This window comes from Bifidobacterium sp. UTBIF-78, assembly GCF_006408945.1.
GTDB lineage: Bacteria > Actinomycetota > Actinomycetes > Actinomycetales > Bifidobacteriaceae > Bifidobacterium > Bifidobacterium myosotis.
In genome coordinates this window covers 1-81,202 of sequence record NZ_JFAO01000017.1, presented here as the reverse complement: position 1 = coordinate 81,202, position 81,202 = coordinate 1, and the positions used below count along the sequence as shown (strand labels likewise).

Annotated in this window: 57 protein-coding genes and 1 pseudogene; 22 read left to right on the top strand and 36 right to left on the bottom strand. The window is 64.0% G+C overall.

What is annotated here, in order from left to right; genetic code table 11:
* On the bottom strand, nucleotides 1-507 hold a 507-nt coding region (locus BG22_RS04730), incomplete at its 3' end, for an aminotransferase class I/II-fold pyridoxal phosphate-dependent enzyme (protein ID WP_140493714.1).
* A gap of 308 nt (nucleotides 508-815) precedes the next feature.
* Here BG22_RS04730 and brnQ point away from each other — a divergent pair.
* Together brnQ and BG22_RS04720 are read left to right on the top strand one after the other, a co-directional pair.
* Nucleotides 816-2,153 (top strand): branched-chain amino acid transport system II carrier protein, encoded by a 1,338-nt coding sequence (gene brnQ, locus BG22_RS04725; protein WP_375137695.1) that lies wholly within the window; start codon nucleotides 816-818, stop codon nucleotides 2,151-2,153.
* 197 nt (nucleotides 2,154-2,350) lie between these two features.
* Entirely contained in the window at nucleotides 2,351-3,499 is a 1,149-nt protein-coding gene (locus tag BG22_RS04720; protein ID WP_140493710.1) for a 5-methyltetrahydropteroyltriglutamate--homocysteine S-methyltransferase, read from the top strand.
* On the opposite strand, the gene BG22_RS04715 is transcribed toward BG22_RS04720, so the two are convergent.
* The 14 genes from BG22_RS04715 to BG22_RS04650 form a co-directional block, all read right to left on the bottom strand.
* Entirely contained in the window at nucleotides 3,477-5,108 is a 1,632-nt protein-coding gene (locus BG22_RS04715) for an aminotransferase class I/II-fold pyridoxal phosphate-dependent enzyme (RefSeq protein ID WP_181163383.1), read from the bottom strand. The two genes, BG22_RS04720 and BG22_RS04715, sit on opposite strands and share 23 nt — an antisense overlap.
* A gap of 160 nt (nucleotides 5,109-5,268) precedes the next feature.
* Nucleotides 5,269-6,195: a PfkB family carbohydrate kinase gene (locus BG22_RS04710; RefSeq protein WP_258186207.1), complete on the bottom strand. Its 927-nt coding sequence runs from the start codon at nucleotides 6,193-6,195 to the stop codon at nucleotides 5,269-5,271.
* Between the two features lie 116 nt (nucleotides 6,196-6,311).
* Nucleotides 6,312-7,448 carry an ADP-ribosylglycohydrolase family protein gene (locus BG22_RS04705; RefSeq protein WP_140493706.1) on the bottom strand — a complete coding sequence of 379 codons (1,137 nt, stop codon included), beginning with the start codon at nucleotides 7,446-7,448 and terminating at the stop codon, nucleotides 6,312-6,314.
* A gap of 85 nt (nucleotides 7,449-7,533) precedes the next feature.
* On the bottom strand, nucleotides 7,534-8,394 hold the full coding sequence (locus tag BG22_RS04700) for an HAD family hydrolase (RefSeq protein WP_140493704.1): 861 nt from the start codon (nucleotides 8,392-8,394) through the stop codon (nucleotides 7,534-7,536).
* On the bottom strand, nucleotides 8,391-9,341 hold the full coding sequence (locus tag BG22_RS04695) for an L-lactate dehydrogenase (protein WP_140493702.1): 951 nt from the start codon (nucleotides 9,339-9,341) through the stop codon (nucleotides 8,391-8,393). Before BG22_RS04695 ends, BG22_RS04700 begins: the two co-directional genes overlap by 4 nt.
* A 219-nt stretch (nucleotides 9,342-9,560) precedes the next feature.
* Nucleotides 9,561-9,809, bottom strand: a complete 249-nt coding sequence (gene secG, locus BG22_RS04690) for a preprotein translocase subunit SecG (RefSeq protein WP_094668131.1) — start codon at nucleotides 9,807-9,809, stop codon at nucleotides 9,561-9,563.
* Nucleotides 9,810-9,873: 64 nt separating this feature from the next.
* A complete protein-coding gene (gene tpiA / locus BG22_RS04685) occupies nucleotides 9,874-10,677 on the bottom strand; it encodes a triose-phosphate isomerase (RefSeq protein WP_140493700.1) in 804 nt (267 codons plus the stop codon).
* A 129-nt stretch (nucleotides 10,678-10,806) separates the two neighbouring features.
* Nucleotides 10,807-12,012 carry a phosphoglycerate kinase gene (locus BG22_RS04680; RefSeq protein WP_094668133.1) on the bottom strand — a complete coding sequence of 402 codons (1,206 nt, stop codon included), beginning with the start codon at nucleotides 12,010-12,012 and terminating at the stop codon, nucleotides 10,807-10,809.
* Nucleotides 12,013-12,381: 369 nt separating this feature from the next.
* Nucleotides 12,382-13,332, bottom strand: coding sequence for a DNA-binding protein WhiA (gene whiA / locus BG22_RS04675; protein WP_094668134.1), 951 nt, complete (start codon nucleotides 13,330-13,332; stop codon nucleotides 12,382-12,384).
* A 177-nt stretch (nucleotides 13,333-13,509) separates the two neighbouring features.
* Nucleotides 13,510-14,466 (bottom strand): RNase adapter RapZ, encoded by a 957-nt coding sequence (gene rapZ, locus BG22_RS04670; RefSeq protein ID WP_375137694.1) that lies wholly within the window; start codon nucleotides 14,464-14,466, stop codon nucleotides 13,510-13,512.
* Between the two features lie 104 nt (nucleotides 14,467-14,570).
* Nucleotides 14,571-15,551 (bottom strand): shikimate dehydrogenase, encoded by a 981-nt coding sequence (locus BG22_RS04665; protein WP_140493698.1) that lies wholly within the window; start codon nucleotides 15,549-15,551, stop codon nucleotides 14,571-14,573.
* Between the two features lie 243 nt (nucleotides 15,552-15,794).
* The gene (gene uvrC / locus BG22_RS04660; protein ID WP_140493696.1) at nucleotides 15,795-18,401 is read right to left on the bottom strand and encodes an excinuclease ABC subunit UvrC; all 2,607 of its coding nucleotides are present in this window, start codon (nucleotides 18,399-18,401) and stop codon (nucleotides 15,795-15,797) included.
* Nucleotides 18,402-18,668: 267 nt separating this feature from the next.
* The gene (uvrA, locus tag BG22_RS04655) at nucleotides 18,669-21,725 is read right to left on the bottom strand and encodes an excinuclease ABC subunit UvrA (protein WP_181163381.1); all 3,057 of its coding nucleotides are present in this window, start codon (nucleotides 21,723-21,725) and stop codon (nucleotides 18,669-18,671) included.
* Nucleotides 21,726-21,959: 234 nt separating this feature from the next.
* On the bottom strand, nucleotides 21,960-22,199 hold the full coding sequence (locus BG22_RS04650; protein WP_140493694.1) for a hypothetical protein: 240 nt from the start codon (nucleotides 22,197-22,199) through the stop codon (nucleotides 21,960-21,962).
* Nucleotides 22,200-22,597: 398 nt separating this feature from the next.
* Here BG22_RS04650 and BG22_RS04645 point away from each other — a divergent pair, with 398 nt between their 5' ends.
* Both BG22_RS04645 and BG22_RS04640 read left to right on the top strand, forming a co-directional pair.
* Nucleotides 22,598-24,100: an RNA-binding domain-containing protein gene (locus BG22_RS04645; protein ID WP_181163380.1), complete on the top strand. Its 1,503-nt coding sequence runs from the start codon at nucleotides 22,598-22,600 to the stop codon at nucleotides 24,098-24,100.
* A 523-nt stretch (nucleotides 24,101-24,623) separates the two neighbouring features.
* Nucleotides 24,624-25,493, top strand: coding sequence for a hypothetical protein (locus BG22_RS04640; RefSeq protein WP_140493690.1), 870 nt, complete (start codon nucleotides 24,624-24,626; stop codon nucleotides 25,491-25,493).
* A gap of 577 nt (nucleotides 25,494-26,070) precedes the next feature.
* On the opposite strand, the pseudogene BG22_RS04635 reads toward BG22_RS04640, so the two are convergent.
* Nucleotides 26,071-27,450 (bottom strand): annotated as a pseudogene (locus BG22_RS04635) (amidohydrolase family protein); the annotation flags it as partial.
* A 288-nt stretch (nucleotides 27,451-27,738) separates the two neighbouring features.
* Between BG22_RS04635 and BG22_RS04630 the strand changes: the two are divergent.
* Nucleotides 27,739-28,275, top strand: coding sequence for a peroxiredoxin (locus BG22_RS04630; protein WP_140493729.1), 537 nt, complete (start codon nucleotides 27,739-27,741; stop codon nucleotides 28,273-28,275).
* A gap of 235 nt (nucleotides 28,276-28,510) precedes the next feature.
* Here the strand turns inward: BG22_RS04630 and BG22_RS04625 are convergent, their stop codons facing one another.
* The 6 genes from BG22_RS04625 to BG22_RS10815 all read right to left on the bottom strand — a co-directional run bounded on the left by BG22_RS04625 (nucleotide 28,511) and on the right by BG22_RS10815 (nucleotide 38,082).
* Nucleotides 28,511-30,478, bottom strand: a complete 1,968-nt coding sequence (locus BG22_RS04625) for a ComEC/Rec2 family competence protein (RefSeq protein WP_258186205.1) — start codon at nucleotides 30,476-30,478, stop codon at nucleotides 28,511-28,513.
* Nucleotides 30,479-30,660: 182 nt separating this feature from the next.
* Nucleotides 30,661-31,389, bottom strand: coding sequence for a ComEA family DNA-binding protein (locus BG22_RS11115; protein ID WP_375137693.1), 729 nt, complete (start codon nucleotides 31,387-31,389; stop codon nucleotides 30,661-30,663).
* Between the two features lie 698 nt (nucleotides 31,390-32,087).
* Nucleotides 32,088-35,051, bottom strand: a complete 2,964-nt coding sequence (gene leuS / locus BG22_RS04615) for a leucine--tRNA ligase (RefSeq protein WP_140493686.1) — start codon at nucleotides 35,049-35,051, stop codon at nucleotides 32,088-32,090.
* Between the two features lie 41 nt (nucleotides 35,052-35,092).
* Entirely contained in the window at nucleotides 35,093-36,016 is a 924-nt protein-coding gene (locus BG22_RS04610) for a transporter substrate-binding domain-containing protein (protein ID WP_258186203.1), read from the bottom strand.
* A 30-nt stretch (nucleotides 36,017-36,046) separates the two neighbouring features.
* Entirely contained in the window at nucleotides 36,047-36,997 is a 951-nt protein-coding gene (locus tag BG22_RS04605; RefSeq protein WP_094668141.1) for a magnesium transporter CorA family protein, read from the bottom strand.
* Nucleotides 36,998-37,116: 119 nt separating this feature from the next.
* Nucleotides 37,117-38,082: a histidine phosphatase family protein gene (locus BG22_RS10815; protein WP_181163379.1), complete on the bottom strand. Its 966-nt coding sequence runs from the start codon at nucleotides 38,080-38,082 to the stop codon at nucleotides 37,117-37,119.
* A 166-nt stretch (nucleotides 38,083-38,248) separates the two neighbouring features.
* Between BG22_RS10815 and BG22_RS04590 the strand changes: the two genes are divergently transcribed.
* Nucleotides 38,249-39,553: an SAM-dependent methyltransferase gene (locus BG22_RS04590; protein WP_140493683.1), complete on the top strand. Its 1,305-nt coding sequence runs from the start codon at nucleotides 38,249-38,251 to the stop codon at nucleotides 39,551-39,553.
* Between the two features lie 227 nt (nucleotides 39,554-39,780).
* Here the strand turns inward: BG22_RS04590 and BG22_RS04585 are convergent, their stop codons facing one another.
* Nucleotides 39,781-40,185: a pyridoxamine 5'-phosphate oxidase family protein gene (locus BG22_RS04585; RefSeq protein ID WP_094668143.1), complete on the bottom strand. Its 405-nt coding sequence runs from the start codon at nucleotides 40,183-40,185 to the stop codon at nucleotides 39,781-39,783.
* A gap of 188 nt (nucleotides 40,186-40,373) precedes the next feature.
* Here BG22_RS04585 and BG22_RS04580 point away from each other — a divergent pair, with 188 nt between their 5' ends.
* The 4 genes from BG22_RS04580 to BG22_RS04565 all read left to right on the top strand — a co-directional run bounded on the left by BG22_RS04580 (nucleotide 40,374) and on the right by BG22_RS04565 (nucleotide 43,973).
* Nucleotides 40,374-41,309, top strand: coding sequence for a DMT family transporter (locus tag BG22_RS04580; protein ID WP_140493681.1), 936 nt, complete (start codon nucleotides 40,374-40,376; stop codon nucleotides 41,307-41,309).
* A 182-nt stretch (nucleotides 41,310-41,491) separates the two neighbouring features.
* The gene (locus tag BG22_RS04575; RefSeq protein WP_140493679.1) at nucleotides 41,492-42,193 is read left to right on the top strand and encodes a nitroreductase family protein; all 702 of its coding nucleotides are present in this window, start codon (nucleotides 41,492-41,494) and stop codon (nucleotides 42,191-42,193) included.
* A gap of 106 nt (nucleotides 42,194-42,299) precedes the next feature.
* Nucleotides 42,300-43,340 (top strand): hypothetical protein, encoded by a 1,041-nt coding sequence (locus BG22_RS04570; RefSeq protein WP_140493677.1) that lies wholly within the window; start codon nucleotides 42,300-42,302, stop codon nucleotides 43,338-43,340.
* A gap of 93 nt (nucleotides 43,341-43,433) precedes the next feature.
* Nucleotides 43,434-43,973: a peptidylprolyl isomerase gene (locus BG22_RS04565; protein ID WP_140493675.1), complete on the top strand. Its 540-nt coding sequence runs from the start codon at nucleotides 43,434-43,436 to the stop codon at nucleotides 43,971-43,973.
* A gap of 264 nt (nucleotides 43,974-44,237) precedes the next feature.
* Here BG22_RS04565 and BG22_RS04560 read toward each other — a convergent pair whose 3' ends face one another.
* From BG22_RS04560 to BG22_RS04550, 3 genes are all read right to left on the bottom strand, one after another.
* A complete protein-coding gene (locus tag BG22_RS04560; RefSeq protein WP_140493673.1) occupies nucleotides 44,238-46,562 on the bottom strand; it encodes a bifunctional (p)ppGpp synthetase/guanosine-3',5'-bis(diphosphate) 3'-pyrophosphohydrolase in 2,325 nt (774 codons plus the stop codon).
* Nucleotides 46,563-46,682: 120 nt separating this feature from the next.
* Complete coding sequence (gene dut, locus BG22_RS04555; RefSeq protein WP_140493671.1) at nucleotides 46,683-47,159, bottom strand: dUTP diphosphatase; 477 nt, start codon at nucleotides 47,157-47,159, stop codon at nucleotides 46,683-46,685.
* A complete protein-coding gene (locus BG22_RS04550; RefSeq protein ID WP_094668150.1) occupies nucleotides 47,159-47,452 on the bottom strand; it encodes a DUF4193 domain-containing protein in 294 nt (97 codons plus the stop codon). Before BG22_RS04550 ends, dut begins: the two co-directional genes overlap by 1 nt.
* 456 nt (nucleotides 47,453-47,908) lie before the next feature.
* On the opposite strand from BG22_RS04550, the gene sepH reads away from it, so the two are divergent.
* The gene (gene sepH, locus BG22_RS04545) at nucleotides 47,909-49,018 is read left to right on the top strand and encodes a septation protein SepH (protein WP_140493721.1); all 1,110 of its coding nucleotides are present in this window, start codon (nucleotides 47,909-47,911) and stop codon (nucleotides 49,016-49,018) included.
* Between the two features lie 263 nt (nucleotides 49,019-49,281).
* Here sepH and BG22_RS04540 read toward each other — a convergent pair whose 3' ends face one another.
* Complete coding sequence (locus BG22_RS04540) at nucleotides 49,282-50,628, bottom strand: alkaline phosphatase family protein (RefSeq protein WP_181163378.1); 1,347 nt, start codon at nucleotides 50,626-50,628, stop codon at nucleotides 49,282-49,284.
* A gap of 101 nt (nucleotides 50,629-50,729) precedes the next feature.
* On the opposite strand from BG22_RS04540, the gene BG22_RS04535 reads away from it, so the two are divergent.
* From BG22_RS04535 to BG22_RS04510, 6 genes are all read left to right on the top strand, one after another.
* Nucleotides 50,730-53,489 (top strand): DNA topoisomerase (ATP-hydrolyzing) subunit A, encoded by a 2,760-nt coding sequence (locus BG22_RS04535; RefSeq protein ID WP_140493666.1) that lies wholly within the window; start codon nucleotides 50,730-50,732, stop codon nucleotides 53,487-53,489.
* A 219-nt stretch (nucleotides 53,490-53,708) separates the two neighbouring features.
* Nucleotides 53,709-54,623, top strand: coding sequence for a DNA-binding response regulator (locus tag BG22_RS11110; RefSeq protein ID WP_258186202.1), 915 nt, complete (start codon nucleotides 53,709-53,711; stop codon nucleotides 54,621-54,623).
* A gap of 454 nt (nucleotides 54,624-55,077) precedes the next feature.
* The gene (locus tag BG22_RS04525; protein ID WP_140493664.1) at nucleotides 55,078-55,641 is read left to right on the top strand and encodes a hypothetical protein; all 564 of its coding nucleotides are present in this window, start codon (nucleotides 55,078-55,080) and stop codon (nucleotides 55,639-55,641) included.
* Nucleotides 55,628-55,939 carry a transcriptional regulator gene (locus tag BG22_RS04520; protein WP_140493662.1) on the top strand — a complete coding sequence of 104 codons (312 nt, stop codon included), beginning with the start codon at nucleotides 55,628-55,630 and terminating at the stop codon, nucleotides 55,937-55,939. The genes BG22_RS04525 and BG22_RS04520 overlap by 14 nt, the downstream gene beginning before the upstream one ends.
* A 213-nt stretch (nucleotides 55,940-56,152) precedes the next feature.
* Nucleotides 56,153-57,553, top strand: a complete 1,401-nt coding sequence (locus tag BG22_RS11105; RefSeq protein ID WP_258186201.1) for an ATP-binding cassette domain-containing protein — start codon at nucleotides 56,153-56,155, stop codon at nucleotides 57,551-57,553.
* On the top strand, nucleotides 57,550-58,248 hold the full coding sequence (locus BG22_RS04510; RefSeq protein ID WP_140493660.1) for a hypothetical protein: 699 nt from the start codon (nucleotides 57,550-57,552) through the stop codon (nucleotides 58,246-58,248). The genes BG22_RS11105 and BG22_RS04510 overlap by 4 nt, the downstream gene beginning before the upstream one ends.
* A 138-nt stretch (nucleotides 58,249-58,386) precedes the next feature.
* Here the strand turns inward: BG22_RS04510 and BG22_RS04505 are convergent, their stop codons facing one another.
* The 3 genes from BG22_RS04505 to BG22_RS04495 all read right to left on the bottom strand — a co-directional run bounded on the left by BG22_RS04505 (nucleotide 58,387) and on the right by BG22_RS04495 (nucleotide 66,174).
* Nucleotides 58,387-63,627 carry a DEAD/DEAH box helicase gene (locus tag BG22_RS04505; protein WP_140493658.1) on the bottom strand — a complete coding sequence of 1,747 codons (5,241 nt, stop codon included), beginning with the start codon at nucleotides 63,625-63,627 and terminating at the stop codon, nucleotides 58,387-58,389.
* Between the two features lie 270 nt (nucleotides 63,628-63,897).
* Nucleotides 63,898-64,860: a ribokinase gene (locus tag BG22_RS04500; RefSeq protein ID WP_140493718.1), complete on the bottom strand. Its 963-nt coding sequence runs from the start codon at nucleotides 64,858-64,860 to the stop codon at nucleotides 63,898-63,900.
* Between the two features lie 96 nt (nucleotides 64,861-64,956).
* The gene (locus BG22_RS04495) at nucleotides 64,957-66,174 is read right to left on the bottom strand and encodes a sugar MFS transporter (protein ID WP_181163377.1); all 1,218 of its coding nucleotides are present in this window, start codon (nucleotides 66,172-66,174) and stop codon (nucleotides 64,957-64,959) included.
* Between the two features lie 274 nt (nucleotides 66,175-66,448).
* On the opposite strand from BG22_RS04495, the gene BG22_RS04490 reads away from it, so the two are divergent.
* Nucleotides 66,449-67,999 (top strand): DUF4153 domain-containing protein, encoded by a 1,551-nt coding sequence (locus BG22_RS04490; RefSeq protein ID WP_140493656.1) that lies wholly within the window; start codon nucleotides 66,449-66,451, stop codon nucleotides 67,997-67,999.
* A gap of 151 nt (nucleotides 68,000-68,150) precedes the next feature.
* On the opposite strand, the gene BG22_RS10810 is transcribed toward BG22_RS04490, so the two are convergent.
* Nucleotides 68,151-68,291, bottom strand: coding sequence for a hypothetical protein (locus BG22_RS10810; protein ID WP_181163376.1), 141 nt, complete (start codon nucleotides 68,289-68,291; stop codon nucleotides 68,151-68,153).
* Here BG22_RS10810 and BG22_RS04485 point away from each other — a divergent pair.
* Nucleotides 68,266-69,912 carry an alpha/beta hydrolase gene (locus BG22_RS04485; RefSeq protein WP_181163375.1) on the top strand — a complete coding sequence of 549 codons (1,647 nt, stop codon included), beginning with the start codon at nucleotides 68,266-68,268 and terminating at the stop codon, nucleotides 69,910-69,912. The two genes, BG22_RS10810 and BG22_RS04485, sit on opposite strands and share 26 nt — an antisense overlap.
* Nucleotides 69,913-70,038: 126 nt before the next feature.
* On the opposite strand, the gene BG22_RS04480 is transcribed toward BG22_RS04485, so the two are convergent.
* The 3 genes from BG22_RS04480 to BG22_RS04470 all read right to left on the bottom strand — a co-directional run bounded on the left by BG22_RS04480 (nucleotide 70,039) and on the right by BG22_RS04470 (nucleotide 74,941).
* Nucleotides 70,039-72,402: a type IIA DNA topoisomerase subunit B gene (locus tag BG22_RS04480; protein WP_140493652.1), complete on the bottom strand. Its 2,364-nt coding sequence runs from the start codon at nucleotides 72,400-72,402 to the stop codon at nucleotides 70,039-70,041.
* Nucleotides 72,403-72,691: 289 nt separating this feature from the next.
* Nucleotides 72,692-74,119, bottom strand: a complete 1,428-nt coding sequence (locus BG22_RS04475) for an RNA polymerase sigma factor (protein WP_140493651.1) — start codon at nucleotides 74,117-74,119, stop codon at nucleotides 72,692-72,694.
* Between the two features lie 207 nt (nucleotides 74,120-74,326).
* On the bottom strand, nucleotides 74,327-74,941 hold the full coding sequence (locus BG22_RS04470) for a DUF4192 domain-containing protein (protein WP_308810456.1): 615 nt from the start codon (nucleotides 74,939-74,941) through the stop codon (nucleotides 74,327-74,329).
* 385 nt (nucleotides 74,942-75,326) lie between these two features.
* Here BG22_RS04470 and BG22_RS04465 point away from each other — a divergent pair, with 385 nt between their 5' ends.
* A complete protein-coding gene (locus BG22_RS04465; protein ID WP_140493649.1) occupies nucleotides 75,327-76,439 on the top strand; it encodes a polyprenyl synthetase family protein in 1,113 nt (370 codons plus the stop codon).
* 89 nt (nucleotides 76,440-76,528) lie between these two features.
* Nucleotides 76,529-78,841: a PASTA domain-containing protein gene (locus tag BG22_RS04460; RefSeq protein ID WP_140493648.1), complete on the top strand. Its 2,313-nt coding sequence runs from the start codon at nucleotides 76,529-76,531 to the stop codon at nucleotides 78,839-78,841.
* A 337-nt stretch (nucleotides 78,842-79,178) separates the two neighbouring features.
* On the opposite strand, the gene BG22_RS04455 is transcribed toward BG22_RS04460, so the two are convergent.
* Entirely contained in the window at nucleotides 79,179-79,928 is a 750-nt protein-coding gene (locus BG22_RS04455; protein ID WP_140493647.1) for a 1-acyl-sn-glycerol-3-phosphate acyltransferase, read from the bottom strand.
* A 49-nt stretch (nucleotides 79,929-79,977) separates the two neighbouring features.
* On the opposite strand from BG22_RS04455, the gene BG22_RS04450 reads away from it, so the two are divergent.
* Nucleotides 79,978-80,799 carry a hypothetical protein gene (locus BG22_RS04450; RefSeq protein WP_140493646.1) on the top strand — a complete coding sequence of 274 codons (822 nt, stop codon included), beginning with the start codon at nucleotides 79,978-79,980 and terminating at the stop codon, nucleotides 80,797-80,799.
* A gap of 49 nt (nucleotides 80,800-80,848) precedes the next feature.
* On the opposite strand, the gene BG22_RS10805 is transcribed toward BG22_RS04450, so the two are convergent.
* Nucleotides 80,849-81,202: hypothetical protein (locus tag BG22_RS10805; RefSeq protein ID WP_219846929.1), on the bottom strand; the 354-nt coding region annotated here is incomplete at its 5' end.

The window sequence follows — 81,202 nt, the reverse complement described above, 5'->3', positions numbered from 1 at the left end:
ATATTTCTCGTACAGCGGCACCGGCACCACGTTCGCCTGCGCCATCTGTACCTGGCCGAAGTAGTTCGCGTATCCGGGATCGGGGATGAGGATGTCGTCGCCGGCGTCCAAGGTGGCGATCATCGCCAGATACACGGCCTCCATGCCACCCGTGGTCACGATGATCTCGTTGTCCGGGTCGTAAGCGAGGCCGTCGCCGGACCCATCCGAACCCGCGCCATCAGGTAACGCGCCGTCAGGTACTGCAGCATCAGGTACCGCGCCGTCAATCCGGGCGCGGTACCGGCACCATGCCCGGCGAAGCGCCAACGTGCCGCGATTCGGCGTGTAATGCGTGTCGCCGTGAATCGCCGCCTGATACGCGGCGTCTATCATCGGCCGAGGCGTGTCGAAGCCGGGCTCCCCCACGGCGAACGAAATCGCACCCGGCACGCCGGCCGCCAGCTCGAACATCTCCCTGACACTGGGATACAGCGCTTCCTGCGCGCGACGTGACACCTCCGGCATACCCTACCTCCTCAATCCGCCCATTGATACGGTTGTTGCCCATATCGTAGACGTGCGATGTTTCCGCGAAAGCGCCGTCCACGGGTAAGGAGGGTCCGTGCCGCGCGCCGGTCGCATGACCAGCACACGAGCATGGCCACATGCCTGCAGGTCAATATGGTCGCATGATCGATACGTGAGCACGGCCATGGCACGCAGACCGCACGGTCTTGACCGCGGCTCTCGGCGGCTGCTAGGTTCACGAAAAGAGTTAATTTTACGGAGAGAGGTAGGATATGCATGTGTTGAACACTCGCGCACGAGTGGTGATGACGTTCACGTTCTTTTCGATGTTCTTCGGGGCCGGAAACCTGATTTTCCCACCGTTCGTGGGCGCTCAGGCCGGTTCCGCCGCGGTGCCCGCGGCCATCGGGTTCATCGTCTCGGCGGTGGGTCTGCCGATTCTTGGCGTGATGGCGGTGACGTTCGCCGGCGGCTTCGACAAACTGGCCACCCGCGTCTCCCTCAGGTTCGCATTGTTCCTGGGACTCGCCATCATCCTGACCATCGGCCCGTGCTTCGCCATCCCCCGTACGGCTACCACCTCGTTCGAGATGATGGTCGCCCCGTTCACGCCGGACGGTTCCATCTGGCTCGCGCGGCTCGTCTACTCGTTCGTGTTCTTCGCACTGGCGTTCGTCTTCGCCCAGCATCCCGAAAAGCTCTCCAAGGTGCTGGGCCGTTTCATGGGTCCGTTGCTGCTCGTCCTTATCGCCGCGCTGTTCGTGGCCTGCCTGATGCATGGCATCGGCACACCGGCCAAGCCGATGGGTGACTATGAGGCCAATCAGCTGGCACGCGGCTTCCTTGACGGATATCAGACCATGGATCTACTGGCCGCCCTGTACTTCGGCATCGTAATCTCGGCGAACATCCGCGCGCAGCAGGTGAACGACGAGGCGCAGGTGCAACGCGAAACGGCATTCGCGGGTCTCGGCACCGGCGTGCTGCTAGTGCTTATCTATGGCGCGCTCGCCTATGTGGGCGTGGTCTCCGGCGCAATCGCCGCAATCGATCCCGCGAAGGACACGGGCGCCACGGTGCTCACCAACCTCACGTCCTCGGTGTTCGGCGCGGGCGGCACGGTGTTCCTCGGTCTGGTGTTCGTTATCGCCTGTCTGAATGTGTGCACCGGTCTGATTTGCACATGCGCCACCTATTTCCATACGAAGTTCCCCACCGTCGCCGGCCGGAAGGTGAGCTATCGCGCCTGGCAGGTGCTGTTCACCGTGTTCAGCTTCGTGGTGTCGAACGCCGGACTGAGCGCGATCATCAAGGTGTCCGTGCCGGTGCTCTCCGCCCTGTATCCGATGGCCATCGTGCTGGTGCTGTTGGCCCTGACCCATCATGTGTTCGGTGCGCGCTTCCCACGCGTGTATTTCTGGACCGTTCTGCTGGTGGGCATCGTGGCGGTTCTGGGGTGCATTGAATCGTTGGTGCAGGTGTTCGGTGGCTCGCTGCCGTGGCTCGCTGCCGTATTGGGACTGCTTTCGCTGCAGTCCTATCAGCTCGGCTGGCTGGTTCCTGCCGCTCTCGGCCTCGCAATCGGCGTGATTGATTCGCTCGTCCGTGCTTCCGCCGATGGACGGGTTCACGGTCGGGATTAGCGTCCGGCAGTCAGGTTGGCGGGATGATTGGTGAGATGAGCGGAGGCGTGCCACGGAGTATTCGGGTAAGGTACGTCACGTATGCCGTTTCATACGATGCCGACGCAAGGGCGATTGTCGGAGCGGCTGACTGGAACGAACGAGCCGGATTCTGATGGGTCTGGTTCACACCAACGGTTCAAAGGAGACGAACGACTATGACTTATGCGAAGAATGCGCCGTTCCGTGCGGATGTGGTGGGCAGCTATCTGCGTCCCGCCGAGCTCAAGGCCGCCCGCGCCGACTTCGAGGCGGGCCGCATCGACGCCGATGCGTTGAAGGCCGTGGAGGACAAGGCCATCGTGGATCTGGTGGCCAAGCAGAAGGCGGCAGGACTTCATGTGATCACGGATGGCGAGTTCCGTCGCGCCTATTGGCATCTTGATTTCATGTGGAATCTGCAGGGTGTCAAGCGCGGCACGGCTCCCATCCAGTTCAAGGGCTCCGATGGCACGGCCGTGGTCGAGGCGGCCGGCGTGGACGGCGAGATCAGCGGCGAACACCACCCATTCGTGGAGCATTACCGGTTCGTCAAGGCGCTCGAGGATGACAACACCCGCGCCAAGCAGACCGTACCCTCCCCCGCGCAGACGCTGTTCGTGCTGCAGCAGGGCATCGCCGAGGACGCGACCAACCCGTACAAGGACAACGACGCTCTGGCCGAGGCGATCGCCAACGCCTACATCCAGGTGGCGCATGACCTGTACGAGGCGGGCTGCCGCACGCTGCAGTTCGATGACTGCACATGGGGCGCGTTCGTGTCCGAGGACTTCAAGGACACCGTGTTCGGCGTGGACGCCAAGACCGTGCAGCGCCAGTATGCGGCGGTGAACAACGCGGTGATCGCCGCAGTGCCGGACGACATGGTGGTCACCACACATATCTGCCGCGGCAACTACCAGTCGCAGTGGTTCTCCGCCGGCGGATACGGCCAGGTGGCGGATGTGCTGTTCGGCGAGGAGAACGTGGCCGCCTACTATCTGGAGTTCGATGACGACCGTTCCGGCGACTTCGAGCCGCTGGCCAAGGTCTCGGACGGCAAGCAGGTGGTGCTCGGCCTCATCACGTCGAAGAAGCCGGAGCTCGAGGACCCCGAAACCATCAAGGCCCGTATCGCCGAAGCAGCGCAGTATGTGCCGCTGGAGCGCCTGTGCCTGTCCACCCAGTGCGGCTTCGCCTCCACCGAGGAAGGCAACCACCTCACCGAAGACCAGCAGTGGGCCAAGATCGCTCTGGTCCGTTCCATCGCCGAGGAGGTATGGCCTTCATCGGCGGAGCCCGACCTCAAGCCTGCCAGTAATAACTGAAGAAGTCCGCGATTTTGGTGGTCGCATCCCTGAGCACTTCGATACGGGGCAGGTACACGATACGGAAGTGATCCGGTTCGGCCCAGTTGAAACCGCCGCCTCGGGTGATGAGGATGCGCTCGTCATGGAGCAGGTCGAGGGCGAACTGCTCATCGTCGCGGATATTGAACTTCTTGACGTCGATCTTCGGGAAGATGTAGAACGCGGCCTTCGGCTTGACGGCGGTCAAGCCGGGGATCGCGTTGATGGCGTTGTAGATGTATTCGCGCTGCTCGAACAGACGGCCGCCAGGCACGATGTAGTCGTTCACGCTCTGGTGCCCGCCGAGGGCCGTCTGCACGATGGACTGGGCGGGCACGTTCGAGCAGATACGCATGTTCGCCAGCATGTTGATGCCCTCGATGTAGTCCTTGGCGATACGCTTGTTGCCGGACAGTACCATCCAGCCGACGCGGTAGCCGGCGATCATGTGGGACTTGGACAGTCCGGAGAACGTGACGCAGAACAGATCCGGTGCGAGCGAGGCGATGGAGATGTGCTTGAGCCCGTCCATGACGAGACGGTCGTAGATCTCGTCGGAGAAGATCATGAGCTGGTGTTCGCGCGCGATGTCGACGATCTGCTGGAGCACCTCCTTCGGATAGAGCGCGCCCGTCGGGTTGTTCGGGTTGATAAGCACGATCGCCACGGTACGGTCGGTGATCTTGGCGCGGATGTCGTCGATGTCCGGATACCATTCGGACTGCTCGTCGCACACGTAGTGCACAGCGGTGCCGCCGGCAAGATTCACGCAGGCGGTCCACAACGGATAGTCGGGGCTGGGGATGAGCACTTCGTCGCCGTCGTCCAGCAGCGCGGACATGCACAGGTTGATGAGCTCGCTCACGCCGTTGCCGGTGTAGATGTCGTCGATGGTGACGTTCGGCAGATTCTTGAGCTGCGCATACTGCATGATGGCCTTGCGCGCGGAGAACAGGCCCTTGGACGGCGAGTAGCCTTCGGTGTCGGTCAGCTGGTGGGCCATGTCGTAGACGACCTCGTCCGGCGTGCGGAAGCCGAACGGCGCCGGGTTGCCGATGTTCAATTTGAGGATGTGGGTGCCGTCCGCCTCCATGCGGGCAGCCTCGTCCACCACCGGACCGCGCACGTCGTACAGCACGTTGTCAAGCTTGTGGGATTTGCCGAAGGAGCGGCGACGGGCCGTCGGAATCTCGGCATCCGCGAGGTTCGCGGCATTCATGTCGGGATGCGCGGCGGTCGGTCCGGGTGTGTCGGCCCCGGCTGCCGCTGCGGTGATGGACGTGGCGCCGAAGCCGGCCGGCTGTTCCTGCGGGCGAGGGGCGACGGACTCGACGGGCGTGGCTGCTGCTCCCTGGAGCTGCGGCTGTGATTCCTCGCCGTGCAGCCAATTCACGTCAACATCCAGTTCATTGGCGAGGAAGTTCAGCACGTCCTCGCGTGGCATGGTCTTACCGGCGACATATTGGCTGATATGGCTTTTGCCCATCTTGACGCCATTGCGTTCGGCGGCGCGCACCAGATCGATCTGCTTGAGTCCCCTGCTATCCATCGCCTTGCGCAGCCGCTCCGCGAACACCGATACGCTCATCATGCCTCCAACCAAGAGTTCAATTTATTGTTGAACAACGGTTCAAAGCATACGCCCGGTTCAACGCCAGTTCAATTACAGGCGTGTGCCGCGTTCAAATAACGGACCGTCCTGTCCGATAATCTGTCTCACTAATAGTGATTAATTGTGAGGCAGACCACTAGGCACGGTTCAGCAATGGTTCAACCTCACTGCGGGCGGGGCAGGTGGCGGGCCCGCGACGGGTCACCGAAATCGCTGCGGCTATATTTGCTGTGCGCACCGCATCCTCAAGCGAGGCGCCACGGATGAGTTCGGCGCTCATCACGCCGACGTGGCAGTCGCCGGCGCCGTTGGTATCCACGGCATGCACATGATGGGAGGGAATAAGCACCGCACGCTCCCCCGGCGTGGCGCTGAGCCATGCGCCCGAAGCCCCCGCGCGCAGGATCACCGGCGCGTCCAGTCGTCCGCTCAACGCCGCACAGGTGCCGCCGGCATCCTCCAATACCGCGCCGGACAATCCCAGACGCCGCGCCAAAGCCAGCGATTCCTCGTAATTGCACGACCAGATCGGCCGATGGGCGACGATGGCGTCCAGCAGGCGGTCTTCGGCGCCGGCTGCCACCGAAGACGGGTCGAATACGGTGGTGAACCGGTGCGCCCGGTATCGTTCGAGGAAGGCGAGCAATCCGCGTGAGGTGGGGTGAGCGAACGTGTATCCGTTGATATGCACGATGTCGGTGTCGGATGGATTCAACGAGTCGAAGCAGTGCTCGTCGCCCTGTGTCTCGGCTCCACGCACGGTGACGAACGTGCGCTCGGCGCGGGCGTCGGTCATGGCGATGCAGATGCCGGAGTCGCGTGACGAATCGGTCAGACCGATGTGGTCGATGCCGTCGTCGGCCAGCGCTGCGCGGATCTGCGCCGCCCACGGACCGGTGCCGATGATGCCGCCATGCGCGGCGGGAACGCCCATCTGCCTCACCGCATGCAGGATATTGAAGCTGGAGCCCACCCGCGCGACGGCCTCGTCGGCGAAGGCGTCGCCGCCCGGTTCAGGTACGCGGTCGATGCGCATGGTGAGGTCCACCAGCATCTGGCCCATGCTGATGACCCGTCCTGTTGCCGGCCGCGGTTCAGCCAATCGCGCTGCCGCCGGTTGAGCTGACATGAACCGGTCCTCCGCATTCATACGATTCGTGTTGTTCATGCTCATATGGCTCACGCGTCGTTCCTTCCGGACAGGGCCAGCAACCGGTCGGCGGTGGTGGCCAGATCGAGGTCGTTGACGTCCTGCACGGTGGTGGCGAGCGATTCCGGGAAGGCGGACGCACCGTGTGCCGCACCGAGGATCGCACCGGTCATGGCGGCGATGGTGTCGGTGTCGCCCCCGATGTTGGCGGCCACGCATAGCGCGTCGTAGGGCCGCTGCGCGTATCGGGTGGCGATGGCGAACGCGGCGGGCACGGACTCGTTGGCCTCCACGCTGGTGCCGATGAGCGCACGCAGCTGGTCGCCGAACATGTCGTGGTCGTACAGGTCAACCGCATCGTCACCGGTATGATTGCGCGCCCAGTTGATGGCCCACCGCGTGCGGGCGATCACCGAAGCCTTGGGCGACCAGTGGCCGAGCGCATGACCTTCGAAACGGCTCATGGCAAGGTATCCGGTCACATAGTTGCAGGCCATGAGCATGGCCTCCTCCGGGTCTGCGCCATCGATGCCGTAGCTTACTGCGGCGGCCACCAGCATCGTGGATTCGATGCCTTGCTCGGTATTGTGCGTGACTATGGAGGATCGGCGGGCGGTCTCGGCCAGATGCGGACCGGGCCGGTTGGCGATGCCGATGGGGCATGCGCGCATCGCGCCGCCATTGGTGGTGCCGAGTGCGCCGGTCTGCTCCACGTCCACACCGGCCTGGAAGCGCTCGAGGGCCCGTTTGGTGGAGGGGCCGAGCAGGTCGAGCGACCCGCGCGCCTTCATGTCCTCCTCCCAATTGAGCAGGGCATAGGCGTACTGGCGGATGTCGAGATCGCCGTCGCAATCGATGAGCTGGCCGGCGAGCAGCAGCGCCTGTTCAGTGTCGTCAGTGACGGAACCGGCCTTCATGTTCGGGGCGATGGGCTGGTTGGGCGAGGCATCCACGAACGAACGAATCGGCGTCGGCCCGTATTCGAGGCTGATCCGCTCGTGGGACATGCTTTGCGTGGGCATGCCGAGCGCGTCGCCAATGGCCAAGCCCAGCAGCGCGCCCAGCGCATGGTCGTATGTGGCGTTGCGCGTGCGGACGCCGACGGAATCATGGGAAGCATTGCGTGCGAAATCGCGGCCAGAGCCGTGCGAAGTACCGTTCACCATGACTCCTACTGTAGCCCCACCGGTCCCATGAACCCCGACTCGCCCATCGGACCATCGGGTCATCAGGCCGCCGACCGCCACGGCACTAGCCGAGCCGTGCCTCGATCCATTGGGCCACGCCGTCATCGTTGTTGGACGGGCACACCTCGTCGGCGATGGCCAACACCTGGGGATTGGCGTTGGCGACGGCCACTCCCCTGCCCGCCGCGCGCATCATGGCGATGTCGATGAGGTCATCGCCGAACGCGGCCGTACGGGCGAGCGGAACGCCCATGCGTTCGCACAGGACCCGCATGGCGTATTCCTTGTTGGCCTTCGGGTTCATCAGCATCCACATCACACCTTCGCTGATGGAGACCTCGAAATCGTCGGGGATGAGCGGACGCAGGGCATCCCACTGGTCCGGAGCGGGGAAGATGGTGATCTTGTCGGCCACGCCGTCGGGCACGTCATGGAAGTCGGTGTACCGGAAGGTCTGGGTCTTCCAGTACACGCTGACGTCGAAGTTGGTGTAGCGCACGTCGTCCATCACGATGCCGAGCTTCAGATCCGGCATCCGCTCGAGCAGGTCGAGACAGACCTCACAGGCTCGGGACGCCGGGAAACCGATCTTGACCAGATGACCGTCCTCGGGCAGTTCGCCGGAGGTGAGCATGTCGAAGTCGGAGGCCGCCGGGTCGAAGTCGATGAGCGCGCCGTTGAGATAGATCACCGCGTCGACGGGCAGCAGTTCGGCGAACCTGAGACCGGTGCTCACCGGCCGTGCCGTGGCGATGGCGAATCGGCAGCCGGCCTCATGAGCCCGGTTGATGGCGTCGATGCTGCGCTGGGTGATGTCACGGTCCTCGAACACCTCGGCGTCATACAGCACCGTGCCGTCGAGGTCGGCGACGATGAGGTCGGGAAGCGCCGATTGACCTGCGGGCGGGTTCACGGTTCGGGTCATAGCAGTCCCTTGCAGTAGGAGCGAACGATTTCGGCCGAATGATGGAACTTCGCCAGTTCCTCATCACTGAGGTCGAGTTCGACAATCTCGTTGGCACCGTTGGCGCGCAGCTCGGTGGGCACACCGAGGAACACATCGTGTTCGCCATATTCGCCGTCCAACAGCGTGGAAACGGGCACGATGCGGCGCTCGTCCCACAGGATGGTCTGCACGATGCCGGCCACGGTGGAGGCGATGCCGAAGTTGGTGCCGTGCTTGGCCGCAACAATGTCATCGCCGCGCTGGCGGGTCTTGCGTTCGATCTCCTCGGTGGAGACGGAGGAGAAACGGTCCTGATTGTCCGCAAGGAACCGGGCGAACGGCTTGCCGCCAAGGGAGACGGTGGACCACGCCGCGAACTGGGAATCGCCGTGCTCGCCCATCACGAAACCGCCCACGTTGCGCGGGTCGAGTCCGGTCTCCTCGCCGATGATGGTCTTGAGACGCGAGGTGTCGAGCGCCGTGCCAGTGCCGAGCACCTGCGTGCGGGGCAGGCCGGAACGCTTCCATGCATACCACGCCATCACGTCCACCGGGTTGGAAACCATGAGAATCACGCCGTCGAAGCCTGACGCCATGACCTTGTCCACGACCTCGCCCACGAGGCCGACCGTGAAGCCGAGTTCGGCGAGTCTGTTGGAGCCGACCGGGGGCTTGCGGCCCACGGTGATGACCACGATATCCGCGTCCTTGCAATCGTCGTAGTCTCCGGTGCGCACCTTGACGTGACGATCCTGGAATTCGCTGCCGTCGTCCAGATCGCGAGCCTCGCCAAGCGCCTTGGCGGCGAAGTGGTCGATGAGCACGAGCTCGTTGCACAAGCCATGCGTGACGATGCCGAATGCGGCGGTGGCCCCGACCTGGCCCGTGCCGACGATGACGACGCGATTGCGGTTCATGGTGACCATTGGTGCTCCTTGTCTCTATCTCGTATCCGTACCTGTAATCCGTGCCTGCGTGTGTCTGGCCTGCGTTGCGTGAGTCCCCTCGTTCCGCCGCCGAGTCACCTTGTGCCGCCACCGAGCCTGATTGGTCCGGTGCGGTCGGCGACGGCGGCTGCAAACGAATGCGACCCATGACCCCGCAGACGGGTCATGGGTCGCATATCAGGCCAGCCAAAAGTACAATCAGCCGAGGTTGAACTTGGTCATCATATCAAGGCCGATGATCAGCGCGACCCACAGCAGGGCGATGATCACGGTCCAGCGGTTCAGGTTCTTCTCGGCCACACCGGACGTACCGGCGTTCTGGGTCAGACCGCCACCGAACATGTCGGACAGACCGCCGCCCTTGCCCTTGTGCATAAGGATAAGCAGCGTCAACAGGGCGCTGAGCAGTACGACGACGACTTCAAGCGTGATCTTAAGAGCGGTCACAGGTAACCTCCGATGTGTAACAAACTGTGGACTAGCATAGCGCATGTGGCGGAAAAACGCCGCATCAGCGCCCGGATTTCGTCGATTTCAATGCGATTCGCGCGATTTTGGACAGTTCATCGGCGTCCAGGGCCGCGCCGCCGATCAGGAATCCGTCCACATCCGGTTGCCGGATGAGTTCCTCGGCGTTCTTCGAGGTGACCGATCCGCCGTACAGGATGCGCACGGATTCGGAGACCTTCTCGCCGAACGTGGCTTTGAGATCCTCGCGAATGGCCTGGGAGGCGTCCTGGGCGGATTGCGGGGTGGCGACCATGCCGGTGCCGATGGCCCAGACCGGCTCGTAGGCGACGATGAGCCGGGCGGCCTCCTCGTCGCTGAGGTCGCGGGTGACGTCACGCACCTGGCCGACGGCGAAGTCGAGTTCGATGCCCTGACGACGTTCCTCGAAGCTTTCGCCGACGCACAGAATCGGCTGCATGCCGGCCGCGAGCACGGCGCGGACCTGATCGACGATGTTGGCGTCGTCCTCGGGATGGTATTTCCGGCGTTCCGAATGTCCCACAATGACGTACGAGCAGCCGAGGTGGGCGATCATGTCCGCCGAGACGTCGCCCGTGAAAGCGCCCTGCGTGGTCACGGACACGGATTGGGCACCGTAGCTGATGCGCAGATGGTCCGCTTCGATCAGCACCTGAACGCTGCGCAGGGAGGTGAAGGAGGGGAACAGGGCGATCTCGCACCGTTTGAAATCAAAATGCGCATCACGCAGCAGCCATGCCAGCTTCTGCACGAAATAGGTGGCTTCGAGATGGTCGAAGTTCATCTTCCAGTTGCCCGCCACCAATGGAATGCGCTTGGACGCCATGATTCCCCTTCCTTGCGTTGCAGAGTGTGGGCCTCCCTCGTGCAGAGGAAGACCCACGAAACGAAAAGGCGGCTATCGCCGCCCTTTCGCCTACAAACAGTCCACCGGGCTGTTTGTTTTACGGCTCAACTACTCGAGCACCTTCAGACCCGGGAGCTCCTTGCCCTCGAGGAACTCGAGGGAGGCGCCGCCACCGGTGGAGATGTGGGAGAAGCCGTCCTCCGGGAAGCCGAGGTTACGCACGGCGGAAGCGGAGTCACCGCCACCGACGATGGTGAACGCACCGGCCGCGGTCGCGTCGACGAGGCCCTGGGCCACGGCCTTGGTGCCGGCGGCGAACTCGGGGATCTCGAACACGCCCATCGGGCCGTTCCACACCACGGTCTTGGAGTCCACGATCTTGTCGTGGAACAGCTTCTGGGAGTCCGGACCGATGTCCAGACCCATCTTGTCGGCCGGGATGGCGTCCGCGGCAACGACTTCGGGGGCGACCGGGGTATCGCCGGCCGGGAAGCCGGGGTTAACGACGATGTCGGTCGGCAGCACGAGCTCGACGCCGTTCTTCTCGGCGGTCTCGATGTAGCCCTTGACCTTGTCGAGCTGGTCCTCCTCGAGCAGGGAGGTGCCGACCTCGTAGCCCTTGGCCTTGAGGAAAGTGAAGACCATGCCGCCGCCGATGACGAGACGGTTGGCCTTGTCGAGCAGGTTCTCGATCACGCCGAGCTTGTCGGAGACCTTGGAACCGCCGAGCACCACGGTGAATGGGCGCTCCGGGTTCTCGGTGGCCTTGGACAGGGCCTTGACTTCCTTCTCGACCAGCAGGCCGGCGGCGGCCGGCAGATCGGCGGCGACATCGTAGTCGGAGCCCTGGGCGCGGTGGACCACGCCGAAGCCGTCGGAGACGAAGACCTCGCCGAGGGCGGCGAGCTTCTTGGCGTACGGGGCGCGCACCTCGGGGTCCTTGCTGGTCTCCTCCGGGTTGAAGCGCACGTTCTCGAGCAGGACGACGTCGCCGTCGTTCATTGCGGCGACCTTGGCCTGAGCGTCCTCGCCGTAGGTGTCCTTGGCCAGCTTGACGTCGGCGCCGAGCAGCTCGCCCAGACGCTTGGCGACCGGGGCCAGCGACAGCTCGGGGACAACCTTGCCCTTCGGGCGGCCGAGGTGGGCCATCAGGATGACCTTGGCACCCTCGTCGCGCAGGGCCGTGATGGTCGGCAGCGCAGCCTTGATACGACCGTCATCGGTAATCGTGGTGCCGTCCAGCGGGACGTTGAAATCGGCGCGCATCAGAACGCGCTTGCCCTTGAGATCTCCAAGATCCTTGAGTGTCTTCATAATATCCTTTCCTTGACGAATCAAGTCAAAGTAAGTGGCCAGTTTTGCCACTTCGCATATTACAGGCACAAAGCGAAAAACACCGCATTCAATCCGGTAGATGAATGCGGTGTCGTGCATATTGTGGTCAATGCGGCCGGGCATGGCCGGCATACGTCGGATGCGGTAATCCCCTATCCCCCACATCGGCGCTGCCGAAGTGGGGATCCACAGTGCAATCGGGCCAGACAGGGCCTAACCAAAGCTTGACAGTGCTTGCGGGGAGAGATTAGTTGCCTGCTTCTCGTATGCGACGCATGGCGGGCGACTGACCTATGCAGTTACCCGCGTCCGATACCTACCTGATTGAATCCACAAGCCTACTGAGGCCTACTTGCCTTCGGCCGCACGGGCCTTCTCGGTCTTTTCGGCAAGCTGGAGCAGACGACGGATACGGCCGGCGATGGCATCCTTGGTGATCTGCGGCTCGGCGAGCTTGCCCAGCTCCTCGAGACTCTTGTCCACATGGTCGATGCGCAGCTGTCCGGCCTGACGCAGGTTGTCGGGGATGCTGTCTCCCAGCACCTCGAAGGCATGCTGCACCTTTTCGCTCGCCTCGGCCGCGGCCTTCGCGGAGCGGCGCATGTTGGCGTCATCGAAGTTGGCCAGACGATTGGCCTTGCCGCGTGCCTCGCCGTCGGAGCGCTTGCCGGTCCATTCGCGCGCGGAGCGCGAGGCGCCCATGAGCTTGAGCATGCGTTCGATGGCATCCGGGTCCTTGAGCGTCACGCGCTCGGAGCTGCGCAGCGTGCGGTGCTTGGCCTGAATGCCGAGACGACGGGCCACGCCACACAGGGCCATGGCGGCCTCTTCGGTGGGGCAGGCAATCTCCAGGAAGCTGGCCTTGCCCGGATCGGACAGGAAGCCACGCGCCATGAACGCGCCGCGCCATGCGGCCTTGATCTGGGCGATGGAACCATTGACCACTTCGGCCGGCAATCCGCGGACCTGCTGTTTGCGACGATCCACCAAACCCGTCTGTAGGGCCAAAGCCACTACGTTGCGCGTGACGAGCACCACATAGGTCTCGACCGGACCGTTCGGCGTCTGCCTAGTGAGATGATTAATCTCGGCTTCATGGCCGAACACGTCCCTCAACGTGTTGCGCAGCCATTCGGCGGCATCGAGCGAAGTGAACACCGCCTGAATCACATAGGCGTTCTGCACGGGGCGCAGACCGCCTCCGAAACGGATCATGGCAGCGGCTTGGGCCTTGATAGCGGCTGGGGAGTCACCCTCAAAGGCTGCCAATTCGCTTTTAACATCATCCAGAAGAGCCAAGATCCAACCTCCTACAGTCCCGTTCTCCGCAATGCTTCAGGCGTTTTCGAGTCGTCATCACTATGCTCGCACATGTGACGCGCCGGCAGCCATCGGCTTTCTGTGATACCTAATCTCGTGGACAAGCAAACCCGTTCGATGGCCATTTCGGGCTACTTCTTCTCGCAGTGTGGTCATTCAGGACGACCGACTTTTGTGCTGTTCACGCGCGGAAACGGTCACATTGAGGCCGTGCGCACGAAGGCGACGGGCGAGCTCCTCGCTCATCGCCACGGAGCGGTGCTGCCCCCCGGTGCATCCCACGGCGATGGTCAGATAGTGCTTGTCCTCCTGTGCATACCCCTCCAGCGCGATTTCGATGGCCCTCTCATAGGCATCGAGAAACTCCTTGGCGCCCTTGCTGGACAGTACGTAGTCGGCCACCGGCTTGTCCCGCCCTGTCAACTCCCGGAGCGAGGGCACCCAGAAGGGGTTGGGCAGGAAGCGCACATCCGCCACGAAGTCGGCGTCGATGGGCATGCCGTACTTGAAACCGAAGCTGAAGATGTGCACCGCGACGGTCGTGGGCCCGGAACCCAGCATCGCCTCGTAGAGCCGCGTGGAAAGCTGATGGATGGAAAGCTTGCTGGTATCGATCACCCAGTCGGCGCGCTCCTTAAGGTTGCCGAGCAGCTGACGCTCCTCAAGGATGCCGTCGACGAGGCGGTTACCATGCTGCAACGGGTGCGGGCGTCGGACAGACTCGTACCGTTTGATGAGCACCTCGTTGCTAGCGTCGAGGAAAAGGATGCGAGTCTTCACGCCGAGGTCGTCGAGATGCCCCAGCACGGCGGACAGGTCGTCGAAGTAGCTGCGGGACCGCACATCGATGACGGCGGCGAGCTTGTGCACGCCACCGTCCTTGCCGGAGGTGGTCATCATGTCCACGAGCGGCACGAGCAGTTTGGGCGGCAGATTGTCCACCACATACCAGCCCATGTCCTCCACACAGTCGGCCGCGTGCGAACGACCCGCGCCGGACATGCCCGTAATGAGGAGCACCTCGAACGAATCAAGGGGGTTCGGCCGGGTTCCTAACGATTGCGCGTCGGATGTCGATCGTGCGTCGGACGACAGCGCACCGGCCGGCGACATGCCGTCCGGCCGCGTGTTGTCCGATTGCGTGCCATCACGGTCCTGCGTGGTGTTCGCCAAGACGGACCCGGGTTCGGAGCCGATGTTCGGGGTCGGCTGATTCATCACAACGCCTCCTCAAGCGCCCTGCGCATGGCTATCTCCAAGTGGTCGTCCTCGGTGGTGGTGTCCTGCAGCCGCCGGTCGGCGTCGCTGGGCGGATCATCGTCCCAGATACCGGTCATCAGCAGCACCTGTACGAGGGCTTGGTACAGCAGCATCTCCTCGCCTCCGATGGCGCGGCCGCCGCGGGAGCGCCATACGGCCATGAGCTTGGTGGGGCGCGGATCGTAGACCACATCGAGCAGCAGACCGGTGAACGGTGCGGTGCCGGCCAGGGCGGCGGCAAGCGTATCGGCCACGGCGTCGGCCGCGTGCCCGGGAATGGTGTTGATGACGTACGTCGCATCGCCCGCGGCAGCGAGCACCGCTTCGGCGTCGGACAGCGGAATCTCGTCGTACGGATGATGGGTGGTGATGAACCTGCCCAGCACGTCGCCGAGTCCGGGATTCTTGCCCGGGTGCCGGGCGACGACGGTGACGTGGCCTATCTCCTGCATCATCGCGCAGGCTGCGGCGGCCGAGGTGGCCGTGTTGCCGTTGCCGATGATGAGCGCGTTATGCTTCCTGTCCGGTCCGTGGTGGGCGCCGAGCTCCCGATTGGCGTTGTCGAAGGCGAGTTGGATGCCCACCACGTCGGTGTTGTAGAGGCGGATGCCCGGTTTGCCGTGGGGCCACGCCGGATCGTCATAGGTCGCCTGTTCCCAGTCGAACACGGCGGTGTTGGCGATGCGCAGCTCCTTGGCCCACAGGTTCGAGGGCACACCATACGGCTGGATGGTCTTCTTCAGCGGCATGGTCAGGCTCAGGCCGGCCCATGAGGGGTCCAGCCCTTTCAGGAAGGAGTCCAGCTCCTCCTCGCCGACCTCGTGTTTGTCGTAGAACCAGTCGTTCAGCCCCAACGAACGATACGCGGCGTTGTGCAGCACCGGCGAAAGCGAATGCGCGATGGGCTTGCCAAGTACCGCGCAGCGATGGTTGACCATATCCCCTCCTTCGTTGACGTTCCCCATGCTAGCTGACTACGTGGGCAGAAGCTGTTACATTCACGGGGCGGTCGCCGAAACTTAAGGTTCTACCTGTCTGTGTCTTGCCCGCGCATCGGCTCAGATCGATTCGGCAACGGCTTGAAAGCGGCGTAGTGACGGCTCAACGCCCATCCCGTCATCGCTCTGTCATCACGGTAATCGCGTTGAGACACCGGACAGCCATCGATCATCCATCAATCATCAGTCCGCTGCCATGGCGATTACCTGCTTATCGTTGCCATCCCGGGCGGACTTGCCGTCCCGGGCGGAGGACTCGGCGTGCAGGGCCCGGTACAGCGCCTCGGCCTTGGCATGGCCAATACCCTTGACCGCCTCGAACTCCTCGATCGAGGCGTCGCGCATCGCCTTGACCGACCCGAAGTGGGCGAGCAGCCGTTTCTGGTAGCTCTCGCCGATGCCGGGAATTTCGTCGAGGGCACTGCGCAAGGCGCCCTTGCGCCGTTGCTGGCGGTGGTAGGTGATGGCGAAACGATGCGATTCGTCGCGCACCCGCTGTAGCAGGTACATGCCTTCGGACTGTCGTTTGAGGATGATCGGATAATCGTCATCCGGCACCCAGACCTCTTCGAGCCGTTTCGCCAGACCGCAGACCGCCACATCATCCACGCCGCAGTCCTCCAAGGCCTTGGCCGCTGCCATGACCTGCGGACGGCCCCCATCGACGACGACCAGATTCGGCTTGTAGGCGAAATGCCTCCGATCGGTGTTCTGCTGGACGAGGTCGTCGTTCTGCGAGGTACCGGCCTGCACTGTCTGCACGGCCTGGTCACGATCCTTGGCTGCTTTGGCCACCCGCTGCTCGGCGTCGATGCTGTCGCCCGAATCGCCGGCGATATTGCCGTGCCGGAAGCGACGGGTGAGCGTCTCATAGAGCGCTGAGAGGTCGTCCACCGCACCAGTGCCATCCTTGCCGCGGATCGCGAAGCGACGGTATTCGGATTTCTTGGCGACGGCGTCCTCGAACACCACCATCGAGGCCACTTGGAACGCGCCACCCACGGTGTTGGAGATGTCGTAGCATTCGATGCGCAGCGGCGCTTCGGTGAGTCCCAGCGCCTTGGCCACGTCGTTCATGGCTTGGGTTCGAGCGCCCATATCCGAGATGCGGCTCATCTTCGCACGGGCCAGCGCCTGATTGGCGTTCTCGTTGGCTCGGTCCATAAGCTGCTTCTTGTCGCCACGGGAGGCCACACGGATGCTCACCGCTCCCCCGCGCAGCCCCGTCAACCAGCGTTCGAGCTCCTCGCGGCGCGTCGGCTCGATGGGCACGATGATCTCCCGAGGCACTGGGGCGATGGGGGCGAGCAAATCGGCGCGACCGGTCATCTCCTGCCGGTTGTTGCGCTCACGGGTAGCCCTGGCCCGGGCCAGGGCGTCGGTAGCGGTGATGGTCTGCGTGGAGCCGATCGCCTCGCGCCGTTCGGAGATGGCCGCTCCTCCGGTCATCATGGCGGACGCGATATCGGATACGGCACCGGCAGCGCCATCAGATGCGGGGTCGAACGCGGAACCCGCCATCGAACCGGATGCGGATGATTCGAGCGTCACGTCTGCGTCGCCCCGCGTCGCCGTCACCGCCGATGGCGACGCGGATCGCGATGTCGATTGCTGCGCCGATTGCGATGTCGATTGTGACATCGGTTGTGACACGACGGCGGCCTCATCGCCGGCAATGGACTGTGATGCAGCCAGCTGGGAGCCGGCGTCGCCAGAAGCGTCCGAATACACCTGGACGATGAGGTCGGCCATGAGGTCGCCGTCGGCGATGTCCTCCACACGCTCGACGCTCCAATTGCGCTCGCCACGAATCGATCCGGCGCGCACATAGAAGGCGTGGACGGAGGCCTCGAGTTCGTCACTGGCGAAACCAAACACGTCGGCGTCCACATCCTGATCGAAGACGACCGCATTCTGCTGTACCACCGTCTCGAGCATCTGAATCTGGTCGCGCAGGCGTGCGGCCTTCTCGAATTCGAGTTCGGCGCTCGCCTCCTTCATCTCACGGGTGAGCTGCGCGATGTAGGGGCGCCCCAGTCGGCCGGTCATCACACCCACCAACTGTTCGGCGAGACGACGATGCTCATCCGTATCGATCCGGTTCACGCACGGCGCGGAGCATTTGCCGATCGAGGCGAGCAGACACGGTCTGCCGGTGAGCTGCGCCTTGTGGAACACGTTGGTGGTGCAAGTGCGCACCGGGAAGGTCTTGAGCAACCGGTCGAGGCTGTGCCGCAGTTCCCATACCTTGGCGTAGGGGCCGAAATACCTGGTGTCCCGGCGTTTGCGGGATCGGGTGACCCAGACGCGGGGAATGCGCTCCCCCGTGCTCACCGCCAGATACGGGTAGGTCTTGTCGTCGCGGAACTGCACGTTGAACCGCGGGTCGAACTCCTTGATCCACGTGTATTCGAGGGTCAAGGATTCCAGCTCCGTGGCCACGACGGTCCATTCGAGGCTGCGGGCCGTGAGCACCATCGTCTGGGTGCGAGGGTGCAGGAGGTACAACGGTTGGAAGTAATTGGTCAGGCGGTTGCGCAGGCTCTTGGCCTTGCCCACGTAGATGACCCGGCCCTCGCCGTCGCGCCATTTGTATACGCCGGGCCGGGCCGGGATGTCCGAGGTCTTCGGCCGGAACAGATCACGGGAGTCCCCCAGCAAAGGGGCTCCGTTCACATTCACCTTCACGTCTGCGGCGCCCGACGTATCACTCTGAGGCCTCTGAGACATCAGCGCCGCGGCGGTCTTCCGCCACTCGTCCGGACTATGCCGCTCGATATCGTTCGTCATAATCCTCCTCAATGCCTTACGAACAACGTACCTATACGAACCATGTACTTATACGAACCATATGCCTATCAGGATTGACACCGACCGAAATGGATAGTTTCGGCGCATCCGATCGCGCCGACCTTGCCGGAAAGGGATATGCATCCTTCCCCGGAGTGACAAGGCATCGTTCGACATATCGGGTGACGTTCGCGTCCCGGATCCCCCAAACCCAATCCGCACGGTCGGGCCACGCACCCCGGCTCCGGCAATCGTCATAGTCGATAATCAGGATTGCCGTTTGCTCAGCATCGGCTTGAGGAACTTGCCCGTCCACGAGTCCTCGCATTCGGCCACCTGCTCCGGGGTGCCTTGCGTGACGACGGTGCCGCCGCCGTCGCCGCCCTCCGGACCCAGATCGATGATCCAGTCAGCCTCCTTGATCACATCAAGGTTGTGCTCGATGACGATGACTGTATTGCCCTTGTCCACCAACGATTGCAGCACCTTGAGCAGCTTGTTCACGTCCTCGAAGTGCAAGCCGGTGGTCGGCTCGTCGAGGATGTACACGGTCTTGCCGTCGGATCTGCGCTGCAGTTCGGTGGCGAGCTTGACGCGTTGCGACTCGCCGCCGGAGAGCGTCGGCGCGGGCTGTCCGAGGCGGATGTAGCCGAGTCCGACGTCCACCAGGGTTTTGAGGTACCGGGAGATGCCGGTGTACGCCTTGAAGAAGTCGGCCGCCTCCTCGATGGGCATATCGAGGATATCGGAGACGGTCTTGCCGTTGTACTTCACCTCGAGCGTCTCGCGGTTGTAGCGCTTGCCGTGGCAGGTCTCGCATTCCACGTAGACGTCGGGTAGGAAGTTCATCTCGATCTTCAGCGTGCCGTCGCCGTGGCATGCCTCGCAGCGGCCTCCCTTGACGTTGAAGCTGAACCGGCCGGGCCCGTAGCCACGCACCTGTGCCTCGGGGGTCTTGGCGAACAGCGTGCGGATCTTGTCCCACACGCCGGTGTAGGTGGCGGGGTTGGAGCGTGGCGTGCGGCCAATCGGGTTCTGGTCCACATGGATGACCTTGCGCACCTGGTCCACGCCTTCGACGCGCGTGTGCTTGCCCGGCACGATGCGTGCGCCGTTGAGTTTGTCGGCAAGCACCGGATACAGAATCGTGTTGACCAGCGAAGATTTGCCGGAGCCGGAGACCCCGGTGACCACGGTGAACACACCGAGCGGGAAGCTCACGTCGATGTTCTTGAGGTTGTTCTCGCGTGCACCGACCACTTTGAGCACCTTGGTCCGATGGACCTTGCGCCGGCGCTCGGGGACGGTGATCTCGCGTCGATGGGCGATGTAGTCGCCAGTGATTGAACGCTTCGCCTCGATGAGATGCTTGGCCGGACCGGAATAGATGACCTCGCCTCCATGCTCGCCGGCGCCCGGACCGATGTCCACCACCCAGTCGGCCTGACGTATCGTATCCTCGTCGTGCTCGACCACGATGAGCGTGTTGCCGAGGTCACGCAAGTGGTGCAGCGTTTCGATGAGTCGTTCGTTGTCCCGCTGGTGCAGGCCGATGGACGGCTCGTCGAGCACATACATGACACCCACCAGTCCCGAGCCGATCTGCGTGGCGAGACGGATGCGCTGCGCCTCACCGCCGGACAGCGTGGCGGCCGCGCGGGAAAGCGTGAGGTAGTCGAGGCCGACGTCGTTGAGGAAGCCGAGACGCGCCTTAATCTCCTTGAGCACCTCGCCGGCAATCATCGCGGCGGAGCCTTCAAGCTTCAGTCCGTTCACCCATTCGAGTTCACGGACCACAGGCATGTCGCATACGTCGAAGATGGACTTGCCCTCCACGGTGACGGCCAGCACCTCGGGCTTGAGTCTGCGGCCCTGACACACCTGACAGGGCACCTCGCGCATGTAGGACTCGTAGTATTCGCGCATGGACTGGGAGTCGGTCTCGTCATGCCGGCGCATGAGGGTGCGCACCACGCCCTCAAAGCCCGTGGAGTATTCACGCAGACGGCCCCATCGGTTGCGGTAGGAGACGTCCACCTTGAAGTCGTGGCCGTACAGGATGTCGTGGCGCACGTCCTCCGGCAGATCCTTCCATGGGGTGCGCATCGAGAAGCCCATCTCCCGTGCCAGACCCTCCAGAATATGGCCGTAGTACTGGGAGGTCATCTTGGTGCCACTCCACGGCTCGATGACGCCTTCGGCCAAGGACTTGTCCGGATCGGAGATGACGAGGTCCGGGTCGATCTCCAGTTTGAAGCCGAGGCCGGTGCAGGCCGGACACGCACCGTAGGGCGCGTTGAAGGAGAAGGTACGCGGTTCGACCTCGTCGAGTTCCAGCGTGTGCCCGTTCGGGCAGCTGCGATGTTCGGAGAACGGCCGACGACGAGCCGGGCTGCCTTCCTCCTCATCCACGAAATCGATGACAATGCTACCGTTGGCGAGTTTCAGGGCCGTCTCCACCGAATCGGTGAGCCTTTGACGAATGCCTTCCTTGATCACCAGACGGTCCACCACCACCTCGATGGTGTGCTTCTTCTGCTTGGTGAGCTTGATATCCTCGGAAAGCTGTTTCATCTCACCGTCGATGAGCGCGCGGGCGTAGCCGTCGGAGCGCAGCAGCTCGAGCATGTCCACGAATTCGCCCTTGCGGCCGCGGACCACCGGCGCGAGAATCTGGAAGCGGGTGCGCTCGGGATAGTCGAGCAGCGTATCCACGATCTGCTGCGGAGTTTGAGAGGCCACGGGCTCGCCGCATTCCGGGCAGTGCGGCACGCCGGTGCGCGCGAACAGGAGTCGCAGGTAATCGTAAATCTCGGTGATGGTGCCCACAGTGGATCGCGGGTTGCGGTTCGTGGTCTTCTGGTCGATGGAGACCGCGGGGCTCAGACCCTCGATGAAATCGACATCGGGCTTGTCCATCTGCCCCAGGAACTGTCGGGCATACGCGGACAGCGATTCGACATACCGGCGCTGGCCTTCGGCGAACAGCGTATCGAACGCAAGCGAGGATTTGCCCGATCCGGACAGACCGGTGAACACAACCATGCGATTGCGCGGAATCGCCAAATCCACGTTCTTAAGGTTATGCTCGCGCGCGCCCTGAATCGTGATCTTCAGATCGTTGGGAATATGCGAAATATCAGCGACCAGCGCGCCGTCATGCTCGACGAGCGGCGCCTTCCTGATCTCCCTGGCCAGAAACGAGTCGCTGGTCATCACCTTTTCGACGATGACCTCGCCATTCCTCCCCTTGTTTCCAGTCGCGCGCTTCGCGCCAGCCTGCGTTGCCGCCACAGTCTCCCGCCTTTCTAACCGCCCGCACATGCGGCCCACATCACCGCATTCGACGTATCCACGCCAACGGTTCCACCGCCGATTCCGTCACCGCAGGTGCATGTCACCGCCCCTCAGCAGTCGCATACACCGAACCTGCCCCAAGGATACCCGAACTCGCGACAAAAATCGAACACATGTTCGACCGGCGTGTTGGCGGGCGCCACGGCTTCTCGATTGCGTTCCGCCTGATTGCCGAACAGTAACGAGACCATACCCCTCCACCTAGCTGCGGAAAGCGGCACGACCGGTTCCATTGCATCCTTTCGTGCTGTTGCCCGGATTCGAGCCCACAATCCTGCCCAGATACTTGTGGCTGGAGGAACGCGGCTCCAACGTGACCATATAACCCATCGACTCAAGCTGGCTCTGTGCCTTGTCCTGGCCCATGCCGGCAATTTCCACCGGGATATCATCGTCCTCGACGCCCGCACCCAAATCGATGCCCGCATCAGGGTCAGTCAAAGGTCATTGCAAATGTGCATCACAGGGATATGGTCGGCCATCAAAAGCATGATTAGCGCTATGTATGACGAGCCGTCCGTCTAACAGAGCCAGGAGGGCCTTGCTACAAGAAATCGGTGCCTGAGAAGAGTCCCCAAAAAGCGGACCATGATGATGCCGCAGCCAGCCGCGCCGTACGAGGTATACACATGTGAGGGTTGCTGGCCCGTGAGGCATGGCATCGGGCCAAGGCTCTGTCACATCCCCGCATTCCCGTCGTCTCACCGGTCAAGCTACCATGTCCATACAGTAACGCGCCCGGCAACATGCGCGACGTACAACACGGTCCAGTGAAACGATGGACCGAACGGCCGTGACAACACATCGGCAGCAGCCTGCGTATGACACGAGGAGGTCATATGAACGCCACGGAACTTGCCGCCGTGCTCAAACGCGGCGAAAGCATCTCCGTCGAATTCAAACGTTGCGGCGTTCAGCCCGAAGCCGACACGTTCGAGACAGTCTGCTCGTTCAACAACCGGTTCGGCGGCTCCATATTCCTTGGCGTGCTCGACGACGGCACCGTCGAGGGCATCGACCGCACCCAGGCCACAGCCATCGAACGTAATCTGGCCAACGTGGTCGGCAACCCGAAGCTGTTCAGCACCGCCCCGGCCATCGAGACCGAACGCATCGAATTCGACGACAAACTGGTGATACGCGTGTGGGTGCCGGCCGGGCCCGCCGTCGTCGGCTTCAAACATGTGATCTACGACCGGGTCGCGGACGTGGATCGCCGCATCACCAGCGAAACGCAGATCGCGCAGATGCACATCCGCAAGCAGAACCATTTCAGCGAACAGCACGTATACAGATACCTCAAGCTGTCCGACTTCCGACTGGACCTGCTGCCGCGCGTGCGCAAAATGGCGGCGGCGAAGACCCCCGGTCATCCATGGGCCGAAATGGACGACATGGAGCTGATGCGCAGCGCCGACCTGTATGGCATGAACTACGACACCGGGGAGGAGGGATTCAACCTCGCCGCGGTGATGCTCCTCGGCAGGGACGAGGTCATCTCCCGCATCGCGCCCGCATACAGGACCGATGCGATTGTGCGCCGCGAGAACCTGGATCGGTACGACGACCGGCTGATCGTCACCACGAACCTGATCGAGGCTCAGGAACTCGTCTCCGATTTCGCAAAACGGTACCTTCCCGACCGGTTCATGCTCGAAGGGGACCGATCCGTCAGTCCCAGGGACATCATCATCCGCGAACTGGTCTCGAACCTGATGATCCACCGGGAGTTCGTCAGCCCGTACCCGGCCAAGTTCCTGATCCTCAACGACGGCATACACACGGAAAACGCCTCCAAGGCGATCTTCCAGGGACAACTTGCCATCACGAGCTTCAAACCCGTGTCGAAGAACCCGTTCATCGCGAAGTTCTTCCGCAACATCGGTCTGGCCGACGAGCTCGGCAGCGGCATGCGCAACCTGTACAAATACTCGAAACCATACTCCGGCAAGAATCCCGTGCTCGACGACGGTGACATCTTCGAGGCATTCGCGCCGGTCCGCTGGGTAGGAGAAACCACAACCGGCAGTGATACATCCGCTTACGATGACCCAATAAATGACCCAATAAATGACCCAATAAATGACCCAATAAATGACCCGGGGCATGAAGATGAAACCGTAAACGACCCATCATCCGAAAATGCAAAACGTGTCACCGTCAGAGAACGAGAGCTACTGGAATTGATTCGCGAAGACGAATCAATTACCTACAGGAGAGCTGCGCAAGCACTCACGGTATCCGAATCCACCGTAAAACGGACTCTACAGGCATTGCAAACAGCCGGTCTGATTGCGCGTAAGGGCTCGAAGAAGAACGGCACATGGCATATTCTCACCTGACCTTGTTCCTTCTACGGCTCTATGTAGAACCATCGCGTTGGACCAAAACACAAACCATCATCGCAACCGGAACCCGCATCGCGGCCATGCAAACATCCTGCGGCACATCTACATCGGCCAAACCTCATGACGACGCACGCAGATATGCATGTCGCCCACAATGAGCCATCGTCCACACACCGATTATCACTGCCCGGCGCGTCAACTGTCGAACCGTCTCCTGACCAGGAGGATGGCGATGTCTTCCGTCAGCAGTCCGGCACGGCCACAATCGCTGCCACGATGTTCGCGATTCTGCCCCACGACCGGCGCGGAACACGTCGCCATCCTGACCTCTCATGCACTCCATCATCCCATACAACTCGCCACACCGACCGGCGGACCTGGATCAAATCCGATGGACGACAATCAGTCCATAATCCGGCCAGAGTGTGGCATATCGTGGAGTTGAGGATACCGCCGCCATAGCGCGTTCCTGCGAGCGCGAAGGAAACGGACGGCGGACCAGCGGAAGGGAAAGCCGATGAACATTCACGGCACAAACGATGGCATCAGCACAGCATCGGAATCAGGTCCGGAGGCGAGTGCCCGCACGTACACGCTTCCGCAACCCATACGGCTGCAGGGCTCACATCAGGTCGCCGTATCGGCGTTGTGGCGCAGACGCGGTGGCAACGTCTTCACGATGGTCATGGGAGCGCTGGGACTGCTCATACTGCTCAGCTTCATCATCACCGGCATCGGTGGCATACAGTACCGGTTCGGACAGATGCTGGTCACGAATCATGGCGACGACCCGCATCTCGTAGTCACCTTCACCGACGTCATCGTCATCCTGATGTGCGTCGTGGGCATCGTCATCCCCTCGGCAATCATCATCTTCTTCGCATGGGGCTTTATCGCGGACATCCCGAGCAGCCGGACCCGGCACAGGTTCGTCCGTGACCCGCATACCCTTGGCGTGCACACCGACGGATTCGCGCCTGGCATCGTCATTGTCCGACAGCCCGATTGCGACGACGGGGACGACGATTCGGACGACTTCCCGATTCCGCGTATTCTGTTCTGTGCCGGAACCCCTATCGAATTCCGTATGCTCGCCTACGTGCCCGAATCAATGTGGGTCGAGGCGGGCGGCGGTCAGGACCCGTGCCCCTCCTGGCGGCACCGCCATCATATGGCGTGGCTCACCCTGCGCATCGAAGGCAGCGCCATCGCCATCACCGCACTCAATCCGATTCCGATGCGACCCGTGCGCCAGGCCTTCGACACCGGCAAGCCCAATCGCACGATCTTCGACTACGACAAGACGCCCGGCATCGAACGCTACGATTCCGACTACATCATCCTCGATGCCACGGGGGTCGGCAATGCGAAGACTGACGCTGCGTAGCTCGCCACCACACAGCCCAAGAACGCGCAGCTCAATACCACGAAACCCGAAGACGCACAGACACGGTAGCCGAAAGCAGCTGCCGAGCCATGCACTGGACTGATAACGCCGCTGAGGCCATACGGGATGCCGTTACCAAGCCAGACCGTGGCCCGATAACTACGTTGAGCCCGTCACCGTCGCCGCCGGGCCAAGGCTTGGCCGAATGACTCCGTCTATCGCCCCTTCAGCGCATTCATCAGGCCATGCACTGGCCTGACAGCTACGCTGAGCCTGTCAACGGCGACACCAAGCCAATGCTTGGCCTATCAGCAACGCCAATCGTCCGCCCAGCGTCGGTGTCAGGCCAAGCACTGGCCGAGAAGCGACGGTGACAGCAGCCATCACCGGTTGGCGCTCGGTCAGTAGATGCTCGGTCAGTAAGTGCTCGGTCCGCGAATGACCAAGCACCAACCAAGTACCAAGCAGATCAAGCGCGCGTCTCACCCACATAGGTCGCATCCGTATAGGTCTCATCCGTATGGGTCGCATCCGAGTGCGCCTCATCCTCATGTACATCATTCGAACGAGCATCATCCGCAAACGCCTCGTCGAGCAGGGCGTCGATCTCAGGGAACCGATCCGGCTTGGGATGCCATACTGGCCGTCCCGCGGCGACGACCAGTGCGGGATGGGCCAAGGCGCGCAGATCATCGAGCGGATTGGCATCAAGCACCAGCAGGTCGGCGGTTTTTCCGGGCTCCAATGCGCCGGTCACCGAATCGACACCCAGGATCGTCGCGTTCGTCTGCGTGACGGCGTGGATGGCTTCGGCCGGCGTGAACCCGGCGAATCGCACCAGCAACGCCAGCTCGCGCCATGTGGCGTACTGCGGCACGAACGTCATGCCCGTGTCGGTGCCGACGCCGACCACAAGTCCGGCCTCGTGCGCCTGCCGCGCGCCCGCGACCATGCCCTCCACCACGATCTTGGAGTTCTCCAATTGGATGTCCGTGATGCCGGTCACATCCTGACCGATCATCGTCAGCGGAAGCCCCGCGGATAGCGTGGGCACCAACGCCGAGTAGCCACGCAAGGCGTTGGGATTGTGACGGAACAATGCGATGAGCTCGTCGTCGAGCGCACTGCCGTGTTCGATGGTGTCCACACCGGCGGCGAGCGCGCGCCTCACACCTTCCGGACTCTGCGCGTGCGCGGCGACGATGATGCCATGCCCGTGGGCTTCGTCGCAGATGGCCCGCATCTGATCGATGCTCATCTGCGGGCTGCCCGCCTCTCCTATCTTCTGCGCATCGGTCACGCCGCCGGTGGCCGCGATCTTCAGCACGTTCACGCCTGATGCGATGTTCTTTGCGGCGGTCTCGCGCGCCTCCTCGGGCGTGGAGCTGGTCAGGGCGATGAGCGGGGCGCCGTGTCCTTCCGGAATCGCCAGCAGCGGCCCGGATGCGAGGATGCGCGGCCCCGGCGTCTCCCCCGCATTGATGCGGTCGCGCAGGGCCACCACCTCGTAACCTACGTCGCCGAGTGCGCGAATCGTCGTGACGCCGGATTTGAGCAGTTCCATGGCGTTGCGCTTCACTAGGGCGTTGAGGTACGGTCTGCCCAGCGGCGAGTGGACGAGCGAGGAGACCATGCGCTGGCCCTGCGGTGTAGCGAGTTTCGGGTTGAGCGGCTTGCCCTGCGCGAACAGGTGGGTATGCAGGTTGATGAGGCCCGGCATCACCGTTCGCCCGGTGCCGTCGAGGTAGTGGTATTCCTCGGGGATGCTTGTTTCGATGCTCGGTGCGATCTGCTCGATGCGGCCGTTCGCCCCCACCAGGATGGTCATGTTGCGTCGCACGGTACCCGCCTTGTCGCCGGTGACGATGGTCACATGGGCCAGCGCGAACGGTTCGATGATTGCATTGTGGGAAAACGCGCGGGAAAACTTATCGAATGACTTCTGCAGGAACCTCATGACCAGTACTCCTTCGCTACGGGATCGATATTGTCCGCTCCCTCCCACTCTATCCGCCCGTCCCCGCATTCCGGCGGATGACGAGGCCGGCCGCATTACGCACCGCATCATATGACCGGAGCCGATGGAGCAGCGGCCGTGCACCGACGCGGCACATGTCCGTCGGTGGAAGGCGGCCAATCGTCGAACAGCCGAGCCGTTTAATGATTACGGTCATTACATAGTAGGAACCGGATACGGTAACGCCGCACTACGATGGAGGGCATGACCAATATCGAATCCATGAGTATGACCGATGCCGACGGCGCAACCGTTGCGACCGCCACGACCGCTGCCGCAGCGCCTGCCGCGCGACTTGAGCCGGGCCAGACCGCTCCTGATTTCACGCTGACCGCCGTCGAGCCCGACGGCACGGAAGCCACTGTGACGCTTTCCGATCTGACGGCGGCTGGCCGCAAGGTGATCCTGTACTTCTACCCCGCCGCGATGACGCCTGGCTGTACGACCGAAGCCTGCGATTTCCGCGACAACATGGCCCGACTGGGCTCCCTTGGCTACACCGTGCTGGGGGTGTCCAAGGACCCGGTGGCCAAACTGCAGCGGTTCCGCGAACGCGACCACCTGTCGTTCCCATTGCTGTCCGACCCGGATCTCGCGGTGCACAAGCGCTACGCGGCATACGGCGAGAAGAAGCTGTACGGCAAGACGCATGTGGGCGTGCTGCGCTCCACGTTCGCCATCGCCGCGGACGGCCGCATCGAGCTGGCCCGGTACAATGTGCGCGCCAAGGGGCATGTCGAGTCGTTGCTCAGGCGTCTCGGCTGACGGTCTGGCCTCGGCGGCTAGTATGCCGCGCCAAAAAATCGTTGTTGAATTCACCACCCCTCAGACTTGCTTCGCGGGCCAACTCGTCCTGCAATCAAGGACGCGCTCCGCGCGTGTTCCGCTGGCTCGCCTGTCGGCTCGCACGTCGCCTACAAACAGCTCCGCTGTTTGCTTCACGGCAACGTCCTAACAAGGGGAGCCAAAAACATAATCAACGAACTTGCGGCGTAGACCGCTAGTCCTTGGATGAGGGATGCAGGAGATCGCGCGTCTGCCGCCACCAGAGGGCCAGTCGCACACGGCGGGCGGAGCCGAACCGTCGTCCGGGCAGTCCCGGTTCGGGGATGCGAAGCCGCCGCACACATCGGACGATGGCTATGGCGAGCATAGCGAGGCACAGTTCCGTCAGCAGCATCAGCATGGCTCCGAGCACGCCGTCCGGCCACGGCATGACCGCCCACGCGCCACCGCCCAGCCACATCGCCACCCGCTCCATCACCAACGTGCCGAGGGAGGCGACCCATGCAAGCGCCCCGGCCAGCCACGGCAGGCACCATGCGCAGGCCAGAGCCATGAGCCCGGTGATCGTCGCGAATCCCACGAACGGCGAGACCAGCAGGTTCGCCGGCACGGAGAGCAACGGCAGCTCAGGTTCCATCAGTATCTGAATCGGCAATGTGAACAGTTGTGCACCCACGGTCATCGCAACCATTTGCGCCATGGCTTCCGGCAATACATGACCCAAAACCTCGCCCAGCGGACCGGCGAACAGCACGATGCCGAGCACGGCGGCCGAGGACAGGGCGAATCCGTAGCTTCGTGACATGTCCGGGTCGAGGGTGAGCGCGCCGATCACCGTCCAACACAGGGCGCTCAACGGTTGCGTCCGTCGGCCGATGGCGTGCGCCGCGGCTCCCATCAGCCCCATGACGAGAGCACGGGTGACCGAATCACCGGGGAACACGACCAGCGCCAACACCACGTATGCGAACGCTATCAGTCCGGCGCTGATGTACCGGTGGATCAGCCATCGTTTGCACAGTCTGCGGACCATGTCTGCCAGCAGTACGAAATGACCGCCGGAAACGGCCATGAGATGCATGATGCCGGAATGGCGGAACCGGTCCTCAAGCGTGTTGGCGTAGGTGTCGTTGAGAGGCGCCGGATTGCCGGACCGCGATGAATCGTCGTGCGTGGCACCGTTTTGTGCGGAATTATCCCGTACGAAATCGTCCTGTACGGCATCGTCAGGCGAACCCACATCGTCGTCCGACGCCATGGTCACGAGGTCCACGTAATCCTGTCCGAGCACGCCCATGGTCAGTCCCGGCACCAATATGCGCCCCTGATCGGAGAGCCGTTCGGTGACCTGGAAGAACGCCTGCTGCATGTGCTCCACCACCGCACGATGCAACGGCGGGCCGCTCACCTCCACGACCGCATCGCCGCCTTCCACCAGCAGCCATAACGGCATGCCGCCATATTCCGCCACCTCAAGCGTCCCACCGAGACGGTATGACGCTCCCCTATGCAATGCCGCGCAATGCCGCCGTCCGGCGTACAAACGGGCGTTCGCAGCGGAACGACGCATGCCGCTTGCAGAATCATCCGCCGCGATGACGCCGTGAAGACGCACGTCCACCTGACAGTCGTATGCGCGTTGGTCGGAGGCAACCACCGGGGCGACGACCATGCCCCACACCCTCGTATACGTCCCCCGCTCCCTGGCCCATGCCGATGCCGGATCATGCCATGCCACGGTGTCGGAAGCGATTGCCGTGATGCCGCCGGCGCACGCCACGGCGAGGCATACCGCCACGGTGCCGGTCCAGCGGATATTGCGCCGGAACCCGAACCATATCAGCGTCAGTGCAATCGACAGCACCGCCACCGCCGGCACGACGACACCGATGCATGTCGGCAGATGCGCGAACGATTCCTCGACCGCGTCGCTCACCGGCGATGCCCCGACCTGAGCTGCGCCACTGACGACACTACCGACAACATCGTCGGCAACACCGCCGGCATCGGAGCCACCGGACAGCCCCGAACCTCCGGCAAAGGCGACGTCTCCCTCCGATTGTCCGACGGCCATCCATCGTTCAAAGGCAAGGTGAGCGGCAAGGCTGGAGGCCCACATGGTCAGAGCAGCCGGCAGGAGACGCCAATCACGGCTGCCTTGTTCGCGCAGCATCCAATCCATGCCGACAAGGGCATGCAATAGTCGTCGGGGCGAAGCGTTCACCGCATTGCATCCTTTGCGGTTTCCACCTGTTCCGCCGCGTCTCGCCCTAGTGGCGTTACCATTACCGTTACCGTCGTCGTCAGTCATGACGCCGTGCATCATGACACTGCTCATCGCACCGTCATTCATCGCATCGTCATTCATCGCACCGTCACCTGCCCGCGGATCTTCTCCAGCGTTTTGGACCCAATACCTTTGACATCCAGCAACTGGTCCACGCTGGTGAACCGTCCGATGGACCGGCGATGGGCGAGAATGCGGTCGGCGGTCACCGGACCGATGCCGTTGATGGTCTGCAACTGTTCGGCAGTGGCCGTGTTGAGATCGATACGGCCGTCATCGACCGAATCCGTTGTCCCAGCGCCAGCGTTTGCATCTGCATTCGTTGGCATCCCCTCTTCTCCGGATGTGCCGGACGTCGCACCGCCGCCGACCGATTCGCCCGCTGCTCCCGCATCGGATTCGCCGTTCGCCGCATCACCGGCGTCGTTAGCATCCGCGGAACCGGCGCCAGCCGCATCCGCATCTGATGATCGTTCCGTCCCGTCGCCGGATGCCCCCTCGCGCACATCATCCTGTGTCCGACCGGACGTCGCATCGCCGTTCCCCGCCATCTCGGCGCTGATGTCCGCAACTCCTCCCGCACCTGACAACGCAGCAAGGTTCATCGACTGCTGCACCAGCATCGTCAAACTGACGCCGAGTGCGGCGATCAGGAGCAGAATCACGACAAGCGCATGATTGACGGTGAACACCACACGCGGTTTGTCCCGCATTCGCCGCGCGGTCTCTCCTGCCGCATCGGACTGGCGGACTCCAATCAGCGCAGCAAGCGATTGCCGACCGGCGCCACCTCCATCCTGCGCCATCGACCCCGGTTCCGGCCCATCACCGGCATCCACACGCCGAATCGTCGCAGACACAGGCGTGCGAGAAGATGCCGGCCGATGCGGTGCCACCGGCCGTCCGACAGCAACCGGTGGAGAGACATGCCTCGGCTGTTTGGATTGTGACGCTGCCCCCGGCGACTGCACACCGCGAATGCGCGTGTGCCCGGGAGGCGGTGGCGGTGCACCTGGATTGGTTGTCCGCCATGCGAGGGAATCACCTTTCCGCGATACAGGTACATGGGTGATCGGCGTTCGTCGGTCCCAGTCGGATTCTTGGACGCGAACCCGTCTGCCGGCGTCCACAGCGGAGTCGGCGAGTTCGCGCAGACGCCGACCCGCTCGGACGGAGTCTTTGGATTGCTTGGCGTGAGTATGCAATAGGCCCATGAATCCACGCTGAAGGATTCATGGGCCTATTGTCCAGCCGGAATGGGGTATGTGGTTCCAGCTTATGCAGTTATCCACAATTGAAACGGACCGGACCGTTTCGATCTGGATCGTTGCGAATCACCGACGACCACGGCAGTTCACCTCCGGCGGGGGAAGTCTCTCCCCCAGCCAGCTTCGACGACAGCCCGTCGTCAGAGGGGCCGCGCAGAAAGGCTTCCCGCTGGAGCCGTTCAGGACGGGCGTCCAAAGCCGGTGACTTGCCGCAACCCCTTTCCGTCGAGCGGCAATCACTCGGCGGGCACGATGGAGACGATCTTCGGAGCCTTGACGATCACCTTGCGCGGCGCCTTGCCGCCGAGACGGGAGGCGACGGCCTCGAGGGCCTGCTTCTCCAGATCGGCAGGATCGATGTCCACCGGCACTTCGAGCTTGGCGCGCACCTTGCCCTTGATCTGCACCACGGCGGTCACGGTGTCGTGGCCCACGTAGCGCTCGTCGGCCACCGGCCACGGCGCGGCGGACAGCGACTCGTCATGGCCGAGACGGGACCACATCTCCTCGCAGATGTGCGGCGCGATCGGCGCGAGCATGAGGATCAGCGGCTCCACGGCGGCGCGCGGCACGGACTCGAGGCTGGTCAGGTGGTTGTTGAGCACGATGAGCTTGGCGATGGCGGTGTTCGGACGCATGCCCTCCATCTCCTCGGTCACCTCGGCGATGGTGTTGTTGAGCAGCTTCAGGGTCTTCTCGTCCGGAGCATCCTCGGACACATGCGCCTCACCGGTGGTCTCGTCCACCACGTTGCGCCACAGGCGCTGGAGGAAGCGCATGCCGCCGACCACGTTGCGCGTGTTCCACGGACGGGATTCGTCCAGCGGGCCCATGCTCATCTCGTACAGGCGGAAGGTGTCCGCGCCGTAGTTCTCGTACATGTAGTCCGGGGTGATGATGTTCTTGAGGCTCTTGCCCATCTTGCCGAACTCGCGGTTGGCGTGCTCGCCGTGCCAGGTGAAGGTTGGCTCGCCGTTGGCGTCGGCCGGGCCCTCCACGACCTCGTCGGCCGGCACGTACTGGCCGCGGTCGTCGGTGTAGGCGTACGCCTGGATCATGCCCTGGTTGAACAGCTTGTGGAACGGTTCGGCGGAGTCCACGTAGCCGAGGTCGAAGAGGACCTTGTGCCAGAAGCGGGAGTAGAGCAGGTGCAGCACGGCGTGCTCGACGCCGCCGATGTACAGGTCCACACCACCCTCGTCACCGGAGTACTTGTTGTGGTTCGGACCCATCCAGTAGTCGAACTCGTCCTTCTCCACCATGTGGGCGGTGTCGGTCGGGTCGATGTAGCGCATGTAGTACCAGCAGGAGCCGGCCCAGTTCGGCATCGTGTTGGTGTCGCGGTAGTAGGTCTTCACACCGTCGCCCAGATCGAGCTGGACCTTGACCCAATCCTCGTTGCGCGAAAGCGGCGCCTCCGGGTTGGATTCGGCGTCCATCGGGTCGAAGGTGCGCGGCTGGTAGTCCGGCACGTCCGGCAGGTTGATGGGCAGGGCGGAGTCGGGCAGCAGGTGCGGGGTGCCGTCCTCGCCGTAGACGATCGGGAAGGGCTCGCCCCAGTAGCGCTGGCGGGAGAACAGCCAGTCACGCAGACGGTAGGACACCGTGCCCTTACCCACGCCCGCGGACTCGAGCCATTCGTTGACCTTGGCGATGGCGTCGTCCACGCGGAGACCATTGAGGGACAGCGCGTCGCCCTTGGCCTTGGTGGCCTCGACGGCGGAGTTGATCACAATGCCGTCGTGAGAGACGAACGGCGCCTTGCCCTCGTAGTTCTCCAGGGAATCGCCGGATTCGGGCAGCGGCTGGACGGTGTAGATGACCGGCAGACCGAACTTGGTCGCGAAATCGTAGTCGCGCTGGTCGCCGCCCGGCACGGCCATGATGGCGCCGGTACCGTAATCCATAAGCACGTAGTCGGCGGTGAACAGCGGAAGCTTCGCGCCGGTGATCGGGTTCGTGGCGTACAGGCCGGTGAACAGACCGGTCTTCTCGCCGGCCTCGTCCACGCGGTCCTTGGCGGTCTTGGATTCGGCGGCGAGACGGTAGGCCTTCACGCCCTCGACCGGCGTGGCGTAGCCGCCCTTCCAAGCCTCCGGGGTTTCGGCCGGCCACTCGGCGGGCACGTCCTCGAGCAGGTGGTGCTCCGGGGAGACCACGGCGAACGTGGTGCCGAAGAGCGTGTCGGGACGGGTGGTGTAGATCTCCATGTCCTTGTCGCCGGCCGGCGTGGCCACGGTGAAGTGCACGGAGGCGCCGTGGGATTCGCCGATCCAGTTGCGCTGCATGAGCTTGACCTTCTCGGGCCAGTCGATGCCGTCCAGATCCTCGATGAGGCGGTGGCCGTACTTGGTGATGCGCATGGACCACTGGCGCAGCTCTCGCTGGAACACCGGGAAGTTGCCGCGCTCGGACTTGCCTTCGGCGGTGACCTCCTCGTTGGCCAGCACGGTTCCGAGGCCCGGGCACCAGTTGACCGGGGACTTGGAGATGTAGGCGATGCGGAAGTCGTTGAGGATGTCCTGCTGCTCGGCGTCGGTCAGGTCGGCCCATGCCTTGCCGTCCGTCTCGTGACCGGGGATGTCCTTCTCGCCGGATTCGAACTTGGCGACGAGCTCGCTGATCGGGCGGGCGGAGCCCTTGGTGCCGGACGGGTTGGTGGCGTCCTCGTCGTACCAGGAATCGTAGATGCGCGAGAAGATCCACTGGGTCCAGCGCACGTAGCCGGGGTCGATGGTGGCGAAGGTACGGCGGTTGTCGAAGCTCAGGCCCATACGGTGCAGCTGGCGGGACATGTTGGCGATGTTCTGCTCGGTGGTGATGCGCGGGTGCTGGCCGGTCTGCACGGCGTACTGCTCGGCGGGCAGGCCGAAGGCATCGTAGCCCATCGCGTGCAGCACGTTCTCACCCTTCATGCGGTGGTAGCGGCTCACCACATCGGAGGCCAGATAGCCCAGCGGATGGCCCACATGCAGGCCCTTGCCAGACGGGTAGGGGAACATGTCCATGGCGAAATATGCAGGGCGCCCCTCGGCGTTGCGGCCACTGCCGTCCGTGAGATCGCCGTTGACGTTGGCGGCCCAGAAGGTGCCGTGCTCGTCCCAGTACTTCTGCCACTTGTTCTCGATGTCCTGCGCCAGACGGGCGTTGTAGCGGAAGTCGGGCTCTTCGGTTTGCGTGCTCTTCTCGTTGTCACTCATAAATCAGCAAGGTAGCCGCGCAACTGGACACGCCGCACACCTCAGTCGGCACTGGATTCAGCATCCGAGACGATGGCCTTGGGATCGCCGACGAGCGTGGTCTCAAGCCCGGTCCGACGCCTGAGCTCGGTTCGCGCGGCCGCCAGCGTGCCGTCCTCGACCATGTCCTGCAACGCCTCCGCGATCTTCTGCGCGAGCTGAGGATTGCCCTTGCCCACGGCGATGCCGTAACGCACGGTGCCCTCGCCGGCGATCATGGCCATGTACTGCGGGCCGTTCGCCGCACGCAGTCCGGAGAGTATCGCCAAATCGGAGGCGATGGCGTCCGCGGCGCCCACCTGCAGCGCGGTGACGCACTGGGCGTAGCTGTCGCGTTCCTGCAATGTCGTCTCCGGGTGTTCCCGCTGGACGGCGAGCGCGGTCTCGTCGCCGGTGACGGCGCACACGACGCCGCCGGCGAAGTCGTCGGGCTTGGGTTCGGCTTTGGCGTCGGCCGCGTCGCCGTCGTCCGTCGCTCCCCGGTTGCGGCCTTCGGCGCCATCGCCGGCCCCGCCCTCGTAATCGTCGGCGCGGACGAGCAATCCCATGCCGGTCTCCAAATACGGGCCGGCGAATTCGACGGCCGCGCTCGACGCTGCGGTGATTGGCCATGAGGCGACTACCATGTCCACCGACCCGTCGTCCAGCATGGATTGGCGGGTTCCGGGACGGACCTGTTTGAACACGATCTGCTTGTTCGCGTATCCGAGTTCGGTGGCCACGTATTTGGCCACGTCCACGTCGAAGCCTTCGTATGCGCCGTCATGCCATACGCCGAGGGCCGGCTCGTCGGCGGACACGCCGATGGCGATGGTCGGCCCTTCCGGCGCCCCGGTCACGGTGGTCACGCGCACCTGGCCGCAGCCGGCGAGTGTGAGCCCCGCGACGAGCGCGGCGGCCGTCACGGTGACGAAACGTCTGCGCACACGGTCGGCAATCACTCTTCGTCACGGACCTTACTTGAACATGCGGGAGCGCGTGAGGAACCAGGTGACCACGCCGGAAAGCACCACGGAGATCACGATGATGAGCGTGAATCCCCAGGTCTTGTCGGTGAACGGCATGCCCAGCTGGCCGGGCACGAAGTTCATGCCGTACATCGAGAAGATCAGCGTCGGGATGGACAGCGTGATGGAGATGATGGTGAAGATGCGCATCACGTTGTTCAGGTTGTTGGACACGATCGAGGCGAAGGCGTCGGTCATGTTCGCGAGAACGCCGCTGTAGATGTTGGCCATCTCGATGGCCTGCTTGTTCTCGGTGATGACGTCGTCGAGCAGGTCCTCGTCGTCCGGGTACTGTTTGATGCGCTGCAGCGTGGTGAGCTTCTCCATCACAATCTCGTTCGATTTGAGGGAGGTGGTGAAGTACACCAAGGTCTTGGACAGCTCCATGAGCATCACGATCTCGCGGTTCTGCATGGAGTGGCGCAGTTTCAGTTCCAGCTTGTCGCTTTCGCGGTCGATGATGCGCAGGTATCGCAGGTACATCGTGGCGTTGCGGTAGAGGATCTGGAGGATGAAGCGCGAGCGCATGTAGGTGTTGAAGCCGCGGATTGTGCCTTCCATGAACGGGTGGAGCACCGGGGTGTCCTGCATGCACACGGTGATGATGAGGTTTTCGGTGACGATGATCGACAGAGGGATGGTTTCGTACCAGTCGCGTCCGCCGCGCTCCTCCACGGTGGGGATGTCCACGATGATCATCGTGTACTCGTCCTCGACGTCTACACGGGAGCGTTCCTCGTCATCCAAGGGGGCGCGCAGGTCGGCGAGGTCGATGCCGGTCTGTGAGGCCACGGTGGCGAGTTCGACGTCGGTGGGTTCGCTGAGACATAGCCAGGCACCGTTCTCGGGTTTCTCCACCTGCTCCACTTGGCCGTTGATCGAGCTGAAGATTCTCAGCATGACGTTTCTCACCCGCCTTCCGCGCTTTCCGGTGTTCTATCGCTGTACGGTGTCACAAACCGTGATTAGTCTAGACCCACCTTGGGAACTTCGCCACCGTGCGTATCGGCCGATGCGCGCTACCAGACGATGGGACGCCAGTCGGGCATGTTGGGGCCGCGCAGCTCTGCCGGACCATTCTCCCAATCGGCGATGTCCGCGATGGCGGGCGCCTTGTTGTATTCCTCGAGTTCGAACAGCGGTTCGGATACGGGGCGCCCGTTGACCGTGCGACGCACCTTGAGCCGGCACCAGCAGGCGTTGCGCATGCCGCCGAGCGAGTTCATGCCGTTCGGGTCGAGCTCCAGCAGGTTGGCGATGGTGGCCGTGATCCACGATCCGTGCCCGACGAGCATCAGCGTAGTTCGGATCCCTGCGGCGTCATCGGCCCCGGACGGCTCCACACCGGCCACATTCCGCGACGCTGCCGCATCGGCGGCGGCCCGTGTCCCGGCTCCCGGGTCAGAGTGGTCCTTGATGGCGGAACCCTTCATGGCGGAATCGTCGTATTCCCTGATCAGGCTGCGGACCGCCGCCGCGCCGCGCTCGCCCACCTGTGCCCGGCTTTCGACACCGTATTTGGTCTCGCCGCCGGTGTGCCGCTTCCACGAGGCGTATGCTTCGGCGTCCTGCGCCTTGATCTCGGCGCGTGTGAATCCCTCCCATTGGCCGAAGCTGCGTTCGCGCAGACGCGCGTCGAGCCGCACCTCAAGACCTAGCAGGTCGGCGAAGGCGTGGGCGGTCTGTTGGGCCCGGAACAGGTCCGAGGAGACCACCACCATGCGCCGTGCTGCGGCTGGCGCCTCCTGCCATTGGCGGATGTCGGTGCGTGCGGCGGCATCCGGGCCGGGTTGCGCGATGCGTGCGGGGTCCGCGGCCAGACGGTTCACCTTGGCCCAGTAGTAGCGGGATGCGAGCGCGTAGCCGGCCTGGTCGGCCTGCCATTGGCCCACGATGTCGAGCGGCACGTCGATCTGGCCTTGCAGCCGGTGTGCGAGGTTGTACTGGGTGCGTCCGTGACGCAGCATCATCACTTCGTCGATCATGCTCCCATCTCACCATGAGCCATGGAGACCTCGGGCGCGTTGTCGGGCGGCTGCGATCCCCGGCAACGTCCTTCGTGAGGGTGAGACGGCATCGCGTCTCGGGACGGTTCCAACTCGATCCGGGGCGAGGTTCCGGCCGCATCCGCGCTCCCCTACAATGGCCTACGTGGAGATCACCAAGGAGACGTGGGCGTTCATCGCCGCCCATCAGCATGAGGATGTACGCGACGTGGCGCTGCACGCCCGGCGCGCGGACGGCGTGGATGTGCCGTTCGCCCTGGAGCAGATCGCCGGCCGTCAGCGGGCGCGCGTGAAGCTGCCCGATTGGGCCGCGATCGACGGGCTCATATTCCCGCCGCAGGTGCCGATGGAACAGTGCTCCTCCCAGTTCACCGCGCGGTACAAGGCGCGGCTTGCCCAGCGGCTGGTCGAAAGCCTGCGGGACGGTACGCCGCACACCGCTGACGTCGGCCGCCCGGCCGATGCGTCCGGCGATGCGTCAGCCGGACGGCCGACGGACCACTCGCCGGCCGCCACATCCCTGATCGACCTGACCGGCGGCTTCGGCGTGGATTTCTCGTATATGGCCCAGGTCTTCGACCATGTCACATACGTGGAGCGCCAACCCTTGTTGTGTGACATCGCGCGCCATAATCTCCCGTTGCTTGGGCTCACGCATGCCAACGTGGTCAATGGCGATTCCACCGACGTGCTCGGCTCGCTGGAACCGGCCTCGATGATCTTCCTCGACCCGGCCCGACGCGACGACCATGGCGCCCGCACCTACGCCATCGCTGACTGCACCCCTGATGTGCTGGCACTTCAGGAGGCGCTGCTGGCCAAGGCTCCGGTGGTGATGGTCAAGCTCTCCCCCATGCTCGACTGGCATAAGACCGTGGCTGACTTCGCCGGCGCGGTGGCCGAGGTGCACATCGTCTCCACCGGCAACGAGTGCAAGGAACTGCTGCTGGTGCTGACGCGCGCACACGTCGATGCACCGCGCGTGTGGTGTGTCAATGACGATCAGGTGCTCGATTTCATCGATACCCATCTCGCCTCCTCCGCCGGTCCGCTGCCGCCCGAACAATGGCGGTACCTGTACGAACCGAACGCCTCGATCATGAAGGCCGGATGCTTCGACGTCGTGGAACGGCGGTTCGGCGTGCGGGCGGTCGGGCGCAACAGCCATCTGTTCGTCGCGGACGGGCCGGTCGCCGACTTCCCCGGCCGGTCGTTCGTCATCGAATCGGTGGCTACCATGAACAAACGCGAGCTCAAATCGCTGACGGAGGGCCTCACGCACGTCAACATCGCCGTACGCAACTTCCCGATGCCCGTGGCCCAGCTGCGCAGGAAGCTCAAACTCAAGGACGGCGGCGACACCTATCTCTTCGCCACCACCGACGCGCACGACCGCCACATCGTCATCCGCACCGTGAAAGCGGCGACACGGTACTCCAACATGCTTTAGATCGGGTCTTCGTCAAGGAAAGGCCGTCGGCATCGGCACGGCGGTTGCACGCTCCCGCTCGAATCCAAGCCTCAATAGAAGAGGCGTACGCTCAGTCCAGCTGAACGTACGCCTCTTCCCGCGCCGACGAACCAGCCTTATGTCAGGCTCTCGTCCGGCATCCGAAATATCCAAGGCATCCGGACCATGCGGTCCATCATGGAATCTTGGACGATCTTGCCGGTCCGTCAGTCCTTGGCGATGGTCTTGCCGGCGTTCGGGCCGGAGGCGAGGTTCTGGATCTCGGTGACCTCGAGAACCGGAATCACGGCCGGCTTCTTGGTGCCCTTCTCCTCGGCGACCTTGACCTGCTCCTCGTAGATGGCGTCATCGGAGTGCAGGGTCACGGTGCCGCGGAAGCGGTAGCCCTGCTTCTTCTCGAGGTTGGCGAAGGCGATGACCAGCGGGGAGCCGTTCTTGAGGTTCTCGTAGGCCTGACCGGCGGTGCGCTCGTGGTAGGCGATGTGCGTGTCGTCCAGCACGAACAGGGACATCTTCGGGCCGAGGTCCAGCTGGCCGTCCTTGGAGACGGTGCTGATCCAGCCGAGGTTGTTCTCGATGAATTCCTTCATTTCCGGGGTGATGACTGCCATGATGCAGGTCCTTTCCTTGCGATGTGAAAACCCGTATTCAACGTTACCAGCCTAACGAATTACGGCATGCGCCAAGCGGATGTTCGCTGTGAGGATGCTCACGCGCGGCCGTGTTGCGCCCCCGATTTTGACCGGCCGTCCCCGTACCCTAGTGAGGCGAGAAAACCGAAGGACCATGAGGTGCATGTATGGGATTGACCGACCGTTTCAGCGCGTTGCGCAGCCGTTGGTCGCGTTCGTTTCCGCCGAATCTCGCGCGTCTGATGCTGTTGTCATGCGCCGCGTTGTGGGGAGGCAGCTATCTGCTGGCCAAGTTCGCGATGGAGGCGATTCCGCCGCAATGGCTGATGGGGCTGCGCATGATCGGGGCGTGCGCGTGCATGCTGGCGTTGTTCCACCGGCACATCATCCCCTATCTCACGCCGAAGATCATCGTCCCCGCCTTGGTGGTCGGGTTGACCTACTGGGGCACGATGGTCACCCAGACCATCGGTTTGCAGACCATCGAACCGGGCCGCAGCGCGTTCCTGACCGCCGCCTACTGCGTGCTCACGCCGTTCGCCACATGGATCGTCTCGAAGACCCGGCCGAAGGCCATCAATCTGGTGGCGGGCGTGATCTGTCTGGTGGGTGTGGGCTTCGTGTCGCTCAAGCCCGGCGGATCGCTGTCGCTGAGCACCGGTGATTGGCTGACCATCGCCACCGCCGTCATCTTCTCGTTCAACCTCACCTGCCTCGGCGTCTACACGAAGCGGTTCGACCCGATTGCCGTGACGTTCGTGCAGTTCGGCGTCGCCGGCATCATGTTCCTCGTGGGCGCGGTGTTCACCGAGCCCGCCCCGAACGCCGGATGGCTGGCTCCCTCGGTGGTGGCAAGCGTGCTGTATCTGTTCCTCGGCGCCACGATGAGCGCGCAGATCATGCAGAACATCGGGCTTGCGCATGTGCCCGCCTCGCAGGCCTCGATCATCATGTGCACCGAAAGCCTGTTCGCCGTCTCGTTCTCCGCCCTGTTCTGGGGCGAGCGGATCATGTGGAGCTCGCTGGTGGGATTCGCGCTCATCTTCGCGGCCGTGCTGCTCTCCGTGATTCGGCCGACCCGTCATTCGCTGCACCGCAACTGATGTTCCGTGCCGTCCGCGCCGGTGGCACGGAACGGAACGCATTAGTCCGGACGCATTAGTATTGAACCGTCATTATGGACGCCATGCATGGTGTGTGGCGTCCGCCGCCTTGGGCAGGATGATGCGCCGTTGCGGCGGACGTCCCGTCCATGTCCGAACCGACCGCACGAAAGGGAATCGTCATGAACCTGCTTGAGGCCATGGAACTGCGCCATGCGGTGCGCGACTACACCGATGAGCCGCTCACGGCCGACCAGACGGCGGCGTTGCAGGAGGCCATCGCCTCCGCGAACAGCCGGCACGGTCTTGACATCCAGCTGGTTCATGACGTGCCCGACGCCCTTGGCGGATGCCCGACACATTACGGGCGGTTCAAGAACGTGCGCAATCTCATCGCGCTCATCGGCCGTGACGAACCGGGTGCCGATGAAGCCGATCTGGACGAGCGTGCGGGGTATGCAGGCGAGCTGCTGGCGTTGACGGCCGTATCGCTTGGATTGGACACCTCGTGGGCGGTGCTGCATGAAACCGCCGACCACGATGGCTGCTGGACGCTCGGCGAGGGAGAACGCATGCCCGTCGCCATCGCGTTGGGGCACGGCACCCGTCCGGGCCGTCCTCATCGCAGCAAGCCGGCAGATCAGTTGGGCGCCATCGAGAACGGCGACTACGCCGATGCCCCCGACTGGTTCCATCGTGGCATCGAGGCGGTCATGCTGGCGCCCAGCGCGCTGGGCAAGCAGCCGGTCCGGTTCACCCTGCTGGCTGATGGCCGTACGGTCCGGGCCGAGGCGTTGGAGGGCGTGCAGGCCGAGATCTGTCTGGGCATCGCGAAACTGCATTTCGAGCTGGCTGTCGCAGGGACGGATTTCGTCTGGGCCTGAACCGGCACCCCCCCGATGTGAAGGTTTTGAAGGTCTCGTGTAATCATTCCGTCATAGTCATTGCGCCTTCAGCAACTTTGGAGCCCCACCGTCTATTTTCGGGGGTGTGAAGAAGTTTTTCCAAGGCCTTTCCCTGTCCTCGATCGTGGCCGGAACCCTGGCCGCCGTCACCTCGTTCCTATTGGCGGCGAAAATCGGCGTCGCCGGCTCGGTGATCGGCGCGGCGACCAGTTACATCGTCTCCGTAGTGGCCACGAACATCTACCAGAACGTCATCAGGGCGTCCACCGAGAAACTGCAATCGGTCGGCACCGACGGCGATCCGGGTGATGGAGACCCCGACGGCGGCTCCGCCGCCGATGGCTCCACTGGCGGCGAAACGGATGGCAAGACGGACGACACTGCGACCGCCGCCGAAAGCTCCGCCTCCGGCGAATCCCGCAGCACCGTGTCGTCGGTCAACCTGCCCGGCACCGGGCGCACGGCCGTCCGCCGTCCCCGTGAGATCATCTCCAACCGCGCGGCCGGACGTACATACTCGGTCGCCGAACTGCGCCGTGCGCGCAAGCCGCGCAACGTCAAGCGCACGGCCGTGATCGTCACTCTGGTCTCCGGACTGCTCACCGTGGCGGTGAGCGCCGGCGTCGTGATGCTGCTGACGCGCGGTCAAGGCACGGATACGGTGGTGCGCGATTGGAGTACGCCGAGCGTCACCACCCCATCCCAGACCGATTCGGACACGCAGCAGACCACTCCGCTGCCCAAGAACGACGCCACGCAGCACAACGGCACGAACGATTCGAAGGATTCCACCTCCAACGGCAGCACCAACGACACCGACAAGGGCACCGGAGAGTCGGGCAACGAATCCACGGAATCCGGCACGAACTCGGACACCAACGGGTCCACAAGCACCGACTCCTCCGAATCGAACGGCAATACGACCGGTTCCAACGGTTCCACAGGCACCGATTCCGGGTCGAACAGCGGCTCCACGGAATCCGGCACGGACTCCGGGTCGAACGGCTCCACGGGTTCCTCGGGCTCGGACAATTCGTCGAGCTCATCGAACGGCACCGGATCAAGCTCGTCCAGTTCCTCCAACACCGGCACCGCCAACGGCACGAGCGTGAAGTCGGTCGGCTGACCTCGGATTCATCGACATGGCCATTACGGCCCAACACGGGTCGTACGCCATCCCCCACGCCAATGACGTGGGGCAATGAGAGACTGGAACACTATGAGTACCATTATCATGCGCACCTCCGAGGGCGACATCACCATCAACCTGTTCGACGACAAGGCCCCGAACACTGTGGCCAACTTCCTGGGCCTCGCCACCGGCGAGAAGGAATGGGCGGACCCGTACACCGGCCAGCCGTCCCACGCCAAGTTCTACAACGGCCTGACCTTCCACCGCATCATCAAGGACTTCATGATCCAGGGCGGCTGCCCGCTGGGCACCGGCACCGGCGGCCCCGGCTATGAGTTCGACGACGAGATCGACCCGAGCCTGAAGTTCGACCGCCCCTATCTGCTGGCCATGGCGAACGCCGGCCTGCGCCGCGGCCGTGACGGCAAGGTCCACGGCACCAACGGCTCCCAGTTCTTCATCACCACCGTGCCGACCCCGTGGCTGGACGGCCATCACACCATCTTCGGCGAGGTCGCTGATGAGGCGTCCAAGCAGGTCGTGAACAAGCTCGAGGCGCTGTCCACCGATCCGATGGACCGTCCGACCGAGCCGGCCGTGATCCTGTCCGTGGACGTGGTGGAGTAAGGGCCGACCGTCCGTCTCGTTCTGTGGGGACGCGGCTCCTGTACAGCTCGCGTCCCTACACGGCGCGACACGGGCTGCGCAGGACGTCCGATGATTGTCGCGCGATGAAAGCCCGTGGATGCGAACTCCTTGGCAAAGCCGGCAAAGCCCTCTGATTCGAGAATTCGAGTCAGAGGGCTTTTCGTATGCCGGCATGCCGGCAGATCCGGAACCGACGTGTCACGACGGCGGGAGCGCCCAATCACGACGCTCCCGGCCACTTCCCTACTTCATCTTGCGCAGGCGCGGCTCGGCGGATTCCTTGGCGCCGGTGATGCGGTAGACGTCGAAGACGCCGTCGATCTTGCGCACGGCGGCCAGCAGCGTGTTGAGGTGCTGCGGATCGGCCATTTCGAAGCTGAACTGGCTGGTGGCCACGCGGTCGGAACCAGTGGCGATGGTGCCGGAGATGATGTTCACGCCGTGATCCGACAGCACGCGCGTCACGTCGGAGAGCAGGTTGCGGCGATCCAGAGCCTCGACCTGGATCTTGACCATGAACAGGCCCTTGGTGCTTGTCCATTCGACCTCCACCACGCGCTCGGGCTGCTTGGCCTTGAGGCCGATCATGTTCTGGCAGTCGGTGCGGTGCACGGACACGCCCTGGCTGCGCGTGATGAAGCCGATGATGTCGTCGCCGGGCACGGGCATGCAGCATCGGGCCAGCTTGATCCACACATCGCCCACGCCCTTGACGGACACGCCGGTGGAGCTGCTCGGCGTCTTGCGCTCGACGGGCTTGAGGGGCAGGACCTCCTGCTCGACCTCCTCGTCCACCTCGTCGGCGCCCGCATCCTTGACCAGATGCGAGATGACGTTCTGCGTGGAGATCTGTCCGTCGCCGATGGCGGCGAACACGGCGTCCGCGTTCGGGAAGTTGAGGTCGACGGCCACGCCGATGAGCGCCTCGGGGGTGAGCAGCGTGTTGATCGGCAGGCTACGCTTGCGCATGGCACGCGTCAGCTCGTCACGCCCCTCCTCGATGGCCTCGGTGCGGCGTTCCTTGGAGAACCACTGACGAATCTTATTGCGGGCCTTCGGGCTCTTGACGAAGCTCAGCCAGTCGCGCGAGGGGCCGGCGGTATCGGACTTGGAGGTCAGGATCTCGACCGTGTCGCCATTGTCGAGTGTGGTGTCGAGCGGCACCAGACGGCCGTTGACGCGTGCACCCATCGTGCGGTGGCCCACCTCGGTGTGCACGGCGTAGGCGAAGTCCACAGGCGTGGCGTGGGCCGGCAGGGAGACGATCTTGCCCTTCGGGGTGAAGACGTACACTTCGGCCGAACCGAGATCCTCCTTGAGGGAGCCGAGGAACTCATTGGAGTCCGGGGTCTCGCTGGTCCAGTCGGCCAGCTGCTGGATCCATTTGAGGTTGTCCGCCTCGGAAAGCTCCTGATGGCCCTCGTCGCGCTTACGGTCGGACTTGTCGGGCGAGCTCAGCGCGCGGCCGGCCTGACCGTTCTCCTTGTACTTCCAGTGCGCGGCGATGCCGAATTCGGCGCGGCGGTGCATGTCCCAGGTGCGGATCTGGATTTCGACCGGCTTGCCGCCGGGACCCACCACCGTGGTGTGCAGCGACTGGTACATGTTGAGCTTGGGCATGGCGATGTAGTCCTTGAACCGGCCGGGGACCGGGTTCCACCGCGCATGCACGGCGCCGAGCGCCGCGTAGCAGTCCTGAATGGTGTCGACGATGATGCGCACGCCCACCAGATCGTAGATGTTGGCGAAATCATGGCCTCGCACGATCATCTTCTGGTAGATGGAGAAGTAGTCCTTCGGGCGGCCGGTGACGTACGCCTTGATGTGCTGCGCGTCGAGGTCCTCGTTGATTTCGGCCAGGATCTGCTTCAGGTAGACGTCGCGCTGGCCCGCGCGGCGTGCCACCAGCACCACGATCTCGTTGTAGATCTTCGGATAGAGCACCTTGAAGCTCAGTTCCTCGAGCTCCGTCTTGATGGCGTTCATGCCGAGACGGTTGGCCAGCGGCGCATACACATCAAGGGTCTCGCGTGCCTTGCGCTGGGCGGAGGAGGTTTTCACGTACCGCCACGTACGGGCGTTGTGCACACGGTCGGCGAGCTTGACCACGAGGGTGCGCACGTCACGGCTCATGGCCACCACAAGCTTGCGGATGGTCTCGGCCTGGGCGGAGTCGCCCACTTCGAGCTGGCTCAGCTTGGTCACGCCGTCCACGAGCCCGGCCACGGTGTCGCCGAATTCGGAGCGGCACTGGTCGAGCGTGTAGTCGGTGTCCTCCACCGTGTCGTGCAGCAGGCCGGCCGCCACCACCACCGGCCCCATGCCGAGGTCGGCGAGAATCTGGGAGACGGCCAACGGGTGGATGATGTACGGCTCGCCGGACTTACGGCGTTGCGCGGAATGCTGGATCACGGCGCGCCGGTAGGCCCGGTCGAGGATGGACAGATCCTCGCCGGGATGATGCGCCGCGCACACCTTCTTGATCGGCTCGAGCGGATTGAGCGGATCGGCGCTGATCTCGCAACCCAGCTTGCGGGCGGCATACTGCTCGCCATCATTCTCTGACATGCCAGTTACCTCCCTATGTGAAGCTCATTGTAGCCGCGAACCGCCACATCGCCATGGGACATGCCTATCCCCGTCCATCCCGGCCATATGCGGTTGCCGTTGCGGCAGCCCGTGGAACGGTCAGGACGCGACGCCCGTCGAACCGAATCCACGCTCGGCCCTGTCGGAACCGGGCAACGTCTCGGCCGGGACGAACCGGGCTTCGACGTACCGTTGAATCACCATCTGGGCGATGCGGTCCCCCGGATGGAACACGACCGTGTGTTCGGGGTCGAGGTTGATGAGCGGCACCTTGATCTCACCGCGATACCCGGCATCAACGGTGCCGGGGGCGTTGAGCACGGTGACGCCCTGCTTGACGGCAAGACCGGACCGCGGGTGGACCAATGCCACATAGCCTGCGGGCAACGCGATGGCCACGCCGGTGGGCACCAGCGCACGTTCGAACGGCTTGAGCGTCACCTCGACGGTGGTGATCAGGTCGGCGCCGGCGTCCCCCGCATGGGCATAGCGCAGCTCGGCGGGGTGGTCGGCGTTCAGGTACTTGACCAGAACCTCGGTGGATTCAGGCTCGTTGTAGGTCTCGTCGAAGGCCATCAGGCGGCGCACTCCTCGCACACCGGCTGGCCGTCCTCATCCATGTAGGCGAGCTGGCTGCGGTGCTTGACCAGGAAGCACTGGGAGCAGACGAATTCGTCGCCCTGCATCGGAATCACAGTGACCGAAGAGTCTTCGTTGCTGAGATCGGCGCCCGGCAGCTCGTAGTCCTCGGCGATGGCGTTCTCATCATCATCGATGTCGCTCGAGGCGTTCTGCGTGGACTTGCCGAGAGCCTGCAGCGATTCCTCGTCCTCGTCCTTGTTGCGGGGGGAATCATAATCCTGAGCCATGATGGTCCTTTCATCAGGTTGTGCGCGTTGTCGCGACGCCAGTGTAGCGCCCGTACTCGCCGGAATGATACACGATTCCGGGAGTTTTTTTCGTGAATCACCGAAACATGGCATGACGCCTCCGCCATAGGAGACCAAAACAGGCGGAATCAAGCCATTTTCGCGGGGTTTGCCGCGCTCACCCCCGGTCCGTCCCGGCGCGTCGCGAATTATGCTTTTTCGGCGCCGCTCGGCCGCCCCCCGGCGCACCCGCGAATGGATATCCGTCTCGCTCCACTCGCGCTTCACGAACGGATTGGTCACAAACCGTCCTCCACGGGAATCGACAGCAAGGTGCGAGAGGAAGCCCTTCGGCGTCTTGCGGGTTGCGGCGCAATAACTGAAATACATGCAAAGTTCGGCGCGTGGGGCATACTTAAGAAGAATAGTGTCTCTGGTACGGAAAGCGGTGTGACCATGGCTGAGGAGCGGCTTGAGAAGGCCGGTTTTGTGCGCGTCAGCGAGTCCGGCGACCTGGTGTTTTCCACGGGTGGCCGACAGTTTGCCGTCAGCGTGGACGATACGTTGGAACGCGCGATCCTCGAGGCCAAACAGATCAAAAGCGAGACGCAACGTATGCCGCAGCCGCATCAGCAGTCCACGCTCCCGATTTCCCAGATTCAGTCGCTCATCCGCGCTGGCGCAGACCCCGCGCGCGTGGCGGAGCGCTACCATCTAAGCGAGACGCTGGTACGCCGGTTCTCCGCAGCCGTGGAGACCGAAAAGCAGTACGCCATCGAACAGTTCCTGACCGTGCCCGCGCCGAAGGACAGCCGCGTGCGCACCATCAGCGAGCTGGTGGAGCGCACGTTGGCCTCCGTGTCGATCGGCATGGAGTCGGTGACGTGGAAATCCACGCGCCGCGGGCTTGAACCGTGGCGGATTGTGGCCATCTTCAATTCCGCAGGACGTGAAATCCACGCCGAATGGACGTGGAACATGCACGACAACTCCGTGGTGTGCCTCAACAACGCCGCCCGCAAGCTGCTCGGCGAGCAGCATACCGGCTCGCACACCGCGGATTCCGGACTGCAGATCGACAGGGCCGATCTGCCGGGAGACTCCGTGCGCTCCGCACGTATCGAACGTGCGGTGTCCGCATGGGCCGCCCCGACCGGCTCCTCGACGGCGACCGGCGCATCGCGAGCCCTCTCCGGCACGTCCACCGGCTCAATGCCGCCCATCGACCTGCCCACAACCGGGTCGATTCCGGCGGTGAATCCGCTCAGCAACGCGACGGCGGCAGGCTCGACGCCAGTGGGTTCGACGGCAGCCACCTCATCCGCATCAGGCACCGTCTCCACCCCGGCCGCTTCATCCGGCCTCCCATCGACGGATCAGACCGCAAACGGCGCGTCTGCCGCGACCTCCATCACCGTCCCCGGCACCGCAATCGCATCCGGCAGCCCGGACCCGGAAGCCGAAACGGTCTCAAAAGCCAAGCCCGACGCGCCCGCACGCCCGGCCAAGCGCCGCTCAGGCCGCTCCGCAGTCCCCAGTTGGGACGAAATCCTCTTCGGCGAATAGAACCAGCCCGCACCACGCGGACAGCCGGATTCGAAGGACAACCGCATCCGCAACTCACGAGCTGTGGGGGTTTGGTGCATGACGCCCGACCGTAGGCTCGGCCGAGCGGCCTTGAGCGTGTCGGGCGTCATGCACCAAACCCCCACAGCGTCAAATCACAGCGTCAGACCACAACATCAGACCGTAACGATAACCCCAACATCAGCACGCAAAAATCCGCACGAAACCCTAGAGTCACGCGTCCCGGATTACGCAGCTCAGATTCACGCCACGTCGATCAGGCAAGGGATGTCCATCTCCAGCATGGTCTGCGAACCGTGCACGCTCGGCAGATGCGTGGCCTTGTCCGACTGGGTGCGCGAATCCACAAACGTGGCGGCGCCGGCGGCCTGTACGATCACGTCGCCGATCATCGGACGGACGCGGTCGGCCACCGGTCCGAACAGCCCATCCGCAATAGCCTCGTCGCGCGTGCGCACCAAAACCGACTCCCCCAGACGCGACCGCCATCGGCCGGCAATGGTCTCGGCGCTTTCGCCGTCGGCCGCGTACAGCATCAGCGAGCGCGGCTCGCCGCCCACCAGCGCCACACCCCGGCTGAGTTCGGGCTCGTCGGCGATGTCCACCCGACGGTCCGGGTCCGTCTGCACCATGCCGTGATCGGCCACGATCACGATGAGCGTGCCCGCCGGAGCGTTGCGTCGCAGCAGAGCGAGCTGCGCGTCGATGTGTTCGAACGTGGCCACCCAGTTCTCGGAATCCCAGCCGTGATTGTGCCCCACTTTGTCCGCGTCGCGGATATAGAGGTAGGTCAGGCCCGGCTCGCGCGCGGCACGGGCGGCGGCGAGCACGCGGTCGCGCGGGGTCACGCCGGCACGGTAGTCGCTGCCGCGCAGGGCCGCCTCGGTCAGAGGTGAGCCGGAGAATTTGGGCAATCCGGAGCTGGTGACGCGCACGCCCTGGGCCGCGAGCAGTTCGAACACCGTCGGCTCGCGTTGCAGGTCCCGTGGGTCGATCATGGGCGGGACCGGGACGTGTGGATTGGCGGGTTTGGGGGCGAGCGCGTCCTTGAACTGAATGAGCTGGATGAGTTTGCCGCTTGCAGGTTCGAGCTGCGTGTAGCCGGCCATGCCGGTCAGTCCCGGGCAGGTGCCGGTGCCGAATGAGGCCATCGCGGCCACGGTGGTGCTGGGCGCGCATGTGGCGATGGGCCGTTGGTTGGCGGGCTCGTTCATCAGCGAACGCAGATAGGGCGCGTGTCCCAGTCGCATGGCGAGGTTCCAGTAGCCGAGGCCGTCCACGAGCACCACGACGGCGGATGACGCGTCCGGCAGACCGAGGGCGCGCTGGCATGCCTTGGGGTCGGCGTGTACCGCGGTGGGCGTCGGATGCCCGATTGCGCTGGACAGGGCGGGCAGTACGGCGGACAGGTGCAACGCTCCCCCACGCTCGCTCCCGCTGCCGCTCCCTCGCGCGTTCGCGTGGGTCTCCCGGTGACCGTCAACGGCGTCCCCGTGGCCATCGGCGGTCCGGCCCGGCAAGGCATCCCCGTAGGTCGCGGTGGGCACCAGTCGCAGCAGTTCGTCCATATCCGGCGTCTCAACACTCATAGTTGTCCATTCAAGTCGCACCCCCCAACCTCACGGGTCGCCCCCGGAAATCGCGCGTTCCACCGAATCGGCTAATATGGTGCGAGTTTGAAAGGGGTTCCATGGCATCACACCGCAAACCTTCCGTGCAGTCCTACGATCCGCGCACGGTCAAGGAGCATATCGTCGAGACGCCGTTGAACGAGGAGATGAGCAAGTCCTTCCTCGAGTATGCGTATTCGGTGATCTACGCTAGAGCCCTGCCCGATGCGCGCGACGGCATGAAGCCGGTGCAGCGCCGCATCGTCTATCAGATGGGCCAGATGAACCTCAATCCGGACCGTCCGTACATGAAGTCGGCCCGCGTGGTGGGCGAGGTGATGGGCAAGCTGCACCCGCACGGCGATTCGGCCATCTACGAGGCCATGGTGCGACTGGCCCAGCCGTTCGCCATGCGCCTGCCGCTCGTCGATGGCCACGGCAACTTCGGTTCGCTCGACGACGGTCCGGCAGCCTCCCGTTACACCGAGGCGCGACTCGCCCCGGCGGCGCTCGGCATGAACGCGGACATCGACGAGGACACGGTCGATTTCACGCCGAACTACGACAACAAGCTCAAGGAGCCGACCGTACTGCCCTCCGCCATCCCGAACCTCCTGGTCAACGGCGGCTCGGGCATCGCCGTGGGCATGGCCACGAACCTCGCCACGCACAATCTCGGCGAGGTGGTGAACGCCGCGAAGTTCCTCATGGACCATCCGGACGCCACGCTCGAACAGCTGATGCGCTACGTGCCCGGTCCTGATTGGCCGACCGGCGGCACGATCATCGGACGCGACGGCATCCGCGAGGCCTACGAGACCGGGCGCGGCACGCTCACCACACGGGCGGCCACGCATATCGAGCACGTCACCGCCCGCAAGCAGGCGATCGTGGTGACCGAGCTGCCGTACATGGTGGGCCCGGAAAAGGTGATCGAACGTATCTCGGACGGCGTCAAAAGCCGCAAGCTGGAGGGCATCTCCGGAGCGTTCGACCTGACCGACCGTCATAACGGCACGCGTCTGGTCATCGAGATCAAGACCGGGTTCGACCCGCACGCCGTGCTGGTGCAGCTGTTCAAGCACACGCCGCTGCAGGACAACTTCGCCATGAACAACGTGGCGCTGGTGGGTGGCAGGCCCCACACGATGGGATTGAAGGAGATGCTGCAGGTGTGGATCGACCACCGTCGCGTGGTGATCCGGCGCCGCAGCGAATTCCGCAAGAAGAAGGCGCAGGAGCGGCTGCATCTGGTCGAGGGCCTGCTGCTGGCCATGCTCGACATCGACGAGGTGATCCAGGTGATCCGCACCTCCGACGACGCCGACGCCGCCAAGACCCGGTTGATGGCCGTCTTCGACCTGGATGAGGTGCAGGCCCAGTACATCCTCGACCTGCGTCTGCGCCGGCTGACCAAGATGAACCGTATCGAGCTCGAAGCCGAACGCGACGATCTGAAGAAGAGCATCGAGGAGCTCACCCGCATTCTGGCGTCCGCCGAGGCGCTGGACCGCGTGGTCACCGATGAGATGGATCAGGCCGTGGCCAAGTGGGGCACGCCGCGGCGCACGATTCTGCTGGACGCGAATCCGGACGGCACGCTGACCCCGGTGGTGGCACAGGGCGCCGGCACCTCGGCCACCGCATCCCGTACGGCGCTCGAGGCCGCGAAGGCTGCGGCCACGATCTCCTCCGCGGCCGCGGATGTGGAGGCCGCCGCTGCCGCCGCAAAGAAGAGCGGCGAGGCCGATGCGCTGACCGGCGCGCTCAAGATCGAGGATGAACCGTGCGTGGTGATGATGAGCGCCACCGGTCTGATCGCCCGCACCACGCCGAGCGCGATGGATGTGTTCCACGCCCGGTCCGCCTCCGACGCGCGCGTGCGCGACGACCAGATCACCACGATCTTCCCCACGTCCACGCAGGCCACGTACGCCCTCATCACCTCGGCGGGACGTCTGGTGCTGGCCCATGTGGTCGATCTGCCGGCATTGCCCGCCTCGGACACGCTGTCGCTCAAGGGCGGGGTCAAGGCCGACGAGCTGATCGGCATGACCGAATCGACCAATCCGATTCCGGGCGAACGCGTGGTCACGGCGATCGCCATGGAACGGCCGTCCGACGGCAAGACCGCGGATGGAGCTGCGGAAGGCGCGAAAGCTGACACCGATGGCGCTGCGAATGCCGCGGACGCCCAGGATGTGCCGCTGCCGTCGCTGGCCATCGGCACCCGTAACGGCGTGGTCAAACGCTGGAACCGCGAGGCGCCCACCACGATGGATTCGTGGCCGGTCATCGACCTGAAGGAAGGCGACGAGGTGGTGTTCGCGGCCGTGGCCGAGGACGACGACCGTCTGGTGTTCGTCTCCTCCGATTCCTCGCTGCTCACCTTCGATGCGAGGAACGTGCGCCCGCAGGGCCGCACCGCCGGCGGCATGGCCGGCATCAAGCTGGCCGCAGGCGCGCGCGTCATGGCATTCAACGTGGTGCCCGCCGGCAAGGTGGCGTGGACGTACGAGGAGGGCGAAAACGGATTGTCGTCGGGCTCCGGCGCGGTGGTGCTCACCGTCGCCGGCGACGCGGACGCACTGCCCGGCACCGAAAACGGCGCCGCCAAGGTAACCCCGTTGGAGATGTACCCCACCAAGGGCCGCGCCACGGGCGGCGTACGTTCGCAGCGCTTCCTCAAGGGCCAGAACACGCTGATTCTCGCATGGGTGGGCCTGTACCCGCTCAGGGCCTCGGCCTCCTCCGGCACGCCGGTGGAACTGCCGAAGCCGGATATGCGCCGTGACGGCTCGGGCGTGGACCTCGCCGCACCGGTCGCCTTCATCGGCTGATCGCGTTCGCGTTGTTGCGGGGAGCGGGGAGCGGAGCAGGCTGCTGTTCGGCTCCCCACTCCCCGCAACGGTTCGGGCCGACATATGGGAATGGGCATGCGCCGGCCGTGCCGTTCATTGCGTGTCCCATGCTTCTCCCCGCCGTCGGTCTCCCGACACCATCGACAGGGAGGTTCCCTACATGCCCGGGCCTACACTGGAGTATCGAGGAGGTGTGCGATGAAGCTGTTGGTCGCCGCGTCGAATGAACCGTTGGCCCGCGCCATACGGGGGACCCTGCTGGGTGCGCATCATGAGGCCGATCAGGTCGGCACTGCCGATGCCGTGCTCGAGGCACTGAACGAGGACTCCTACAACGGGGTGGTGCTGGACGAGGATCTGGTGGACTCCCCCGCCAATGCCCTCATCACCTCCATCCGCGACGTGCAACCGTCCGTGAAGATCCTGCTGCTCAGTTCGACGCCGCTGAGCAAGGCGACGGGCGCGGGCAACCGCTGGCGCGCGCTGCCCGATGAATACGAGCCAATCAAGCCCACCGGATATGTAGACGAAACCGGCGCCGCGGCCGCCAGCCAGCGCAACGAGGACGGCACGGCAATGTTCACGGGCGCAGTGGACGCGTCGGCGCCCGCAGGAGTGAGTACAGCTACCGCCGCGCTTACGACACCATCATCAACTTCGTCGAACGCGGCGGCCTTGCCCGCATCGGGAGAGGAAATCAACCCCGTAAAGTCCTCCGCGACCTCCGGCATGATGCCCGGCAATCAGCCGGACGCCGTGTTGCGCAAGCCGTTCTCGGACACGGAGCTGCTCTCCTACATGGCGATGCTGTCTGTCGGCTCGCCCACGATGATCATCCGCGGCAACCTCACGCTGGACACCACCAACCGCAAGGCGTATTACGCCTCTACGCATTCGCCGGTCACCTTATCGCGGTTGGAATACAGTCTGCTGGAGGCGCTGGTGAAGGCCAACGGCGAATTCGTGAACACCCGTGAGCTGGTCAAACTCGTGGGCGGCCCGTTCTTCGAGCAGCAGGGACTGCTGCGCAACGCGCTGTACACCTTGGACAAGAAGCTCACCAAGGCCGGTCTTATCATGACCCAGCGCGGCTCCAACTGGCGCATCCGTTAATATCCTGCAGTTGCCCCACGGTGTAGGGATTCGCCCATGGTGTAGGGAGCGGTTTTTCACTTTTCGCGGAATTCCGCCATTTTGCCTCCCTACATCATGGGCGAATCCCTACATCATGGGAAGTTCCCTACATCATGGGGGGTCCTTGCGGCTCGCAACATCCCCATGGGGGCTTTACTTCACCGACACGCAACTTGTTGCCATACCGGAAAGTGGTATTGTTTTCCGTAATGGAAAGTGGTTTGGCCGCAGCGCACTCCGCGTTCCGGCCTCCAGCCCGGTCCTGCATAAGGAGGTCATCGTGACGGATATACGGCATACGCGGTCGAACGCCGACGACGCACCACACGATCTACGGCAGAGTCGGCAACCGCAGCAACACCAATCCGATGCGCGACACACATCGCAAATCACGCCGACACCAGCATCTTCACCGGCATCGAACATGCCAACCGTGTCCGATGCACCGGCCGCATTGGATGTGCTGAGCGCCCTGGACACGGATCGGGCACGGCTCGCCTCCGACTATTACGAGAGAAACCGCATCCCGACCGTCATATGGGTGACGGTGATATATGGCATGATCACCCTGACGTATTGGCTGATTCCACAGGTGTTCCTCAACCGGTTCCATCAGCCGGGCAATCCCGCATGGCTCCTGTTCGCATTGCTGGCGGTCTCCGTGCTGTTGGTCTACGCGATGATGATGTTCACCTGCCACATGCAGGGCGTCGCCATCCAATGGCTTCCCCCACGGCCTGTGATGAAGAGCCGGCGGTTCCGAATCATCCTCGCCGTGCATGCCATCGCCAATTTCATCCCGGCAGCCGTCGCCCTAGCGGTGGGCTATGCCACGAACGCCTGGTGGTCGGCCGTTGCGGTCACGGCAGTGGGTGCCGCGTTCAACGGTTTCATGGAGCATCTTGAACTCAGCGAGACCATCCGCGCACTCAGGCAACGCACGACTCCCATCGGTGAACCCACCAGCGACGGGGAGACACATCATGGCGTCGGATGATCCGGAACCGATCTTCAACGAGGTAATCCACGCCCCGGTGCGGCTGCGCATCTGCGGACTGCTGGACACCTACGGCGCCCTGCGGTTCGACGTGCTGCGCGACACGCTCGGCATCAGCGATGCCACCTGCTCCAAGCATCTGAAGACGCTCGCCGACCACGGTTACGTGCAATTGGACAAGAAGGCCGATGAGGGTGGCAAGGCGTACAAGGTCACATGGGTCAAGTTGACCAGCGAGGGCGGGTCCGCATTCCGGTCGCATGTGGCAGCGTTGAGGCAGATCGTCGCCGGGCAATAGACCGCCGATAACCGCCAATAGCCACCAAGCCATAGCCGTCGCCCCACATCCGCCGCAGCGGCCGCGGGATTCACACAGTTCGCCAACCCAATATCACACACCATCGCCCGGCGTAAGCCATGCCTGAAACCGCGGTTTCGCGCATGGTCTGGCGCGAGCATACCCGAAATCATCTTTCCGACATCACCGGCCAATCCACGAATCGAGGCTCATATGAAGGCCGTCCTGTACAAGGATCTGCAGCAGATCCGGCATAACACGGCGATGCTCATCACCGCCGTCATCGCCATCGTGGCACCCCTCTCGCTGATCGCCACCATCACCCCGCTGGCCATGGGCCCTGACATGGCCGGGGTGATGCTGCGTTTCGCCGTCGCATCGTTCACGATGGGCCTGGCGCCGACACTGGCGCTCGACGCGATCCGCAGCGACTTCGCCAACGGCACCATCGTTTCAGTACGCGCCTGCGGACGTCCGTTCCGGCAGTATCTCGCAGCGCAACTGGCGTACGCCGTGCTTCCCATCACCGTGCTGTCTGCGGCGCTGATGGGGTTCGCGTATCTCGACGCTCCCGCACTCCGTACGACCATCGCGGGATCGCAGGGCGTCGCGCTGACCGTCACGCCGACGCTCGCCGCGCTGGCGCTGTACCTGTGGTCGATATTCATCAAGGGAAAGGCAATGATCATGACCACCACCACACTCGATTCCATCGCCGAGACGACGTCCGCGGCATCTGCCCCCGTGACTTCGAATCCCGCGGCATTCCCACTCGCGACATCCGATTCCACAACATCCGATTCCGCGGCCTCCGGCATGCCCTCCGCATCAGGAACGGCCGCGGTGGCACCCACAGGCCCGACCCCGCTCGCCATCCGCGTCACGGACATGACGTTCGGATACAGGCGTCGCAAACCCGTACTCGAGCACATCGACCTCGATGTGCCGGCTGGGCAGTCATTGGGCATTCTCGGCTACAACGGCGTGGGCAAGACCACCCTGTTCGGCATGATCACCGGACTGCTGCGCCCGCAGACGGGATCCGCGACCATCAACGAGGCCGTATTCCATTCCATGCGCGAGGTGTTCCAGCTCACCGATTCGGGCAACCTCTCCCCCACGATGACCATCCGCGAGAATCTCAGGTTCCGTTCGATGCTGTACGCCACGCATGACGACCCGCATCCGCTTGACCTGAAGCACCTCGACCAACTGCCGATGGTCCGCGCGTTCGAACTCGGCGAGCATCTCGACAAGAAGGTCAAGGATCTTTCCAGCGGATTGAGGAAGCGTGCGGGCATCATGGCCGGCATGCTGTTCGATCCCCGGCTCATCCTGCTGGACGAGCCGACCAACGCGGTCGATCCGGTCACCCGGCAGCTCCTCATCGATCTGATGCGGCAGCTCAAGGCGGATGGACGCACGATACTGACCATCACGCATGACCTCGACTACTGCTGGGAGGTCGCCGACCGTGTGATCGTTCTGGATGACAAGCGTGTGGTCAAGGATTGCCTGCTCGCAGATTTCGGCGATATCGACGCCTTCCGGCAGGCGGCCACGCTCGGCCGTGAGCGCGATCATGTGGACTTCGGATTGGGAGGTGCGCAATGAAGGCGATGCTCTGGCACGATTGGACGCTGCTACGTAAAAGCCCGTTATACTTGGCGTTTGCCGTGGGCATGTGGCTGTTCATACCGATCATGCTCGCCGTACTATTGAGCGGCTCCTCGCCGCAGCAACTGGCTACGATCAATGTATGGGGCATGGCAAAGGTGCTGGCGGCGTGGTATGGGTATACCGCATCGATGCTGGCCTTCGGCACGTTGTATTCCAATTCGTCTTCGATGGACTTGAGCGAGGTGCCGCGAACCGACGGCACGTTGGAGAACTGGCGCGGTTCGGGGCGCTCGATGCTGGGATACTGCGTGGCCAAGAGTCTGCTTCCTGTGCTCCTCGCGGAGTTCATGATCCTGACCACCGTGGGCTATCTGGCATGGGCGGGGCTCGATGCCTCGGCCACCGTCATGCGGGTCATCTATGTCGTACTGGCACCGGCGGTGCTGGCATTCACGACCGAGCAGATGTTCCTCGCCACTCACACCGGCTCGATGGGTTCGCTATCGGCGGCGACCCTGATTGCATCGCTTCCCATGCTGCTGCTTACGGTGCTGGCGTTCACACTCACCTTGCCGTGGGTGTTGGCCGTGATGGTCGTCTTCGGCCTGGTTGCCATGGGCGCGACCGTGGTCTCCTGCAACCAGCGTTATCCGCAGGTGCTGGGACCGATTGAAGGCCGGCGACCGTGACCAGCTTGGCGGCCCCAACGAGTGTTGACCGGCTCGTCGTCCCGGTGGCTATTCAGAACTCGCACGTTCGCCGTTCATGTGACATCCTCAATGTGCCGTCCTCACCGCCGGTTTTCGGAACACATCATCGCGGTGATGTCAGTATAGGCGCATGCCCTGGGGGACGGGGACGAAGCCGACTTGATGGAGGATGCGCGCGAAGGGGTGGCGGGCGTTCAACGGTTCGCCGTTGACGTCCGCGAAGGTCACGGTTCCGGAACCATCCCGTTTGAGCGCATAGACCAGTTCGGACGCCGCCCGCCGCAACCGGTCACCGCTATCGGTCATGGCATCCTGATGATCCGATGGGTCGAATACCGTGAGCCGTTTGGATTTGACCGTGGCATACAGCATCGGGCCCTGCACACCCAGCACCACGACGGAACCGGCGCGTCTGACCGGCTTGGCGGCGTTGGCGGCGACGGCCGGCCAGCCGATGGCGGTACCGGTGAGATTCGCCGGGTCAAGCACGCTCAATGCCACCACCGATTGCAACCGCCCCTCCAACGGATGCCGCAGCGCGTCCACGGTCTCACGTTCGGCGAATTGTGCCGCGCCGAAGTCTCGTACGAACATGCCCCGGACCAGACGGCCATGCTCCTCCATACGTTTGAGCACTGGGTACAACGCGGAATATCCTCCGGGCACGTTCTCGCGATCGATCAGCGGCTGGGCGATGATGCCATAGCGATCCAATAGCGCATCGATCAGCGCGAGCATGCGCTCGGCCTGTTCCTGCTGCGCGCCCTCCACTTCATGGTTTGTATCGGGCACAGCCGACCATAGGCCGCCCAGCGTCATATCCGTAACGGCGCGACGAATCGGAACCACCCGTCCCCGTCTTCTCGAGACTGTGGCCCTCCGGGAGCTCCCCGCGCCTTCCGCGAGCGCGCGCACGGGCGCGAAGCTGGAATTGGTGACTTTCCCCTGCCATACCAGACTCCACAGGGCATCCTTGAACTGCCGCTCGCTCCACTCCTGCGGGATGATTTCGCCGGTGTTCGGGTCGATGTCCGGTGCGGCGGTCTCGTTCCAGACACGCTTGGCCGCATCCGCCAATTGCCGCGCATGGAAGGCTCCACCGGAATCCAGCACCGAGAGTATCGATTCGGGCATGGTGACGGATGGCCCGTCCGGACCGCCCTGCCCCGGCGGTCTCGTTCCCGACGGCGCAGTTCCCGACGGCGCCAAGCCCGATGACACCGCTCCCGACGGCGCTGAACTCGACGATACCTTGCCTGATGGCAATGAAGCTGATGGCGCCAGGCCGGAATGCATTGAGTCCAGAAGCAACGAGTCGGCCGGATGGAACGCCACCTCGCCGGTCTCCAGCGCACCGGTGGCACCGGTTTTGGACCCGACCCAGACCACGTCGCCGGAGGTCAGCAATTCGTCCAATAGCGCCGGCTGATAATCACGCACACGGGCGGGGAAGACGAAGGATTCCCACAACACGGCGGGCAGTGTCACACCCTCGAGCTGTTCGATGACACGCATCAGCCCGTCCGCGCCCTCGTACCGTTCGCCGCCCACTGGCCCTACGCCTTGCCGGTCAAGCAGGAACATCTGGTAGGCGGACGGTTCGACCGGCTTGACCGCCTTGCGCGCTTTGGCCAGCGACCGCGAGCGTATGCGGCGGAAAACGTCCTTGTGCAGCCATTGGACCGCCGCGTCGCCGCTACCCGCCGACGTCATCCCACCGGAATCCGCATCAGTGGAATCCGCATCCATGAAATTCCCTTGCAACAGCTCCCCCTTGGCGGCGAGCGCATCCAGCGTATGCACGGCATCCGTGGGGGTCAGATGAAGATCGGCGATAAGCCGTTCCACAGTGAAGGGACCATGCGTCTTGGCGTAACGGGTCACGCGTCCGGTCAGGTCGTCATCCGCGAGCTCGTTCCAGAAGGTGTGTTCCTTAAGCTCCCGTTCGACGTCGCGAATCACGTCCGGGTCCAGCACCTGCGCCATGTTCGTGGAGCCCAGAAGCCGTTCCAACACCTGCGGGTCAAGGGACAGCAGTTGCGCGCTGCGTTCGGCCTGCGGCTGGTCGTACTGGTACATGACCGCGCCGACGAAGCCAAAGAGAATGTTCTCGGCGAATGGCGATGGCATGTCGGTTTCCATGTCCTTCACGACGATAGAACCGGATTGAAGCTTGGTCATCACCTCGTCGAGCGCGGGCATGTCGTAGACATCCTGGAGGCATTCGCGGGCCGTTTCGAGTAGCAACGGGAAGTTTTTGGCCGTACGCGCGGATTGCAGCAGTTGCGCGGCCCTGAGCCGCTGTTGCCACAGAGGCACGCGACGGCCGGGATCGGAACGCGGCATGAACAGTGACCGGGCGGCGCATTCGCGGAATCGGGCGGCGAACAGCACGGACTCGCCCACCTGACGTTCCACGTCCGCTCTCAGGTCTTCGGGGTCGAACAGGAACAGGTCCGCCATGGGGATATGGCCTTCGCCATCCGGCAGTTGAATCACGATGCCATCGTCCGCAGCGTAGGCCTGACCGTCGAAACCGTAACGGGTGGCGAGTCGGCGGCTGATGGCCATGGCCCATGGTTCGTGCACACGGCGGCCGAAGGGACTGAGCAGTACGACTCGCCATCCGCCGTCCTCGTCACGGATGCGTTCGACCACCAGAGTTCGGTCGTCGGGGACCATCCCCGTGGCGGAGCGCTGCTCGGCCAGCAGTCGGGCGAGGTTGCTGATGGCGTTGTCATCGAGACCGTCGCGGCGGAGTCGATTGAGGATAGCCGTGCCGAAGGCGGGAGAGGATGGAGTGGTTGCTGTGATGGGGGTTTTCTCGTTACTCCCCTCAGTCCGCTGCGCAGACAGCTCCCCTCGGAGAGGGACGCCAGGTATTGCTTCCCCGGTGTGGGGCATCGCATCTTTCAACTTTTCTCGGAGAGGGGTGCCGGATATCGTTTCACTGTCTTTGTGCGAGAGGCTGGAAGCAGAAACAAGTCCAGTGCTGGTTTCGCGGAGGAACCGGCCTATCGTACGGCTGAAGCCGTAGTCGCGGCCGGCGCCCTCGCCGTGCCAGAACGGCAGGCGTGCGGTACGGCCCGGTGCCGGTGTCACCACCACGCGGTCCCGCGTGATCTCCTGAATCTGCCATGTGGAGGTGCCGAGTGTGATGACGTCGCCCACGCGCGATTCGTAGACCATCTCCTCATCGAGCTCGCCCACGCGACGCTGTCCCTTGCCCGCATCCGCCTCGGGCAACACCACGGTGTACAGGCCACGGTCGGGTATCGTGCCGCCGGAGGTCACGGCGATCTTCTGCGCGCCGGGTCTGGCGGAGATGATGCCGTCCTCCCGGTTCCACATCAGGCGAGGCTTGAACGCGGAGAATTCCTCGGCGTTGTAGGCGCCGGACATCATGCCGATCACCGCATCGAACATATCTCGTGGAAGCTTGGCGAAGGGCGCCGCCCTGCGTACCGTGGCATACCATTCGTCCGCATCGAGATCATGCATCGAGGCGGCGGCCACGGTCTGCTGGGCCAGCACGTCGAGAGGGTTCCTGGGTACGGCGAGCGGCTCGATGTCGCCGGTCGCCATGGCCTCCAGACTCGCCGCACCGGTGACGATCTGCATACGGGTGAGCGGATAGAACAACGCATGCGAAACGCCGCCCACCTGATGGTCGGCACGGCCCACACGCTGCAATCCGGAGGACACCGACAATGGCGTATCGACCTGAATCACCAGATCCACCGAACCCATATCGATGCCGAGTTCGAGACTGGAGGTGGCCACCACGCAGCGCAGTTCGCCGCGTTTGAGCCGTTCCTCGATGAGTTTGCGGCGGTCCTTGGAAACCGAGCCGTGATGCGCCATCGCTATGACGTCCTCGCCCTCATGCGAGCCGACCAGCATGGTGGTGGACCCCACCACGGCGTCGTAATGCGCGGCGAAGCCCTCACGGCCTTCGGGAGAGCCGGGATAGCCATCGGCATGGCCGGAATCCGCCGGCACGGCGCCGTGACGGCTTTCGGCGTACATGTCGTTGAGCCGTGCGGTGAGCTTTTCGGCCACGCCACGCGAGTTGACGAACACCAGCGTGGTGCGGTGCGCGAGGATCTCATCGAGGATGCTGCGCTCCACCACCGGCCAAATCGAACCCGAGGTGCGGTCGCCGCGCGCACCGACGATCGCGGAGAAGTCCGCCCGCCCGCCGCCGGACGCACCCACGCTCCCAGATTCATCATCGGTCGGTAATCCGCCGGCATGTGATCCGGGCAACCCCATGCGTTCGGCGAGCCGCTGCATGGCGGGTGTGACACCGCTAATGTGCGGCGCCGCGGCACGGCCGCCCTCCACGCCTCCCGCGCGTTGCGACGCATTGGCGGAATCGAGGTCGCGCATATCCGCCAACGGTTCGACCATGCGCAGAGCCATGGCGGGCCGCCCGCCGGGATTCACGATGGTCACGGGCCGCCCGCCGCCCAGAAACCGCGCTGCCTCCTCGGGCGGGTTCACCGTGGCGGACAGACCGATGCGCTGCAACGGGGACGCATCTTCCGCAAGCGCACGCGACGTCCCTTCACCCGGTGCGGAGCCACCCAATGCAAGCCCATCGGATTCCGCGGGGACCACTTTCACGCCGCTTCGGCCTTGAGCAATCGGATTTCCAGCAGAGCAGGCATTGCCAGTGGGAACATCCTGCACCATGCAATCGCTACCAGTGCGACCATCATCGGCATCCCCATCACCGCCGTCACGGTCCATCGTCTCGCGCCTGCGCGATTCCCCGACCAGCCGTTCGAGCCGCTCAAGGCTCAACGCCAAATGGGCGCCGCGTTTGGTACCCGCCACGGCGTGAATCTCGTCCACGATCACCGTGTCGACGGTGGAGAGGATGCGACCGGCCTTCGAGGTGAGCAGCAGATACAACGATTCCGGCGTGGTGACAAGAATGTCCGGCGGATGGGATGCAATACGCCGCCGCTCCTGTGCGGTGGTGTCTCCCGAACGGGTGGCGACGGAAATCGTGGGAGCTGGCATCCCCTGCGCCTCGCATTGCGCGGCGATGCCCTCGAGCGGCCGTTCGAGGTTTTTGGCCACATCCACCGCCAGCGCCTTGAGCGGCGAGATGTAGAGCACCCTTACACCTTTGCGGCCGTGTCTCGGACGAGGTGAGACCATCAGCCTGTCAATCGCCGAAAGGAACGCCGCCAGCGTCTTGCCGGAACCTGTGGGCGCGATGACCAGCACGTTACGCCCCGACCGGATCGCCGGCCACGCCTGAGCCTGCGCCTCGGTGGGACCGCCGAAGGCGCGCTCGAACCACACCCGTGTGGGTTCGGCGAACAGACTCAAGCTTTCGTACATATGTTCGATTATATCGAACACCCGCGGACATCACCGCGTCGCGGTGCCGGTTATGGAAGGAGCGCACACCAGGACGCCCCGGTGCGCGCTCCTTCCGAAATGAATTGTCTCATTATGAGATGGACCGATAGTGGTCTGTCTCTTAGATAATTAAGTGCTCCAGCTTCTGTCTCTCCCCCAGTCAGCTTCGCTGACAGCTCCTCGTCAGAGGGGGCCAACACCACTCAGACAACTACGAGACGGACCACTAGATGAAACAAATCCGTGGCGTCAGCTGAAGTACGAGACGATCTCCTCGACGGTGCCGTATGCGGATTGCGCACCGAGTTTGGTGGCGGCATACGCGGAGACGTACGAACCGATCTGGGCGGACTGGAGCAACGTGTACCCGGCGGCGAGGCTGGCGAGCACGGTGCCCATGAACGAATCCCCACAGCCGGTGGTGTCGACGGCATCCACCTGCACGGCGGAGACGCGGTGCCAGCGCCCGTCCTCGATCACGATGGAACCGGAGGCGCCGAGCGTCACGATGGCCCGGTCGAACCCGTAGTCCGTGAAGCGCGATGTCACCTCATACCAGTCGTAATCGGTGCCGCCGTCGTCCGGCAATCCGAGCAGCTGCGCCACCTCATGCTGGTTGACGAGCAGGATGTCGGTGGCCTCCACGAGTTCGTGGGGCAGCTCGTCCATGAACGGGGAATCGTTGAGCAGCACGGTCACGCCCGCGTCGTGTGCGGTCTCCGCGGCCGCGATCACAGTGGAGATCGGGCTTTCGAGGCACAGTCCCAACACCGCGCACTCGGCGATGGTGGCACGGTGCGACTGCACATATCCGGCGGTAGCCTTGGCATTGGAGCCCGGCGAGTAGACGATGGTGTTCTCACCCTCGGCGCTCACCGTGATAAGCGTGGTGCCGCTGGGGCCCTCCACATGCAGGATGTCGGTGGTGTCCACTCCGGCCTCGTCGAGCTTGCCGATCAGGAAGTCCGCGTTGGCGTCCTCCCCCACCGCGCCCAGCATCCTCACGTTCGCGCCGAGGCGGGCGGCTGCGGAAGCTTGATTGGCTCCTTTTCCGCCGGGCAGAATCCGCATGGCACCGCCATTGACGGTTTCACCGGGTTTGGGCAGTCGCTTGGTGGTGACGGTGTAGTCGGCATTCATCGAGCCGACCACGATCACCGAGGTGGGCGCTTCGCCCAACGCTTCCAATCGGGCCCGAACCGGTTCGGGCATACGTTCATGCTCTTCTCTGTTTTCCATGGGCCCTTAGCATAGTAGCGGGCGGGCCCAAGTGGATTCGAGACGGCCGATATAGGAGCATCGGGAGCGTCAGCCACGCAGCTTGCGCAGGCGTTCGTGCATGACAACCATGAGCACGAGGAACAGCAGCAGATACCACGGGTACAGGCTGATGGTCACATACTGGGCGATGACGCCGAACAAAGGCGGCATGAGCAGCGTGCCGAAATAGGCGCAGGCCATCTGCACGCCCACGATAGCCTGGGAGTTCTCCTCGCCGAAATACGCGGGCGTCGAGTGGATGACACACGGGTAGATCGGCGCGCAACCCAGTCCTACGATGATCAGACCGGCCACGACGCCCATGTGATGCGGCAGCGGCAGGAACATCGTGACCACGCCGAGGAGCACCAGCACCTGGCCGATGCGGATCATCACCGGGTCACGGAACCGCATGGTCAGGAATCCGGAGAGCGCACGTCCCACGGTGATGCCCACGTAGAACAGGCTGGCCCAGTTGGCCGCCGTGACCTTGTCCACGCCGGCGTGCATCACCATGTAGCTGGACGCCCACAGGCCGGCGGTGCTCTCGATGGCGCAGTAGCAGAAGAACATGATGAGGATTTCCTTGGCGCCACGGATCGCCAGCACACCGGCCACGCCAAGCGGCTTGCGTTCCACACCGGCGGGCGAGGTCGCGTCGGCCCCGGCACTCTCACCGGCCGCGCTGTCACCGCCATTTACCTCGGCCACCGCGCGGCCGCGCGACTTCCATAGCGGTAGGCTCAGCACCAGGATCACCGTGAGCACGATCTGCAGGATGGCGATGTACCGGTACCCCCACGGCCACCCCTGCCCGTTGGAGAGCGCGTAGCCCATGATGTACGGGCCGATCGAGGCGCCGACGCCCCACATGCAGTGCAGCCAGCTCATATGGCGGCTCTCGTAGTGGATGGCGACATAGTTGTTGAGCGCCGCGTCCACGCCGCCCGCACCCAGACCATACGGCACGGCGATGAGCAGCAGCACCCAGTAGTTCGGGGCCACGGAGAAGCCGGCCAGCGCCATGGCGGTCAAGGCCACCGAGACCGCGGTGATGCGCCCCGTGCCGAAACGCAGCGTCATACGGTCGGACAGCAGCGCCGAGACGATGGTAAACATCGAAATGACCGCGGAGATGCCGCCAGCCCACGAGACCGGCACCGCAAGGTCCTGGCTCATGGTCGGCCATGCCGCGCCGAGCAGCGAGTCCGGCAATCCCAAGCTGATGAACGCCACATATATCACCGCAAGCAGCAGACTGGCCATTACGCGATTCCTCCCATCGTCGCAAGCAACGTTGTGATAACGATGTCACAAGATTACCAAGTGGTCACTAGCCAACACGCGGACGAACGTACATTATCTCGCACCACAACCTCTGGCGCAGGCGTCACGCAACGCAACCGCGCACGTCACGGTCGCGCGGCACCGCCGACGCCGCAAGGCAGCCGCACAGCATATCGAAATTCGATATGAAACAACTGTGAAGAATCGTTTTACGATAGACATATATCGAATATCGATATCATACGATGTGGGCATGAGCACCACCACCAAGCAACATCCAGAAGGCACGACCCCCGAAGCGGGCGCCTCCGCATCGCTCTCAACCACCCCATCCGCGACCACCCAATCCGCGACCACCCAATCCGTCACCATCCCATCCGCAGCCTCCCAATCCGCAACCACCCCATCCGCGACCGCGCAGTCTGCGGACACGCCGCCCGCGGAGTCACCGCTCCCGAATGAAGCATCATCCGCCGTGCCGACGCCTTCAATGCGCCGTCGCAGCGCCCTGATCGCCGCGGCGCTCGTCATCCCGTTCGTCTTCGACCGGCTCATCATCGCCCCTCCTTCGTTTGCGAGCGGCGCAGGCTCCACCGGCTGGCTTCCATGGGGCGTCCTCTGCCTTGTCATCCTCGCGACCGGTGTCCTGCTGTTCGCCGGCAGGGCCCGACGCACGCCGATGTGGTGGATCGTCGGCGCCGTCGCCGTGTTCTGCGCGTCATGGCTGATCGTCAACGACGCCTCACTGGCGGCCGATTGGCGCAACGCCTCCGGCCCGACGCCGAACTTCTGGTACTCGCTGATCACCGGCTACCTTGCCCTGCCGGCGTTACTCATGCTGTTTCTGCAGCTGTCGAGCGCCACCTTCGACATCCGTCGTCCGGCCACGCTGATCGCGGACTGGTTCCTCGGATGGACGGTCAGCCCGTTCTCGCGCTGGCCGCTGCTCATCGACACGCTCGCACGGCTCGTCGATACGGCGACACATCCGGATGGCAACGATGTCACGTCGCGATCGCCGAAGACCACACTGCGCAAAATCGGCATCGCGCTGCTCATCAGCCTGCCGATCCTCTGCCTGCTGACCCCGCTGCTCATGCAGGCGGACGAGGTGTTCGCCTACGGCGTGACCCACATGTTCGAACATATCGACCTCACGGGGTTCCTCTTCCATGCCGCCGTGGTCGTCATCCCCGCGCCGTTCCTGTTCTCATTGCTGGCGAGCGTGGAAACCCGAACCACGGAGCCGGAACTCGACGGCCTGCGGCGGGCCGAGCGACGCCGCCCGTTCGACCCGACCATTGCCGCGGTGGTGCTCGGACTCGTGCTGACGTTGTACGCCGTGTTCTGCATCATCCAGTTCACGTTCCTGTTCGCTGGCGCGGGTCTGCCTGCCGGCTACACGTACGCCGAATACGCGCGTCAGGGCTTCTTCCAGCTGCTGTTCGTGGCCGCGCTCAATCTGGCGGGCTACGGCGTCGTGATGACGTTCGCGCCACGCACCAGAACGATGATCGGCCTCGAAATCGGCCTCATCACGGCGACCGTCGTGATGCTTGCCTCCTCGGCCACCCGTCTGGGCCTGTACATCGCCGCCTATGGCATGACCTGGCTCAGGTGGCTGTCGCTGACGTTCATCGCGTTGCTCGCGGTCATCCTGCTGCTGGCGCTGGTCCGTCTTTTCCGCGAACGTCTGCCGCTGATCGTCGTCGGATTCATCTTGGTACTCGTCTGGTGGGTGGCGCTGGGGCTGAGCAATCCGGACTGGGTAATCATGTCGTGGAACGCTAAACTGGGGGTATGAGCGCCCCAACCCCGCAGCAGCCGCAGCAACCACAGCAGCCTTCATACGGTCCATCCGCTTCACCGCGATCCGGGCAATCCCCACAATCTCCAGAACAGCCATACACCACGCAGCCAAACGGCCCGCACGTCCAGACGCCCCGACCCTACGGTCAAACGGCACGGCCCATGCCGCCGACATCGTTCGCACCGCCGACCTCACCGGTACCGCCGGTCTCCCCGATCTCGGCATCCTCCGCCGTACCGCCGACGCCGCCCCGGCGGAGGATGCCGACCTGGCTCGTCATTGTCATCGCCATCGTCGTGGCGATCGCGCTCAACATCGCCATCATCTTCGGCATCACCAAGGGCGTGGGCGCGCTCATCCGCTCGGCCGGCGATTATGTCAACAGCTTCCACATCGACGACATGACCGTTCATGGCACCACCCCCGCTCCCGCCCCAGCCGCGCGGCCCGATTCCGTAGGCGCCGCATTCGACAAGTACTATACGCAGGGCTACTCGTGGAAGCCATGCGATCAGGGCGACGCCTGCGCCACGTTCAAGGCCCCGTCCGACTGGTCCGACCCGAATTCGAGTCCCATCGAACTGCATGCGGCCATCCATTTCGCCGACGATATGGCCATGGGCACGGTGTTCGTCAACCCCGGCGGCCCCGGAGCTTCGGGCGCGGACTGGCTCAACGACTTCGTCAAGTACACCGCGACCGACGACCTGCGCGGGTCTTACGACATCATCGCCTTCGATCCCCGCGGCGTGGCCGACTCCACGCCCGTCACCTGCGGCGACGATCCGAAGCTGCTGGATGAGTACTTCCTCGCCGACCCGATCACCGCCGGCAATATCGACCAAAGCCGTGCGCTCGCCGACCGGTTCGGCGCAGCCTGTCGCGCGTCGAGCAGCGGAATCATCGACCACGTTGACACGCAGTCCGTGGCACGTGACCTCGATATGATGCGCGCGCTCGCCGGGCAGAATTACCTGAACTATCTCGGATTCTCGTACGGCACCTACATCGGCTCCACCTATGCGGCCCTGTTCCCCAAGCAGACGGGCCGCATCGTGCTGGACGGCGCGATCAACCCCGCCGAGGACGCGTCCACCTCGACCATCGAGCAGGCGGTCGGATTCGAGAACGCACTCACCTCGTATCTCGACGACTGCCTGAAGCATGACGGGACGAATGGTGGAAGCGACGACAGCGACGGGAACGGCAGTAGCGCCTGCCCGTTCAAAGGCATGGACGCGGCCGGTGCGAAGCAGCGAATCCAATCGTGGCTGTCGGAGGCGGACCGCCGCCCGTGGCCCACGTCCAGCGGCAAGACGGTGAACAGCGTCACGATGATGTACGGCATCATCATGCCCTTGTATTCGCAGGAGAACTGGTCGTATCTGACGAAGGCGTTCGGCGAGCTCGCTTCCGAAGGCAAGGCCGACACGCTGCTGTTCCTGGCCGACACGTATCTGGGCCGTGCGCCGAACGGCACCTACACGGACAATTCGATGGAGGCCAATCTGGCCGTCAACTGTCTGGACGACCCCGCCACCTCGGATATGGACAAAGAGGCGGAGATCGCCAAGGAACTCAATGATAGGGCGCCCACGTTCGGCCGGTTCATGGCGTACGGCAACATCGGCTGCGAGGCGCTGAGACAGGACCGGTCCCACATCGAACGGCTCGACTATTCCGCGCCCGGCGCCGACCCGATCCTCGTGGTGGGCACCACGGGCGACCCGGCCACGCCTTACCAGTCGGCGGTGAATCTCGCGAATCTGCTGAGCTCCGGCGTGCTGCTCACCTACAAGGGCGAAGGACACACGGCCTACTCCCGCACGAATTCCTGCGTGGCTGATGTCGTGGACGACTATCTCACGAAGGGCGAGGCGCCCAAGCAGGACGTGACCTGCGGCTGACAACGACGTGGCGCCGGCCCACGGTCGAAACCCGCATGCCGGCGCCACCGGTCATCAGCCATCAGCAGGAGCGCCGGAGCCGCCGATGCGGCACATGGCAATCCGGAATCCGACTGTGACCATCCGTCACGTATCGATCTTGGAGCGATCGAAGTCGTCAGCGTTGTCCACGATGAACTGCTTGCGGGGCGGCACATCGTCGCCCATGAGCAGGCTGAACACCTCGGAGGCCTGCGCGGCGTCCTCCATGCGGATGCGGCGCAGCATGCGCGTGCGCGGGTCCATGGTGGTGTCGGCCAATTGGTCGGCGTCCATCTCGCCCAGCCCCTTGTATCGCTGGATGTCGTCGGCATAGCCGATGTGTTTGGCATCCAATTCGGCGAGCTTGTCGGCCAGCTCGTCGTCCGAATACGTGTAGAGGTACTCACCCTTGTGCGAGCCGGTGAGCGCGATGCGATGCAGCGGAGGCACGGCCGCATACACGTAGCCATGCTCGATGAGCGGACGCATGTACCGGTAGAACAGCGTGAGCAGCAGGATGCGGATGTGCGCGCCATCCACATCGGCATCGGTCATCATGATGATCTTGTGGTACCGGGACTGTTCGATGTCGAAGCTCTGGCCCGAACCGGCGCCCACCACCTGGATGATGGCCGCGCACTCCTTGTTGGACAGCATCTGCGTGATGGACGCCTTCTGCACGTTGAGGATCTTGCCTCGGATCGGCAGCAGCGCCTGGAAGCCCGCGTTGCGCGCGGCTTTGGCGGTGCCGAGTGCGGAATCGCCCTCCACGATGAACAGTTCGGCCACGTCGTCGTTGCCCGGCTGGCAGTCGGACAGCTTGGCCGGCATCGACGCGGATTCGAGCGCGTTCTTGCGCCGCGTGACCTCCTTGGCCTTGCGCGACTGGATGCGCGCATGCATCTCGCCCACGATCTTCTCGAGCACGCGGCCGGACTGTTCCTTGTAGCCGCGCTTGGCGCCGGTGATCATCTCGCCGAACTGCTTGTCGGTGATGCGGGTGACGATCGGCTTGACCTGGGCTGTGCCGAGCACGTCCTTGGTCTGGCCCTGGAACTGGGGTTCGGCCACGCGCGCGGTGACCACGGCGACGAGACCGGCCTGGATGTCGTCGCGCTCCACCTTCATGGCGGAGTCCTTGAGGTTCACCTTGAGCCTGCGGGCGTTGTCCTCCACGGCCTTGCGAATCTGCTTGGTGATGGCGTTCATGAAGCCGTCCACATGCGTGCCGCCACCGGGGGTCTCCACGATGTTCACGAAACTGCGGATCACGGTGTCGTACCCGTTGACCCAGCGCAGGGCGATGTCGATGCCGCAGGTGCGTTCGAGCTCCTGGGCGTGCAGCTCGCCACCCTCGCCCACGGCCTGGGTCTCCTCCTTGTAGGTGCCCTCGCCTTGGATGCGCCAGATGTCGGAGATGGGCTCTCCCTTGGACAGGAAGTCCACGAAATCCTTCACACCGCCGGTATGACGGAACTCCACGACGCGCGGGTGGGCCGGCTGCTCGCCGAACGCGCCGTCGGACATCTCGCCGGATGCGCCGAAGGAGAAGTCCTCGTCCCGTTCGCCGGCGTCAGTGGCATTCCCCTCGCTCCCGTCCGAACCGTTTTCGGATGGGACGTCCACAATCCGAGCGTCCGCCCCGGATGTCGGCTCCGGGGCATCGGCTTTCGCGCCGGCGCCCGACGAATCCTCCGCGGCCGACGGCTCAATCGTTTCGGACGAGACTCCGTCGCCCGTCTCCGACACGTTCTCGTCCGGCACATTCTCGTCGACGATGGCGATCTTGAGCCCCGGCACCAGGAAGCTGGTCTGACGCACGCGGTCCACGAGCTGTTCGTATGAGAACTCGGCGGTCTTGTTGAAGATCTCCGGGTCCGCCCAGTAGCGGATGCGGGTGCCGGTGGTCTTGGGACTCACCGTGCCGATGATCTCGAGTTCGGTCGGACGGTTCTTGCGGGTGCGTTTGAATGGTGAATCCGGGGAGGGATTGGCCGGGTCGGCGTCCGTGTAGACGCCCGGATGGCCTTGGTGGAAAGCCATGTGATGGGTTTTGCCTTCGCGGTCCACCTCCACGTCGAGTCGCGAGCTCAGGGCGTTGACCACCGAGGAGCCCACACCGTGCAGGCCGCCGACCGCGTTATACGAGGAATTGCCGAACTTCGCTCCGGCGTGCAGCTTGGTGAGCACCACCTCCACGCCGGACAGTCCGGTCTTGGGTTCCTTGTCCACCGGGATGCCTCGGCCGTTGTCCGCCACCTCCACGGAACCGTCGGTGTGCAACGTCACGACGATATTGGTGCAGAAGCCAGCCAGAGCCTCATCCACCGAATTGTCGATGATCTCCCACAGGCAGTGCATAAGACCTTGGGAATCGGTGGTACCGATGTACATGCCGGGACGCTTGCGTACCGCGTCCAGACCCTCAAGGACGGCAAGGTCCTTGGCGCCGTATTCTTCTGTGGCCATAGTCCTTTTCTATCTCTACACACATCAGGCATCCCCGCCGGGCGGGGAAGCCAAAACGGACGGTTCCGTCCGCTGACAACCTGTCGGATGGACTGCCGACGGATGGTTCCTCGCGTGACCGTGGCTGCCGAGCGGTCGCCCAACGGATGGCTCCGCGCCCGATGTCCCACCGAGTTATCCGGTTCCTCGCGTAATCACCTACCGAGCCGTGTCCAACGGATGGCTCCGTCGCTGGACAGTCCACTGGACTGTCCGGCTCCTCGCGTGATCGCGCTGCCAAGCGGCGCGATCACTGATCCAAGAAGTCGCGCAGCGTCTGCGAACGGGACGGGTGGCGCAGCTTGGACATGGTCTTGGATTCGATCTGGCGGATGCGCTCGCGAGTCACGCCGTACACGCGGCCGATGTCGTCCAAGGTCTTGGGCTGTCCGTCCTCCAGACCGTAGCGCATCTTGATGACGCCGGCCTCACGCGGCGAGAGCGTCTCGAGCACCTGCTTGAACTGCTCCTGCAGCAGGGAGAACGCCACGGCGTCGGACGGGGCGATGGCGTCGGTGTCCTCAATGAGATCGCCGAACTCGGAATCGCCGTCCTCGCCGAGCGGGGTGTGCAGCGAAATCGGCTCACGACCGTACTTCTGCACCTCCTGAACCTTCTCGACCGGCATGTCGAGCTCGCGGGCCAGCTCGTCGGGCGTGGGCTCGCGGCCGAGGTCCTGCAGCATCTGGCGCTGGACGCGGGAAAGCTTGTTGATGACCTCCACCATGTGCACGGGCACGCGGATGGTGCGAGCCTGATCGGCCATGGCGCGGGTGATGGCCTGACGAATCCACCATGTGGCGTACGTGGAGAACTTGAAGCCCTTCTTCCAGTCGAATTTCTCGACAGCGCGGATAAGACCCAGATTGCCTTCCTGAATCAGATCGAGGAAGAGCATGCCACGGCCGGTGTACCGCTTGGCCAGGGAGACCACGAGTCGCAGGTTGGCCTCGAGCAGATGGTCCTTGGCCTTCTTGCCGTCCGCGGCAGCCCACTTGAGCTCGCGCTTGCGCTTGAAGTCCATCTTGTCGCTCTCGGTGTCGAGCAGGTGCTGGGCGTACAGGCCGGCCTCGATGCGCTCCGAGAGGTCCACCTCCTGCTCGGCGTTCAGCAGGCTCACGCGGCCGATCTGCTTCAGGTAGTCCTTGACCGGGTCCGCGGTGGCGCCCGCGGAGATCACACGACGCTTCGGATTGCCGGCGGGAATGATGTTCTCATCCTCGTCGTCCGTGTCGGAGACCACGTAGGCGCCCTTCTCCTTGGGCACTTCGGGGGTCTTCGGCTTGGACTCCTCCTCATCCTCGTCGTCCACGTCCTCATCCTCGAGGTCGTCGTCCTGCTCGTCCTCTTCCTCGGCCAGATCGTCGTCCTCGGCGTCGACGTCGTCCACGTCCTCGTCGAGGTCATCCACGTCGAGGTCGGCGTCGTCCACGTCCTCATCCTCGTCGAGGTCGGCGTCAAGCTGGGACTTCTCGTCCTTGGGCTCGTCCTCGGCGGTGTTCTTGGCGGCCATCTTGCGCGTGGTCTTCCGGGCCGGCCCCTTGGTCTCGGTCTTGGCCGACCGTGTGGTCTTGCGCGCGCCGGTCTTGCGCGTCGTGGTCTTGGAGCTGGCCTTCTTCTCCGTGTCTTCGCTCGAATCGGTTGCCTGCTTGGTTGCCGTCGTTTCCTTCGTGGCCAAAACTGCTCCTCCTGATCTCTCGCCGTGGGCCCGTATACCATATGGGCCCACTTCTGGCAAGGGCAAATCGTCAACTATGTGAGTAAACCACCCTCTACGGACGATTATTCCCGCAGCGATCGCGTCGGGACGCCGCCGGAACCGTGGGAACAGCCCGGCGGCGCGCCTCCGCGTCCGCCATTCGGCCCGTGCCGGGCACCTATACGACTATCCGCCCATCGAAGGCCTTCCGGTCTGGCACCATGCCGGCGCCACGCCCCTGTCGGCCGCCGAGAAGATCATCGCGGCCAGCGAACAGTCCTCGTCGAGCAACAGGCATTGCAACGCGAACTCCATCGCCTTGGGCTCGCCCATCCACCACAGCACGTAGGAGGCCACCGCCAACGGTTGCACGCAGTACGGCACCGGCGCGGCGATGGCCATCTCGAGCATCAGATCGACGCCCGTACTGCAACGGTCCATGTCCGGCACGATGCCTTCGTCCTCGAACGCCCACGTCAGCAGCCGGCTCATGGTGCGTTTGGTGCGCGCCTGATGCGGGCGCGCGGCGAATTCCATCAGCTGGCTTTTCGGACAGTGCCGCTCGTCGATCACCAGGGACAGGATGAGCGCGTCCCGGATCGACAGGGTCTCGCGCATCCCTGCCACAAGGGCCATCATCGTGCCACGCTCCACCGGACTGCGCCCGTCCAGCCCCTCGAGCCAGTCGTCCAGGGGCTCGTCCACCCAGTCGGCGTTGGCCGCCTGAATGCCGCGACGGTGACGGTCCTCGCGGAATTCGGCAACCATGCGCTCAAGCTCGTCGTAGTCGAACGGGTCCATGAACTCCTCCCCGTCCTCGCATGCGAAGTCCAGATATCGCCCCTGCTCCCGGTATTCGTCGAAGCAACGCTCCTCGGCGCGGGACCGGTCCGGTCGCGTCTCGCGCGGGCGCCGTCCGCGGCCGCCGCGTGCGGAAGCGTGCGGTTGCTCGTATGGCATTTCATATGACATGTTGTCCTCCTTGACGACGCATGGTTTGTCGCCCATGCATGGCTATGCGCGGCGCCGGTTCTCCGGCCGCGCCCGCCCGGATTGGGGCGTGATGCCCACTATGGCGCGGCAACGGAGATGGCGCCGCTCCGATCCGGTCATGTGGTTCCAGCTTCGCGACCCTTGATTTTCCAACGTTCTTGTGTTCTCCATACCCTGTGGATAAGTTAGAGGCATGTGGACAACCGATCATGACCTCGCCATCATCGAACCGCGCATCGTCGAACTGGTGCGTGAATTGACGGACGCCCCCGCCACCGGGGCGGTGGCCGCCGCGCTCCGACCGGTGATGGACCAGGTCGTCGAGCAGGCCGTGGCCTCCAGCGAGGGCGGCAAGCGGCTGCGCGCGCTGCTGACGCTCGCCGCGTTCGACGCGCTGCGGGCGGATACTGCCGCCGACGCTGCCGACCCAGCCGACTCTGCCGACCCCGAACGCGCGTCGATGGCCGATCTCGCCTGCGCCATCGAAGTGTTCCAGACGGCGGCGCTGGTGCATGACGACATCATCGACGAGTCCGATTTGCGCCGCGGCAAGCCGAGCGCCCACCGCGCGCTCGAACATGCCGTGCACAGCGGGGTCATCGGCCGTGGACTCGGCCTGATGCTGGGCGACATCCTGGCCACCGCGTGCATCGAGATCGCGCGACGCGCCTCGCAAGGGCTCAATAACGCGGCATCCATCGACGAGGCGTTCCTCACCATGCAACGCGAGGTGGAGATCGGCCAGGTGCTCGATCTGGGCGTGGAGATGACCCCGCTGGACGACCCGGAGGCGCTCGCCGACGCCTCGCTCAACGTGTTCCGCTGGAAGACCGCCAGCTACACCACCATCGCACCGCTGCTGTTCGCCTTCCTCGCCGCCGGCTTCGCCCCGGAGCGCGCGCGGGCCCACGCGCTGGCCATCGGCGGGCCGCTCGGCGTCGCATTCCAGTTGGCGGACGATCTGCTGGATGTCATCGGCTCGAGCCGAAACACCGGCAAACCGGTGGGCGGCGACATCCGCGAAGGCAAGCACACGGTGCTGCTGGCCGACGCGTTGGCCGGCGCGCGAGCGGACGAGCGAGAGGAGCTCATCGCCATGTTCATGGCATCCCATCGCAGTGAGGAGCAGGTGGCGCGCGCGATCGCGCTGTTCGAATCCACCGGCGCCATCGAGCGGTCGCGCGCACGCATCGGGAGCCTCTGGCGCGAATCCCGCACGGCCATCGCCGCCCTCGGCCTGTCCGGGGAGCGCGAGCGGAGGCTCACCGACGCATGCGCCCGGTTCGTGCCCGAATCGATGCGGTGAATTCTTCGCAATCCTCCCCGGCATGCGTAGCCCGGCCCATGTAGACTGAACATGTTCAGCAGTGATTCAAAGGAACCGAACAGCACAACATGAGTGAGAACGAGCCCGCACCAATGATCGAGGGACGCTACCGCATCGTGCGCAACATCGCCGAGGGCGGCATGGCGACCGTCTACGAGGCCGTGGATGAGCGTCTGGGACGCACCGTGGCGCTCAAGGTCATGCACACGCAGCTCGCGCAGGGCCCGCATCGGCAGCAATTCGTGGAGCGGTTCCGCCGCGAGGCCAATTCCGCGGCCGCGATCGCCAATCCCCATGTGGTGCAGGTCTATGACACCGGCGAATACAACGGTCTTGATTTTCTGGTGATGGAATACGTGCATGGCGTGAATCTGCGCCACGAAATGAACGCTCAGGGCACGTTCTCGGTGCGCGAGACGCTGCGCGTGGTGGCGGAGACGCTGGACGGACTCGCCGCGGCGCATCGCATCGGCGTGGTGCACCGCGATATCAAGCCCGAGAACATCCTGCTCAACGACCGCGGGCATGTGCAGATCACCGATTTCGGTCTGGCCAAGGCCGCCAGCCAGGCCACGCTGAGCTCCACCGGCATGCTGCTGGGCACGGCCGCCTATCTGGCGCCCGAGATGATTGAGAAGAACCAGGCCACTGCACAGGGCGACCTGTATTCCGTGGGCATCATGGCATGGGAGATGCTGGCCGGCAAGGTGCCGTTCGACTCCGACAATCCGGTGACGCTGGTGTTCAAACATGTGCATGAGGACGTGCCGTCCGTGGCGACCGTGTGTCCCGGCATCGACCCGTCCGTGGCGGCGTTCATCGCCCATCTGACCGCGCGCAGGGTCGAGGACCGGCCCGTCGACGGCATGACCGCAGCCGAGGAGCTGCGCCGAATCGCCGCCAAACTGCCAATGCCGGCGTGGCAGTACCGTCTGCATACCGAACCGACAGGCACCGGACGGACCGATGCCACCGCCCCGGCGCTGGTGGGCGCCATCGGTTCGCCTGCGGGCGCCGCTTCCCAGCATGCGGCTGCCGCAGAAGCGGGCGACATCAACGACACCACACTCCCGTCCAAGGCGAATGGTGGTGGTGCCGGTGCATCCTCAGGCACTTCTGCCACCACCGCCGTTCCCGCTTCCCCGTCCTCGCAGCCGACGTCCCAGGAAATTCCGGTGCCCCCTGCGCCTCCGGTGGCACCCACCACGGCCATCGACCCCGGCAAGACGCAGGCCGTGCCGCAGCCGGGTAGCGAAACGCAGGTGCTCTCCCCGCTCGACCCGTTTGCCCAGGCCATCACGGGCGCGGACGGGTCCGTGTCCGCATCCGATGGCGGAACGCCGGAAATCGGTCAGCATGCGGACGATGTCGTCATCGCGAAGCCCTGGTGGAAGCGCGCGCCATTCATCGTCACGATGGTGGTCGTGCTGGTGCTCGCCCTGATCGGTTCGGGAGGCGGCTGGTGGTGGTTCGCCGGACCGGGCAGCTACTGGAACGTGCCGCAGCCGCAGGATGTCACCTGCTCGGCCGACGGCACTGCATGCCCATTGACCGGCGCCGACTGGACCACGTATGAGAGCACGCTCAAGGCGCTGGGCATCCCCTACGAGACCACGCAGGAATACAGCGATGACGTCGCCGAGGGCAAGATCGTCTCGGCATCCGTCGCCGGCGACGATGCGGTGGTGAACAGCCGCATCAGCAAACGGCACGACCAGAAACTCGATATCGTGGTCTCCCGCGGTATCAGAATGGCCACCATCCCCGCCGACATCCTCGACGCGAGTTCCGCCAACGGCAAGAGCCCGCTCGACGCCTTGAAGAAGGCCGGATTCACGAACGTCAAGCATGATTCGTCCAAGGACGAGTACTCGATGGACAAGCCCGAAGGCGCGGCGCTGACCATCTCCCCCGATCCGGGGACCACGGCCAAGCACAACGCCGAGGTGACCGTCACGTTGAGCAAGGGCCCGATGCCGGTGAGCATGCCGGACATCGTGGGCAAGACCAAGGACGAGATGCAGGCGGCGCTGAGCGAGCTCAAGCTCACCGCCAACGTCACCGAGCAATACGACGACAAGATTCCGGCCGGGGAGGTCATCTCCGCCTCGCAGCAGGCCGGCGCTCAGCTCAAGTGGGGCGACACGGTGGACGTCGTGGTCTCCAAGGGCCCGGAAACCACGGTGCTGCCCAACGTGGTGGGCATGAAGTACGACGACGCCGCCGCACAGCTCAAGAAGCTGGGCTTCACAGTGAAGAAGTCGGCGCCGTTGGGCGACATCACCCATGAGGTGCGCGTGCAGAGCCCCAAGGCCGGCGAAACGGTCCGTCTGCGCGACGAGAACGGCACCCCGACCACCATCACCCTCACCGTGGTGTGACCGGTGTGCTTTCTCTCGGATTCCGCAGATTCCGAGGGAAATCGATGAATCCGGTAATTGTCGCTTGATTCCGATGGCTCTGATTGTCCATTACTTCGTGATGATGCCAAGACTTCGTGGGATAATCCTCAGCCAAATGGGACGAGACGTAAGTCAGCGACGATGCCATGTTACGTTTCGTGCCGTTTGACCATGCCAAAACGGGACGAAACGTAACATCATGTCGTTGGAAAGTTACGTTTCGTCCCGTTATCGTCGGCAAGGCATCGTGACGTCCCCTATCGGATTGCATTGTGGCCCGGCCAAGCGAGCCGCAAGTTCAAGGAGCCAGACAGAACTACTTGCCAGCCTCCCCGGACTCCGACTCGGCGGTACCGGCATCGGCGGCCTTTGCGGCCTCGGCCTCCTTGGCGGCCTTGAGCTCCGCCTTGACCTTCTGGGCGTACTCGTTCACGTATTCCTGCCCGCTCATCTCACGAATCGCGGCGGATACACGGTCCGTGAGCGCGCGCAAATCGTCGTGCGTGATCTCGTCGGCCGGCTTCTTCTCCACATCAATGGGCTTGCCGTATTTGACCTGGGTGCGGCCCTTCTTCGGAATCGTGGTGCCGATGGGTTGCAGCAGATTCGAGCCGATGATGGCGGTCGGTACGATCGGGCAACCGGTCTCCAGCGCCAGACGCGCCACGCCCGTGTGACCCTTGTACATGCGACCGTCGGGGCTGCGCGTGCCTTCGATGTGAATGCCGAACAGGTGGCCGTCCTCGATGATCTCGCGCGCATGCTCAAGCGCACCAAGCGACTTGTTGCCGCCGGAACGGTCCACCGGGAACACACCCACTGACGTGAACCACCACTTCTTGAACTTGCCCTTGATGCCCTTGCCCTCGAAATACTCGGCCTTGCCCATGAAATGCACCATGCGCGGGCAGGTGATCGGGATGAGCGCATCGTCGATGACGGCCAGATGGTTCGCGGCGATGATGGCGCCGCCGGTGCGTGGCACGTTGTTGAGGCCCGTGACAGTGGGGCCAAGACGATGACGGGCAATGGGACCGAAGACCTTGACGAAGAACCAGTACAGCACTTGGCGTTTCCCTCCCTGCGCGGTGGGGCGACAGATTACAGTGGTATATATGACTGACCTCAACAATACCAACGCGGCTGACGAGCCCACAACACCGACGCCGAATGACGGTGCGATTCCCGGCAATTCGGCCGGAGTCCCCGCCGGCGGGCCGGCGCACGCCTCGGCGTCAGGCACATCCCCGTCCGGTTCCCCGGCCCCAGCTGACCTCGGCAACCTCGACGAGGCGTGGGCGGCGTTCGAGGCCGAGCACAAGGCCGATCTCCATGACGTGGCCTCCTCGCGGCAGGCCAGGAAGTTCGAAAAGCAGGCGAAGCGCCGCGAGAAGGAGGCGCTGCTGTCCGTCGACGACCTCGACATGGGTGTGTTCACCGATGACGCGAAGCCGTTGGGCGGCGGGCTGGGCGGCAGCCTACGCGACCGTCTGCACGGCGGCAAGCGCACTTCACGCAACCGCACCGACATCCCGAACGGGGATTCGCACGACGGCGGGGCCGCAGGAAGCACTTGGGGCGACGGGGACAACCCGCAACGCGGGCCGCGCGATTTCACCGGTCGGAGCTGGCTGGACACCGATGATGTGATGGACCAGTACGATGACGGCGGCTTCACTCCCCCGAACCCGGAGCTCGGCCCGGTCAGAACCTCCACCGCACTGCTGGTGGCATTGCTGGTCATCGGATTGGCGGGCACCATCGTGATGGTGCTGGTGCCGAGCCTCTATGGAATCCCAGTCGTGAGCGCGCTGCTCAACATCGCATTCGGGCTGTGCACCATACTCGGCTTGGGCGGGCTCATCGTCAAGGCCTTGAACCGCAAGGATCGCCCCGGCGACAAGGGCGGCTTCTACGACGACGGCGCGAGGGTGTGAGTCCCGCCGCCGTTCTTGGCTCCCTTCTCTGAGGGGAGCCAAGAACGGCTCACGAAGCGAAGTCGATGGACTCCTGCAGTTCGGCGATCATCGACTTGGCGGCATCCAGCGGCTTGCGCTTGCCGAACACCACATCCTGCTGATACCGCACAATCATCTTGTCCAGTTCGGAGGCGCCGTTGGGTACCACGGCCGGCGACTTGCCCACGGTCGGCTTGATGGCGTCAACGAAATCGAGAGACAGCTTGTCCGTGCCGACGGCGTCCTTCGCCAAGGATTCGCGGATGCCGTTGTTCGCCGGAATGCCGCGCTCCGTGCCCAGAATCGTGCCGGCGTCACCGTCGTTGATGAGATAGTCCACCAGCATCGCAGCCTCCGCCGGATGCTGCGAGCCCGAAGAAAT

What these genes read in the sequence shown, in the direction of transcription:
- BG22_RS04450 (WP_140493646.1), top strand. Translation starts at nt 79,978, where the DNA reads ATGACTGACCTCAACAATACCAACGCGGCTGACGAGCCCACAACACCG.
- BG22_RS04490 (WP_140493656.1), top strand. Translation starts at nt 66,449, where the DNA reads ATGAGCACCACCACCAAGCAACATCCAGAAGGCACGACCCCCGAAGCG.
- BG22_RS04575 (WP_140493679.1), top strand. Translation starts at nt 41,492, where the DNA reads ATGAACCTGCTTGAGGCCATGGAACTGCGCCATGCGGTGCGCGACTAC.
- BG22_RS04480 (WP_140493652.1), bottom strand. Translation starts at nt 72,402, where the DNA reads ATGGCCACAGAAGAATACGGCGCCAAGGACCTTGCCGTCCTTGAGGGT.
- BG22_RS04560 (WP_140493673.1), bottom strand. Translation starts at nt 46,562, where the DNA reads ATGTCAGAGAATGATGGCGAGCAGTATGCCGCCCGCAAGCTGGGTTGC.
- BG22_RS04495 (WP_181163377.1), bottom strand. Translation starts at nt 66,174, where the DNA reads ATGGCCAGTCTGCTGCTTGCGGTGATATATGTGGCGTTCATCAGCTTG.
- dut (WP_140493671.1), bottom strand. Translation starts at nt 47,159, where the DNA reads ATGGCCTTCGACGAGACCTACAACGAGCCTGAATCCACCGAGGTTCTG.
- BG22_RS11110 (WP_258186202.1), top strand. Translation starts at nt 53,709, where the DNA reads ATGAAGCTGTTGGTCGCCGCGTCGAATGAACCGTTGGCCCGCGCCATA.
- BG22_RS04680 (WP_094668133.1), bottom strand. Translation starts at nt 12,012, where the DNA reads ATGAAGACACTCAAGGATCTTGGAGATCTCAAGGGCAAGCGCGTTCTG.
- BG22_RS04640 (WP_140493690.1), top strand. Translation starts at nt 24,624, where the DNA reads ATGAACATTCACGGCACAAACGATGGCATCAGCACAGCATCGGAATCA.
- BG22_RS04715 (WP_181163383.1), bottom strand. Translation starts at nt 5,108, where the DNA reads ATGAGCGTATCGGTGTTCGCGGAGCGGCTGCGCAAGGCGATGGATAGC.
- BG22_RS04605 (WP_094668141.1), bottom strand. Translation starts at nt 36,997, where the DNA reads ATGCTGAGAATCTTCAGCTCGATCAACGGCCAAGTGGAGCAGGTGGAG.
- BG22_RS04710 (WP_258186207.1), bottom strand. Translation starts at nt 6,195, where the DNA reads ATGGGCCAGATGCTGGTGGACCTCACCATGCGCATCGACCGCGTACCT.
- BG22_RS04630 (WP_140493729.1), top strand. Translation starts at nt 27,739, where the DNA reads ATGACCGATGCCGACGGCGCAACCGTTGCGACCGCCACGACCGCTGCC.
- BG22_RS04585 (WP_094668143.1), bottom strand. Translation starts at nt 40,185, where the DNA reads ATGGCAGTCATCACCCCGGAAATGAAGGAATTCATCGAGAACAACCTC.
- BG22_RS11115 (WP_375137693.1), bottom strand. Translation starts at nt 31,389, where the DNA reads ATGGCGCAGGATGGAGGTGGCGCCGGTCGGCAATCGCTTGCTGCGCTG.
- BG22_RS04625 (WP_258186205.1), bottom strand. Translation starts at nt 30,478, where the DNA reads ATGGATTGGATGCTGCGCGAACAAGGCAGCCGTGATTGGCGTCTCCTG.
- BG22_RS04485 (WP_181163375.1), top strand. Translation starts at nt 68,266, where the DNA reads ATGCCGACCTGGCTCGTCATTGTCATCGCCATCGTCGTGGCGATCGCG.
- BG22_RS04465 (WP_140493649.1), top strand. Translation starts at nt 75,327, where the DNA reads ATGTGGACAACCGATCATGACCTCGCCATCATCGAACCGCGCATCGTC.
- BG22_RS10810 (WP_181163376.1), bottom strand. Translation starts at nt 68,291, where the DNA reads ATGACAATGACGAGCCAGGTCGGCATCCTCCGCCGGGGCGGCGTCGGC.
- brnQ (WP_375137695.1), top strand. Translation starts at nt 816, where the DNA reads ATGACGTTCACGTTCTTTTCGATGTTCTTCGGGGCCGGAAACCTGATT.
- BG22_RS04500 (WP_140493718.1), bottom strand. Translation starts at nt 64,860, where the DNA reads ATGCCCGAACCGGTTCGGGCCCGATTGGAAGCGTTGGGCGAAGCGCCC.
- BG22_RS04510 (WP_140493660.1), top strand. Translation starts at nt 57,550, where the DNA reads ATGAAGGCGATGCTCTGGCACGATTGGACGCTGCTACGTAAAAGCCCG.
- BG22_RS04470 (WP_308810456.1), bottom strand. Translation starts at nt 74,941, where the DNA reads ATGGACCCGTTCGACTACGACGAGCTTGAGCGCATGGTTGCCGAATTC.
- BG22_RS11105 (WP_258186201.1), top strand. Translation starts at nt 56,153, where the DNA reads ATGAAGGCCGTCCTGTACAAGGATCTGCAGCAGATCCGGCATAACACG.
- BG22_RS04565 (WP_140493675.1), top strand. Translation starts at nt 43,434, where the DNA reads ATGAGTACCATTATCATGCGCACCTCCGAGGGCGACATCACCATCAAC.
- BG22_RS04505 (WP_140493658.1), bottom strand. Translation starts at nt 63,627, where the DNA reads ATGTACGAAAGCTTGAGTCTGTTCGCCGAACCCACACGGGTGTGGTTC.
- leuS (WP_140493686.1), bottom strand. Translation starts at nt 35,051, where the DNA reads ATGAGTGACAACGAGAAGAGCACGCAAACCGAAGAGCCCGACTTCCGC.
- uvrA (WP_181163381.1), bottom strand. Translation starts at nt 21,725, where the DNA reads ATGTGCGGGCGGTTAGAAAGGCGGGAGACTGTGGCGGCAACGCAGGCT.
- BG22_RS04540 (WP_181163378.1), bottom strand. Translation starts at nt 50,628, where the DNA reads ATGAGTGTTGAGACGCCGGATATGGACGAACTGCTGCGACTGGTGCCC.
- BG22_RS04550 (WP_094668150.1), bottom strand. Translation starts at nt 47,452, where the DNA reads ATGGCTCAGGATTATGATTCCCCCCGCAACAAGGACGAGGACGAGGAA.
- rapZ (WP_375137694.1), bottom strand. Translation starts at nt 14,466, where the DNA reads ATGTCGCCGGCCGGTGCGCTGTCGTCCGACGCACGATCGACATCCGAC.
- BG22_RS04665 (WP_140493698.1), bottom strand. Translation starts at nt 15,551, where the DNA reads ATGGTCAACCATCGCTGCGCGGTACTTGGCAAGCCCATCGCGCATTCG.
- BG22_RS04700 (WP_140493704.1), bottom strand. Translation starts at nt 8,394, where the DNA reads ATGACCCGAACCGTGAACCCGCCCGCAGGTCAATCGGCGCTTCCCGAC.
- uvrC (WP_140493696.1), bottom strand. Translation starts at nt 18,401, where the DNA reads ATGACGAACGATATCGAGCGGCATAGTCCGGACGAGTGGCGGAAGACC.
- tpiA (WP_140493700.1), bottom strand. Translation starts at nt 10,677, where the DNA reads ATGGCGTCCAAGCGCATTCCATTGGTGGCGGGCAACTGGAAGATGAAC.
- BG22_RS04695 (WP_140493702.1), bottom strand. Translation starts at nt 9,341, where the DNA reads ATGGTCACCATGAACCGCAATCGCGTCGTCATCGTCGGCACGGGCCAG.
- BG22_RS04535 (WP_140493666.1), top strand. Translation starts at nt 50,730, where the DNA reads ATGGCATCACACCGCAAACCTTCCGTGCAGTCCTACGATCCGCGCACG.
- sepH (WP_140493721.1), top strand. Translation starts at nt 47,909, where the DNA reads ATGGCTGAGGAGCGGCTTGAGAAGGCCGGTTTTGTGCGCGTCAGCGAG.
- BG22_RS04580 (WP_140493681.1), top strand. Translation starts at nt 40,374, where the DNA reads ATGGGATTGACCGACCGTTTCAGCGCGTTGCGCAGCCGTTGGTCGCGT.
- BG22_RS04460 (WP_140493648.1), top strand. Translation starts at nt 76,529, where the DNA reads ATGAGTGAGAACGAGCCCGCACCAATGATCGAGGGACGCTACCGCATC.
- BG22_RS04705 (WP_140493706.1), bottom strand. Translation starts at nt 7,448, where the DNA reads ATGGTGAACGGTACTTCGCACGGCTCTGGCCGCGATTTCGCACGCAAT.
- BG22_RS04645 (WP_181163380.1), top strand. Translation starts at nt 22,598, where the DNA reads ATGAACGCCACGGAACTTGCCGCCGTGCTCAAACGCGGCGAAAGCATC.
- BG22_RS04520 (WP_140493662.1), top strand. Translation starts at nt 55,628, where the DNA reads ATGGCGTCGGATGATCCGGAACCGATCTTCAACGAGGTAATCCACGCC.
- BG22_RS10815 (WP_181163379.1), bottom strand. Translation starts at nt 38,082, where the DNA reads ATGATCGACGAAGTGATGATGCTGCGTCACGGACGCACCCAGTACAAC.
- BG22_RS04720 (WP_140493710.1), top strand. Translation starts at nt 2,351, where the DNA reads ATGACTTATGCGAAGAATGCGCCGTTCCGTGCGGATGTGGTGGGCAGC.